Annotated in this window: 105 protein-coding genes (2 of these 105 cut by a window edge); 69 read left to right on the plus strand and 36 right to left on the minus strand. The window is 71.5% G+C overall.

Annotated features, from left to right (window positions below):
- The 7 genes from tig to PT931_RS16595 all read left to right on the plus strand — a co-directional run.
- Positions 1 to 33: the final stretch of a trigger factor gene (gene tig, locus PT931_RS16565; protein WP_456246633.1), read on the plus strand. It extends 1,305 nt beyond the left edge of the window; only the last 33 of its 1,338 coding nucleotides appear in the window; its start codon lies off the left edge, out of view; the stop codon is at positions 31 to 33.
- 187 nt (positions 34 to 220) lie between these two features.
- Positions 221 to 841 carry an ATP-dependent Clp protease proteolytic subunit gene (locus tag PT931_RS16570; protein ID WP_363728129.1) on the plus strand — a complete coding sequence of 207 codons (621 nt, stop codon included), beginning with the start codon at positions 221 to 223 and terminating at the stop codon, positions 839 to 841.
- Between the two features lie 20 nt (positions 842 to 861).
- Complete coding sequence (locus PT931_RS16575) at positions 862 to 1,521, plus strand: ATP-dependent Clp protease proteolytic subunit (RefSeq protein ID WP_363728130.1); 660 nt, start codon at positions 862 to 864, stop codon at positions 1,519 to 1,521.
- A 145-nt stretch (positions 1,522 to 1,666) separates the two neighbouring features.
- Positions 1,667 to 2,977, plus strand: coding sequence for an ATP-dependent Clp protease ATP-binding subunit ClpX (gene clpX / locus PT931_RS16580; RefSeq protein WP_456246857.1), 1,311 nt, complete (start codon positions 1,667 to 1,669; stop codon positions 2,975 to 2,977).
- A gap of 554 nt (positions 2,978 to 3,531) precedes the next feature.
- Positions 3,532 to 4,704 (plus strand): tryptophan synthase subunit beta, encoded by a 1,173-nt coding sequence (gene trpB / locus PT931_RS16585; protein ID WP_456246858.1) that lies wholly within the window; start codon positions 3,532 to 3,534, stop codon positions 4,702 to 4,704.
- Positions 4,701 to 5,492: a tryptophan synthase subunit alpha gene (gene trpA / locus PT931_RS16590; protein ID WP_456246634.1), complete on the plus strand. Its 792-nt coding sequence runs from the start codon at positions 4,701 to 4,703 to the stop codon at positions 5,490 to 5,492. The genes trpB and trpA overlap by 4 nt, the downstream gene beginning before the upstream one ends.
- Before the next feature lie 10 nt (positions 5,493 to 5,502).
- Entirely contained in the window at positions 5,503 to 6,270 is a 768-nt protein-coding gene (locus PT931_RS16595; protein ID WP_456246635.1) for a hypothetical protein, read from the plus strand.
- A gap of 801 nt (positions 6,271 to 7,071) precedes the next feature.
- Here the strand turns inward: PT931_RS16595 and PT931_RS16600 are convergent.
- The 4 genes from PT931_RS16600 to PT931_RS16615 form a co-directional block, all read right to left on the minus strand.
- Positions 7,072 to 7,827, minus strand: a complete 756-nt coding sequence (locus tag PT931_RS16600) for a GntR family transcriptional regulator (RefSeq protein ID WP_456246636.1) — start codon at positions 7,825 to 7,827, stop codon at positions 7,072 to 7,074.
- Positions 7,824 to 8,612, minus strand: a complete 789-nt coding sequence (locus PT931_RS16605; RefSeq protein ID WP_456246637.1) for a carbon-nitrogen hydrolase family protein — start codon at positions 8,610 to 8,612, stop codon at positions 7,824 to 7,826. Before PT931_RS16605 ends, PT931_RS16600 begins: the two co-directional genes overlap by 4 nt.
- A gap of 111 nt (positions 8,613 to 8,723) precedes the next feature.
- Positions 8,724 to 9,338 (minus strand): hypothetical protein, encoded by a 615-nt coding sequence (locus PT931_RS16610; RefSeq protein ID WP_456246638.1) that lies wholly within the window; start codon positions 9,336 to 9,338, stop codon positions 8,724 to 8,726.
- A 555-nt stretch (positions 9,339 to 9,893) separates the two neighbouring features.
- A complete protein-coding gene (locus tag PT931_RS16615; RefSeq protein WP_456246639.1) occupies positions 9,894 to 10,556 on the minus strand; it encodes a hypothetical protein in 663 nt (220 codons plus the stop codon).
- Between the two features lie 65 nt (positions 10,557 to 10,621).
- On the opposite strand from PT931_RS16615, the gene PT931_RS16620 reads away from it, so the two are divergent.
- From PT931_RS16620 to PT931_RS16630, 3 genes are all read left to right on the plus strand, one after another.
- A complete protein-coding gene (locus tag PT931_RS16620) occupies positions 10,622 to 13,216 on the plus strand; it encodes a valine--tRNA ligase (RefSeq protein WP_456246640.1) in 2,595 nt (864 codons plus the stop codon).
- Between the two features lie 140 nt (positions 13,217 to 13,356).
- Positions 13,357 to 14,637, plus strand: coding sequence for a bifunctional folylpolyglutamate synthase/dihydrofolate synthase (locus PT931_RS16625; protein WP_456246859.1), 1,281 nt, complete (start codon positions 13,357 to 13,359; stop codon positions 14,635 to 14,637).
- A 77-nt stretch (positions 14,638 to 14,714) separates the two neighbouring features.
- The gene (locus tag PT931_RS16630) at positions 14,715 to 15,128 is read left to right on the plus strand and encodes a DUF4233 domain-containing protein (RefSeq protein WP_456246641.1); all 414 of its coding nucleotides are present in this window, start codon (positions 14,715 to 14,717) and stop codon (positions 15,126 to 15,128) included.
- Between the two features lie 130 nt (positions 15,129 to 15,258).
- On the opposite strand, the gene ndk is transcribed toward PT931_RS16630, so the two are convergent.
- On the minus strand, positions 15,259 to 15,666 hold the full coding sequence (gene ndk, locus PT931_RS16635; RefSeq protein ID WP_456246642.1) for a nucleoside-diphosphate kinase: 408 nt from the start codon (positions 15,664 to 15,666) through the stop codon (positions 15,259 to 15,261).
- A 315-nt stretch (positions 15,667 to 15,981) separates the two neighbouring features.
- Here ndk and PT931_RS16640 point away from each other — a divergent pair, with 315 nt between their 5' ends.
- The 3 genes from PT931_RS16640 to PT931_RS16650 all read left to right on the plus strand — a co-directional run bounded on the left by PT931_RS16640 (position 15,982) and on the right by PT931_RS16650 (position 21,462).
- Entirely contained in the window at positions 15,982 to 17,337 is a 1,356-nt protein-coding gene (locus PT931_RS16640) for a VOC family protein (RefSeq protein ID WP_456246643.1), read from the plus strand.
- 230 nt (positions 17,338 to 17,567) lie between these two features.
- Complete coding sequence (gene ileS, locus PT931_RS16645; protein ID WP_456246644.1) at positions 17,568 to 20,672, plus strand: isoleucine--tRNA ligase; 3,105 nt, start codon at positions 17,568 to 17,570, stop codon at positions 20,670 to 20,672.
- Positions 20,673 to 20,766: 94 nt separating this feature from the next.
- Positions 20,767 to 21,462: a lysophospholipid acyltransferase family protein gene (locus PT931_RS16650; RefSeq protein WP_456246645.1), complete on the plus strand. Its 696-nt coding sequence runs from the start codon at positions 20,767 to 20,769 to the stop codon at positions 21,460 to 21,462.
- A 171-nt stretch (positions 21,463 to 21,633) separates the two neighbouring features.
- On the opposite strand, the gene PT931_RS16655 is transcribed toward PT931_RS16650, so the two are convergent.
- Complete coding sequence (locus PT931_RS16655; RefSeq protein ID WP_456246646.1) at positions 21,634 to 22,611, minus strand: hypothetical protein; 978 nt, start codon at positions 22,609 to 22,611, stop codon at positions 21,634 to 21,636.
- Between the two features lie 209 nt (positions 22,612 to 22,820).
- On the opposite strand from PT931_RS16655, the gene PT931_RS16660 reads away from it, so the two are divergent.
- The 7 genes from PT931_RS16660 (at position 22,821) to obgE (ending at position 32,196) form a co-directional block, all read left to right on the plus strand.
- Positions 22,821 to 24,755 carry a TIGR03960 family B12-binding radical SAM protein gene (locus tag PT931_RS16660; RefSeq protein ID WP_456246647.1) on the plus strand — a complete coding sequence of 645 codons (1,935 nt, stop codon included), beginning with the start codon at positions 22,821 to 22,823 and terminating at the stop codon, positions 24,753 to 24,755.
- A 49-nt stretch (positions 24,756 to 24,804) separates the two neighbouring features.
- A complete protein-coding gene (locus PT931_RS16665) occupies positions 24,805 to 25,551 on the plus strand; it encodes a TIGR03936 family radical SAM-associated protein (RefSeq protein WP_456246860.1) in 747 nt (248 codons plus the stop codon).
- 147 nt (positions 25,552 to 25,698) lie between these two features.
- Complete coding sequence (locus tag PT931_RS16670; RefSeq protein ID WP_456246648.1) at positions 25,699 to 28,995, plus strand: Rne/Rng family ribonuclease; 3,297 nt, start codon at positions 25,699 to 25,701, stop codon at positions 28,993 to 28,995.
- 286 nt (positions 28,996 to 29,281) lie between these two features.
- Positions 29,282 to 29,812, plus strand: a complete 531-nt coding sequence (locus PT931_RS16675) for a hypothetical protein (protein ID WP_456246649.1) — start codon at positions 29,282 to 29,284, stop codon at positions 29,810 to 29,812.
- 253 nt (positions 29,813 to 30,065) lie between these two features.
- The gene (gene rplU / locus PT931_RS16680; protein WP_456246861.1) at positions 30,066 to 30,380 is read left to right on the plus strand and encodes a 50S ribosomal protein L21; all 315 of its coding nucleotides are present in this window, start codon (positions 30,066 to 30,068) and stop codon (positions 30,378 to 30,380) included.
- An 8-nt stretch (positions 30,381 to 30,388) separates the two neighbouring features.
- The gene (rpmA, locus tag PT931_RS16685) at positions 30,389 to 30,658 is read left to right on the plus strand and encodes a 50S ribosomal protein L27 (protein WP_197007296.1); all 270 of its coding nucleotides are present in this window, start codon (positions 30,389 to 30,391) and stop codon (positions 30,656 to 30,658) included.
- A gap of 86 nt (positions 30,659 to 30,744) precedes the next feature.
- A complete protein-coding gene (gene obgE / locus PT931_RS16690) occupies positions 30,745 to 32,196 on the plus strand; it encodes a GTPase ObgE (RefSeq protein ID WP_456246650.1) in 1,452 nt (483 codons plus the stop codon).
- Positions 32,197 to 32,309: 113 nt separating this feature from the next.
- On the opposite strand, the gene trpS is transcribed toward obgE, so the two are convergent.
- A complete protein-coding gene (gene trpS, locus PT931_RS16695) occupies positions 32,310 to 33,269 on the minus strand; it encodes a tryptophan--tRNA ligase (RefSeq protein WP_456246651.1) in 960 nt (319 codons plus the stop codon).
- Positions 33,270 to 33,528: 259 nt separating this feature from the next.
- Between trpS and pepN the strand changes: the two genes are divergently transcribed.
- Complete coding sequence (gene pepN / locus PT931_RS16700; protein ID WP_456246652.1) at positions 33,529 to 35,997, plus strand: aminopeptidase N; 2,469 nt, start codon at positions 33,529 to 33,531, stop codon at positions 35,995 to 35,997.
- Positions 35,998 to 36,025: 28 nt separating this feature from the next.
- Here pepN and PT931_RS16705 read toward each other — a convergent pair whose 3' ends face one another.
- Positions 36,026 to 37,780, minus strand: coding sequence for a DUF5107 domain-containing protein (locus PT931_RS16705; RefSeq protein WP_456246653.1), 1,755 nt, complete (start codon positions 37,778 to 37,780; stop codon positions 36,026 to 36,028).
- A gap of 24 nt (positions 37,781 to 37,804) precedes the next feature.
- Between PT931_RS16705 and nadD the strand changes: the two genes are divergently transcribed.
- From nadD to PT931_RS16750, 9 genes are all read left to right on the plus strand, one after another.
- On the plus strand, positions 37,805 to 38,404 hold the full coding sequence (gene nadD / locus PT931_RS16710) for a nicotinate-nucleotide adenylyltransferase (RefSeq protein ID WP_363728152.1): 600 nt from the start codon (positions 37,805 to 37,807) through the stop codon (positions 38,402 to 38,404).
- Positions 38,405 to 38,477: 73 nt separating this feature from the next.
- Complete coding sequence (rsfS, locus tag PT931_RS16715) at positions 38,478 to 38,921, plus strand: ribosome silencing factor (RefSeq protein ID WP_456246654.1); 444 nt, start codon at positions 38,478 to 38,480, stop codon at positions 38,919 to 38,921.
- Positions 38,921 to 39,580: a histidine phosphatase family protein gene (locus tag PT931_RS16720; RefSeq protein ID WP_456246655.1), complete on the plus strand. Its 660-nt coding sequence runs from the start codon at positions 38,921 to 38,923 to the stop codon at positions 39,578 to 39,580. Before rsfS ends, PT931_RS16720 begins: the two co-directional genes overlap by 1 nt.
- Before the next feature lie 150 nt (positions 39,581 to 39,730).
- Positions 39,731 to 39,973, plus strand: a complete 243-nt coding sequence (locus PT931_RS16725) for a hypothetical protein (protein ID WP_456246656.1) — start codon at positions 39,731 to 39,733, stop codon at positions 39,971 to 39,973.
- A 179-nt stretch (positions 39,974 to 40,152) separates the two neighbouring features.
- Entirely contained in the window at positions 40,153 to 41,010 is an 858-nt protein-coding gene (locus PT931_RS16730) for a DegV family protein (RefSeq protein WP_456246657.1), read from the plus strand.
- 640 nt (positions 41,011 to 41,650) lie between these two features.
- Positions 41,651 to 42,346: a helix-hairpin-helix domain-containing protein gene (locus PT931_RS16735; RefSeq protein WP_456246862.1), complete on the plus strand. Its 696-nt coding sequence runs from the start codon at positions 41,651 to 41,653 to the stop codon at positions 42,344 to 42,346.
- Positions 42,343 to 44,952 (plus strand): ComEC/Rec2 family competence protein, encoded by a 2,610-nt coding sequence (locus PT931_RS16740; protein WP_456246658.1) that lies wholly within the window; start codon positions 42,343 to 42,345, stop codon positions 44,950 to 44,952. Before PT931_RS16735 ends, PT931_RS16740 begins: the two co-directional genes overlap by 4 nt.
- Positions 44,953 to 45,072: 120 nt before the next feature.
- A complete protein-coding gene (gene holA, locus PT931_RS16745; RefSeq protein WP_456246659.1) occupies positions 45,073 to 46,041 on the plus strand; it encodes a DNA polymerase III subunit delta in 969 nt (322 codons plus the stop codon).
- Positions 46,038 to 46,508 carry a hypothetical protein gene (locus PT931_RS16750; protein WP_456246660.1) on the plus strand — a complete coding sequence of 157 codons (471 nt, stop codon included), beginning with the start codon at positions 46,038 to 46,040 and terminating at the stop codon, positions 46,506 to 46,508. The genes holA and PT931_RS16750 overlap by 4 nt, the downstream gene beginning before the upstream one ends.
- Before the next feature lie 180 nt (positions 46,509 to 46,688).
- On the opposite strand, the gene PT931_RS16755 is transcribed toward PT931_RS16750, so the two are convergent.
- Together PT931_RS16755 and PT931_RS16760 are read right to left on the minus strand one after the other, a co-directional pair.
- Positions 46,689 to 47,312 carry a DUF305 domain-containing protein gene (locus PT931_RS16755; RefSeq protein WP_456246661.1) on the minus strand — a complete coding sequence of 208 codons (624 nt, stop codon included), beginning with the start codon at positions 47,310 to 47,312 and terminating at the stop codon, positions 46,689 to 46,691.
- 334 nt (positions 47,313 to 47,646) lie between these two features.
- Positions 47,647 to 48,549: a DUF3105 domain-containing protein gene (locus PT931_RS16760; RefSeq protein WP_456246662.1), complete on the minus strand. Its 903-nt coding sequence runs from the start codon at positions 48,547 to 48,549 to the stop codon at positions 47,647 to 47,649.
- 110 nt (positions 48,550 to 48,659) lie between these two features.
- Between PT931_RS16760 and argS the strand changes: the two genes are divergently transcribed.
- The 5 genes from argS (at position 48,660) to PT931_RS16785 (ending at position 55,739) form a co-directional block, all read left to right on the plus strand.
- The gene (gene argS / locus PT931_RS16765; RefSeq protein WP_456246663.1) at positions 48,660 to 50,297 is read left to right on the plus strand and encodes an arginine--tRNA ligase; all 1,638 of its coding nucleotides are present in this window, start codon (positions 48,660 to 48,662) and stop codon (positions 50,295 to 50,297) included.
- 79 nt (positions 50,298 to 50,376) lie between these two features.
- Positions 50,377 to 51,762, plus strand: coding sequence for a diaminopimelate decarboxylase (gene lysA, locus PT931_RS16770; RefSeq protein WP_456246664.1), 1,386 nt, complete (start codon positions 50,377 to 50,379; stop codon positions 51,760 to 51,762).
- Positions 51,759 to 53,078, plus strand: coding sequence for a homoserine dehydrogenase (locus PT931_RS16775; RefSeq protein ID WP_456246665.1), 1,320 nt, complete (start codon positions 51,759 to 51,761; stop codon positions 53,076 to 53,078). Before lysA ends, PT931_RS16775 begins: the two co-directional genes overlap by 4 nt.
- A 98-nt stretch (positions 53,079 to 53,176) precedes the next feature.
- Complete coding sequence (thrC, locus tag PT931_RS16780) at positions 53,177 to 54,232, plus strand: threonine synthase (RefSeq protein WP_456246666.1); 1,056 nt, start codon at positions 53,177 to 53,179, stop codon at positions 54,230 to 54,232.
- A 283-nt stretch (positions 54,233 to 54,515) separates the two neighbouring features.
- Positions 54,516 to 55,739 carry an MFS transporter gene (locus PT931_RS16785; protein WP_456246667.1) on the plus strand — a complete coding sequence of 408 codons (1,224 nt, stop codon included), beginning with the start codon at positions 54,516 to 54,518 and terminating at the stop codon, positions 55,737 to 55,739.
- A 200-nt stretch (positions 55,740 to 55,939) separates the two neighbouring features.
- Here the strand turns inward: PT931_RS16785 and PT931_RS16790 are convergent, their stop codons facing one another.
- Complete coding sequence (locus PT931_RS16790; protein ID WP_456246668.1) at positions 55,940 to 56,596, minus strand: hypothetical protein; 657 nt, start codon at positions 56,594 to 56,596, stop codon at positions 55,940 to 55,942.
- A 49-nt stretch (positions 56,597 to 56,645) separates the two neighbouring features.
- On the opposite strand from PT931_RS16790, the gene thrB reads away from it, so the two are divergent.
- Positions 56,646 to 57,518, plus strand: a complete 873-nt coding sequence (gene thrB, locus PT931_RS16795; RefSeq protein ID WP_456246669.1) for a homoserine kinase — start codon at positions 56,646 to 56,648, stop codon at positions 57,516 to 57,518.
- Between the two features lie 324 nt (positions 57,519 to 57,842).
- On the plus strand, positions 57,843 to 59,963 hold the full coding sequence (gene rho / locus PT931_RS16800; RefSeq protein WP_456246670.1) for a transcription termination factor Rho: 2,121 nt from the start codon (positions 57,843 to 57,845) through the stop codon (positions 59,961 to 59,963).
- A 97-nt stretch (positions 59,964 to 60,060) separates the two neighbouring features.
- On the opposite strand, the gene PT931_RS16805 is transcribed toward rho, so the two are convergent.
- Positions 60,061 to 60,978, minus strand: coding sequence for a phosphatase domain-containing protein (locus PT931_RS16805; RefSeq protein ID WP_456246671.1), 918 nt, complete (start codon positions 60,976 to 60,978; stop codon positions 60,061 to 60,063).
- Positions 60,975 to 62,054, minus strand: a complete 1,080-nt coding sequence (locus tag PT931_RS16810; RefSeq protein ID WP_456246672.1) for an RNA ligase — start codon at positions 62,052 to 62,054, stop codon at positions 60,975 to 60,977. Before PT931_RS16810 ends, PT931_RS16805 begins: the two co-directional genes overlap by 4 nt.
- 305 nt (positions 62,055 to 62,359) lie before the next feature.
- Between PT931_RS16810 and rpmE the strand changes: the two genes are divergently transcribed.
- Positions 62,360 to 62,575: a 50S ribosomal protein L31 gene (gene rpmE, locus PT931_RS16815; RefSeq protein WP_197007320.1), complete on the plus strand. Its 216-nt coding sequence runs from the start codon at positions 62,360 to 62,362 to the stop codon at positions 62,573 to 62,575.
- A 146-nt stretch (positions 62,576 to 62,721) separates the two neighbouring features.
- Complete coding sequence (prfA, locus tag PT931_RS16820) at positions 62,722 to 63,807, plus strand: peptide chain release factor 1 (protein ID WP_456246673.1); 1,086 nt, start codon at positions 62,722 to 62,724, stop codon at positions 63,805 to 63,807.
- Positions 63,808 to 63,810: 3 nt separating this feature from the next.
- Here prfA and PT931_RS16825 read toward each other — a convergent pair whose 3' ends face one another.
- Positions 63,811 to 65,340 (minus strand): GGDEF domain-containing protein, encoded by a 1,530-nt coding sequence (locus tag PT931_RS16825; protein ID WP_363728173.1) that lies wholly within the window; start codon positions 65,338 to 65,340, stop codon positions 63,811 to 63,813.
- Positions 65,341 to 65,412: 72 nt separating this feature from the next.
- Between PT931_RS16825 and prmC the strand changes: the two genes are divergently transcribed.
- The 16 genes from prmC to PT931_RS16905 all read left to right on the plus strand — a co-directional run bounded on the left by prmC (position 65,413) and on the right by PT931_RS16905 (position 77,145).
- Entirely contained in the window at positions 65,413 to 66,231 is an 819-nt protein-coding gene (gene prmC / locus PT931_RS16830; protein WP_456246674.1) for a peptide chain release factor N(5)-glutamine methyltransferase, read from the plus strand.
- Positions 66,228 to 66,926, plus strand: coding sequence for an L-threonylcarbamoyladenylate synthase (locus PT931_RS16835; RefSeq protein WP_456246675.1), 699 nt, complete (start codon positions 66,228 to 66,230; stop codon positions 66,924 to 66,926). Before prmC ends, PT931_RS16835 begins: the two co-directional genes overlap by 4 nt.
- Positions 66,926 to 67,573 carry an L-threonylcarbamoyladenylate synthase gene (locus PT931_RS16840; protein WP_456246863.1) on the plus strand — a complete coding sequence of 216 codons (648 nt, stop codon included), beginning with the start codon at positions 66,926 to 66,928 and terminating at the stop codon, positions 67,571 to 67,573. The genes PT931_RS16835 and PT931_RS16840 overlap by 1 nt, the downstream gene beginning before the upstream one ends.
- A gap of 70 nt (positions 67,574 to 67,643) precedes the next feature.
- On the plus strand, positions 67,644 to 68,228 hold the full coding sequence (locus tag PT931_RS16845) for an arsenate reductase/protein-tyrosine-phosphatase family protein (RefSeq protein ID WP_456246676.1): 585 nt from the start codon (positions 67,644 to 67,646) through the stop codon (positions 68,226 to 68,228).
- Positions 68,229 to 68,238: 10 nt separating this feature from the next.
- On the plus strand, positions 68,239 to 68,655 hold the full coding sequence (locus tag PT931_RS16850; RefSeq protein WP_456246677.1) for a hypothetical protein: 417 nt from the start codon (positions 68,239 to 68,241) through the stop codon (positions 68,653 to 68,655).
- 132 nt (positions 68,656 to 68,787) lie between these two features.
- A complete protein-coding gene (locus tag PT931_RS16855; RefSeq protein ID WP_363728178.1) occupies positions 68,788 to 69,012 on the plus strand; it encodes an AtpZ/AtpI family protein in 225 nt (74 codons plus the stop codon).
- Between the two features lie 32 nt (positions 69,013 to 69,044).
- Entirely contained in the window at positions 69,045 to 69,827 is a 783-nt protein-coding gene (gene atpB / locus PT931_RS16860; protein WP_456246678.1) for a F0F1 ATP synthase subunit A, read from the plus strand.
- Positions 69,828 to 69,896: 69 nt separating this feature from the next.
- Positions 69,897 to 70,127 (plus strand): ATP synthase F0 subunit C, encoded by a 231-nt coding sequence (gene atpE / locus PT931_RS16865; protein WP_456246679.1) that lies wholly within the window; start codon positions 69,897 to 69,899, stop codon positions 70,125 to 70,127.
- A gap of 30 nt (positions 70,128 to 70,157) precedes the next feature.
- A complete protein-coding gene (locus PT931_RS16870; RefSeq protein WP_456246680.1) occupies positions 70,158 to 70,697 on the plus strand; it encodes a F0F1 ATP synthase subunit B in 540 nt (179 codons plus the stop codon).
- On the plus strand, positions 70,697 to 71,521 hold the full coding sequence (locus PT931_RS16875; protein ID WP_456246681.1) for a F0F1 ATP synthase subunit delta: 825 nt from the start codon (positions 70,697 to 70,699) through the stop codon (positions 71,519 to 71,521). Before PT931_RS16870 ends, PT931_RS16875 begins: the two co-directional genes overlap by 1 nt.
- Before the next feature lie 74 nt (positions 71,522 to 71,595).
- On the plus strand, positions 71,596 to 73,245 hold the full coding sequence (atpA, locus tag PT931_RS16880; protein WP_456246682.1) for a F0F1 ATP synthase subunit alpha: 1,650 nt from the start codon (positions 71,596 to 71,598) through the stop codon (positions 73,243 to 73,245).
- Positions 73,246 to 73,254: 9 nt separating this feature from the next.
- A complete protein-coding gene (locus tag PT931_RS16885; protein WP_456246683.1) occupies positions 73,255 to 74,193 on the plus strand; it encodes a F0F1 ATP synthase subunit gamma in 939 nt (312 codons plus the stop codon).
- Positions 74,193 to 75,617, plus strand: a complete 1,425-nt coding sequence (gene atpD, locus PT931_RS16890) for a F0F1 ATP synthase subunit beta (protein WP_456246684.1) — start codon at positions 74,193 to 74,195, stop codon at positions 75,615 to 75,617. The genes PT931_RS16885 and atpD overlap by 1 nt, the downstream gene beginning before the upstream one ends.
- Before the next feature lie 105 nt (positions 75,618 to 75,722).
- Entirely contained in the window at positions 75,723 to 76,328 is a 606-nt protein-coding gene (locus PT931_RS16895; RefSeq protein WP_456246685.1) for an HIT family protein, read from the plus strand.
- A gap of 92 nt (positions 76,329 to 76,420) precedes the next feature.
- Positions 76,421 to 76,708, plus strand: coding sequence for a F0F1 ATP synthase subunit epsilon (locus PT931_RS16900; RefSeq protein ID WP_363728187.1), 288 nt, complete (start codon positions 76,421 to 76,423; stop codon positions 76,706 to 76,708).
- A 17-nt stretch (positions 76,709 to 76,725) separates the two neighbouring features.
- Entirely contained in the window at positions 76,726 to 77,145 is a 420-nt protein-coding gene (locus PT931_RS16905; protein WP_456246686.1) for a DUF2550 domain-containing protein, read from the plus strand.
- Between the two features lie 65 nt (positions 77,146 to 77,210).
- Here the strand turns inward: PT931_RS16905 and PT931_RS16910 are convergent, their stop codons facing one another.
- Together PT931_RS16910 and PT931_RS16915 are read right to left on the minus strand one after the other, a co-directional pair.
- Entirely contained in the window at positions 77,211 to 78,008 is a 798-nt protein-coding gene (locus tag PT931_RS16910) for an ABC transporter permease (RefSeq protein WP_456246687.1), read from the minus strand.
- A complete protein-coding gene (locus tag PT931_RS16915) occupies positions 78,005 to 78,967 on the minus strand; it encodes an ATP-binding cassette domain-containing protein (protein ID WP_456246688.1) in 963 nt (320 codons plus the stop codon). The genes PT931_RS16910 and PT931_RS16915 overlap by 4 nt, the downstream gene beginning before the upstream one ends.
- Positions 78,968 to 78,999: 32 nt before the next feature.
- Here PT931_RS16915 and PT931_RS16920 point away from each other — a divergent pair, with 32 nt between their 5' ends.
- Positions 79,000 to 79,908, plus strand: a complete 909-nt coding sequence (locus PT931_RS16920) for a GNAT family N-acetyltransferase (protein ID WP_456246689.1) — start codon at positions 79,000 to 79,002, stop codon at positions 79,906 to 79,908.
- 21 nt (positions 79,909 to 79,929) lie between these two features.
- Here PT931_RS16920 and PT931_RS16925 read toward each other — a convergent pair whose 3' ends face one another.
- Positions 79,930 to 80,505 (minus strand): cob(I)yrinic acid a,c-diamide adenosyltransferase, encoded by a 576-nt coding sequence (locus PT931_RS16925; protein ID WP_456246690.1) that lies wholly within the window; start codon positions 80,503 to 80,505, stop codon positions 79,930 to 79,932.
- A 26-nt stretch (positions 80,506 to 80,531) separates the two neighbouring features.
- Here PT931_RS16925 and murA point away from each other — a divergent pair, with 26 nt between their 5' ends.
- Positions 80,532 to 81,824 carry a UDP-N-acetylglucosamine 1-carboxyvinyltransferase gene (murA, locus tag PT931_RS16930; protein WP_456246691.1) on the plus strand — a complete coding sequence of 431 codons (1,293 nt, stop codon included), beginning with the start codon at positions 80,532 to 80,534 and terminating at the stop codon, positions 81,822 to 81,824.
- A gap of 82 nt (positions 81,825 to 81,906) precedes the next feature.
- On the opposite strand, the gene PT931_RS16935 is transcribed toward murA, so the two are convergent.
- Positions 81,907 to 82,254, minus strand: coding sequence for a hypothetical protein (locus tag PT931_RS16935; RefSeq protein ID WP_456246692.1), 348 nt, complete (start codon positions 82,252 to 82,254; stop codon positions 81,907 to 81,909).
- A 147-nt stretch (positions 82,255 to 82,401) separates the two neighbouring features.
- Between PT931_RS16935 and PT931_RS16940 the strand changes: the two genes are divergently transcribed.
- Complete coding sequence (locus tag PT931_RS16940) at positions 82,402 to 83,253, plus strand: 3-hydroxyacyl-CoA dehydrogenase family protein (RefSeq protein ID WP_456246693.1); 852 nt, start codon at positions 82,402 to 82,404, stop codon at positions 83,251 to 83,253.
- 157 nt (positions 83,254 to 83,410) lie between these two features.
- Here PT931_RS16940 and PT931_RS16945 read toward each other — a convergent pair whose 3' ends face one another.
- The 3 genes from PT931_RS16945 to PT931_RS16955 all read right to left on the minus strand — a co-directional run bounded on the left by PT931_RS16945 (position 83,411) and on the right by PT931_RS16955 (position 86,530).
- A complete protein-coding gene (locus PT931_RS16945) occupies positions 83,411 to 84,796 on the minus strand; it encodes an MFS transporter (RefSeq protein WP_456246694.1) in 1,386 nt (461 codons plus the stop codon).
- Positions 84,797 to 84,887: 91 nt separating this feature from the next.
- Positions 84,888 to 85,679: an ABC transporter permease gene (locus tag PT931_RS16950; RefSeq protein ID WP_456246695.1), complete on the minus strand. Its 792-nt coding sequence runs from the start codon at positions 85,677 to 85,679 to the stop codon at positions 84,888 to 84,890.
- Positions 85,676 to 86,530 (minus strand): ABC transporter ATP-binding protein, encoded by an 855-nt coding sequence (locus PT931_RS16955; protein WP_456246696.1) that lies wholly within the window; start codon positions 86,528 to 86,530, stop codon positions 85,676 to 85,678. Before PT931_RS16955 ends, PT931_RS16950 begins: the two co-directional genes overlap by 4 nt.
- Before the next feature lie 195 nt (positions 86,531 to 86,725).
- Between PT931_RS16955 and PT931_RS16960 the strand changes: the two genes are divergently transcribed.
- The 4 genes from PT931_RS16960 to PT931_RS16975 all read left to right on the plus strand — a co-directional run bounded on the left by PT931_RS16960 (position 86,726) and on the right by PT931_RS16975 (position 90,397).
- On the plus strand, positions 86,726 to 87,037 hold the full coding sequence (locus PT931_RS16960; protein ID WP_363728198.1) for an STAS domain-containing protein: 312 nt from the start codon (positions 86,726 to 86,728) through the stop codon (positions 87,035 to 87,037).
- Positions 87,038 to 87,084: 47 nt separating this feature from the next.
- Positions 87,085 to 89,031, plus strand: a complete 1,947-nt coding sequence (locus PT931_RS16965) for a methylmalonyl-CoA mutase family protein (RefSeq protein WP_456246697.1) — start codon at positions 87,085 to 87,087, stop codon at positions 89,029 to 89,031.
- Between the two features lie 81 nt (positions 89,032 to 89,112).
- Positions 89,113 to 89,724 carry an HAD family hydrolase gene (locus PT931_RS16970; RefSeq protein WP_456246864.1) on the plus strand — a complete coding sequence of 204 codons (612 nt, stop codon included), beginning with the start codon at positions 89,113 to 89,115 and terminating at the stop codon, positions 89,722 to 89,724.
- A 109-nt stretch (positions 89,725 to 89,833) separates the two neighbouring features.
- The gene (locus tag PT931_RS16975) at positions 89,834 to 90,397 is read left to right on the plus strand and encodes a peptide deformylase (RefSeq protein WP_456246698.1); all 564 of its coding nucleotides are present in this window, start codon (positions 89,834 to 89,836) and stop codon (positions 90,395 to 90,397) included.
- Positions 90,398 to 90,487: 90 nt separating this feature from the next.
- Here the strand turns inward: PT931_RS16975 and PT931_RS16980 are convergent, their stop codons facing one another.
- The 9 genes from PT931_RS16980 to nucS all read right to left on the minus strand — a co-directional run bounded on the left by PT931_RS16980 (position 90,488) and on the right by nucS (position 100,818).
- A complete protein-coding gene (locus PT931_RS16980) occupies positions 90,488 to 93,109 on the minus strand; it encodes a hypothetical protein (protein WP_456246699.1) in 2,622 nt (873 codons plus the stop codon).
- Positions 93,110 to 93,215: 106 nt separating this feature from the next.
- Positions 93,216 to 94,100, minus strand: coding sequence for a helix-turn-helix domain-containing protein (locus tag PT931_RS16985; protein ID WP_456246700.1), 885 nt, complete (start codon positions 94,098 to 94,100; stop codon positions 93,216 to 93,218).
- 67 nt (positions 94,101 to 94,167) lie between these two features.
- On the minus strand, positions 94,168 to 94,830 hold the full coding sequence (locus PT931_RS16990) for a hypothetical protein (RefSeq protein ID WP_456246701.1): 663 nt from the start codon (positions 94,828 to 94,830) through the stop codon (positions 94,168 to 94,170).
- A gap of 1 nt (position 94,831) precedes the next feature.
- Entirely contained in the window at positions 94,832 to 97,444 is a 2,613-nt protein-coding gene (locus tag PT931_RS16995) for an FtsK/SpoIIIE domain-containing protein (RefSeq protein WP_456246702.1), read from the minus strand.
- A 3-nt stretch (positions 97,445 to 97,447) separates the two neighbouring features.
- Entirely contained in the window at positions 97,448 to 98,296 is an 849-nt protein-coding gene (locus tag PT931_RS17000; protein WP_456246703.1) for a hypothetical protein, read from the minus strand.
- Between the two features lie 6 nt (positions 98,297 to 98,302).
- Complete coding sequence (locus tag PT931_RS17005) at positions 98,303 to 98,563, minus strand: hypothetical protein (RefSeq protein WP_363728206.1); 261 nt, start codon at positions 98,561 to 98,563, stop codon at positions 98,303 to 98,305.
- An 89-nt stretch (positions 98,564 to 98,652) separates the two neighbouring features.
- Positions 98,653 to 99,501, minus strand: coding sequence for a polysaccharide deacetylase family protein (locus PT931_RS17010; protein WP_456246704.1), 849 nt, complete (start codon positions 99,499 to 99,501; stop codon positions 98,653 to 98,655).
- 9 nt (positions 99,502 to 99,510) lie between these two features.
- Entirely contained in the window at positions 99,511 to 100,098 is a 588-nt protein-coding gene (locus PT931_RS17015; RefSeq protein WP_456246705.1) for a DUF4126 domain-containing protein, read from the minus strand.
- Between the two features lie 60 nt (positions 100,099 to 100,158).
- On the minus strand, positions 100,159 to 100,818 hold the full coding sequence (nucS, locus tag PT931_RS17020; protein WP_363728209.1) for an endonuclease NucS: 660 nt from the start codon (positions 100,816 to 100,818) through the stop codon (positions 100,159 to 100,161).
- 123 nt (positions 100,819 to 100,941) lie between these two features.
- Here nucS and PT931_RS17025 point away from each other — a divergent pair, with 123 nt between their 5' ends.
- The 3 genes from PT931_RS17025 (at position 100,942) to PT931_RS17035 (ending at position 104,933) form a co-directional block, all read left to right on the plus strand.
- The gene (locus PT931_RS17025) at positions 100,942 to 103,074 is read left to right on the plus strand and encodes an NPCBM/NEW2 domain-containing protein (RefSeq protein WP_456246706.1); all 2,133 of its coding nucleotides are present in this window, start codon (positions 100,942 to 100,944) and stop codon (positions 103,072 to 103,074) included.
- 59 nt (positions 103,075 to 103,133) lie between these two features.
- On the plus strand, positions 103,134 to 104,021 hold the full coding sequence (locus PT931_RS17030; protein ID WP_456246707.1) for a methyltransferase domain-containing protein: 888 nt from the start codon (positions 103,134 to 103,136) through the stop codon (positions 104,019 to 104,021).
- Between the two features lie 90 nt (positions 104,022 to 104,111).
- Positions 104,112 to 104,933 carry an oxygenase MpaB family protein gene (locus PT931_RS17035; RefSeq protein ID WP_456246708.1) on the plus strand — a complete coding sequence of 274 codons (822 nt, stop codon included), beginning with the start codon at positions 104,112 to 104,114 and terminating at the stop codon, positions 104,931 to 104,933.
- A gap of 305 nt (positions 104,934 to 105,238) precedes the next feature.
- Here PT931_RS17035 and PT931_RS17040 read toward each other — a convergent pair whose 3' ends face one another.
- A complete protein-coding gene (locus PT931_RS17040; protein ID WP_456246709.1) occupies positions 105,239 to 106,744 on the minus strand; it encodes an aldehyde dehydrogenase family protein in 1,506 nt (501 codons plus the stop codon).
- A gap of 183 nt (positions 106,745 to 106,927) precedes the next feature.
- On the opposite strand from PT931_RS17040, the gene PT931_RS17045 reads away from it, so the two are divergent.
- The 4 genes from PT931_RS17045 to PT931_RS17060 are packed head-to-tail and all read left to right on the plus strand — an operon-like array spanning position 106,928 to position 110,352.
- The gene (locus PT931_RS17045; protein ID WP_456246710.1) at positions 106,928 to 108,703 is read left to right on the plus strand and encodes a 3-hydroxyacyl-CoA dehydrogenase family protein; all 1,776 of its coding nucleotides are present in this window, start codon (positions 106,928 to 106,930) and stop codon (positions 108,701 to 108,703) included.
- A 26-nt stretch (positions 108,704 to 108,729) separates the two neighbouring features.
- Positions 108,730 to 109,185 carry a hypothetical protein gene (locus PT931_RS17050; RefSeq protein WP_456246711.1) on the plus strand — a complete coding sequence of 152 codons (456 nt, stop codon included), beginning with the start codon at positions 108,730 to 108,732 and terminating at the stop codon, positions 109,183 to 109,185.
- Positions 109,186 to 109,237: 52 nt separating this feature from the next.
- The gene (locus tag PT931_RS17055) at positions 109,238 to 109,558 is read left to right on the plus strand and encodes an ATP/GTP-binding protein (protein ID WP_456246712.1); all 321 of its coding nucleotides are present in this window, start codon (positions 109,238 to 109,240) and stop codon (positions 109,556 to 109,558) included.
- Positions 109,559 to 109,572: 14 nt separating this feature from the next.
- On the plus strand, positions 109,573 to 110,352 hold the full coding sequence (locus PT931_RS17060; RefSeq protein WP_456246713.1) for an alpha/beta hydrolase: 780 nt from the start codon (positions 109,573 to 109,575) through the stop codon (positions 110,350 to 110,352).
- Here PT931_RS17060 and PT931_RS17065 read toward each other — a convergent pair.
- The 5 genes in view from PT931_RS17065 to PT931_RS17085 are tightly spaced (at most 47 nt apart) and all read right to left on the minus strand, a layout consistent with a single transcriptional unit that may run on beyond the window.
- Positions 110,304 to 111,509, minus strand: coding sequence for a hypothetical protein (locus PT931_RS17065; RefSeq protein ID WP_456246714.1), 1,206 nt, complete (start codon positions 111,507 to 111,509; stop codon positions 110,304 to 110,306). The two genes, PT931_RS17060 and PT931_RS17065, sit on opposite strands and share 49 nt — an antisense overlap.
- Positions 111,510 to 111,519: 10 nt before the next feature.
- Positions 111,520 to 112,635: a glycosyltransferase family 2 protein gene (locus PT931_RS17070; protein ID WP_456246715.1), complete on the minus strand. Its 1,116-nt coding sequence runs from the start codon at positions 112,633 to 112,635 to the stop codon at positions 111,520 to 111,522.
- Positions 112,632 to 113,489, minus strand: coding sequence for a glycosyltransferase (locus tag PT931_RS17075; protein ID WP_456246716.1), 858 nt, complete (start codon positions 113,487 to 113,489; stop codon positions 112,632 to 112,634). The genes PT931_RS17070 and PT931_RS17075 overlap by 4 nt, the downstream gene beginning before the upstream one ends.
- A 47-nt stretch (positions 113,490 to 113,536) precedes the next feature.
- Positions 113,537 to 114,379, minus strand: a complete 843-nt coding sequence (locus PT931_RS17080) for a glycosyltransferase family 2 protein (RefSeq protein WP_456246717.1) — start codon at positions 114,377 to 114,379, stop codon at positions 113,537 to 113,539.
- Positions 114,366 to 115,343: the 3' portion of an O-antigen ligase family protein gene (locus PT931_RS17085; RefSeq protein WP_456246718.1), read on the minus strand. 387 nt of this gene lie beyond the right edge of the window; only the last 978 of its 1,365 coding nucleotides appear in the window; its start codon lies off the right edge, out of view — the gene reads right to left on this strand; it ends in the stop codon at positions 114,366 to 114,368. Before PT931_RS17085 ends, PT931_RS17080 begins: the two co-directional genes overlap by 14 nt.

Genomic DNA, 115,343 nt, shown 5'->3' on the forward strand with positions numbered 1-115,343 from the left:
CTGCGCGGCACCCCGGCCGTCGAGGCCGAATAGTTCGTCCGCGGACGGCGCGTGGCCCAGGCGAGGGTCGCGCGCCGTCCGCGTCTTCTGGCCGTTTTCAGCGCGGAGCGAAACGGGCCCTTCATGGGGCCGGTTTGTCGGCGGCACCGGCTAGGGTCGCAGATAAGAAAACCCCCGACCGGCGTGATCAGCGCGCCGGGTGGTACGGCGAAGGGCTGCCATGACCGACCTGCATTCCCCGGTCGCACGCGGGGCCGAAAGTCTCGGCAACCTCGACGACTCGGTCTACAACCGGTTGCTCAAGGAGCGGATCATCTTCCTGGGCAGTGAGGTGACCGACCAGTCGGCCAACCGGATCTGCGCCCAGCTGCTGCTGCTCGCCGCCGAAGACGCCGAGCGCGACATCTGGCTCTACATCAACTCGCCGGGCGGCTCCGTCTACTCGGGCATGGCCATCTACGACACCATGCAGTTCATCAAGAACGACGTGGCCACCGTCGCGATGGGCATGGCCGCCTCGATGGGCCAGATGCTGCTCTGCGCCGGCACCAAGGGCAAGCGTTACGCCCTGCCGCACGCGCGGATCATGATGCACCAGGCCTCCGGCGGCATCGGCGGCACCGCAGCGGACATCGCGATCCAGGCCGAGCAGATGGTGTTCACCAAGCACCTGATGCACGAGCGGATCGCGTACCACACCGGCCAGACCATCGAGCAGATCGCGACCGACTCCGACCGTGACCGCTGGTTCACGGCCGAGGCCGCGCTGGAGTATGGCTTCATCGACAAGGTGATCACCGGGGCCGCGCAGGTTCCCGCTGGTGCCGGCACCGATAACTGACGGCTGACGGAGAAGAGACCATGAACCTGAACACGCCTTCTTCGCAGTTCGCGCCGGTCACCAACCGGTACATCCTGCCGTCGTTCGTCGAGCGCACGTCGTACGGGATCAAGGAGTCCAACCCGTACAACAAGATGTTCGAGGAGCGCATCATCTTCCTCGGCGTCCAGATCGACGACACCTCGGCGAACGACATCATGGCCCAGCTCCTGGTCCTGGAGTCCACGGACCCGGACCGCGACATCGTCATGTACATCAACTCGCCGGGTGGCTCGTTCACCGCGATGACGGCCATCTACGACACGATGCAGTTCATCCGGCCGGACATCCAGACCGTGTGCCTCGGTCAGGCCGCCTCGGCCGCCGCCGTGCTCCTCGCGGCCGGCACCCCGGGCAAGCGGGTCGCCCTGCAGAACTCCCGGGTGCTCATCCACCAGCCGGCCACCGAGGGCGGCTACGGTCAGGGGTCGGACATCGAGATCCAGGCGCGGGAGATCCTGCGTATGCGTACGATGCTCGAGGACCTCATCGCGCACCACTCGGGCCAGCCCATCGAGCAGGTCCGCAAGGACATCGACCGCGACAAGATCCTCACGGCCGAGGACGCGCTCGCGTACGGCCTGATCGACACCGTCCAGGCGCCGCGGAAGAAGAACGCCGTGGTCCGGGCCGTCAGCTAGTAGCCAACCGTCGGCCCCCGTGGCCGTCGAGTGGTGGAGGTTATGCGGGTTTGGGGGCCTCGATGGGGCCCCCAACCAGGTAACGTCAAAGCAGCGGGTCTCGGACGTCCGGGGCGCGAGCCCTCAGACCGTGAGCACAGGGAGTGTGACGCAGGTGGCACCTCGAATCGGTGATGGCGGTGACCTCCTCAAGTGCTCCTTCTGCGGCAAGTCGCAGAAGCAGGTAAAGAAGCTCATCGCTGGCCCAGGCGTCTACATCTGTGACGAGTGCATCGATCTCTGCAACGAGATCATCGAAGAGGAGCTCTCGGAGGCCGGCGACGTCAAGTTCGACGAGCTGCCCAAGCCCAAGGAGATCTCCGAGTTCCTCGACGCCTACGTCGTCGGCCAGGAACAGGCGAAACGCGCACTCGCGGTCGCGGTGTACAACCACTACAAGCGCATCCAGGCCGAGTCGGTCAGCAACCGCCCCGGCGGCGGTGAGGTCGTCGAGCTCGCCAAGTCGAACATCCTGATGATCGGCCCCACGGGCTGCGGAAAGACCCATCTGGCGCAGACCCTCGCGCGGATGCTGAATGTGCCCTTCGCGATCGCCGACGCCACCGCGCTCACCGAGGCGGGCTACGTCGGCGAGGACGTCGAGAACATCCTCCTCAAGCTCATCCAGGCCGCCGACTACGACGTCAAGCGGGCCGAGACCGGCATCGTCTACATAGATGAGATCGACAAGGTCGCCCGCAAGAGCGAGAACCCGTCGATCACCCGGGACGTGTCCGGCGAGGGCGTCCAGCAGGCGCTGCTGAAGATGCTCGAGGGCACCAGCGCGAACGTGCCGCCCCAGGGCGGTCGCAAGCACCCGCACCAGGAGTTCATCCAGATCGACACCACCAACGTGCTGTTCATCTGCGGTGGCGCGTTCGCGGGGCTCGACCAGATCATCGAGTCGCGGATCGGCAAGAAGGGCCTCGGCTTCGGCGCCCAGATCCGGTCGAAGGAAGAGGTCAGCACCGACGACATCTTCAACCAGGTCATGCCCGACGACCTGTTGAAGTTCGGCCTGATCCCCGAGTTCATCGGCAGACTGCCCGTCATCACCAACGTGCGCAACCTCGACCGCACCGCGCTGATCAAGATCCTGAGCGAGCCGAAGAACGCCTTCGTCAAGCAGTACCAGAAGCTGTTCGAGCTCGACGGCGTCGAACTGGTCTTCGACGAGGAGGCCCTCGAGGCCATCGCCGACCAGGCGCTCCTCCGGGGCACCGGCGCCCGTGGCCTGCGCGCGATCATGGAGGAGGTGCTCCTCCCCGTGATGTACGAGGTGCCAAGCCGCTCCGACGTCGCCCGCGTCGAGATCACCCGAGCGGTGGTCCGGGAGAACGTGAATCCGACGATCATCCCTCGGGATATTCCGCGGAGCGCTCCTCGGGATCGGGAGCGGCGCGACAAGTCGGCTTGATCGGGTTGGTTGGGTTTTCGGTGGCGGCTCCGGGTGGTTGGGGGCCGCCATTGTTGTTGGTGGGTGGGGCGGGCTCGGGCTGTGTTTGCCTGGGGCGGTTCAGTCGGGCCAGCTCAGTCGGGCCGGTTCAGTCGGCCGGTTCAGTGGGGCGGGGCGGTGGGCAGGGCTTCGCCTTGGGCTGGGCTTCGCCGTGGGCTGGTTCGCGCGCGGGCTCGTGTCTGCGGGCGTGCGCTGGCGTCGTGCCGGGCTGGTCGTCCGAAGCGCGCGTCTGCCATCCGAAGAGCCCGCCTGTCGTCCGCAGCCGTGCGTGCCTGCCAGATTCTTGTGGCTGGCGGACCTGGCGGACCTGGCGGACCTGGTGAGCCAGGCGTCACCGGGCGCTACCCTCGCCTCACCCAATCAGTTCTAGAACAGTTATAGCAGATTGAAAAGCACAGTTCTAGAACTCTCATTATTGACTTTCGGGGTGCGGGTGAGGCATTCTTGGTGCGGGGCCGGCGTGACCAGCCCCCGTGACCTCCAGGTGGATCGAGGAAACTGTGAGTGCGGAGTTGATGGGACTGCCCACGGCTGACGGGCGCTTCGGGGATTTCGGCGGGCGGTTCGTCCCCGAGCCGATCGTGCCGGCCTGTCTCGAGTTGGAGGAGGCGTTCACGGCCGCCTGGGCGGATCCGGCGTTCCACGCGGAGCTGCGGGGGCTGCTGAAGCAGTACAGCGGGCGGCCCACGCCGGTCACCGAGTGCCACCGGCTGTCCGAGAAGTTGGGCGTCCGGGTGCTCGTGAAGCGGGAGGACCTCAACCACACCGGCAGCCACAAGATCAATAATGTGCTCGGTCAGGCGCTGCTCGCCCGCCGGATGGGCAAGACCAGGGTCGTCGCCGAGACGGGCGCCGGCCAGCACGGGGTGGCCACGGCGACCGCCTGTGCGCTCCTCGGCCTCGACTGCGTGGTCTACATGGGCGAGGTCGACATGGCCCGCCAGGAGCTGAACGTGTTCCGGATGCGCCTGCTGGGCGCCGAGGTCGTGCCCGTGGCTTCCGGCAGCCGCACACTCAAGGACGCGGTCAACGAGGCGATGCGCGACTGGGTGGCCAACACCCACGACACCCACTACTGCCTCGGTTCCGTCATGGGCCCGCACCCGTATCCGTGGCTGGTCCGGGAGCTCCAGCGGATCATCGGCGAGGAGGCCCGCGAGCAGTGCCTCGAGATCCTCGGCGGCGCCCACCCGGACCAGGTCGTCGCGTGCGTCGGCGGCGGGTCGAACGCGGCCGGCATCTTCGCCGGTTACGTCGACACGAACGCCCGGCTCGTCGGTGTGCAGGCGGCCGGCGGGGCGGCGATCGGGGGCGGCAGGGTCGGGGTCGTGCACGGTTCGCGGAGCCAGCTGTTGCAGGACCGCGAGGGCCAGGTGCTGGAGGCGCACTCCATCTCGGCGGGCCTCGACTACCCGGGCGTCGGACCCGAGCACGCGTATCTGGACTCGATCCACCGCGCCGACTACCCGACGGTGGACGACGAGGAGGTGCTCGAGGCGGTGCAGGTGCTCAGCCGGCTGGAGGGCCTGATCCCGGCGCTGGAGTCGGCCCACGCCATCGCGTACGTGATCCGTGAGGCCGGCCGCGAGATCCCGCTCGGCTCGACCGTGCTGGTCAACCTGTCCGGGCGCGGCGACAAGGACATGCACACTGTGATCGGGCTGCTCGGAGAGGCGACGACGGCATGACTGGACGGTTGGAGAACACGCTGCGGGCGGCGCGGGACGGCGGGCGCAAGCTGCTGATTCCGTACGTGACGGGCGGCGTCACCGAGAACTGGACCGAGTACGTGGACGCGGCCCTCGACGCCGGGGCCGACGCGGTCGAGATCGGGGTGCCGTTCAGCGACCCGGCGATCGACGGGCCGGTGATCCAGCGGGCCTCGGTGCTGGCGCTCGCACGGGGTACCACTGTGGACACCATCGTCGACGACCTAGTGCGCGGCGGAAGCGGCGGCGGGCGCGACCGGGCGCCGCTGATCGCCATGACCTACTACAACCTGGTGCTCCAGCCGGGGCACAAGCGGTTCGCCGAGCGGATCGGCGAGGCCGGGATCTGCGCGACGATCCTGCCGGACCTGCCGCACGAGGAGTCAGGCGAGTGGGAGGCCGACGCGTCGGCGGTCGGGATCGAGCACGTGCTGCTCGCGTCCCCGGTCAGCTCCGACGAGCGGCTGGCCGTGATCTGCGAGCGCACCCGCGGCTTCGTGTACGGGCTGGGCCTGATGGGCGTCACCGGCGAGCGGTCCTCGCTGGCGGAGTCCTCCCTGACCCTGGCCCGGAGGCTCAAGGCGATCACGGACAAGCCGGTGCTGATCGGCGTCGGGGTCTCCACGCCGGCGAACGCGACCCAGATCTGTCAGGAAGCCGATGGCGTGATCATCGGGGCACCGGTGATGCGGAGAATCGTCGAGGGTGAATCCCCGGCGGCGATCGGCACCCTGGTGGCTGATTTCCGCAAGGCGATCGGCGGGTAGCCTACAACAGGTGGAAGCCTTCCTCCTGCTCAAACCTGACTGTCTGCGAGCCGGGCTGTCGGCCCATGTGGAGCGTGAGATCGAGGCGGAGGGCCTGGAGATCCGCTGCCGTCATCGGATCGCCCTGACCCCCGCCGACATCCGCTACCTGTGGAACGAATACTCGGACGAGGGCCACAGCCTCATGCTCGGCCTGCTCGACCGGTACCTGGGCGGGGGCCCGTCGCAGGTGGTCACGCTGGCCGGCGCGGACGCGTACGAGGCGGCCAGGCGGGTGAAGCGCGCCATCCGGTGGCGGTTCGCGGACGGCCCGTTCGCGAACGTGGTGCACGCCGCCGAGTCCCCGGGTGAGCTGCTCCGGCAGGGCAAGCTGCTGCTCGGCTGGTGCGAACGGTGCTCCGGGACCCGGCCGGCGGCGACGTTCCCGGACAAGGAACTCCGCCCGACCGGGATGCTCTTCGGGAACGCCGACCCGGTGCTCGACGCGCTGTGGACCCGGCTGCGGGCCGGCCTGCCGCGACCGGAGCCGGTGCAGCTCGGCGGGGCGGGTTCGGTCGTGGTCCTCGGCGTGGACACAGCCCACTCCCTGGACTCCACGGTCACCGCGGTGTACCGGGCGCTGCCCGGTGTCGCCCTGGGTGCCGCGATCGAGTTGGCGCTGCACGCGAACCGGGTCGGGCGCTATCCGATCGGGATCGGCACGCCGGAGGAGACGGTGCGGAGCCTGGAGCTGCTCCGGGCGAACGGCATCGCGAACTGCTGGACGGAGAACTGCTGAGCCCGGGCGGCTGATGGGCGCCGCCTCCATTGCTCACGCGGATGGTGGGCGCCGCCTGGGTGCGCCGTCTCCATTGTTCACGCGGACGGTGGGCACAGCGGCTGCGCCGCCTCCATCGCTCATGCGGCTGGTGGGCGCCGCGTGTGCACGTCGCCCGCACGGCCCATGCAGACGGTGGGCGCCGCTTGGTTGCGCCGGCTCCACCTGCCCCAGCCCGAGGTCGAGCATCCCGAGCGCCCACTTTCGCGGACAGCAGGACTGAGAGCTGCGGCCGGGGAACGGTGACGTAGCCGTCCTGCGCGGGTTCGCGGCGGGGCGTGCGTCCGCTGGCGGCAGGGCGGACTCGGTGAACGCGTTGGGGAGGTGGTCGCGGGCGCCCTGGGCAAGACGGCTTGTCGAGGATCGCTGGACGGGGAAGGTGTCCTCGGCGTGATCTGTCGGCTGGAGCCACTTGCGGGCGGTGGCCGCTTCCCGATCAGTTGTCAGCACGGTTGACCTGCAGGCGGCGGACGCCGCTCCGAGACTCGCGCGGGTAGGAGGCGTGCCTCCTTCGCCTGATTCGAAGCTCGTCGGACTCGGGCAATCGTGCCCGCCACGCAGGGCACGATGCCAACTGGGCGCGGGACGCTGCTCACCCGCACTGGGAAGCGGTAGGCCGCTCACCCGCACCGAGGCGCGGCGCGGCATTCACCCACACTGGGGCGCGACACGCTGCTCACCCGCACCGGGACGAGGGACGCCGCCCACCTCCATCGAGGCGCCGCCCACCCTCACCAAAGGCGGTACAAGCCACCCACCCCATCACGTCATAGCGGCCGTAACCACCACATCCGGCGCACTCCCCACACTCGCCCGATCCACCGTCACCATCACCCGATCCCCGGCGAGCACGGCCCGATCGTCCACAATCACCCGCCCGGCCTGGTCGTAGGTCAACCGGTCGCTCCGCAGCGCCAGGTCCCCGGGCGCCAGTTCCAGCAGCTCGGCCACCCGGCCGCTCACCGCCACGGGCGTGATCACCTCCGTGGCCCGGGCCGCGACGGCGTGGCACCACAGTTCGAGGAGTTCGTAGAGGGAGCGGACGGCCAGGTCGGCGTCGGCGAGGGGGGTGGCGAAGGGTTCGGGGACGTAGGAGTACTGGTGGACGGCGGGGTGGCCGTTGATGACCCGGACGCGTTCGATGACGAGGACCGGCGCGTCGACGGCGACCCGGAGCCGGGTGGCCACGTCCGCGGGGGCCGGGGTGAAGTAGACGCCGTGTACCCGGGTGTCGACGGTGATGCCCTGGGCGCGCAGGTCGTCGCCGAGGCTGCGGAGGCCGGCGGCGGCGTACGGGGTGCGGTGGCTGCGGACGAACGTGCCCTTGCCGGCGACCTGTTCGATGACGTCCTGGGCGGCCAGTTCGCCGAAGGCCTGGCGCAGGGTCATGAGGCTGACGTCGTACTGGACGCTGAGGTCGCGTTGGGAGGGCAGCGGTTCGCCGACCCGGAACTCGCCCGTGGCGATCCGCCGGATCAGGTCCTCCTTGATCGACAGGTACTTCGGAACGCGGGTCATAGCCGCCGGTTGGCGAGGCTGGGCAGCTCGGCGCGGATCTGCTCCAGGCTCTGCCGGTCGATGTCGGCGACGGCCACGGTGACGGTGTCGGGGGCCTGGGCGAGGACCGTACCCCACGGATTAATGATCATGGATCTTCCGAAGCAGGTCCGGTTGGGTTCGTGGTTGCCGACCTGGCCGGCGGCGAGCACGTACGACTGGCCCTCGATCGCCCGGGCCCGCAGCAGGACCTCCCAGTGGTCGCGGCCGGTGTGCAGCATGAACGCGGCGGGGACGACCAGGATGTCGGCCCCGGCGTCGGTCAGTTTGCGGTACAGCTCGGGGAAGCGCAGGTCGTAGCAGATCGACAGGCCGATGGTCGCGCCCTCGACCTTGACGGTGACGATGTCGGAGCCGGGCGCGACGGTGGCCGACTCGTGGTAGGACACCTTGCCGGGGATCTCGACGTCGTACAGGTGGATCTTGCGGTACGTCGCCGCGATGTTGCCGGAGCGGTCGAACACCAGCGACGTGTTGTAGCTGTGCTGGTCGTCGGGGCCCTGCTCGTGGAAGCTCCCGGCGTGCACCCACATGCCGAGCTCGCGGGCGGCCTCGGCGAAGAACGTGCCGAACTCGCCGTCGACCGGCTCGGGGCGGTGCGCGCTGGGGCCCAGGTAGTCGGTGTACTCGGGCAGTACCGCGAAATCGGCGCCCTGATCGGCGGCCCGGACCAGCAACTGGCGGGCCTGGGCGAGGTTGGCGGCCCGGTCTTCGCGGGCGTTGAGTTGGCAGACGGCGACCCTCATGCCCACACCCTAATGCGCTCCGGACCCGTGCGTCCCATGGTCAACGGCCGCCCGTCCGCACCGGGAGGACACATTCCGGGACCTTGCCGTCATTCCCGCGAGCCGACGGGCTCAACGTTTCTGCACGGCCCCGCGCAACGTCACGAACAACCCCGCCGCGGCTTCCGGCGTGTGCCCCGGGAACAGCATCAACCCGGCGCTGCCGTGGTCGGCCCACCCGCACACCGGCACCTTGTCCGCGTCGATCGCGGTCTCGCCGCACCGGGCCTCGCCCCCGAGCGGCCCGGCCGGCACGGCGCGCGTCGCGTTCACCCCGCCGGCCTTGTCCGTGATGACCGCGAACAGGTCGTCGAGGGTCTCCTCGGGGTCGAACAGGGTCGCGCTGCCGGCGACGACGATGACGGACCGGGTCGGCGCCGCAGGGTCCTGGTACACCCCGCCGACGGTCTTGTCGAAGCCGACCGGGACGGACAGCGCCTCCCGCATGCCCTCGGCGGTGCGCTGACCGCGTTCGGAGGTGTCGAGGGTGAGGCCCGCGGCCTTGTCCGGGATCGTCAGCTCGGGGTCGCCCTGGCGGACCACCTGCCAGATCGTCGGACCCCAGATCACAGCACTGATCAGGACGATGACTCCGAACACTCCGCCGGCGATGAGCAGGATCCTGCGCAGGGGGAGCGGCTTGCGCTCCTCCTCGGGCTGCTCGTCGTAGGCCTCCAGGAACGCCATCGCGGCAGCCTAGCAACTCCCGGCGTTCCCCACGGGTGCCGCGCCGGCCCCCAGAACCAAGATCAATTTCACCAGGGGATTACGGAGGTCACCGGCCCGGCGCGCGGCGGCCCGACCCGGGGCGAGGTGCCCTGCCCCCGAATCCGGCGGCGCCACCAGCCCCGTCCAGCTCCGGCCCGTCCGGCGCCCCCTGCCCCTGCCCGGAACCGCCCGGCGGGGCGGTCCGGGGCGGGCCACCTGAGCGCGGAGCCGAGCCCGGCGGGGTGGTCCGGGGCGGGCCATCCGAGCGCGGAGCCGTGCCGGGCGGGCAGGGGCGGGCCATCCGAGCGTCGGGCCGAGCCTGGCGGGGTGGTCCGGGGCAGGCCATCCGAGCGTCGGGTCGAGCCTGGCGGGGTGGTCCGGGGCGGACCACCCGAACGCGGAGCCGTGCCGAGCGGGGCGGGGGCGAGCCACCCGAGCGCTGAGCCGAGCCCAGCGGGGCGGTCCGGGGCGGGCCAGCCGGCCCGATACCCGAGGTCCGGGCCCAGAGGTAGCCCCGCTCCGCCCCAGGGAGCCTCAGCGGCTCAGCATCGCCTCGTGCATCTCCCGGAACAACGTCCCGGACGAACTCAACTCCCCACCCGCGAACATCGCCATCCCGATGCTGCCATGGTCGATCCACAGGCAGACCGGCATGGTGAGGCCGGCCGTCGACATGGAGGCGCACCGGACGTACCCGCCCAGCTTGCCCGGGTCCAGGTCGACCTGGCCGGTGGCGTTCATGGTGCGGAACGCGTCGTCGAGCTGGCTCTTGAGGTTGATGTTCAGGCCGGTCGCGCCGAAGAAGATCACCGGCTTGTCGCCGTCCTTGTACAGCGCGCCCTTGGTCCGGTGTCCGGCGAGCTGGCCCCCGGCGGCGCCCATGGAGTCGACGACCTTCTTGCCGTCCGGGCCCTCGTCCAGGGTCAGTTTGCCGATGGTGGTGGGCAGCGCGATGGTCGCGCCCTGCTGCTGGGCGATCGGGAACGCGAACAGGGCCGCGCCGCCGAGGCAGAGGAGGAGCACCAGGGCGAGTACCCCCAGAACGATCTTCGCGGTCGGGCTCTTCTTCGGCGCCTGCGGCGGGGTGAACCCGAGCGGCTGGTGCTGGGGGGCCGCGAACACCGGCTGGGCGTACTGCGGCGCGCCCGGCGGCGGCACGTCGGACGGCGGCGGGTAGCTCTGCGGCGGGTAGCTCATGGTGTCTTCTCCCGTGGGGTGGTGTCAGAAACGCGGGACTCTAGCACTTCCGTAGACTCCCTGGGGTGACTACGAATGCCCAGGAACTGCCTGCTCAGTACCCGCCCGCCGAAGTCGAGTCCCGACGCTATGAGCAGTGGGTACAAAACAGCTACTTCCAGGCGGACGCGGACAGCGACAAGCCCGCGTACACCATTGTCATCCCGCCGCCGAACGTGACGGGCGTCCTGCACGTCGGCCATGCGCTGGATCACACCATCCAGGATGCGCTGATCCGCCGCCGCCGGATGCAGGGCTACGAGGCCCTCTGGCTGCCCGGCATGGACCACGCGGGCATCGCCACCCAGAACGTGGTCGAGCGCCGCCTCGCCGCCGACGGCGTGAGCAGGCACGACCTGGGCCGGGAGGCGTTCCTGGAGAAGGTCTGGGCGTGGAAGAACGAGTCCGGCGGTTCGATCCTGGGCCAGATGCGCCGGCTCGGTGACTCCGTGGACTGGTCCCGTGAGCGTTTCACGATGGACGCCGGGCTGTCCCGCGCCGTCCAGACGATCTTCAAGCGGCTGTTCGACGACGGCCTGATCTACCGGGCGAACCGGATCATCAACTGGTGTCCGCGCTGCCTGACTGCCCTCTCGGACATCGAGGTCGAGCACCAGGACGCCGACGGCGAGCTGGTCTACATCCGGTACAGCGACGAGATCGTGGTCGCCACCACCCGGGCGGAGACGATGCTCGGCGACACGGCCGTGGCGGTCAACCCGAACGACGAGCGGTACGCGCACCTGGTCGGCACCGAGGTCGAGCTGCCCCTGACCGGCCGGCGGATCCCGATCGTGGCCGACGAGCACGTGGACCCGGAGTTCGGTACCGGCTGCGTGAAGGTCACCCCGGCGCACGACCCGAACGACTTCGAGATCGGCCAGCGGCACAACCTGCCCTCGATCACGGTGATGGACGAGCGTGCCGTGATCACGACGCACGGCCCGTTCGAGGGCCTCGACCGGTACGAGGCCCGGCCCGCCGTGGTCGCCGCCCTGCGGGCCGAGGGCCGGATCGTGCGCGAGATCCGGCCGTACAACCACTCGGTGGGGCACTGTTCGCGGTGCAAGACGACCGTGGAGCCGCGGCTGTCGTTGCAGTGGTTCGTGAACACGACCCCGCTGGCGAAGGCCGCCGGGGACGCGGTGCGCGACGGCCGGGTGAAGGTCGAGCCGGTGGAGCTGGAGAAGCGCTACTTCGCCTGGGTCGACAACATGCACGACTGGTGCATCTCCCGCCAGCTGTGGTGGGGCCACCGGATCCCGGTGTTCTACGGCCCCGACGGCGAGGTGGTGTGCGTCGGCCCCGACGAGACGGCGCCCGAGGGCTACACCCAGGACTCCGACGTGCTGGACACCTGGTTCTCCAGCGCGCTGTGGCCGTTCTCGACGCTGGGCTGGCCGGAGAAGACCCCGGACCTGGCGAAGTTCTATCCGACGAGCGTGCTGGTCACCGGGTACGACATCCTGTTCTTCTGGGTCGCCCGCATGATGATGTTCGGCCTGTACGCGATGGACGGCGTCGCTCCCTTCAAGACTGTCGTGCTGCACGGCATGGTCCGCGACCAGTTCGGCAAGAAGATGTCCAAGTCGTTCGGCAACGTGGTCGACCCGCTGGACTGGATCGACCGGTACGGCACCGACGCCACCCGCTTCACCCTGGCTCGGGGTGCGAACCCGGGCGCGGACGTCGCGGTCAGCGACGAGTGGGCCGCCGGTTCGCGGAACTTCTGCAACAAGCTGTGGAACGCGACCCGGTTCGCTCTGGCCAACGGGGCCACCGTCACCGGCCCGCTGCCGCGGGAGCGCTCGGCCGTGGACTCGTGGATCCTGTCCCGGCTGGCGGAGGTGACCGCCGAGGTCGACCGCTACTTCGAGGCGTACGAGTTCGCGAAGGTCTGCGACGCCCTCTTCCACTTCGCGTGGGACGACGTCTGCGACTGGTACCTGGAGCTGGCCAAGCCCGTGCTGTTCGCGGGCGGACCGGAGGCCGAGAAGACCCAGCGGGTCCTCGGGGAGGTGCTCGACACCCTGCACCGCCTGCTGCACCCGGTCGTGCCGTTCGTGACCGAGGAGCTGTGGACGACCCTGACCGGGGCCGAGACGATCGTGACCGCGCCGTGGCCCACCGCCCGGCCGGAGCTGATCAACCCGACCGCCGAGGCGAGCGTCGCCACGTTGCAGGAGGTCGTGACGGAGATCCGCCGGTTCCGCGCGGACCAGGGGCTCAAGCCCAGCCAGAAGGTCGGCGGGCGCCTGGTCGCGTCCGAGGAGACGGCCCGGTCGGCGGCGTTCCTGTCCCACGAGCCGCTGATCCGCAACCTGGCCCGGCTGGACGAGGCGGCCGGGGACTTCGAGGCCACCGCCACGCTGAGCCTGGCCGGCGGGATCACGGTCGAGATCGACACCCGGGGCACGATCGACGTGGCCGCCGAGCGGGCCCGGCTGGCCAAGGACCAGGCGGTCGCCGAGAAGGAGGTCGCGCAGTGCCGGGGCAAGCTGGGCAACGCCGAGTTCCTGGGTAAGGCGCCCGACCAGGTCGTGGACAAGATCAAGGCACGGCTGGCCGCGGCTGAGGCCGAGCTGGTCCGGATCGCCGCGGCACTGGGGAAGCTGGCATGACAGAGTCCGACGACCAGGCCCGCCGGGACATTCTCAAGGCGGGAATGGCGCTCAACGACATCAACGCGCTGGGCGGCCGGGCCCGGCACGAGCGGTTCGTCGACGTCGACAACGAGCTGCTGGCCCGGGGCTTCACCCGGATGGTCTTCGACCGGATGAAGCTGCGCGAACTGCTGGACACGCTGGGCAACCCGGAGAAGGCGTACCGGGCGGTGCACCTCACCGGCACGAACGGCAAGACGTCCACGGCGCGGATGGTGGAGTCGCTGCTCCGGGCGCACGGGCTGCGCACCGGTCGGTACACGAGTCCGCACCTGGAGAGCGTGACCGAGCGGATCAGCATCGACGGCGAGCCGGTGACGGAAGAACAGTTCGTCGAGGTGTACGACCAGGTCGCGCCCGTCGCCAAGCTCATCGACTCCCGGCACGACGAGTCGATGACGTACTTCGACATGACCACGGCCCTGGCGCTGGCGGCGTTCGCGGACGCGCCGGTGGACGTGGCGGTCGTCGAGGTCGGGTTGGGCGGTGCTTCGGACTCCACGAACGTGCTCGACGCCGGGGTCTGCGTGATCACCCCGATCAGCCTCGACCACACCGAGTGGCTGGGCGACACGGTGGCCGACATCGCGTACGAGAAGGTCGCCATCGTCCAGGACGGCGCGACCCTGATCTGCGCGGAGCAGCCCGAGGAGGCCATGGAGGCCATCCTGGAGCACTGCGCGGAGGTCGGCGCGACCGTGGCCCGGGAGGGCGTCGAGTTCGGCGTGCTCCAGCGCGGCCTCGCGGTCGGCGGCCAGCTCCTCCAGCTCCAGGGCCTCGGCGGCGTGTACGACGAGGTCTACCTGCCCCTGCACGGCGCGCACCAGGCCCAGAACGCGGCCGTCGCGCTCGCCACCGTCGAGGCGTTCCTCGGCGCCGGCCGGGACAAGGGCGCGCTCGACCCGGAGGTGGTCCGCGAGGGGTTCGCCCAGGCCACGTCGCCGGGGCGGCTGGAGAAGGTCCGGACCGCGCCGACGATCCTGCTGGACGCCGCGCACAACCCGGCCGGCATGGCGGCGACCACCCGGGCGATCCGCGAGGAGTTCGACTTCGGCCGGCTCGTGGCGGTGTTCGCGGTGCTGGCCGACAAGGACGTCGGGGGGATGCTGGAGCACCTCGAACCGGTGTGTGACGCGATCGTGGTCACGGTGAACAGTTCGGAGCGGGCGATGCCGGCCGAGCGGCTGGCGACCCTGGCGGAGGAGTACTTCGGGGATCAGCGGGTCAGTGTCGCGCCCAACCTGGCCGACGCCATCGAGGTGGCGATCGCCGAGGCCGAGTCCGACGAGGGCGTGTCGCTGGGGGCGATCGGGTTGCTGGTCACCGGGTCGGTGATGACGATCGCGGACGCGCGCAAGCTGTTGGTGAGGAAGAAGTGACCGCGCCTGAGGGTGCGGGGTCGTCGGGGTCCGAGGTTGGTCGGCCGGTGGGGTCGGGTTCCGAGGGAGAAGAGCCTGTGACTCCCGCAGAACCCGACCCCACCGGCCAGGCTGGTATGGCGGGCGACGGCGGGTCGTTGGGTGAGGAGGGGAAGCCCTCCGGATTGCGGAATCCCGGTGCCGCCGTGCGCGGGGTCGGAGCCGGCACCCTGGTGATCGAGGGCATCGTCTTGCTGCTCGCGATCCAGCCGATCCGGATCATGGGTGGCGCGCTGCCCGGCCTGGGGATCTGGGCGATGGTCGGGCTGTCCGTGGCCTGCTTCCTCCTGTGTGGACTGCTGAAGCACAGGTGGGCGTGGCACGTCGGCACCGCCTTGCAGATACTCGTGATCGGCTGCGGCGTGTTCCAGTGGGGGATCGCCGCGATCGGCGTCATCTTCCTGGGCCTCTGGCTCTACGTCCTCAACGTCCGCAAGAGCGTCCTCGGCTAGCCCTGATCTGCTCTTGATCTGACGCCGGTGGCCCGCTGAGGGCGGGGCTGGCAAGCGAATGGCCCGACCGCTAGGGCAGCGCCCTGCGGTCGGGCCATTCGCGCAGTCCAGCGTCGTCCTCAGCGGGTCTCTACAACCCAGGGAACCAGAGGGCTATTTCTCGTTTGGCACTGTCTTCCGAGTCCGAGGCGTGCACCAGGTTCTCGCGGTTGGACAGTGACAGGTCACCGCGGATCGTGCCGGGCGCGGCCACCCGGCCGTCGGTGGCGCCGGTCAGGGCGCGGACCACGCTGATCGCCTGGTCGCCGGAGAGGATGAGGGCCACGAGCGGGCCGCTGGTCATGAAGTTCTTCAGCGGCGGGTAGAAGTCGCGGGTCACGTGTTCGGCGTAGTGCGCGTCGGCCAGGGCGGCGTCCATGGTGCGCAGGACCATGGCCTCGACGGCGAGCCCCTTGCGCTCGAAGCGGCCCAGGACCTCGCCGACGAGGCCACGCTGGACGGCGTCGGGCTTGATGAGTACGAGCGTGCGCTCGGACACGAGCTCCTCCTTGAGTGGTTCGACGTCGAGTGCAGGGTAACCGTCTGTGATCGCAGGGTGGACAGCGGCCCCGATCGATCAGCTATCCGACCTTCGTACGTTCATCACCTTCCGAAAACGTGCCATCACCCCTAGCCTGGCAAGAAGGGCCAGCCTGTCGCCCAAACCCCCCTGGAGGCCCCAGTGTCGGATGGTTCCTCGCACTCCTCCCATGCGCGGAGTCTGTTCGGATTGGTTCTGCCCCTGGCTGCCCTTTTCATTATCATTTTCAGCATTGGTACCGGTAGCGTCCTGGTCTTCTGGATCGGTACGGCCGTGGCGGTCGGCGCGGTGGCGTTCCACCTGGTCAACTTCGTCGCGCCGAACCGCAAGGGCCGGGTCGTCGAGGGCACCGCCCGGGTCATCGCGGCCAGCCCCGCGCCGCCCGGGGTGTCGAGCGCCCGGTGCGAGCTCCAGCTGGTCGTGGAGGCCCCGGGGCTGCCCGCGACGGCGCAGACCATTCGCGACCCCGGGGTGCCGGTCGCCAAGTGGCCGGTCGTCGGGCAGAAGCTCCCGGTGTCGGTGCTGCGGGCCGATCCCCGCCACGTGACGATCCGGTGGGACCGGGTCCGCAGTTCCGGCGCGAACGGGGACGCCGAGTTCGCGACCCTGCTGACCACCCGGGCCGAGACCACGCGCAACGGCACGACCCGGCAGGCGGACGACGAGCTGGGCTCGTACCTGGATGAGCTGTTCAGCCCGGTCGATGCCGCACCGGCCCCCGAGACCGTGCCCTCGACGCCGCAGGCGCAGGGGGTGTCCGGCCCGACGTCGGCGTGGAAGCCGGAACTCGCGCCGGCGAAGGAGCCGCAGCCCGAGCCGGTGAAGGAGCCCGAGCGGCCCGCGTCGTCCTTGCCGCCGTTCGTGCTGCCCGAGTTCACCCCGCTGGATCTGCCCGAGTTCGAACTGGCCGACTTCGTCACCCCGCCGCCGACCCTGCCCGTCCCGCCGCCCGGCCCCGCCGAGTCCATGCCCGAACTGGGCGACGTGCCGCTGCCGGGCCCCGACGACGTGTCGCTGCCGGAGACGGACGACGACGCGAAGGACATGTTCACGCTGCCGGAGTTCCGCAAGGTCCCGCTGCCGCGCCGCCAGCCGAAGCCGCTCGACCACGCGCGGTGGGGCGCGGCCCTGGAGGAGGAGGCCGAGCCGGGCCGGGCCAGCCGCCTGATCGACCCGGCGCTGCTCACGGGCGGCCGGGCCAGCTACGAGGCGGAGGCCGAGGAGGAGCCGGAGGACGAGTACCCGGACGATGTGGTCCCGGCCTCGATCCAGGGCGTGGGTGTCAGCCTGATGGTGTCCGACCTGCCCCGTTCCCTGGAGTTCTACCGGGACACCCTGGGCTTCACGGAGCTGGACTCGGGCGGCGGCGCGGCGATCCTGGCGGCAGGGGACGCGAAACTGCTGCTCCGCCAGCTCGACGACGCCCGGCCGGAGGGCCCGCGCCTCGCGCACGTGAACCTGGAGGTGGACGACGTCGACGTCGTGTACCAGGAGCTGCGTGCCAAGGGGGTCCGGTTCCTGCAACGGCCGCGCGCGGTGGCCTCGACGGCGCTGCTGGAGCTGTGGTCGGTGTCGTTCAAGGACCCCGACGGCCACGGGCTGGCCCTGACGAGCTGGCGGTACCGGTAACGAATTTGGCGGTACCGGTACCATGGGGCTACAGGCTTCGACCCGGCCATCACCGGCGAGCCTCCGGAAGAACAGGCCCCCGGGCCCCAGTAGAACCGGACGGGTCCGGCCCGTCACAGCCGAAGAACGAGCGGGCGACCCTCCGGGGCCGCCAAGCGGGGTGGTACCGCGCGGGTGACCGCGTCCTCGCATCGGAGCTATTGAGGCCCATGCGAGAGGTTTGAACCGAGATGTCGTATCCGAAAGACGGATCGTCAGTCCCCGCCAGCCCTGCCCTGCCGCAGGTCGAGGAGCGCGTCCTCGACTTCTGGGGGGCCGACAAGACCTTCCAGGCGAGCATCGACGCCCGGCCGGCGAACGACGAGTTCGTCTTCTACGACGGCCCGCCCTTCGCCAACGGCCTGCCGCACTACGGCCACCTGCTGACCGGCTACGTCAAGGACATCGTCCCGCGCTACCACACGATGAAGGGCAAGCGGGTCGAGCGCCGGTTCGGCTGGGACTGCCACGGCCTGCCCGCCGAGGTGGAGGCCGAGAAGCAGCTCGGGATCACCACCAAGGCCGAGATCCTCGCGCTCGGCATCGACAAGTTCAACGAGGCCACCAAGGCGTCGGTGCTCAAGTACACCGGCGAGTGGGAGCGCTACGTCAACCGGCAGGCCCGCTGGGTGGACTTCGCCAACGACTACAAGACGCTCGACCTGAACTACATGGAAAGCGTCATGTGGGCGTTCAAGACGCTGCACGACAAGGGCCTGGTCTACGAGGGCTACCGGGTGCTGGCGTACTGCTGGCGGTGCGAGACCCCGCTGTCGAACACCGAGACGAAGATGGACGACACCTACCGGGACCGGACCGACCCGGCCCTGACCGTGGCGTTCACGCTGACCGCCCCGGGGCACAGCCTCGACGGCGCGAAGATGCTGGTGTGGACGACCACCCCGTGGACCCTGCCGTCGAACCTGGCGCTGGCCGTCGGCCCGGAGCTGGACTACGTGGTCGTGGCCCACGAGGGCGAGCGTTATGTCCTCGGCAAGGACCGGCTCGGCGCGTACGCGAAGGAGCTGGCCGAGGCCGAGCCGGTCGCCGTGGTCAAGGGCCGCGACCTGGCCGGGCTGCGCTACGAGCCCATGTTCCCCTACCTGGTCGAGCAGGGCGGGCGCAACGCGTTCCAGGTGCTTGCGGCCGACTACGTGTCCGCCGAGGACGGCACGGGCGTCGTGCACCAGGCCCCGGCGTTCGGCGAGGACGACCAGGCGGTCTGTACGGCCGCCGGCATCCCCACCGTCATGACCGTCGACGACCACGCGAAGTTCACGGCGCTCGTACCCGACTATCAGGGTCTGCAGGTCTTCGAGGCCAACAAGCCGATCATCGCCGAACTCAAGGCGCGGGGCGTGGTGCTGCGGCACGAGGGCTACGTGCACTCCTACCCGCACTGCTGGCGGTGCGACTCCCCGCTGGTCTACAAGGGCGTGGCCAGCTGGTTCGTCGCGGTCACCAAGGTCAAGGAGCGGATGCTCGCCCTGAACCAGGAGATCGAGTGGGTGCCCGCGTACATCAAGGACGGCCAGTTCGGCAAGTGGCTGGAGGGCGCGCGGGACTGGAACATCAACCGCACCCGGTTCTGGGGCTCGCCGATCCCGGTGTGGAAGTCCGACGACCCTGAGTACCCGCGGATCGACGTCTACGGGTCGCTCGCGGACCTGAACCGGGACTTCGGCACGACGGTGACCGACCTGCACCGGCCGTTCGTCGACGAGCTGACCAGGCCCAACCCGGACGACCCGACCGGGCGTTCCACCATGCGCCGGGTGCCGGACGTGCTGGACTGCTGGTTCGAGTCGGGCTCGATGCCGTTCGCCCAGGTGCACTACCCGTTCGAGAACCGGGACTGGTTCGAGTCGCACTACCCGGGCGACTTCATCGTGGAGTACACGCCGCAGACCCGCGGCTGGTTCTACACGATGCACGTGCTGGGCACGGCGCTGTTCGACAAGCACGCGTTCAACACGGCCGTCGTGCACGGCACGTTGCTGGGCGAGGACGGCCGCAAGATGTCCAAGAGCCTGCGGAACTACCCGGACGTCTACCAGATGTTCGACCTGTACGGCTCCGACGCCATGCGCTGGTTCCTGATGGCGTCCCCGGTGCTGCGCGGCGGCGACATGTCCGTCACCGAGTCGGGGATCCGGGACGCGGTGCGCCACGTGCTGCTTCCCCTGTGGAGCGTCTGGTACTTCTTCTCGCTCTACGCCAACGCGTCGGATGTGGAGGCGGTGCCGAGGACGGACTCCGACAACCTCCTCGACCGGTACGTGCTGGCCAAGACCCGCGAGCTCGTGGCCGACGCGCGCGCGCAGCTCGACGTCAACGACATCTCCGGGGCGTGCGGCTCGGTGCGCACGTTCCTCGACGCGCTGACCAACTGGTACGTGCGCCGGTCCCGCAGCCGGTTCTGGGCGGGGGAGCAGGCGGCGTTCGACACGCTGTACACGGTGCTGGAGACCCTGACCCGGTTGATGGCCCCGCTCGCCCCGTACGTCGCCGAGGAGGTCTGGAAGGGCCTCACCGGCGGCCGGTCGGTGCACCTGGCCGACTACCCGGTGGCCGACGACTACCCGGCCGACCATGAGCTGGTCGCGGCGATGGACGCGGTCCGGGACGTGTGCTCGGCGGCGCTGTCGGTCCGCAAGTCCACCGGCCTGCGGGTCCGGCTGCCCCTGTCCCGGCTCACCGTCGCCACCCCGGGCGCGGAGGCGCTGCGGCCGTTCGCGGACCTGATCGCCGACGAGGTCAACGTCAAGGAGGTCGTTTTCACCACCGACCTCGGCGGGCACTGCGAGCAGGTGCTCAACGTGGTCCCCAAGGCGCTCGGCCCGCGGCTCGGCAAGGACGTCCAGCGGGTGATCAAGGCCGTCAAGGCGGGGGACTGGTCGGTGGCCGGCGACACGGTCACGGCCGGCGGGGTCGACCTCCTCCCCGGCGAGTACGAGCTCAAGCTGGTCGCCGCCGACGCCGAGCACTCGGCACCGGTGGGCGGCGGCGTGGCCCTGCTCGACGTGGCGGTGACCCCGGAGCTGGCCGCCGAGGGCGTCGCCCGCGACGTGATCCGCGCCGTGCAGCAGGCCCGCCGAGAGGCCGACCTGGAGGTGTCCGACCGGATCACCGTCGTCCTGGACGGCTCCCCGACGGTGCAGGCCGCCGTGTCCACCCACCGGGACTTCGTCGCCTCGGAGACCCTGGCCCTGGGCGTGTCCTTCGGGCCGGCCCCGGACGGCTTCCTCGGCGAGGTCGGCGACGAGCAGGTCCGGGTGGCGGTCACCCGCGCGTGACAGGGTCGCGTCGGGGGCGCAACGCCCCCGACGCAGCCCGGAAACACCCGCTCCCTAAAGTGGTGCGGGCACGTGGGTGACCTGGGAGGTTTGTGTGACGGCGCTGTACAGGGTTGCCAAGTGGGTCGTCGGGGCACCGCTGCGGGGGGTGCTGCGCCCGCAGGCCGAGGGGCTGGAGAACATCCCGCGCTCCGGGCCGGCGATCCTCGCCTGTAACCACCTTTCGGTGTCCGATCACCTCTATCTGCCGCTCGTGGTGAACCGGCCGATCGCGTTCATGGCGAAGGCCGAGTACTTCCTCCAGCCCGGCCTCAAGGGCTGGGCGCGCGGGGCGATGGTCCGGGGCCTGGGCCAGATCGCGGTGGACCGCTCCGGCGGGCGCGCCGGGGTCGACGCGCTCAAGCGCACCCTGCCGATCCTGCAGAACGGCGGGCTGCACGGCATCTTCCCGGAGGGCACCCGCTCGCCCGACGGCCGGCTGTACAAGGGCCGCACGGGCGTCGCCCGGCTCGCGCTGGAGGCCAAGGTGCCGGTGATCCCGATCGGGCTGATCGGCACCGACCTGGCCCAGCCGATCGGGCGGGCCATGCCGGACCCGCGCGCCGAGGTGATCATCAAGATCGGCAAACCCCTCTATTTCGGCCGGTACGAGGGCATGGAGCGCGACAAGCACGTGGTCCGCGCCGTCACGGACGAGGTGATGGACGAGATCCGCCGCCTGACCGGCCAGGAGTACGTGGACCGGTACGCGCCCCGGGCCTCGGCCGTGCAGCCGCCGACGGCCGCCTGAGCCTGGTACCGGGCCTGCTCGGGGCCCGCCCGGGCCACTCCCCGGACCCGCTCGGCCGGACCCTCGGGTCCGGCCCGACCCGGGCCTGGGCTCGCCCGGCCCGGCTCCGGGCACACGACGCGAGAGGGCCCACCCCGCACGGGGTGGGCCCTCTTCGACTGTCGCGGTTCGCTAGGCCTTCAGCGAGGCCATGGTGGCCTTGACCAGGTCCTTCAGCTTCGAGGTGAGCAGCGGCTCGTCCAGGGAGTTGAAGGTGCCGTGCATCCGCATCTCGATCACGAGGTTGCTGTCCTGCACGTTCACCTCGTAGGTGACGCTCTTGAAGGACGAGTAGTCCTTCTTCGTGACGACCTGGTAGCCCTGCTCGCCGAGGTCGGTGAGGGCGCTCTGCACCCGGCCGCTCTCGGTCTGCCCGTCGTCGTACTTCTTCGACGTCTCGTAGCTGCTCTTCGCCTTGGCGGTCTCCTTGGTGACCTTGACGTCGACGCTGAGACTGGAGCTGTTCGTGCCGCTCTTGAACATCAACGAGCACGACAGTGACGTGTACCCGATCGACTGGTAGTCGTTCGTGCGGAACGTCGGCGAGCCGTCCGGGGTGCCGAGCACGCCCTGGGCGTCCGTGGTCGAGATCTTGTCGCACAGGTTCGCCACGGCCTTGTACTTGCCGCTGCTGCCCGAGCCCGTGAGCCCGCCCTTGCCGTCCGAGTCGGTCTTGCTGCCGATCACGTACAGCCCGATGCCGCACATCATCAGCACCACGATGCCGATCACGACGCCGCCGATGATCCAGCCGGTCTTGCTGCTCGACTTCTTCGCCGGCGGCGGGATGGGCGCGCCGTACGCCGAGTAGGCGGGGCCGCCGGTCACCGGGGGGCCGGACATCGGCGGGCCGGACATCTGCGGGGCGTACCCGTAGTTCGGGTCGTAGCCCTGCTGCTGCTCGTACCCGCCGGTCTGCGGCTGGTCGTAGCCCGGCTGCGCGTACTGGTCGTAACCGGGCTGCTGGGCATAGTTGGGGTCATATCCCGGCGCGGAGTATGGCTGCTCGTACTGCACAGGTGGCTGACCGTAGTTGGGGTCGTAGCCCGGCTGGGGCGCGCCATCCTGTGGCGGCTGCCACCCGCCAGGGCCGTACTGGGGTGTGGTCACGCTGGGTCCTTCCGGGTCCGATCGTGCCGTGCGGGGCCGATTGTGCCGGATGGTCTGTGACCCCGCATCGACCCGTCGGCCTATTCTGCCGAACCGCCGCAAGTCACGTCCGGCGGTGCCCCATACACTGGATCGTTATGAGCACGATCGGGCACGGCCAGCGAGTAGAGGGTGCGATGAATGAGCGAGGCATCACGGAGCGTGACGGCGTGAGCGTCGAGTCCGTCTTCCCCCGGCTCGAGGCCCTGTTGCCGAAGGTCCAGAAGCCGATCCAGTACGTGGGCGGCGAGCTGAACGCGGTCGTGAAGAACTGGGAGGACACCGTCGTCCGGTGGGCGCTGATGTACCCGGACGCGTACGAGGTCGGCCAGCCCAACCAGGGCGTCCAGATCCTCTACGAGGTGCTCAACGAGCTCCCCGACGTGCTCGCCGAGCGCACGTACTCGGTCTGGCCGGACCTCGAGAAGCTGATGCGCGAGCACAAGGTGCCGCAGTTCACCGTCGACGCGCACCGTCCGCTCGGCGCGTTCGACCTGTTCGGGGTGTCCTTCTCCACCGAGCTGGGCTACACGAACCTGCTGACGGCGCTCGACCTGGCCGGTATCCCGCTCGAGGCCCGCGACCGTGACGAGTCCCACCCGGTGCTGGTCGCCGGCGGGCACGCCGCGTTCAACCCGGAGCCGATCGCCGACTTCATCGACGCCGCCGTGCTCGGCGACGGCGAGGAGGCGGTGCTGGAGATCACCGAGATCGTCCGGGCCTGGAAGCTGGAGGGCTGCCCCGGGGGCCGCGACGAGCTGCTGCTGCGCCTCGCGCGCACCGAGAGCGTCTACGTGCCCAAGTTCTACGACGTCGACTACCTGCCCGACGGCCGGATCCAGCGGGTCGTGCCGAACCGCGCGGACGTCCCGTTCCGGGTGCACAAGCGCACGACGATGGACCTCGACGCCTGGCCGTACCCGAAGAAGCCGCTCGTGCCCCTGGCCGAGACGGTCCACGAGCGCTACGCGGTGGAGATCTTCCGGGGCTGCACCCGGGGCTGCCGGTTCTGCCAGGCCGGCATGATCACCCGCCCGGTGCGCGAGCGGAGCATCACCACGATCGGCGAGATGGTCGACAACGGGCTCAAGGAGTCCGGCTTCTCCGAGGTCGGGCTGCTGTCCCTGTCCTCGGCCGACCACTCCGAGATCGCCGAGGTGGCCCGGGGCCTGGCCGACCGGTACGAGGGGCAGAACGTCGGCCTCTCGCTGCCCTCGACCCGGGTGGACGCCTTCAACGTCGAGCTGGCCGACGAGCTGACCCGGGGCGGCAAGCGCTCCGGTCTGACGTTCGCGCCCGAGGGCGGCTCGGAGCGGATCCGGAAACTGATCAACAAGATGGTCACCGAAGAGGACCTGATCCGCACGGTGGTCACCGCGTACAAGGGCGGCTGGCGCAACGTCAAGCTGTACTTCATGTGCGGGCTCCCCACGGAGACCGACGACGACGTCATGCAGATCGCCCGGCTCGCCAAGAACGTGATCCAGGCGGGCCGCGAGGCGACGGGTACCCGGGACCTGAAGTGCACCGTGTCGATCGGCGCGTTCGTCCCGAAGCCGCACACGCCGTTCCAGTGGGCCCCCCAGGCCGACGTCGAGACGGTGAACCGGCGGCTCAAGGCGCTCAAGGCCGCCGTCGTCGCGGACAAGTCCATCGGCCGGGCCGTCGGCGTCCGGTACCACGACGGGGAGCCGTCGATGGTCGAGGGCCTGCTGTCGCGCGGCGACCGCCGGGTCGGGGCCGTGATCCGTAAGGTGTGGGAGCAGGGCGGCCGGTTCGACGGCTGGTCGGAGTACTTCTCCTACCAGCTGTGGATGGACTCGGCGGCCGAGGTGTTGCCGGAGTTCGGGCTGGACGTGGAGTGGTACACGACCCGGGAGCGCGGCGAGGCCGAGGTGCTGCCGTGGGACCACCTGGACTCCGGGCTCGACAAGGAATGGCTCTGGCAGGACTGGCAGGACGCGGTCAACGAGGTCGAGGTCGAGGACTGCCGGTGGACCCCGTGCTTCGACTGCGGCGTCTGCCCGACGATGGACACCCAGATCCAGATCGGCCCGACCGGTAAGAAGATGCTGCCGCTCATCGTCAAGCAAGTTGTTGGATAAGGGGCATACCATTAGCAAGCGTCGTCAACCGGACAACCCGCAGGCCCCCATCGTCCAGCGGGTCCGGCTCCGGTACGCCAAGCGCGGCCCGCTGCGCTTCATCTCGCACCGCGACTTCGCGCGCGCCTTCGAGCGGGCGCTCCGCCGGGCCGAGGTGCCCATGGCGTTCTCCCAGGGCTTCAGCCCGCACCCCAAGATCTCCTACGCGTCCGCCGCCCCGACCGGGGTGGCCAGCGAGGCGGAGTACGTGGAGCTCGGGCTCCAGCGCGAGGTCGACCCGGCCGAACTCGTCCGGGCGCTGGACTCCGTGCTGTCCCCCGGGATCGACGTGCTCGACGGGGTCGTGGCGACCGCCGGTACCACCCTCGCCGACCGGATCGACGCCTCTCTCTGGCGGATCGAACTACCCGGAGTGACCCACGTCGATGCGGAGGCCGCGGTGGCCTCCTTCCTCGCCGCGGAGACCATCGAGGTCGAACGCCTGATGAAGCAGGGGATGCGCAAGCTGGACGCCCGGGAGCCGGTCGTTTCGATGATCATCTCGCAGGTCAGCGAGGTTGATCCGGCACCGTGTGTGATAATCGAACTCGTCGTACGACATGTGACACCGTCCGTACGACCCGACGATGTGTTGAGTGGCCTGCGCGTGCTAGCCGGCCTGGAGCCATCGGAACCGCCACGCGCGTTCCGGTTGGCACAGGGCGCGCTCACCGGGCAGGGCGACATTGTTGATCCGCTAGAGGCGGATCGCACGACCATCGGCGGAGAGCGCGGCGTGGAGACCGTCTCCGCGTAGCGCCGGCCGTCAATCGTGACGGGCCGGGTCAATCGACCCGGTTGGCCAGACTTCGGCGACTCGCCCCTCGAGCCGCCGCGAACAGCGTCCGACCCTGAGTGGCAGCGTTCTCGCGCCCGGGGTACGGCAGAACTGGAGAACACCCGGATGCTCGACAACGAGCCGACGGGCGGTACCGAGGCGGGCGTTCAGCCCACCACCGAGACCGCCGCAGACACAGAGACCAGCACCCGTCGCACCCGTGCGCCGCGCAAGAAGGCGGTGAAGGCCGCCGCTCCCGAGGCGACGGTCGAGGTGGCCGACGACCAACCTGCCGAGGTGGCCAAGCCAGCCCGGCGTACCCGGAAGAAGGCGGTTCCGGCCGCTGCCGCTTCTGTGCCCGACCCGACCGCTCCGGATGCGTCCGTGCAGGTCACGGCCGAGCCCGCCCCGATCGTGCCCGCTCCGGTCGCGGACGCACCGGTGTCCGCTCCGGCCGCCGCGGCGCGCCCGGTGGAGGCCGACGAGCACGTCGAGACCTTCCTGCCCGAGCCCGCCCGGTACGAGTCGACCCAGGTCCGTGAGCGCCGCCGGGCCACCCGTCCGGCCGGCGCGCCCGCACCGGTGTTCCGGGACTCCGAGCCGGCCGCGGCCGCCCCGGTGCCCGTCGCCGTGCCGACCCCGGTCGCCAGCGAGGCCCCGGTCGTGGTCACCGCCGACACGGTCGAGCGTCCGACCCGCCGGGCCACCCGTCCGGCCGGGGCGCCGACCCCGGTGAAGCGGGACACCGTCGCCGAGGTTCCGGCCGAGCCCGTGGCCGCGACGCCGGCCCCGGCCCCGGCCGCCGAGGTGACCGAGCGCCGGACCCGTCGGGCGACCCGCCCGGCAGGCGCGCCGACCCCCGTGACCCGCGAGCCCGCCGCCGAGGTGCGCGAGGAGCCCGTCGCCGACGAGCCCGCCGCGGAGGAGCCCGCCCCCACCCGCCGCACCCGGTCCCGGACCAGCCGCGCCGCCAAGCCCGTCGTCGAGCCGGTGGTCGAGCCCGTCGAGCTGGACCTGGACGACGAGGACGACGAGGTGCTCGAGGACGCCGTCGAGGCGGTCGTCGAGCCCGAGCCGGAGAAGCCGACCGGTCGCCGTCGTCGCGGTGCCGCCGCGGCCGCGACCGTGCTGTTCATGCCGCCGGAGCCCGTCGTCACGCCGGCCCCCGTGGCCGCGCCCGCGTCGTTCTCCCCGTTCGAGGTCCCGGCCGCCGCGCCGTTCGCGGTGCCGGAGCCGGTGACCCGCGACGTGCGGTCCGACGACGAGGACGAGGACGAGGCCCCCGCCGGCCGGCGTCGCCGTACCCGTCGCGGTGCCGCCGCCGTCGAGGACGAGGCGCCCGTCGACGAGGTCACCGAGTCCGCCGAGGCGGAGGAGACCGACGAGGACGACGAGGACCACGACTCGCCCGAGAGCCGGCGCAACCGCCGCCGCCGTGGCCGCCGTGGCCGGGGCCGGGGCAAGGGCGGCGCCGACGACTACGACGACGAGTCCGAGGACGAGCCGACCGCCGAGTCCGAGTCCGAGACGGAGGAGGCCGAGGAGGACGAGGAGTCCGTCGACACCGAGGTCGCCGCCGACGGTTCGCTCCGTCGCCGCCGCCGGTCCCGCCGCCGCCGGGGCTCCGGCGACGCCGAGACCAGCGACGACCCGAACGTCGTCGTCAAGATCCGCGAGCCGCGCAGCGCCGTGGACGAGGTGCAGGGCGTCTCCGGCTCCACCCGCCTGGAGGCCAAGCGCCAGCGCCGCCGGGACGGCCGCGAGCAGCGCCGGACCCGTCCGCCGATCCTCACCGAGGCCGAGTTCCTGGCCCGCCGCGAGGCCGTCGACCGCGTGATGGTCGTCCGCCAGCTCGGCGACCGGACCCAGACCGCGGTGCTGGAGGACGGCATCCTGGTCGAGCACTACGTGGCCCGCGCCTCGCAGTCGACGATGGTCGGCAACGTCTACCTCGGCCGGGTGCAGAACGTGCTGCCCAGCATGGAGGCGGCGTTCGTCGACATCGGCCGGGGCCGCAACGCGGTGCTGTACGCGGGCGAGGTCAACTGGGAGGGCGCCGGCCTGTCGGGCCGCGGCCGTTCCATCGAGCAGGCCCTCAAGCCGGGCGACTCGGTGCTCGTCCAGGTCACCAAGGACCCGGTCGGGCACAAGGGCGCGCGGCTGACCAGCCACATCGCGCTCTCGGGCCGCCACCTGGTGTACGTGCCGCACGGCAACGCCAGTGGCATCAGCCGCAAGCTCTCCGACATCGAGCGCAAGCGGCTCCGCGACATCCTCAAGCACCTGGTGCCCGAGGAGGCCGGCGTCATCGTGCGCACGGCCGCCGAGGGCGCGAGCTCCGAGGAGCTGGAGCGCGACGTGACCCGGCTGCAGGCGCAGTGGGAGACGATCGAGAAGAAGGCGAAGTCGGGCAGCGCCCCCGTGGCCCTGTACGAGGAGCCGGACCTGGTGATCCGGGTCGTCCGGGACCTGTTCAACGAGGACTTCCGCGAGCTCGTCATCGAGGGCGAGGACGCCTGGGAGCAGGTGGAGCCGTACCTGGCCCACGTGTCCCCGGACCTGGTCGACCGGCTCCGCCGGCACACCGGGACCGTGGACGTCTTCCAGGCGCTGCGGATCGACGAGCAGATCATGAAGGCGCTGGACCGCAAGGTCTTCCTGCCGTCGGGTGGCTCGCTGGTCATCGACCGCACCGAGGCGATGACGGTCGTGGACGTCAACACCGGGAAGTTCATCGGGCACGGCGGGAACCTCGAGGAGACCGTCACCAAGAACAACCTGGAGGCGGCGGAGGAGATCGTCCGCCAGCTGCGGCTGCGCGACATCGGCGGCATCATCGTGATCGACTTCATCGACATGGTGCTGGAGTCGAACCGCGAGCTCGTGCTGCGCCGCCTGACCGAGTGCCTGGGCCGGGACCGGACCAAGCACCAGGTCACGGAGATCACCTCGCTGGGCCTGGTCCAGATGACCCGCAAGCGCATGGGTCAGGGCCTGCTCGAGGCGTTCAGCGAGCAGTGTGACTGCTGCAAGGGCCGGGGCCTGATCATCCACACCGAGCCGATCATGGACGGCGCCCAGGGCGGCGGCGGCCACGCGGGCCGGGGCGGCAACAACGCCCCCGCGGCGGCCGCTCCCGCCTCCGGTGGCGACGAGCCGCGCGAGGGCAAGAAGAGCCGGCGCCGGCGGGGCAAGGGCGAGTCGTCCGAGGCCGAGCCGGCCGCCGACGACACCGCCGAGGCCGCCGACGCCCCCGAGCCGGTGCTGGTCGGTGCGGTCTCGGCCGCCGGGTCCGCCCCGACGATCACGGTGCGGGCCAGCGACGACGACCCGGACGCGGCCGTGGACGCCGACGAGTCCGGCGAGGGCGCCGAGGGCGGTCGCCGCCGCCGGCGCAGCTCCTCCCGGCGGCGCGGGAAGTAAGTAACAGTGCGTGACGGTGGCCCTGGCGGAAACGTCAGGGCCACCCCTTTTTCCGGGTACGGGTGCCATGTCGCCGGAACGGGCGCGCGGCCCGGCCCCGGGCGTCGGCGAGGACGCGCGGCCCGGCCCCCGGGCGTCGGCGAGGGGCGCGCGGCCCGGTACCCGGAAAGGTGCTCTTCGCCCTGAACCGGACTACGGTGCGGTAACGAAGGCTCCCGCTCCGCCGGGTCGACCGGTCCGGGTGGGTATGGTCGGCGTCACACCCCCGAACGATGGAGCACGAATCATGCGTCTCTTCCGTGTCACCGCGGTCCTGGCCGTGGCGGTCGCCCTCAGCGCCGGTTGCGGTTCGGCGAAGAAGCCCGACCAGGTGGCGAGCCCGGGGGCGACGCCCGGCTCCAGCGCGTCCGGGGCGGCCCCGGGCGGCACCGCGAGTCCCGGGAGCACCGGGGGCGGGGCCGAGGGCGCGTCGGACAACACGAAGGCGGCGTGCGCGGCCACCAAGACGGCCGTGCAGGGCGCGATGGCCGACATGAAGACGCCGCTGACCCAGATGATCGAGGCGAGCGTCAAGGACGACCAGGCGGGCAAGAAGGCGGCCGGGGAGAAGCTGAAGAAGCTGTTCCAGGACACCGCCACGAAGGTGGAGGCCCAGGCCAAGGTCGCCACGGACGCCAAACTGAAGAAGGCCCTGACCGATATGGCGGGTTCGTACCGGGCCGCGGGTGAGGCGTTCGCCACCGGCAAGGAGGACGCGCTCTCCGACCCCAAGTTCGACGCGGCGGCCGATGTCTATGTCGAGGTCTGCGGGGCGTAAGCTGGGCCACGGTGCGCGCCGCCCCGCCTGTTGTTCCAGGTGAGGGGGCCCACACGGGGCCGATTTGAGGCCCGGTGCTCCCGTGAAGTACCCTTGCCTACGGCGCATCTAGGTGCGCCACGTTCTCGCGTGTCCCCGGTGCGGTAGGCAGCCATCGCCCGCGAGAAGCCGTGAGACCTAGCAAGAGCGATGTCCGAAACGCCGCAGGCACATGTCAGTAGTCAGCGGCTGCCACAGCGAGGAGACCTGCGTCATGTACGCGATCGTCAAGACCGGCGGCAAGCAGTACAAGGTCGCTGAGGGCGACGTGATCGAGGTTGAGAAGCTCGTGGGCGCGCCCGGCGACACTTTCACTCTGCCTGCGGTCCTTCTGGTCGACGGTGCCGAGGTTATGACCGACGCCGCGAAGCTGTCCGGCGTCGCCGTGACCGCCGAGCTCGTCGCCCACACCAAGGGCCCGAAGATCCGGATCCACAAGTTCAAGAACAAGACCGGCTACCACAAGCGGCAGGGTCACCGTCAGCCGCTGACCCAGGTCAAGGTCACCGGCATCCAGAGCGGGAAGTAGGCGCCGACATGGCACATAAAAAGGGTGCGTCAAGCTCGCGGAACGGGCGTGACTCCAACGCCCAGCGACTCGGCGTCAAGCGTTTCGGTGGCCAGCTGGTCTCCGCCGGCGAGATCCTGATCCGCCAGCGGGGCACCAAGTTCCACCCGGGTGACCTGGTCGGTCGCGGTGGCGACGACACGCTGTTCGCGCTGTCGAGCGGCCACGTGCTGTTCGGCACCAAGCGTGGTCGCAAGACCGTGAACATCGTGCCGCTGGAGACCGCAGCAGCCGCGTAGCTTGTAAGCGTCGAAGGACGGGCCAGAGTTCTTTCTGGCCCGTCCTTTCAGTTTTTTGGGTTATTTTCAAGACATAAGGAGGCGCTGTGGCCACGTTCGTAGACCGGGTGGTGCTGCACGTGCAGGCCGGTAACGGCGGCCATGGCTGCGCGTCCGTCAAGCGTGAGAAGTTCAAGCCGCTCGGCGGCCCCGACGGCGGCAACGGCGGGCACGGCGGCAACGTCATCCTGAAGGTCGATCCGCAGGTGCACACGCTGCTCGACTTCCACTTCAAGCAGCACGCCAGGGGCGGCAACGGGCAGCCGGGCCAGGGCTCGTACAAGGACGGGGCCAACGGTACGGACCTCGTGCTGCTGGTTCCGGACGGCACCGTCGTGCACTCCGCGACCGGTGAGGTCCTGGTCGACCTGGTCGGCAACGGCACCGAGTTCGTGATCGCGGAGGGCGGGCGCGGCGGCCGGGGCAACGAGTCCCTGGCCAACAGCAAGCGCAAGGCCCCCGGCTTCGCGGAGCTGGGCGAGCCGGGCGAGGCGCACGAGGTGGTCCTGGAGCTCAAGAGCGTCGCCGACGTCGGCCTGGTGGGGTACCCGAGCGCGGGCAAGTCCTCGCTGATCGCGGCCCTGTCGGCGGCCCGGCCCAAGATCGCGGACTACCCGTTCACGACCCTGGTGCCGAACCTGGGCGTGATCCGGATCGACGACAAGACGTTCACGATGGCCGACGTGCCGGGGCTGATCCCGGGCGCGGCGCAGGGCAAGGGCCTCGGGCTGGAGTTCCTCCGGCACATCGAGCGCACCGCCGTCCTGGCGCACGTCATCGACTGCGCGACCCTGGAGCCGGACCGCGACCCGCTCTCCGACATCGACGCGCTGGAGCACGAGCTGTCGGAGTACGGCGGCCTGGCCGACAAGCCCCGCCTCGTCGTCCTGAACAAGATCGACGTGCCGGAGGCCCGCGAGCTGGCCGACCTGGTCCGCCCGGAGATCGAGGCCCGCGGCCTGCGCGTCTTCGAGGTCAGCGCGGCGACCCGCGAGGGCACCAAGGAACTGACGTACGCGCTGGGCACCATCGTCGCCGAGCACTGGGCCAGCCAGCCCACCCCGGAGCCGACCCGGATCATCCTGCGCCCGAAGGCCGTCGACGACACCGGCTTCAAGGTCGAGGTCGAGGAGGACGGCACGTTCGTCGTCATCGGCCAGCGGGTCCAGCGCTGGGTGCTGCAGACCAACTTCAACAACGACGAGGCCATCGGCTTCCTCGCGGACCGGCTCGCCCGGATCGGTGTCGAGGACGCGCTGGTCAAGGCCGGGGCCAAGCCGGGCGCCCCGGTGCGGATCGGCACCCGCGAGTTCGACTGGGAGCCCACCGTCTACGCGGGCATGGACGTCTCGCCGATCGGCGGCCGGGGCACCGACGTCCGGATGGAGTCCTCGGACCGCAAGCGGGCCCACGAGCGCAAGGAAGAGCGCAACCTGCGCCGGGTCCGGGTCGAGGGCGACACGGACGGCGACTACGAGGTCCAGGAGTTCGAGGTCTAGAGACCTGGAGGGGTACGACTACCCGCACGCCAACGTCCCGGAGTTGCCGCCCACCGCGGCGGGTTCCGGGACGTTGGCGTGTGCGGAGCCACCGGCGTGGCGCTCCGACCGGTTCAGTCGATGAGGCCGATCGCCGCGCGGGCCCGGGTGACCGTCAGGTAGGCCGTGTCGCGGGCCCGCTTCGCGCCGCCCAGCAGCGCCTGGCGGACGTCCGACGGGTCGAGGGCCGCGTACCGCTCCTGGATCGGGGTCACCGTGGCCACCACCGCGTCGGCCACCGCCGCCTTGAGCTCGCCGTACCCGGTGAAGGTTCCGGCCAGTTCGCGCGGGTCCCCGGCCGTGCACGCCGCGAGGATGGTCAGCAGGTTGGCCACCCCGGGCTGCTCCTCGGGGTCGAACCGCACGACCCCTACCGTGTCGGTCACGGCGCGCATCACCTTGCGGCGGATCACCTCGGGCGGGTCGATCAGCAGGATGCTGCCGTGGTCGGTGGAGTCCGTCTTGCCCATCTTGCGGGTCGGGTCGCCGAGGTCCTTGATCCGCGCTCCGACCAGCGGGGCGACGCCGACCGGCACGGTGAACGTGGTGCCGTACAGGGAGTTGAACCGGTGGGCGACGGTGCGGGTCAGTTCGAGGTGCTGGAGCTGGTCCTCGCCGACGGGTACCTGGTCGGTGTCGTGCAGCAGGATGTCGGCGGCCATCAGTACCGGGTAGGTGAGCAGGGATATCCGGGAACCCGTACCCCCCTTCTCCTTGAACTGGATCATGCGGTGCGCCTCGCCGTAGTGCGTGACGCACTCCAGCAGATAGTGCAGTTCGGCGTGTTCGGGCAGGTGGGACTGGGCGTAGAAGCAGGCCGGGTCGACGCCGCTGGCGAGCAGCAGGCCGGCGCACTCCATGGTCAGCGCGCGCAGCTGGCCCGGATCGTGCTGCACGGTCATGGCGTGCAGGTCCGCGATGATCACGGTCGTGTCGCTGTCGTCGCGGCGGGCGGCGATCGGCCGGACCGCGCCGAGCAGGTTGCCGAGGTGCAGGTGTCCGGTGGGCTTGAAGGCGGTGAGCAGTCGGGGCATGTCAGTCTCCAGGTGAGGAAAGCCCCGAGGGTGCACGACGAAAACGGCCGCCCCGTCGGGGCGGCCGCGTCAGTGTGTGCGCGTAGGTCGAGGACCGCCCGGTTAGGGCAGCCACCAGTTCAGGTTCGACGAACGCATGGGTCGACTGTAGCAGGGCCGGCGGGCCGACCGGAAGGAGAAACCGCCGAACGGCCGCGTCCGGCGGCGGACGCCCAGGTCGTCTCGTCCGGGACCGCACGCGGGGAGATAGGGTCGACCGGTGCCTAGTCTGACGCGTACCGAGGCCGCCGAGCGCGCCGCCCTCCTCACCGTTCGTGCCACCGATGTCGCGCTCGACCTGACGACCGGAGACACGGAGTTCCACTCCACGGCCACGATCCGGTTCTCCGCCGCCCCCGGCGCGAGCACGTTCGTGGACATCAAGCCGGCCACCCTGCGGTCGGCGACCCTCAACGGCCGGGCGCTGGACCTGGCCGCCTTCGTCGACGAGCGGCTGCCGCTGACCGACCTGGCCGCCGAGAACGAGCTGGTCGTCGTCGCGGACATGCTCTACTCGCACGAGGGCGAGGGCCTGCACCGGTTCGTCGACCCGGCGGACGGCCGGGTGTACCTGTACGGGCACAGCTTCATGGACGCCGCGCCGCGCTGGTTCGCGTGCTTCGACCAGCCGGACCTCAAGTCGCCGTACACGTTCACGGTGAAGGCCCCCGACGGCTGGCTGGTGCTGGGCAACCAGGCCGCCACGCTGGACAGCGACGGGCTGTGGCGGCTGGCGGAGACGAAGCCGCTGTCCACGTACTTCGTGACCCTGATCGCCGGGCCGTACCACGCGGTGCGCTCCGAGCACGACGGCATCCCGCTGGGGCTGTACTGCCGCCAGTCCCTCGCGCAGTACCTCGACGCCGACGCCGACGAGCTGTTCACGGTCACCGGCCAGTGCTTCGACGAGTTCCACCGGCTGTTCGACGTGCGGTACCCGTTCGGGAAGTACGACCAGGTGTTCTGCCCCGAGTTCAACGCGGGCGCGATGGAGAACCCGGGCTGCGTGACGTTCCGCGACCCGATGATCTTCCGGGGCGCGGTGACCGACAGCGAGCGCGGCCAGCGGGCCATGGTCGTGGCGCACGAGATGGCGCACATGTGGTTCGGCGACCTGGTCACGATGACCTGGTGGGACGACCTGTGGCTGAACGAGTCGTTCGCCGACTACCTCGGCCACCGGGTCACCGCCGACGCGACCCGGTTCCACGAGTCGTGGACGGCGTTCGCGGTCCGGGACAAGACGTTCGGGTACGCGGCCGACCAGCGCCCCTCCACCCACCCCATCTCGGGCGAGGTGCCCGACGCGGCGGCCGGCCTGCTGAACTTCGACGCGATCTCCTACGCCAAGGGCGCGTCCGTGCTCCGCCAGCTCGTGGCCACCATCGGGGACGAGGCGCTGCTCGCGGGCCTGAAGGAGCACTTCGCCCGGCACGCGTACGGCAACGCGGAGCTCAGGGACTTCCTGGACGCGCTGTCGCAGGCCAGCGGCCGGGACCTGGCCTACTGGGCGAAGGTGTGGCTCACCGAGGCCAACGTGAACACCCTGCACCCGGAGATCGCGGTCGCCGACGGCGTGATCACCGCCGCGGCGATCCGGCAGACGGCCGCCGACACCCACCCGGTGCTGCGCCCGCACACCCTCGACGTCGGCCTGTACGCCGCCGACGCCGAGGTCGTCCGGGTCGAGGTCGACGGGGAGCTGACCGCCCTGCCCCAACTCGTGGGCCGGCCCGCCCCGAAGGTGGTGCTGCTCAACGACGGCGACCTGACCTACGCGAAGATCCGGTTCGACGAGCGGTCGCTGGCGGCGCTGCCCGAGGTGCTGCCGAAGCTGTCCAGCCTGAACCGGGCCATGGTCTGGGGTGCGCTGTTCCAGGCGGTGCGCGACGGCGGGCTGACCGCGGTCGCGTACGCCGACGTGGTCGCCGGGGCCGTGGCCGCCGAGTCCGAGGTCACGACGCTGACCGAGCTGCTCCGGATCGCCCGCTCGCACGTCGTCGACGTGTACTGCACCCCGGCCGAGCGCCCGGCGGTGCTCGCCAAGCTGGCCGCCGCGTACCGTTCGCTGCTCGCCGACGCGGAACCGGCCAGCGGGCGCGCGCTCGCCGCGTTCCGGGGCCTGATCGACGTGACCACCGACGTCCCGCAGCTGCGCGGCTGGCTCGACGGCCAGGGCGTCCCGGCGGGCCTGGTCGTGGACGTGGAACGCGGCTGGCAGATCCGGCTCCGGCTCGCCGTCCTCGGCGCGCTGTCCGGTGCGGAGCTGGACGTGGCCGCCGCCGCCGACCCGAGCGCGCACGGCCAGGCCAGCGCGGACCAGTGCCGGTCGGCCCGGCCCACGCCCGAGGCCAAGCAGGCCGCCTGGGAGGCGCTGATGACCGACGGCGGCCTGTCCAACTACACGGTCTGGTCGTTGGCGGAGGGCTTCTGGCAGCCGGAGCAGCACGAACTGACCGCGCCCTACATCGCGCGGTACTTCGCGGAGCTGCCGGCGGCCGGCAAGCTGCGGTCGTTCCAGGTGCTGGAGAAGCTCGCGAACCTGCTGTACCCGCGCTACGCGGTCGACGCGGAGACGCTGCGGCTGACGACGGACCTGCTCGGCGGGGGCGACCTGGCCCCGCCGGTGCGGCGCGCGGTGGTGGACCGGTCCGACGACCTGCGGCGCGCGTTGGAGGCCCGGGGCTAGACGGCCCCGGGCCTGCCGGAGGCCGGGTCTAGGCCGACATCCGGAAGTCGTACTCCGGCGGGAGCGGCACCTGTGGGTGCGTCTCCCGCCAGAGTTCGTCCAGGGACGTCTCGCCCTCGCGCAGGTTCGGCACCTCCAGCCCCCGGGCGAAGACCCCGGCCGCGCGGGTCCGGTCGCCGAGCGCGAGGGCGGCGCGCAGTTCCAGCAGGTCCAGGCGGCCGTGCGTGCGCGGTTCGACCAGGTCCAGGGCCGCCGCGGGCCGGCCGGCGGCGAGCAGCGCGTCCCCGGCCTCGACCCGCAGCTGCCAGCAGTCCGGGGCGAGGGCGGCGGCCAGCAGGTAGAGGTCCGGGTCGGCGGTGAGGTGGCCGAGCGCGCGGAGCGCCCACGCGGTCGGGGCCGCGGCGACCGACCGCCGCAGGGCCGCCGTCGCGCCCTCCGGGTCGCTCTGGGCGTGGATCAGGCCGATGTGGTACCAGGTGTGCCAGTCCCCGTCCCCGGACCGTTCGAGCAGGTCCAGCCAGTACGGGGTGTGCTGCGGGGCGGCCGGGGGCTCGCTGGGCGGCAGGTGACCGGTGTCGCGCAGGACCTGCCAGGGCGCCTGGTCGGGGCCGAGGGCGCCGGGGAACGCGCCTTCGAGCACGCCCCAGCCGGAGCCCTCGTGCAGCTTCGTGCCGGGGGCGTCCCACCAGCGGGGCCAGTCGGCGAGCCGGGCGTGGAGCACCCCGAAGTCGAGCTGTTCGGAGACGGCGGCGCGGGCGGCGTCCCAGCCGTGGTCCACGTCGGCGGCGACCGGCCCGTAGCTCTCCACCCAGGCGAAGCTCTCCCTGGCGGGCAGCGGCACGTGGTCGAGCTGGGTGCGCGCGAGCCCGGCCTGGATCTCCGCGTACCCGCCGCCGAGCCAGTCCTGCCAGTGCCGGCCGCCGGGGGAGTCGCCCCAGACGAACAGCTTGCGGCCGGTGAGCGGCCGGTACCCGTCGTCGCCGGCCGGCAGGGCCGTGGACTGCTGGACCAGGCCCCGGCCGGTGCCGCGGACCGCCGCGATCCACGGCTCGTCGGTGTCCAGCCGGAAGAAGTAGTCGGCGGCGCGGGTGGCGTCCGCCGGGTAGCTGTAGTCGTGGCCGGCGTGCACGGGCGCGTCGATGAGGGTCAGGTCGCCGGTGTAGTCGTAGCGGTAGCTGTGGTCGGCGGGGGCCAGCACGCGGCCGTCGAGGGGGACGGCGATGTTGGACCACCAGTACACCCCGATGGTCCGGTCTGTGGGGTTGGTGATCCTGACGTGCACGAAGAGCCGGTGCGACCCGGGCGGCAGGCAGAGATCCAGCTGGTACGGCGTGCCGCGCCCCCGCTCGAACTCCCACAGCCGCAGCACCGGCCCGTCGGCGGTGTCCACCCGGGCGGCGTGCATCGGCGCGCAGGTCAGCGGCGTGTGCCCGGTGGTGCCGATGTTCCACTCGACCCCGCCGGCGCACCAGGCGTCCCGGAGCCCCAGGTTGCCGGGCCGCACGACCGGGTTGCGGTGCAGCAGCTCGGTCCACGGCCCGCCCGGCGCCTCCCGGTGCTCCAGCGACCAGAGCCGGCCACCGAGGTCGAGGGCGACCGTGGCCCGGAGGTGCTCGTTCTCCAGCACTGCGACCCGCAGCGCGCCCGGCAGCAGCTCCCGGCCGTACCCGTCCTGGGTCGGGTACGGGTAGTGCCCCGGCAGCCCGGGCAGCGCCGGCAGAGGGGAGTCCGGACCGAGCCCCGCTGTGGGCAGCGTCATGTCGGCGATAGTGAGCTCGGTCATGCTTCCGGACTCTAGGCTCCGGTCATGGAGCCTGTGAAGAGAAGGATCGGGATCATGGGTGGCACGTTCGACCCGATCCACCACGGTCACCTCGTCGCCGCCAGCGAGGTCGCCGACCGGTTCGCCCTGGACGAGGTGATGTTCGTGCCGACCGGGAAACCGTGGCAGAAATCGGGCGCGCCGGTGAGCGCCGCCGAGGACCGGTACCTGATGACGGTCATCGCCACGGCCTCCAATCCGCGGTTCCACGTGAGCCGGGTGGACGTCGACCGGCAGGGTCCCACGTACACCGTTGACACTCTTCGCGACCTTCGTGCGCATTTCGGGGCCGATGTTGATCTATTCTTCATCACCGGGGCCGACGCGCTGGACAAGATCCTGTCGTGGAAGGACACGGCGGAGATGTTCGAACTGGCCCACTTCATCGGTGTCACCCGCCCCGGCTACGAACTCAGCGACGCGCACCTGCCGGACAAGTCCGTGAGCCTCGTGGAGGTGCCCGCGATGGCCATCTCGTCGACGGACTGCCGGGCCCGGGTGGCCGTGGGCAAGCCGGTCTGGTATCTCGTCCCCGACGGTGTGGTGCAGTACATCGCCAAACGCCGCCTTTACGAGTGGGAGTAAGTCGGGGTCGCGTGCGAGACTGGGATGTTGAGTCTGGCGAGCGTGTCGGACAGGTTAGGACAAAAGGAGCATTGTGACTGCATCTGAGCGCGCCGTGGAGATCGCCCTCGCCGGCGCACAGGCCGCAGCGGACAAGAAGGCCGAGAACATCTCGATCATCGACGTCAGCGACCACCTGGTGATCACCGATGCCTTCCTGATCGCGTCCGCCCCCAACGAGCGCCAGGTCCTCTCCATCGTCGACGCGATCGAGGAGGCCCTGCTCAACCTGCCCGAGAAGGCCAAGCCGGTCCGGCGCGAGGGCGGCAACCCGTCCGGCCGCTGGGTGCTGCTCGACTTCATCGACGTCGTCGTGCACGTCCAGCACAACGAGGAGCGCGAGTTCTACGGCCTCGACAAGCTGTGGAAGGACTGCCCCATCATCGAGTTCCAGGACCGTGACCTGGCCGAGGAGGGCGACGGCCGCGAGCCGGCCGCGCAGCGCGACCTGACCGAGCAGCTCGTCGAGTCCGAGTAGTGGCCCGGCTGATCCTCTGGCGGCACGGTCAGACCGAGTGGAACTCGATCGGGCGCGTGCAGGGCCACGCCGACATCGACCTCGACGAGACCGGCCACGCCCAGGCCGCCACCGCCGCCGAGCTCCTCGCCGCCCTGGGGCCAGCCAAGATCGTCTCCAGTGACCTCAGCCGGACCGTCTCCACGGCCCGGCACCTCGCCGACCGCACCGGGCTGCCGATCACCGTCGACCCCCGGCTCCGCGAGCGGTCGTTCGGCGACTGGGAGGGCCTGACCAACGCCGAGATCGCCGAGCGGCACCCCGAGTCCTGGGAACTGTGGACCACCGGCCAGCCCCTGCACGGCCACCGGATCGAGAACTACGACGACGTCGCCGTCCGGATGGGCGCCGCGCTCACCGAGGCCGTCGCCGACTGCGACGGCCTCGTCGTCGCCGTCACCCACGGCGGGTCCGCCCGCCGCGCGCTCGCCGCGCTCATCGGCGTGCCCGGGTTCGCCGAGGCGATCGGTGGGCTGTACAACTGCCGCTGGACGGAACTCCGCCAGCGCGGGGGCACATGGAAACTGCACGCCCACAACGCCGGCGAACCCGTCGGCGCGAACCCGCCCGGCCAGGGCGTCCAGGAAGCCGGGAACCGGACGCGCCCCGCGCACGTCTGAGGCCGTATGAGACGCGTCGGTGTGCTGGTCGGAGCCCTGCTGGTCGTGGCGGGGTGCGCTTCGCCGTCCTCCCCTGGGGACTCGCCGTCACCGTCTCCCTCACTGTCACCGTCGCCCCGCGTGTCCGCCTCTCCTTCAGGGGGTCCCACAGTGAAGCCTTCCGGCGCGCCCACCAAGGGCGAGATGACCCTCACCGGGACCGTCACGGACGGCGCCGAACAGGGCTGCATCCTGCTGCGGACCTCCGCCGGGGTGTACCTGCTGCTGGGCGGCGACCGGACCCTGATCCGGGAGGGGAACACGGTCACCGTGCGGGGGCGGGCCGATCCGGACCTGCTCACGACGTGCCAGCAGGGGATTCCGTTGCATGTGCTCGAGGTGCGCGCGGGCTGAGGCCTGCGGCGTGGAAGGGGCCGGGGCGAGGTGACCCTTGTGGTGCCGGCCGGGACCGCGGGTGCGTGGCGCCGGGGACCCGTACCCGATGACTGGGTTTGTTCTCAGAGGTGGGTGACGGTGGCCTCGCTCCCGCTCCACCGCGCCTCGCGGGGCGCCCGGGGGGCTAGCCTGAGGTGATGTCCCGTCGACGCGTCGCGGTGGTCACCGACTCCACCGGCTGTTTGCCCCCGGCCCTGGTCACCCGGCACAAGATCACCGTGGTCCCGCTCTACGTGCTGCTGTCCGGCACCGAGGGTCGCGAGGGCATCGACGTGACCTCGGCGGACGTGGCGGCGGCGCTCGGCGCGCGACGCTACACGGCCAGCACCTCGCGGCCGAACCCGGAGGAGTTCGCGGTCGAGTACCGCCGACTGCTCGACGCGGGCGCCCCCGGCGTGGTGTCCGTGCACCTGTCCGCCAAACTCTCCGGCACCTACGAGTCCGCGCTGCTCGCCGCCCGCGAGTTCGGCGACCGGGTCCAGGTCGTCGACGCCGGCAGCACCGGCATGGGCCTCGGCTTCGCGACCCTGTCCGCCGCCCGGTCCGCCGCGACCGGCGCGACCCTCGCCGACGTCGTCGCGGCCACCACGGACACCGCCGCCGAGACCAGCACCTTCTTCTACGTCGACACCCTCGAGTTCCTCCGCCGGGGCGGCCGGATCGGGGCGGCGTCCGCGCTGCTCGGCACCGCGCTGGCCGTCAAGCCCATCCTGCACGTCGAGGGCGGCGAGGTCGTGGTCCAGGAACGGGTCCGCACCGCCTCGCGGGCCCTCGCCCGGCTGATCGACCTCGCCGTGTCCGTCACCGACGGGGCGGTGGACGTCGCCGTGCACCATCTGGCGGCTCCCGACCGGGCGGCGGGGATCGCCGATCAGATGCGGGAGCGGTTGGGGGAACGGTTGGGGGAGTTGTACACGACCGAGGTGGGGGCGGTGGTCGCGGCGCATGTGGGGCCGGGCCTGATCGGAGTGGTCGTCAGCCCCCGAAACCCCTGACCCCGTTTTCCGGGTACGGGTCGGCGGGGCGCTCTCATCGGGCCAGGGCTCGGGGCCAGCCTGTCGCGTCGAGCTCGGGTGACCCTGAGCTGGGTGGGGTTTTCCACAGGGTGGGTGGTTATCCACAGGGGAGCCGTCGGGGCGGTCGGCGGAACCTAGCTTTTCGTGCGTGCCTACCGAACCTCCCGTCTGGGCCGACACGGTCCGCGCCCGCCTGAACCGCCTCGCCACCGCGGCGACCCCCACGTCCGGATCGGACGGTGGGGAACCACCGGGCCTCCAGCCGACTCTCAGCGGCATGGCCAGGGCCTCGCCCGGAGCAAGCGGGGCCCGAGCCGCGCCCCCCGACGTCGGGCGGGTGCCCCCGGACGTCGAACGACCGTCACCCGTCGCGCGCACGTCCCAGGACCTGGAGCGCGGACACCCCGGGCGGTATCCGGCGGAGCCGTTGCTGACGGTCAGCGCGCGCCGGTCGCCCGGGGAGCCGGGTGGGCCGGTGGTGACCGTGCACGCGCCGGCACTCGCCCGGTGGGCGCCGATGGATCCCGTGGCGGAGCAGGGCGGGTGGGGCGCGGCCGGTTCCGGTGACGGTTGGTCCCGCGCGGAGGGTTCGCGCGGCGCGGACCCTCGGCGGGACCGGATGGACGGCACCGTGGTTCCCGACCGTGCCGAGTCCGGGCGCCCTCGTGGTTCCCGCGAGGCCGAACGTCCGGCCGACTCGCCGGACGACGGGTTCGACCCGCTGGCGGGTACCCCTCTGCTGGAGCGGTTGAGGATCGATCCTGGGCGGCGGGGCGTGCGCGCGCTCGCCGCCGTGGTGCTCCTCGTCGCGGTCGGGGCCGCCGCCGTCGCGTACTGGAACCGGCCCGAACCCACCCACGTCGCCCCGGTCCGCGCGGCGGGCAGTCCGTCGCCGACGACCGGTGGCACCCTCGTCGTCGCCGTGACCGGGAAGGTGCGCCGGCCCGGCCTGGTCCGGGTGGCGGCGGGTTCCCGGGTCGCCGACGTCGTGGACGCGGCCGGCGGCGCGCTGCCCGACGTGGATCTCGGCGCGCTGAACCTGGCCCGCAAGGTCACCGACGGCGAACTGGTCGTGGTCGGCGGCCCGGCCCCGGTGGCGGCGGGCGTGCCGGGCGCACCGGCCGGCAAGGTCAACCTCAACACCGCCACGACCGCCGAGCTGGACGTACTGCCCGGGGTGGGCCCGGTGACCGCCCAACGCATCATCGAGTACCGGACCGCGCACGGCCCCTTCACCGACGTCTCCGGGCTCCGGCACGTGGACGGCATCGGCGACGCCCGGTTCGAACAGCTCAAGGACCTGGTGACGGTGTGACCGCCCCGGTGGACGGCTTCCCGGTCGGATCGGTCGGATCGGTCGGATCGGGTGGATCGGTCGGATCGGGTGGGCGGCACGATCTGCGGCTGGGCGGCGCGGCGCTCGGTACCTGGCTGATGTCCTGGGCGGCACTGAGCCTGTCCTGGTGGGTCAGCGCGCTCGCCGCGGTCGGGGCGCTGGTGGCCTGCGCGGGGCTGTGCCGGAGCCGTACGCGGGCCGCGACCGTTCTGATCGCCGTCCTGCTCGGCGTGGCCTGTGGCGGCCTGGCCACCGCCGGGCGCACGGTCACCCGGGACAGCCCGGCCGTCGAGAAGGTGATCCGGGGCCGGGTGCCCGTACCGGTGGAACTCGTCGTGTCCGACGACCCCCGGCTGATGCGGAGCGGCCGGGGCTATGTGCTCGCCGCTGACCTGGTCCACGTCGCGGGCTCCGGCGGCAGCCGCGCGTCGGCCTCGGGCGGGCCCGGCGACGACGGTCCTCCGGTACCCGTCGCAGTCGGTCTCCGGGAGGTGTCCGGCTCCGGAGTGGACGGTACCGGGCTCGTCCTGGACCCCACCGGTTCGGACGGACGGTCCCCTGCGTCGGGGTGGGACCGCGCCGGACCGGCGACCGTCGACGGCTCCGCGGATTCCGGTGCGGGCGACAGTGCCGGGGGCGCCGGTGTGCGCGACCGTGCCGGGGGCGCCGGGCTGTCCCTCGACGTGCGGGTCACGGTGCTCGCGAACGGCGACGGCTGGGCCGGGTTGCTGCCGGGCCAGCGGGTGCGGGCCGTGGCCAGGTTCGCGCAGCCCAGGGGCGGTGACCTGCGCGCGGCGACCCTCTCGGTGTCCGGGACGCCGGAGCTGGTCGGCACACCCCCGTGGTACCAGCGGGGCGCCGGCAGCCTGCGCGCCGGCCTGCAACGGGCCAGCCGGTCCGTCTCCGGGCCCGCCGGCGGCCTGCTCCCCGGCCTGGTCATCGGCGACACCAGCCGGCTCGATCCGGGGCTCGCCGAGGACTTCAGGACCACCGGGATGACGCACCTGGTTGCCGTGTCGGGGGCGAACTGCGCGATCGTGATCGGCTGCGTACTGTTCGTGGCCGCATGGTGCCGGGCCGGTCCGAGGACGACCGCGGTGCTCGGCGCGCTGGCCCTGATCGGCTTCGTCCTGCTCGCCCGGCCCTCGCCCAGCGTGCTGCGCGCCGCCGCGATGGGTACCGTCGGCCTGGTCGGGCTGGCCTCCGGGCGGCCCCGGGCGGCGGTGCCGGCGCTCGCCGCCGGCGTACTGGCCCTGGTCGTCCTCGACCCCGAGCTCGCCGGGGACATGGGCTTCGCCCTGTCGGTCACCGCCACCGCCGGGCTGCTGCTCCTCGCCCCCGTCTGGCGGGACGCGCTCCGGCGGCGCGGCGTCCCCAGAGGACTCGCCGAGGCGCTCGCGGTGCCCGCCGCCGCCCAGGTCGCCTGCGGGCCGCTGATCGCCGTGCTGTCCTCGTCGGTCAGCCTGGTCGCGGTCCCGGCGAACCTGTTCGCGGAACCCGCCGTCGCACCGGCCACCCTCCTGGGCGTCGCCGCCGCCCTGCTGTCCCCGGTCTGGGCGGACGGGGCCGCGTTCCTGGCCTGGCTCGCAGGCTGGGCCGCCCGGTGGCTGGTGCTCGTCGCCCGGACCGGCGCGGACGTGCCGGCGGGCGCGCTGCCGTGGCCGGGCGGCGCCACCGGAGGCCTGCTGCTCGGCGGGCTGACGCTGGCACTGCTGTGCGCCGGCCGGTACCGCCCGGTCCGCCGCGTCGTCGCCGTCGCCGTGCTCGGTATCGCGCTGGGGGCCGTACCCGTCCGGCTGCTCGCCCCCGGCTGGCCGCCGCCCGGATGGGTGTTCGTCGCGTGCGACGTCGGGCAGGGCGACGCGCTCGTCCTGCGGGCCGGGGACGGCGAGGCGGTCCTCGTCGACGCCGGACCCGACCCGAACCGGGTGGACGCGTGCCTGCGCCGGCTCGGGGTGCACACCGTGTCCCTGCTGGTCGTCAGCCACTTCCACGCGGACCACGTCGACGGCCTCCCCGGCGCCCTCTCCGGACGGCGGCTCCGCGCGGTCCTGGCACCCGAGTTCGCCGAGCCCGGTGCCGGGGCGCGGGTGGTGCACGACGCGGCAGGGCGCGCCGGGGCGGAGGTGAGCAGCCCGGCGGCAGGTGCGGAGTACCAGGTGGGGGACGTGCGCCTGCGGGTACTCGGCCCCACCCGCCGGCTGGTCGGCACCCGCAGCGACCCGAACGAGAACTCCCTCGTCGTCCTCGCGACCGTCGGCGGGGTCCGGATCCTGCTCGCCGGGGACGCCGAGACGGAGGAACAGCACGCGCTGGCCGGGCTGGACGTGCGCGCGGACGTGCTCAAGGTGGCGCACCACGGCAGCGCGTACCAGGACGGGGCCTTCCTGGCGGCTGTCGGGCCCGCCGTGGCGGTGGTGTCCGTGGGGGCCGGCAACGGGTACGGGCATCCGCATCAGGGGCTGCTCGACCGGCTGGGTGGCGGCGGGGCGCAGGTGTCGCGGACCGACCGGGACGGGGATGTGGCGGTGTCCACCGGGCGGGCGGGGCTGGCGGTGACCAGGCGCACGGGAGAGCCGCCGTGACGGGGCGGGGCCAGCGCGGGAGCCGAAGGGGGAGGGGGGAGGGGGGCGGGGGCGGGGGAGTCGGCTATCGGCACGCCCCGGTACTCGGCGGACCCGAGCCGTCCATGGGACGATGGCCGGGTGAGCACTGCGGCTAGCGGCACCCTCAGGCTGATCCTCGGCGATGAAGAGTTCCTGGCGTCCCGGGCGGTCTCCGCCACCGTGCGCGCCGCCCGGGAGGGCGAGCCGGACGCGGACATCCGGGAGTACGACGCCGGTGACCTCGCGCCGGGCGCGCTCGCCGAGGCGGTCAGCCCGTCCCTGTTCGGTGGCCGGCGGGTGCTGGTGCTCCGCAACGGCCAGGATGCCAAGAAGGACCTGATCGCGACCCTGCTCGCGTACGCGAAGAACCCCGATCCCGACGTGTGTCTGGTGGTTACCCACCTGGGCGGGGCCAAGGGCAAGGCGCTCGCGGACGGACTGAAGGCGGCCGGGGCGGAGATCGTGCCCGCCGCGAAGGTGACGAAGCCCCGGGAGCGGCTGGCGTTCGTGCGGGACGAGATCCGGCGGGCCGGCGGTTCGTGCCCGGAGGACGCGGCCGACGCGTTGCTGTCCGCCGTCGGCAACGACCTGCGGGAACTCGCCTCCGCGTGCTCGCAGCTCGTCGCGGACACCGGCGGCAAGATCACACTCGATGTCGTGCACCGCTACTACCGGGGCCGGGCGGAGGTCAGCGGCTTCACGGTCGCCGACGCCGCCGTGGTCGGGGACGCGCCCGGCGCCCTGGAGGCGCTGCGTTGGGCGCTCGCCGTCGGCGTCGACCCGGTGCCGATCGCGGACGCGCTCGCCGACGGGGTGCGGTCCGTGGCCCGGGTCGCGGGTGCCACCGGCAGCGGTTTCCAGCTGGCCAGTTCGCTGGGGATGCCGCCGTGGAAGGTCGAGCGCGCCCAGCGCCAGGCCCGGGGCTGGACCCCGGAGGGCCTGGTCGTGGCGATGCGCGCCGCCGCCCGGGTCAACTCGGACGTGAAGGGCGGGGCCGACGACCGGGTGTACGCGCTGGAGAGAGCCGTCCTCGCCGTCGCGCAGGCCCGCCGGGGCGGTGGCCGGTGACCCCACAGCCCCACCGTCCGCTGTACGCGCGGGTCCTCCGGCTCCGGCACGTCCACCCGGGCGGACTGATGTGCTTCCTGCTCCTGGAGGGCTCGGTCCTGCTGGCCGTCCTGTTGTCCATGGCCGAGCTGGTCAGCTGGTGGTCCGTCCTGGTCCTGCCGCTCGTCGTCGCGGTCATGGTCAAGGTCAACGACGTGGTGGCCGGCGCGAACCGGGGCCCGCAGCCCCCCGCCGCGGTCGGACTCGCCCGGGTCGACGGCGACCCGCAGCTCCAGGAGGCGCAGACCGTCCCGGGGTTGTCCGGTTCGGGGGAGGTGCCCGCCCAGTGGCGCGGCGACCGTTCGGCTCCCCGCCGGGGCGGCCCGACGGAACGGCCCCACGAGCCGGACAGCGCGCGCCCGGAACGGTCCCGCGAGCCGGAGAACGTCCGCGCGGCCCGTCGCTCCGACGCCCGCCGCTTCGACTGACCACACGTCACAGATCCGGTCAGCCCGCGCCGAGTCTGTCAGGCAGCCCCGACCGGTGAGCCGGTTGGCCGACCCCGACCGTCCGCCGCACGAGGACCCGGGCCACGCGCGGTACCCCGGGCGGGCCACCCCGGGCCCCGGCCTTCACAACCCGGCCCAGAAATCTCCGTAACCCTCGAATTACAAGGGTTTCGCACCCAGGGTCGTGAGGATGTCGCGCAGCGTCACGATCTCCTTCTGCTGCCCGGCCTTCATCGCGGTGGCCAGCCGGGTGACCTCCGGATTGTCGGTGGCCTTCAGGACCCCGTCGACCATGTGGATGCCGCCGAGGTGGTGCCGCAGCATCAGCTGGCACGCCAGGATGTCGAACGCGGTCCCGGTGGCCGCGCGGAGTTCGGCGAGCTCGGCGGGGGTGGCCATCCCGGGCATCAGGCCGTTGACGAGCAGGCCGGAGCCGTCGGGCATCCAGGCCATCCGGCGCTGGTCCCCGGTGGGCAGCAGGTCCCACTCGACGAGCCAGGCGTTCATGGTGCCGATCTGGGCTTCCTGGGTGAGCGCCACGTCGTAGCCGAGGTTCTTCAGGTCGGGGGACTGCGCGCGGTCGTAGGCGAGCATCGCGATCTCGACGGCCTGGGCGTGGTGGCTGGACATGTCGCGGGCGAAGCCGGCCTCGGCAGAGTTCTCGCCGGGTTTGCCGGGCCAGAACTGGGCGAGCGCGAAGCCGGTGGCCAGCGCGAGGACGGCCGCCAGGACGACCAGGGGCCAGCGGCGGGCCTGCGGGGGCGGCGCGGTCACGTCACTCATGTCTCCACCTTAGGTTCCTGTTCGACGGCCACCGCGCCCGAGTCGGGCGGCGGGGACGACGAGTGACATTCCGGGGTACGGCCGATGTCCGGACCCGAACCCGCGCGCCGCCGGAGCGGCAAAGACGCGCCGCCGGAGCGGCACAGAGCCGCCGAAGCGGCAACCGAGCCACCGAAGCGGCACAACAGCTGCCTGAGCGGCACAGAGCCGCCGAAGCGGCAACCGAGCCACCGAAGCGGCACAACAGCTGCCTGAGCGGCACAGGACCACACCTGCCCGACACAAGGTCCGGCCGCCGCCCCTGATTCCAGGAACGGCGGCCGGCAGGAACTACCTACGGAGTGGTGGAAGCCGGCGGCGTGGCCGACGGAGCCGCGCTCGGCACCGGCTCCGGAGCCTGCCCGCCCTGCGGCGTGGTCCCGGTCGCCGTGACCCCACCGGAGCACACGGCCCCGGGCTCGACGGTGGCGTTCTTCCGCAGCGCCTTGATGAACTCGTCCACCCGCTCGTCGGAGGCGGAGTTCACCTTGAGCTGCCAGCCCCAGGCCTGCAACGAGATGGGGCTGCCCTGGTTCGGGAAGGGGCTGAGCATCATGTACTCGTTCCCCTCGACCTTCGACTCGAGCTTCTTGACGTCATCCTTCGACAGGACGGCCGGGTCGTAGGTGACCCAGACGGCGCCGTGCTCGAGGCTGTGGGTGGCGTGCTCGCTGGCGATCTGCTGGGGGTAGATGTCGCCCATGCAGTTCTGCCACGCGCCGTTGTGGTTGCCGCCGACGGACGGGGTGGCGAAGTACTTCACGGTGCCCTGGACGTGGTTGCCGTTGCCGGCCTCCAGCTCCTTGCCGTTGGTCTTCTTCCAGTCGACGATCCCGGAGATGGCCTCGGCCTTCTCCTCCCAGGTCTTGGAGCCCTGGATGGCCTGCACGGTGCCGTACCCGATGATGCCGACGACGATGAGGCCCACGATGGTGAACATCGCGATGCTGCCCCAGTTCTTCTGCTGGTTGACCTTCACCGGGGCGAACGACTTGCCCTTCGCGCCCTTCGTCCCCTTGCCGGCGGCTTTGGCCGGTGGGCGCTGGGCGCCCTTCTTGGGAGCTCCGGCCGACCGCTTGGGCGCCGCCGCGGCCTTCGGGGCGTCGCCAGCGGGCTTCTTGCCCGGCTCGCCCGTGCTCTTGGCGGGTAACTTGTCGCCGGGCTTGCGCGGCTCGCCGGACGGGGTGGTGATGCTCATCGAGTTCCTCGTCAGGGTGTCGAAGGGGTGGTCGTCGGCTTTCCCAGCAGGTGGTACCGCCGGACAGGTCGCCGTCGAAGGTCGAAGCTTACCCCCCGTATCATGTTCGGGTGACTCCCGCAAAGCTAGCCGAAGCTGTCCTGACCGCCGCCCACGCCGTTTTCGCCGCCCGTGGGCTCGACGCGTCGTTGCTGCCGACGACGGCCACGGTGGAGCGACCGAGGAGTCCTGAGCACGGGGATTACGCCTCGAATCTGGCGATGCAGGTGGCGAAGAAGGCCGGGGTGAACCCGCGCGACCTGGCGGCCGACCTTGTTAACGAATTGGTAAAGGTCGACGGCGTCGCGGGTGCGGAGATCGCCGGCCCGGGGTTCATCAACATCCGGGTGGACGCGGCGGCGGTGGGCGAGCTGGCCCGGACGATCGTGACGGCCGGCGCGGAGTACGGCACCAGTTCGACGCTGAAGGGCCAGAACATCAACCTGGAGTTCGTCTCGGCGAACCCGACGGGCCCGGTGCACATCGGCGCGGTCCGGTGGGCGGCCGTGGGCGACGCGCTGTCGAGGCTGCTGCGGGCCGCCGGCGCGGGCGTGACGAACGAGTACTACTTCAACGACGCCGGTTCCCAGATCGACCGGTTCGCCCGGTCCCTGCTGGCCGCCGCGAACGGCGAGGCCGCCCCGGAGGACGGGTACGTCGGGGAGTACATCACCGACATCGCTACCACGATCCGGGCGCAGCACCCCGACGCGAACGACGTGGAGACGTTCCGCACCCACGGCGTCGAGTTGATGTTCACCGAGATCAAGCAGTCCCTGGCGGACTTCGGAGTGCACTTCGACGTGTACTTCAACGAGAAGGACCTCCACAACAAGGGCGAACTGGACGCGGCCCTCAAGCGGCTCTCCGACCAGGGCAACACGTTCGAACGGGACGGCGCGGTCTGGGTCCGCACGAGCGACTACGGCGACGACAAGGACCGGGTGATCCGCAAGTCCGACGGCGACTGGACGTACTTCGCCGCCGACTGCGCCTACTACCTCGACAAGCGCGAGCGGGGCTTCTCCAAGGTCGTGATCATGCTCGGCGCCGACCACCACGGGTACGTGGGCCGGCTCCGCGCCATGGTGTCCTGCTTCGGCGACAACCCGGACGAGACCCTCGAGGTCATGATCGGCCAGATGGTGAACCTGGTCCGGGACGGCCAGCCGGTCCGGATGTCCAAGCGGGCGGGCACGATCGTGCTGCTGGCGGACCTGGTGGAGGCGCTGGGCGTGGACGCGTCGCGCTACGCCCTGGCCCGCTACTCCAGCGACTCGAACATCGACCTGGACATCGACCTGTGGACGAGCGCGAGCCGGGAGAACCCGGTGTACCGGGTGCAGTACGTCGCGGCCCGGACCGCCAGCGTGGCCCGCAACGCCGCCGACCTGGGCCTGGACCGGGGCGAGCTGGACCCGGGGCTGCTGAGCCACGAGAAGGAGCACGAGCTGCTCAAGGCGCTGGGCGACTACCCGGAGACGGTCGCCCGGGCCGCCGCGCACCGTTCCCCGCACCTGCTCTCGCACTACCTGGAGGAGCTGGCCGGCACGTACCACCGGTTCTACGACCTGTGCCGGGTGCTGCCCATGGGCGACGAGCCGGCCACGGACACGAACCGGGCCAGGCTCTGGCTGAACGACGCCACCCGTACCGTCATCGCCAACGGCCTCGGCCTGCTGGGCGTGACCGCACCCGAGCGGATGTAGGCATGAGCGAGCGACAGCGAGCGCGGAGACTCAGCTTCCAGGGAATTCGTGCGGCCGGCGAGCGCAGCGAGGTGGCCGCATGAGTTCCCACGAGGCCGGCGCCCTGCACGCCGAGGCGGGCCACCACGGCCCCGAGTGGCTGCGCCCCCCATCGGACGTCAACGCCCTGATGCCCAAGCTGTGGTCGTCCACGGTGTTCCGCACCGACGAGGGCTCCCTGAGCTTCGGCGGCGTGGACGTCCGCAAGCTGGCGGCCGAGCACGGCACCCCGGCGTACCTGTTCGACGAGGACGACTTCCGGGCCCGCTGCCGGGCGTTCAGGGACGCGTTCGCCGGCGCGGAGGTCTACTACGCCGGCAAGGCCTTCTGCTCCAAGGCCGTGATCCGGATCGTCGCCGAGGAGGGTCTGTCCCTGGACACCTGCTCGGGCGGCGAGCTGGCCGTGGCCCTGGCCGCAGGCATGCCCCCGGAGCGGATCGCGCTGCACGGCAACAACAAGTCGGTCGCCGAGCTGACCCGGGCCGTCGAGGCGGGGGTGGGCCGGATCGTGGTCGACTCGTTCGCCGAGATCGACCGGCTCAAGGCCATCGCGCGCAGCCACGGGGTCCGGCCCCGGGTCATGGTGCGCGTGACTGTGGGTGTCGAGGCGCACACGCACGAGTACATCTCGACGGCGCACGAGGACCAGAAGTTCGGCTTCTCGCTGTCCGGCGGTGCCGCCCGGCAGGCCGTCGACCAGATCCTCGCCGACGACGTGCTGGAGCTGCGCGGGCTGCACTCGCACATCGGCTCGCAGATCTTCGACACGTCCGGCTTCGAGGTCTCCGCGCGCCGGCTGCTGGGCTTCCAGAGCGAGATCTTCGAGGGGTACGGGCGGGAGCTGCCCGAACTCGACCTCGGCGGCGGCTACGGCATCGCGTACACCTCCCAGGACGACCCGCTGGCCCCGGCCGACCTGGCCCGCAACCTCCGCAAGATCGTGGACCACGAGTGCGCCGGGTACGGCCTGACGGTCCCGCACCTGTCCGTCGAGCCGGGCCGCGCCCTGATCGGCTCCTCGATGTGCACCCTCTACGAGGTCGGCACGACGAAGGACGTGGACGGCATCCGCACGTACGTGTCGGTCGACGGCGGGATGAGCGACAACATCCGCCCGGCCCTGTACGACGCCGCCTACAGCGCCACCCTGGCGTCGCGTGCGTCACAGTCCCCGCCGATGCTCGCCCGAGTGGTGGGAAAGCACTGCGAGTCGGGGGACATCGTGGTGAAGGATGAATTCCTGCCCGGTGACATCGGTCCCGGAGATCTTCTCGCCGTACCCGGCACCGGGGCATACTGCCGGAGCATGGCGAGTAACTACAACCACGCGGTCCGCCCGCCCGTGGTCGCCGTACGTGACGGGGCCTCCCGCGTGATCGTGCGCCGGGAGACCGAGGATGACCTACTGCGGTTGGACGTGGGATGAGCGAGCGTACCGAGATCAACAGTGTCCGGGCGGGCAAACCGCTGCGGATCGCCCTGCTGGGCTGCGGCGTCGTGGGCGCCGAGGTCGTCCGGCTGCTGCACGAGCAGGCTGACGACCTGACGGCCCGGATCGGCGCGCCCCTGGAGATCGTCGGCATCGCCGTGCGCCGTCCCTCGCGGGACCGGGGCGGCCTGCCGGTCCCGGACCACATCTACACCACGGACCCGCTGGGCCTGGTCAAGCGCGACGACGTGGACATCGTCATCGAGGTCGTCGGCGGCATCGAGCCGGCCCGGACCTGGCTGGTCGAGGCGCTGCGCTCCGGCAAGAGCGTCGTGACCGCCAACAAGGCGCTGCTGGCCGAGGACGGCGCGACCCTGCACGCCGCGGCGGCCGACGGCGGCGCGGACCTCTACTACGAGGCGGCCGTCGCCGGGGCCATCCCGCTGCTCCGCCCGCTCCGCGAGTCCCTGCACGGGGACCGGATCACCCGGGTCACCGGCATCGTGAACGGCACGACCAACTTCATCCTGTCCAAGATGTGTACCACCGGCGCCGGCTTCGGCGAGGCGCTGGACGAGGCGACCGCGCTCGGCTACGCGGAGGCCGACCCGACCGCCGACGTGGAGGGCTTCGACGCCGCCGCGAAGGCCGCGATCCTGGCCAGCCTCGCGTTCCACACCCGGGTGACCGCCGCCGACGTGTACCGCGAGGGCATCACCGAGGTCACCGCCGCCGACGTGGCCAGCGCGGCCGCGATGGGCTGCGTCGTGAAGCTGCTGTGCATCGCCGACCGGACCGCCGACGGCGGCGTGACCGCCCGCGTGCACCCCGCGATGATCCCGACCAGCCACCCGCTCGCGAGCGTCGGCGACGCGTTCAACGCCGTGTTCGTCGAGGCGGAGGCCGCCGGACAGCTCATGTTCTACGGCCGGGGAGCCGGTGGCGCGCCCACGGCGTCCGCGGTGCTCGGCGACGTGGTGGCCGTCGCGCGCAACCGGATCTCAGGCACTGTGGCACGCGGCGAATCCAGCTACGCTGACCTGCGGGTACAGCCGATGGGGGAGGTCGTCACCCGGTACCACATCAGTCTCGACGTGGCCGACAAGGCCGGCGTCCTGGCGGCCGTCGCGGGGGTGTTCGCCCAGCACTCGGTGAGCATCTCGACGGTCAAGCAGTCCGGACGCGGCAACGACGCCGTGCTCGTGGTCGTGACGCACGCGGCGACCGACGCGGCCCTGGCCGCGACCGTCGCGGAGCTGCGGAGCATGGACATGGTCCGCGAGGTCGCCAGCGTGATGCGGGTCGAGAGCTAGACGGAAACACGGCCAGGACCGGCACCTCCGCCGGAGACCGACGACGAAGGGGTCGCTCGACGGCCTGGCCGAGAACTGAAGAACAGAAGGAGCACAGCATGGCTGCGTGGCGTGGACTGATCGAAGAGTTCCGGGACCGGCTGCCGGTCACGGCCGCCACGCCCGTGATCACGCTGCACGAGGGCGGCACGCCGCTGGTGGCCGCCCCGGGCCTGTCCGAGCGCACGGGCTGCGAGGTGTTCCTCAAGGTCGAGGGGGCCAACCCGACCGGTTCCTTCAAGGACCGGGGCATGACGATGGCCGTGTCCAAGGCCGTCGAGTCCGGCGCGAAGGCGATCATCTGCGCCTCGACGGGCAACACGTCGGCGTCCGCTGCCGCCTATGCCGCCCGGGCCGGCATCACCTGCGCCGTTCTCGTCCCCCAGGGCAAGATCGCGCTCGGCAAGCTGGCCCAGGCATTGGTGCACGGCGCGCGCCTGCTCCAGGTGGACGGCAACTTCGACGACTGCCTCGCGCTGGCGTCGAAGCTGTCCCTGGACTACCCGGTCGCCCTGGTCAACTCGGTGAACCCGGACCGCCTCCAGGGCCAGAAGACGGCCGCGTTCGAGATCGTCGACGCGCTCGGCGACGCCCCCGACTACCACTGCCTGCCGGTCGGCAACGCGGGCAACATCAGCGCGTACTGGATGGGCTACTGCGAGGACTTCGAGGCCGGCAACAGCACCCGCCGGCCGAAGATGATCGGGATCCAGGCGGCCGGCGCGGACCCGATCGTGCGCGGCGAGGTCGTGGCGCACCCGTCGACCATCGCGACCGCGATCCGGATCGGCAACCCGGCCTCGTGGACGAAGGCGCTCGACGCCCGGGACGCCTCCGGTGGCCTGATCCGTTCGGTGACGGACCGCGACATCCTGGCGGCGTACAAGCTGCTGGCCCGCACCGAGGGCGTGTTCGTGGAGCTGGGCAGCGCGGCGAGCGTCGCGGGCCTCCTGGCCAGCGCGGCCGAGGGCCTGTTCCCGCGCGGCTCGCGGATCGTCTGCACGGTGACCGGCCACGGCCTGAAGGACCCCGACTGGGCGGTCGCCTCGGCCCCGGCCCCGATCACCATCCCGGTCGACGCACCGCGCGCGGCCCACGAGCTCGGCCTGGCGTAGCCCCTTTCCGGGAGGTCCCCACGGACCTCCCGGAAACCCTTCATCTGGTTACGAGCCCCCGCGCCCCATCCGCGCTCCCCGCGTTGCCCCCCGGCCCCGTGTCCCGTCCGCGCTCCGCGCGTTGCCCCCCGACTGCGTGTCCCGTCCGCGCTCCCCGCGTCGCCCACCAGCCCACGACTCCACACCACCGCGCCCCCACGCCTCCCGCGCCCCGGAGTACCACCCGTCACGCCCCGGGATCCACCACATCCGCACACGTACCCCCATGCGCTAGGGTCGTAACGTGTCCGCCCCCCTCAAGCTCCTTACCCGCAACGCCGACTTCCGGAGAATGCTCGGCGCCGAACTCATCATGTTCGGCGGCGACTGGTTCGTGATGGTCCCGCTGCTGGTCCTGTTGCAGCAGCTCACGGGCTCGGGGGTCTGGGGCGGCCTGATGCTCGCCGTGGACACGGGCTGCATGGCGCTGCTGCTGCCGTACACGGGCACGCTCGCCGACCGGCTCGACCGCAAGAAGATCGTGCTGTGGGCCAACGCGGTCAGCATCCTGGCGGTGCTCCTCCTGCTCCTGGTGCGCAGCCCGGGCATGGCCTGGCTGGCGCTGGTCGCGATGGGCTCGATGGCCGTGGCGAAGGCGTTCTACTCCCCGGCCGCCCAGGCCGCGCTGCCGAATCTGCTCGACGAGAAGGACCTGCCGGCCGCGAGCGTGCTCACCGGCAGCGCCTGGGGCACGATGGCCGTGCTCGGCGCGTCCCTGGGCGGGATGTCCAGCGCCGCCTTCGGCCCGTACTGGTCCTTCGTCGGCGGCGCGCTCTGCCTGGTGGTCGCGATCGTCCTGCAACTGCGGGTGCGCCGCCCGTTCCAGGCGGTCCGGACGACCGTCGCGGTCTCGGCGTGGGCGGCGCTGCGCGAGTCCATGGGGTACCTGCGGGTCAGGCCCCGGGTCCGCGCCCTGATCACCGTCAAGTGCGCCGTGGGCGTGGGCAACGGCGTGCTCGCCGTGTTCCCGATCCTCGCGGCCACCGTGTTCCACGTCGGACCGCTCGGGCTGGGCGCGCTGTTCGCCGCGCGGGGCCTGGGCGCCCTGTTCGGGCCGGTGCTGCTGCGGGGCGTCGTACTGCGCCGGCAGAACTGGCTGCTGCCCGGCCTGGCGGTGTCGATGGCGACGTACGGCGTCGCGTACCTGATGGTGGGTCTGACGCCCTGGTTCTGGCTGGCCCTGATCCTGGTGGCCGTCGCGCACATGGCCGGCGGCGGGAACTGGGCGATGTCCAGCCTGGCCCTGCAACGCGAGGTGCCCGACGGGCTGCGCGGCCGGGTGTTCAGCGCCGACGTCATGATCGCGTTCCTGGCGGTGTCGCTGAGCCAGGGCACGGCGGGCGTACTGTCCGACCACGTGCCCGCGCGGGTGATCGTGGCCGTCGGCGGCGCCCTGACACTGACCTACGCGATCTGCTGGTACGTCGCGACTGCGAAACTCCGTCGCGCCCAACCCGTCCCGGCCTGACCGCCCCGAGGCCGCCCACCGGTCACGGCCGCTCCGACCGGTCGCCGATCTCCGGTGCTGACCGGTCACCGCCTGCGGACTCCGACCGGTCACCGCCCCCGTCCGCTGCCGGACCGCGCCTCCCCGCCGGTCCGGCGGATGCCCGTCGATCCGGAACGCTCCGACCGGCCCGCCAGGCTCACCGGCCCGCCAACCGCCCCCTACTGCGGCGGATGCGGCTGCTGGTAGGGCGGCCCGGACTGCGGCTGCTGCGGGTACGGCGGACCCGACTGCGGGGCCACGCCGGGCTGGTAACCCGGCCCGCCCTGCTGCGGCGCCCCGGGGTCGTAGCCACCGGGGGCGGCGGGACCCCAGCCACCCTGCGGGCTCCACCCCTGCTCCTGCTGCGGCGCCCAGCCACCCGGGGAAGTCTGGCCGGGAACCTGCTGGGCCGGCGGGTTCCAGCCGCCGCCGTGGTCCGGCGGCTGCGGGCTCCACCCGCCGGGACCCTGCTGCGAGGGCCCCCATTCGGTCGGCCGCGGCGTGCCCGGCGTGCGGGGGAGCAGCGCCGCGGCCAGCAGCAGCGCGATTCCCAGCATGTGCAGCAGGCCGCCGATCGCGGTGACCGCGATGAAGCCTTCGCCCGAGTAGGAAATGGCCTGGTAGCCGAACGTGTAGACCAGTTGACCGATGAGCAGCGCCGCGCACGCGGCGAGGGCCAGCACCGAGGCCCGGCCGTTGCGCCTGAGGGTGACGCCCGCGAAGATGAGCCCGCCGATCAGCATCAACGCGGTCAGCGCGGCGAAGGCGTAACTCACGAGCTGGTAGTTGTGCACGTCCACGTAGCCCCTTATGCCGGTGGTCCGGATGGCGGACATACTGCCACACCCGTGCGACATTCCCGGGTGCCCTTTGTAGGCTGCCGGGATGGTCACCATCCACGCGCCCGCCACCAGCGCGAACCTCGGTCCGGGCTTCGACGCGCTGGGCCTCGCGCTCGACCTGTACGACGACGTGACCGCGACCGTCACGTCCGCGCCCGGCGTCACGGTCGAGGTCACCGGCGAGGGCGCGGACCAGGTGCCCACCGACGAGTCGCACCTGATCATCCGGTCCATGTACGCCACGTTCGACGACCTCGGCCACCCCCGCCCCGCCGGCCTGGCCCTGACCTGCGTGAACCGGATCCCGCACGCCCGCGGCCTGGGGTCCAGTTCGGCCGCGATCGTCGCCGGGGTGCTCGCGGCCCGGGCCCTGGCGGGCGCGCCGGACGACCGGGCGGAGGCGTTGCGGCTCGCCGACCAGCTGGAGGGGCACCCCGACAACGTCGCGCCGTGCCTGCTGGGCGGGTTCACGATCGCCTGGACGGGGGCCGAGGGGGCCCGGGCGGTGTCCGTGGCACCGCATCCGGCGGTACATCCGGTGATCTTCGTTCCGCAGGACCGCGGGCTGACGAAGGAGGCGCGCGCGGCGTTGCCGGCGACCGTGCCGCACGTCGACGCGTCGTTCAACGCGGGCCGCTCGGCGCTCCTCGTGCACGCGCTCACCCACGCGCCGGAACTGCTGTTCGCGGCGACCGAGGACCGCCTGCACCAGGGCTACCGGGCGGCCGGCGCGCCGGCCACGGCCGAACTGGTGGCTGACCTGCGGTCGAGGGGAGTGCCGGCGGTGGTGAGCGGGGCCGGACCGAGCGTGCTAGCGTTTGTCCCCGACAACAGTGTTATACCGGATATAACCGGTCATAACTTCGCTTCCTGGCCCCTTCGAGTTGACACGACCGGGGCTCGGATATCTCATTAGCGACACGCGGGGGGTGACCCTGTTGCCGCAGCTAGGCAACGTTGACTACGCTTAAGCGAGAACAGTCGCCCGAAGCGCGCGATCAGGCGGGGCTTGTGCCCCGTTCTTCCGTGGATAAAGTCATCTCGATGCACATCGCTATGACACCCCCACACACCCCGAACGGATCGCGGGTCCGACGGCAAGCGCCGCCAGTCACCATTCGGCCGCGTCTTCTGGCTGTTCTAGACCCGCGAGCATCTTGACGCGGGGTTTCACGGGCCGTTCGGTGTCACCGTCAGATCTTCGTGGCGAACACCCGGGCCAATCGATGGAAGGAAACCATTGAGCGACATCACCGACCAGAAGTCGGATGTCACCGACACCGCAGCGCCGGCCGACAAGCCGGAGACCGCTGGCACCTCTCGGCGTCGGCGTACGGGCACCGGCCTGCAGGCCATGCTCCTGCCGGAGCTGCAGACCATGGCCTCGTCGCTCGGCATTTCGGGGACGGCGCGCATGCGTAAGGGCGAGTTGATCGCAGCCATTCAGACCAACCAGGGTGTGCCGGTCACGGGCACCGCTGGAACGACCAGCGAGGCGCCCGCGACGACGCGGCGCAGCGCCCCGGAGAAGCCGGCCGCTGCCGCTGCGGAGCAGCCCAGCCTGCCCGGCACCGAACAGGGGGACGACTCCCGCTCCGAGCCGCGCGCCCGCCGGGCCACCCGCCCGGCCGGCCCGCCGCAGCCCCGTGGCGGCCGTGCCGCCGCCGAGGCCCCCGCGGACGAGCCCGCCGGCCGGACCGAGACGCCCGCGCGCACCGAGCGCGCCGACGCCGAGCGGCCCGCCACCGAGCGCGCCAGCGCGGAGCGGACCAACGCCGAGCCCGCCACCCGGAGCACCCGCACCGACGAGGCCCGCAACGAGCGCCGTCCGGCGCGCGGAGAGCGTGCCCAGGACTCGCAGGGTCGCAACGAGCGGACCACGGAGCGCGGCGAGCGCACGGAGCGCGGCGAGCGGACCGAGCGGACCGAGGAGCAGGGCAACCGCGAGCGCGGCGAGCGCCGCGAGCGTGGCGCCGGCCGGGCCGACGAGGCCGACCGTGGCCAGCGGAACAACCAGCGCTCCGAGCGTCCGGCCCGCGACGCGGACCAGGCCAACAACCGTGGCCAGGCCCGCAACGAGGACCGGGGTCCGGACCGGGACGACGACGGGGACGACGACGGCGACCGTCGGGGTCGGCGCAGCCGGTTCCGCGACCGTCGGGGCCGTCGCAACGACCGTGGCGAGGGCGGCGGCAACGAGCGCGAGCCGCAGCAGCAGTTCAACGAGGACGACGTGCTCGTCCCGGTGGCCGGCATCGTCGACGTGCTCGACAGCTACGCGTTCATCCGCACGACCGGCTACCTGTCCGGCCCGAACGACGTCTACGTCTCGATGTCGCAGGTCCGCAAGTACGGGCTGCGGCGCGGCGACGCGGTCACCGGTGCCGTCCGGCAGGCGAAGGACGGCGAGCAGCGGCGGGACAAGTACAACCCGCTGGCCCGGCTCGACACGGTCAACGGCATGGAGCCGGACGCGGCGCGCAACCGCCCCGAGTTCTACAAGCTGACCCCGCTGTACCCGCAGGAGCGTCTGCGGCTCGAGACCGACCAGAACGTGCTCACCACCCGGGTCATCGACCTGGTGATGCCGATCGGCAAGGGCCAGCGTGCCCTGATCGTGTCGCCGCCGAAGGCCGGTAAGACGCTGGTGATGCAGGCCGTGGCCAACGCGATCACCACGAACAACCCGGAATGCCACCTCATGGTCGTCCTCGTGGACGAGCGGCCCGAAGAGGTCACCGACATGCAGCGTTCGGTGAAGGGTGAGGTCATCGCCTCCACCTTCGACCGGCCGCCGTCGGACCACACCACGGTCGCCGAGCTCGCGATCGAGCGGGCCAAGCGGCTCGTGGAGCTCGGGCACGACGTCGTCGTCCTGCTGGACTCGATCACCCGCCTCGGCCGCGCGTACAACAACGCGTCGCCGGCCAGCGGTCGGATCCTGTCCGGTGGTATCGACTCGACCGCGCTGTACCCGCCGAAGCGGTTCCTCGGCGCGGCCCGCAACGTCGAGAACGGCGGCTCGCTGACCATCCTCGCCACGGCGCTCGTGGAGACTGGCTCGACCGGTGACACGGTCATCTTCGAGGAGTTCAAGGGCACCGGCAACGCCGAGCTCAAGCTCGACCGCAAGCTCGCCGACAAGCGGGTCTTCCCGGCCGTCGACGTGATCGCGTCGAGCACCCGGCGCGAGGAGATCCTCATGTCGGGCGAGGAGATGGCGATCGTCCACAAGCTCCGCAAGGTGCTGCACGGGCTCGACCAGCAGCAGGCTCTGGAGCTGCTGCTGGACCGGCTCAAGAAGACGAGCACGAACGTCGAGTTCCTGATGCAGATCGCGAAGTCGACGCCCGGGGAGTAGTCCCCGACCTGACTGTGGCCCGCCGGTTCTCCGGCGGGCCACAGTCGTTCCCAGATCAAACCCCTCAGCGGGGTACGCGGGGGCGCGCGGACCGGGCCTAGAAGTTGCCGTCGGCCACCTGCATCACGGTGAGCCCGAGCGACCTCCACATCCGGACGACCTGCATTCGATCGTCGAACACGCAGGCCACCTGGTACTTCTCCCGGATCTCGCGGTTGAAGATCTCCTTCTTCACGATGGAGTCCTTCCGCTGGTCCCCGGCCGGCCGCATGAACAGCCCCACGTACGGCAGCCCGACATACTTGTCCAGCCACGCCTCCGTCTCCGCCCGGCACGCCTCGTCGCGCCCGGAGCAGTAGACGACCTGGTGGCCGGCGGCGTACATGGCCCGCACGGCGCTGATCACGGGCCCGTTGGGCTGGTCGATGCCGACCCGGGCCCAGTCGTACGGGCTGCGGTCGCCCATCAGCGCCACCGTCCCGTCGATGTCGACGAGGATGACGTCGGCCCCGCCGACCGGCGCGGTGTAGGGCCGCTCCGGGTCCGTCGGGGCGGTGGCCAGCTCCGGCAGGGGCAGCGGCAGCTTCTTGCCGGCGAGGTAGCGCTCGTACATGCTCCGGATCACGTACTCGCCGACCTGCTCGGCCTTGTCCCGCCCGGCGTCGCGCCGCACGCACTCGGCGACGTCCACGTCGGTGAAGTCGCGGACCACGAACCCGGCCCCGCACGAGGCGGCCAGCTCGGCGAACTCGCGCACCACCCGGGCCCGCAGGTTCGTGTCGTCGCAGATCACGCTGGTACCGGCGCGCAGCAGCCCCTCGACGGCGGCCTTCTGCGCGACGGTGACCTGCTTCTCCGCCCACCCGGTACCGAGGTGCGAGCCGTGCAGCATCCGCCGCAGGTCGTCCCGGTTGACCCGGACCCCGGCCCGGACCCCCTCCTCGGACCGGGCCCAGGTGGACTTCCCGGAGGCTGGAAGCCCGCGCGTCACAGTGAGCGTCACCCGCTCGGTCATGCGTTCTCCTCATCGAATACTCGACCCGTGGGGGTCCAGTCTGCCGCCGGCTTGGCCGTCTGCCACAGGAATGGTCGGTAGTCGCGCCCGTCGAGCCGGCTGAACAGGCAGCCCCGGTCGGGGTGCGTGCCCGCGACCAGCGCGAAGTCCTTCCGGGTCCAGCCGTCGGGCAGCCCCGCGACGATCCCGTCGTAGACCTCCTCGACCCGGGCGACCTCCGCCTCGACCTGCGCGGTCAGCTCCGCCGACACGGCCCGCGCCCAGTCGTGGAACTCGTCGGGCAGCCGCTCGACCAGTTCGGCGAACGCGTCGGCCACCAGCGCCTCCCACACCACCCGGGCGTTGAGGCCGGTGACGACGCGGTGCAGGGCCACGTACTCCTCATATTTGATCTTGATTCGGCGCTCCGAGCCCGTGAACCGCACGACCAGCCCCTCGCGGCCCGCCCGGGGCTCGGCGGCCAGCGCCGCGCCCAGCGTCGGGTAGCCGAACGACTCGACCCGGGGGCCCGGCCACGCCAGGTCGTCGGGGGACAGCGACAGGCCGGTCGCGGTGGAGACCGCGCCGAGCAGGATCAGGTCGTCGAGGCCGGCGTAGTCCACCACGATCCGGTTCGCCGGGTACACGATCTCGAACAGCAGCGTCAGCCCCGCCGGCGGCGTGTAGTCCGCGTAGCGCTCCCGCCACAGCGCGGTGGCGTGCAGGGCCTGGTCGCTGGCGAACGAGCCCCGGGTGGCGATCTGGTGGCCGTCCCCGGCCGGGTACAGCACGCCGAGGGACCCGTCGGCCTTGTCGGTGACGGACACCGGCGCGGACAGGTCGAGCGGCCCCACCTGGGCCTGGCCGTAGGTGAAGAACTTCGGGAACGGCCGGGCCAGCACCTCGCCGGTGCCGGTGTGGCTGATCAGGCCCCGGCAGGCGAGGGTCGCGGCGTTCCACGCGCTCTCGTACTGGGCCTTCTCGCTGTAGTTGTGGATGGTCAGCGGCAGGGTCGGGTGCGGGCGGACCCGGATGTACCCCTCGGCGACCATGGTCGCGAGCAGCACCGGGTCCACCACCTCGTCGAGGTGGATCATGGGAAGTCCTTAGGGAGGGGTGATTCCGGTCACCGGAGTGCGGTGCCGAGGAGAGAGCCAGAAAGGGGCGAAACGCCTAGAAGCGTTTCGAACACTGCCTTCTTTGTCGCGGGAACGCCCCGCACCGCCGGCTACTCATGGTCGCCGAGTCTGCCCGATCACAGCTTCCGGGGCCAGTGCATTAGGCCACCCCTCACGGCCTGGAATAGCCACCCCATGGCAGACTGTTACATCGGCCAGGTACCGGTTCCCGCCCCGCGAACCCGCGAAGGCGACCCGGCGACCACATCGAGAGGACCCGCGCTATGCGTAAGGACATTCACCCGGAGTACGTCGCGACCGAGGTCGTGTGCTCCTGTGGCAGCACCTTCTCCACCCGCAGCACCGTCAAGGGCGGCTCGCTGCACGTTGAGACGTGCTCGGCCTGCCACCCGTTCTACACCGGCAAGCAGCGGATCCTCGACACCGGTGGTCGGATCGCGAAGTTCCAGAAGAAGTACGCGAAGACCGCCGCCAAGTAGCTTCACCGACGCCGCCCACCCCGTACTTTCGGGGTGGGCGGCGTTCTCGTATCCCTGATGCCCGAAAAGTCCCGCCCGAGCCCCGGCCCGGAGTCCCGCCCCACATTCCGCCCCGAGCCCCGCCCCAGCCGTCACAGGAGTCACGCATGAGCACGGACAGGCTTTCCTCGCTGCTCGCCGAGCACGCCGACCTGGAAAAGCAGCTCTCCGACCCGGCGATCCACGCCGACCAGGCCCTCGCGCGCCGCGTCGGCCGCCGGTACGCGGAGCTCAACGGCATCGCCGCCGCCGCCAAGGAGCTGGAGCAGGTCCGCGAGGACCTCGCCGCCGCGCAGGAGATGGCCGGCGAGGACGAGGGGTTCGCGGCCGAGGCCGTCGAGCTGGCAGAGCGGATCCCGGGGATCGAGGAGAAGCTGTCCGAGCTGCTCCTGCCGCGCGACCCGAACGACGCCAAGGACGTGATCATCGAGATCAAGGGCGGCGAGGGCGGCGAGGAGGCGGCCCTGTTCGCCGGGGACCTGCTGCGGATGTACCTGAGGTACGCGGAGAAGCACGGCTGGGTCGCGGAGGTCATCGACGCCGAGAACACCGACCTGGGCGGCTTCAAGGACGTCTCCGTGGCGGTGAAGACCAAGGGCGTGCCCGAGGACGGCCGCGGCGTGTGGTCCCGGCTGAAGTACGAGGGCGGCGTGCACCGGGTGCAGCGGGTGCCGGCGACCGAGTCGCAGGGCCGGATCCACACCAGCGCGGCCGGCGTCCTGGTGCTCCCGGAGGCCGAGGAGGTGGACATCGAGATCAACCAGGGCGACCTGCGGATCGACGTGTACCGGTCCGGCGGCCCCGGCGGCCAGTCCGTCAACACCACCGACTCGGCGGTGCGGATCACGCACATCCCGACCGGGGTGGTCGTGAGCTGCCAGAACGAGAAGTCCCAGCTCCAGAACAAGGAGTCGGCGATGCGGGTGCTGCGCGCCCGGCTGCTGCTGCACGCCCAGGAGCAGGCCAACGCCGAGGCGTCCGACGTGCGCAAGTCGCAGGTCCGCACGATGGACCGCTCCGAGCGGATCCGGACCTACAACTACCCGCAGAACCGGATCTCCGACCACCGGATCGGCTTCACGGCGTACAACCTGGACCTGGTCCTCAACGGGGAGCTCGACGGGGTGCTGGACGCGCTGTCGACGGCCGACCGGGAGGCGCGGATCGCGGGCGAGGAGTTCGGCCGCAAGTAGCGGCTACGCCGAGTGTCGCAGCCACTCCCTGGCTGCGACGCCCTCGGCGGGCTTCTCCTTGGCGCGCAGCATCGCCACGTCCGCGCTGGTGAACGCCGAGGCGACGGTGTCCACCCCGTTCGTCTCCGACCACCCGATGGTCACCCCGACCGGCGTCCCGGGCACCAGCGCGTCCCAGTCCTCGGCGGTGATCGCGGCGGCCACCCGGGCGGCGATCTCGTGCGCCTCGGCGATCTGGGTCTCGGGCAGCACCAGCACGAACTCGTCGCCGCCGTACCGGGCCACGAAGTCCCCGCGCCGGATCACCTTGTGCAGGATCCCGGCGATCCGCTGGAGCACCGCGTCGCCCGCGAGGTGCCCGTGGTTGGTGTTGATGGCCTTGAACTTGTCGAGATCCACGACGCCGAGGATGGCCGGCTGGCCGCGCTGGGCCATGGTCGTGACGTAGTGCTCGAGGTGCCGGCGGTTCGGCAGGCCGGTGAGCGGGTCGGTGAGCGCCTGCCCGTGGTACTGCGCGACGGTGCGGCGCAGGTCCGCGTGGTCCAGCCAGGCGGCGACCCCGTCGACGAACAGGTCGCGGATCTTGTCGTGGTGCGAGGAGGCGAGCCGGAAGGCGTGCCGGTCCTCCCGATACGCGGCGGCCGGGTCGTTGGCCCGCAGGTGGGCCAGGGCGCGCAGCCGGCGGGGCTCGGCGGGGCCGAGGGTGTCGGGGGAGACCTCGAGGGTGCCGAGCCGGACGAGGGCCTCGATGGGCCGGCCGTCGGCGATGGTCAGGCACACGTCGCCGAGGTGACGCAGCTCACGTGAACGGACGCTGTCGCCGACGTGCCGCAGCAGCCGGGCGGCGTCCACCTCGATGGGTTCGCCGAGGGCGGCGAGCCGGGCCGCCGCGTACCCGAAGTTGCCCTGGATCGTGGGGCGCAGCCGGGGGACGGCGCCGGACTCCACGTACCGCCACAGCTCCGCGTACACGTCGCGCAGGACGCGCAGGCAGCCGTCGGTGTCCCCGGTGTGGTCGAGCGCCACGGCGAGCCGCAGCCGCACCCTGGGCGTGGCCAGCTCCTCCTCGGGCACGCCGACCTCGGCGCCGACCTCGCGGGAGCGTTCGATGGCGCCGAGGGCGTGGCCGTGGAAGCCGATGTACGAGTACGCCATGGCGAGGTTGTGCCAGCCCAGGGCGGTGTCGACGTTGGCGGGCGCGACCGAGGACAGGGCGCGGGCGCTGCGCACGAGGTGCGTGACGCAGTTGTCGAGGGAGCCCTGCACGTGGGCGACTATCGCGGCGATGGCGTGGGCGCGGCCGTACAGCGTGGGGTCGTACCAGTCCTTGAGGGCCGCGAACACCGCGTCGACCGCCTGGGCGCACTCGACGGTGCGGCCGAGATTCACCAGAGCTGACAGGCGGAGCACCAGGGCGCTGGCCCGCTCCTCGGGATCGAGGGTGCTGTTGGCGAGGCGTTCCGCGAGGGTCGAGGCCTCGGCGGACCGGTTCGCGCGCAGCAGTCTGCGGATGCGCTCGATGGTGGAGGCCACGCTATACCCCCCTTCCGGTCCGGCTCTTGGGGCTGCAGTGATGATTATGGGGTGTACGGAGCGGGTAAGGACATGCCCAGACGGCTGATCGCGGAGGCGACTTCACGTCTGAGGGCTGCCGGGGTGCCGTCAGCCAGGGTGGATGCGGAGCTACTTGCGGCTTATGTACTGGATGTCCCACGGGGCAGACTGGTACTCGTCGACGAGTTCCCTCCCTCGTTGGTCGCGCGTTTCGAGGAACTGGTCGCCCGGCGGGCCGAGCGGATACCGCTCCAGCATCTCACCGGCCGGGCGGACTTCGCCGGGCTGGAGCTCGCGGTCGGGCCCGGCGTCTTCGTGCCGCGCCCCGAGACCGAGCTGCTGGTCGAGTGGGGACTGTCCAAGGTCCGGACGGGGATCGCCGTGGACCTGTGTTCGGGGTCCGGGGCCATCGCGTGCGCCGTTGCACGGACGGTCCCTGTCGTCTTCGCCGTGGAGCGCGACCCCGACGCGTTGCCGTGGCTCCACCGCAACACCCAAAATACATCGGTCACGGTGGTACCGGGTGACGCGACCGATCCGTCCACCCTGGCCGAACTCGACGGCACAGTGGACCTTCTGCTGACGAATCCGCCGTATGTGCCCACCACAGAGGCCTTGCCGCCCGAGGTGATCGACCACGATCCGGCCGTCGCGCTGTTCGGCGGAGCGGACGGACTGTCGGTCATCCGTCCGCTCTTGGTGCGCGCGGCGCGCCTGATGCGTCCCGGGGGATGGTTTGGTATGGAACACGACGACCAGCACGGCGAGTCGGTACCGGAGCTGATGCGGGCCTCGGGCGACTGGGAAGAGATCACCGCGCACCGGGACCTCGCCGGCCGGCCGCGCTTCGCGACGGGGAGGCGGGCATGACCGGAACAGGACCGGACGACGGCACGGCGCAGGACCCCGGCACGGGGCAGGACACCGGCCACCCGCGGGACGACGCGCCCGCACGGGACGAGGGCACCGACCACGAGGGGGCGGTCGCGGCCCTGCTGCGCGGCGAACTGGTGGTCATGCCGACGGACACCGTCTACGGCCTCGCCGCCGACCCCTTCGACAAGGCCGCCGTCGACCGGCTGCTGACGGCGAAGGGCCGGGGCCGGGAGAAGCCCTCCGGGGTGCTGATCGGCACCTGGGACCAGCTCGACCTGGTCGCCGCCCCGCTCGCCCCGGTCGCGCGGGCGCTGGCGGAACGGTTCTGGCCGGGCGCGCTGTCCCTGGTCGTCCCGCAGGCCGATGACCTCGGCTGGGACCTCGGCGAGACCGGCGGCACGGTCATGGTCCGGATGCCCGCCGACCCCGTGGCCCGCGAGCTGCTGACCCTGGCCGGCCCCCTGGCCGTGTCCAGCGCCAACCTGCACGGCGAGCCCGCCGCGACCACGGCGGAGGAGGCCCGGCGCCAGCTCGGGACCAGGGCGGCGGTCTACGTCGACAGCGGCCCGGCGGCCATCGGTACGCCCTCGACGATCGTCCGGTGCGTCGGCGACTCCTACGAGGTGCTGAGACTCGGGGCCGTGACCGTGGAGGAGATCGCGGCGGTCGTGCGAGACTTGCGCACGTGATGCTCTACGACTGCGCCAAGCTGGCCGAGCGGGACCGTGGACTGACGGCGGCCGTCGAGGCGGTGAAGCGCGGCGACCTGGTCGTCTTCCCCACCGACACGGTGTACGGGCTGGGCTGCGACGCCTTCAAGTCCTGGTCCGTCGGCACCCTGCTGCGCGCCAAGGGCCGGGGCCGCGACGTGCCGCCCCCGGTGATGGTCGGTTCCCGGCAGATGCTCGACGGCCTGGTCTACGGGCTGCCGTCCGCCGCCCGGGACCTGGTCGAGGCGTTCTGGCCCGGCCCGCTGACGATCCTCGTCGAGCACGCGCCCAGCCTGGACTGGGACCTCGGCGACACCGACGGCGTGATCCAGGTCCGGATGCCGCTGCACCCGGTGGCCCTGGAACTGCTCCGCGAGACCGGCCCGATGGCCGTGTCCAGCGCGAACAAGCCGTCCGACCCGGCCGCGGTGACCGCCGACGAGGCGCGGACCCAGTTCGGCTACGAGGTCAGCGTGTACCTGGAGGCCGGCGCCGCCCCCGAGCAGCTCACCTCCACGATCGTGGACTGCACCCACACGACGCCGCGGATCCTGCGGGTGGGCGCGCTGTCGCTGGACCAGCTCCGCGAGGTGGCCCCCGACCTGGCGGACGAAGACCAGGAATGAGCGAGCTTGTCGGGCTCATCGGTGACTCAGGGCCGGGGTCGCCGGTAGTCGAGCGAAGCGAGGCGGCCGCGTGACCCCTTTCTCGGTACTCCACGTGTGCGTCGGCAACATCTGCCGCTCCCCGATGGCCGAACGGCTGCTCCTCACGGCCCTCGGCCCGCACGCCGGCCTGGTCTACAGCCACAGCGCCGGCACGGGCGGCTGGCACCGGGGCGAGCCGATGAACCCGCCCGCCGCCCGCCAGGTGCTGGCCCGGGGCGGGGACACCGACGGCTTCGGGGCCCGGCAGCTCACCGTCGGGCACATCGAGGGCTCCGACCTGGTGCTGACCGCGACGGTGGAGCAGTACGACCACGTGCTGAACCTCAGCCCGACCGCCGCGAACCGGACATTCGTGCTCGGACAGTTCGGCCGGCTGCTCGCCGGGCGCGCGGGGGAGCTGCCGGACTTCACCGGGGACGCGGAGTCGCTGTACGCCCGGGGAGTGGCGCTCGTCACCGCCGTGGACGCGCTGCGCGGGGCCTCCCGACCGGTACCCGCCGACGATCTCGCCGACCCCTACGGCCTGGACGACCGCACCTACGCCCGCACCGCCGATGAGATCGAGTCCACGCTGCGGCCGCTGGCCGGGGCCCTCCTCGGAGGCTCCGCGTAGAATCGCCGGCATGATTACCCGTGCCGCGCTGTCCCGGCGCCTCCGGCATCTGCCGACCGCCCTCGCAGCCAGCGGCGCGGCCCTCGCCGTCGCCTCCCTCGCCGGCCTGATCTTCCAGGGTCCCGTCGGCGCGGCCGGCGCGGCGGCCGGCGTCGGTCTGGTCAGCGTCGGCTACGTGCTGTCGCACCTGATCATCGCCTGGACGGACGCGGTGAACCGCAAGATGCTGCTGCCCGTCGGGCTCACGGTCTACTCGGTGAAGTTCATCCTGCTGGGCATCTGGCTGGCGGCGCTGAAGGACACACATTGGGCGGGGCTCAACGCGATGGCGTTCAGCATGGTCGGCGCGGTCATCGTGTGGACCACCGCACAGGCGGTGTGGACGTGGAAGGCCCGCATCCCGTACGTCGAAATCGAACCGAGTTAGTAGACTGTTCGTGTTTACGCAACCCGCATGAGCCCGCGATGTGAGCGGGGTTACGGTGGGATTCTGCGTACCGGCAGTTCGCCGGGGGTCGATGTCACTCATCCGACCCTCGGCTGATATCGTCTGCGCGTCATGACCGACAACCCAGAGCCGCCGAAGCGCCCCAGCTCAGCTGATGGCGCGAACGTCGGCTGGGCCGCCGTCGGGTACCTGATCTCCGGAATCGGGATCTGGGGCTTCCTCGGCTGGATCGTCGATCGCTGGCTGGATGTGCCCAAGCACTTCGGCATGATGATCGGCATGTTGATCGGTATGGCCGGGGCGATCTACCTGGTCGTCAAGAAGCTTGGCGCGTAAGCGCTTCTGTCCCGACAACGAAGGATGGTGCGGTGAGCGTCTCGATCCTCGCCAAGGAAGATCTTCCGTGGCCGCCGAAGGTCGAAGACTTCTACCTCGACCCGCTCGTGGGCACCGACCCGTGGGTCACGAAGTTCACGATCATGATGTGGATCGCGGTCGCGGGCCTGATCGTGCTGTTCGCTGTCGCGCTGCGTAAGCCGAAGGTCGTCCCCACCAAGGGCCAGTGGATCGCCGAGTCCGTGATGGAGTTCGTGCGCGGTGGCATCGGCCGGGAGATCATCGGCCCGAAGGGCGACCGGTTCGTGCCGTACCTGACGGTGCTGTTCTGCTTCATCGTCTTCATGAACCTGTTCGGCATCATCCCGCTGGCGCAGATCTCGCCGATGACCCACATCGCGTTCCCGGTGGTCCTCGCGATCATCTCCTACGTGATGTACATCTTCGTCGGCATCCAGGCGCAGGGCCCGGGCAAGTTCTTCAAGAACCACCTGGTCCTGCCGGCGCCGTGGTACCTGCAGCCGCTGCTGCTCCCGATCGAGTTCTTCCAGAACTTCATCGTCCGGCCGGTCACGCTCTCGGTGCGTCTGTTCGCGAACATGTTCGCCGGCCACCTGATCCTGCTGGTGTTCACGCTCGGCGGATTCATGCTGATCAACGCCGGCACCGCTTTCACGTACGGCGTGTCCGTGGTCTCCTTCGCGATGGCCATCGCGATGACGCTGTTCGAGTTCTTCGTCGCGCTGCTGCAGGCGTACGTGTTCGTCCTGCTGACCGGCACCTGGCTCCAGGGCGCCCTCGCCGACGAGCACTAGGACTCAGCTAGACCCCCGTTAGCTGTTTCGCGTGAGAGTCACGCGAGATACTCCAGGAGGAATACCGAAATGACGCTTGCCGAACTCACCGGTGACATCAGCTCGATCGGCTACGGCCTCGCTGCCATCGGCCCCGGTATCGGTGTAGGCATCGTGTTCGCCGCCTACATCCAGGCGACGGCCCGTCAGCCCGAGTCCGCTGGCCTGACCCGCGCCTACCTGTTCATGGGCTTCGCGCTCTCCGAGGCGCTGGCGCTGTTCGGCCTCGCGCTCGCCTTCGTGTTCTCGAACCCGGCCTAACAACCGCTCCGCAAGGGAACGGGAGTTTCCATGATTATCGCTGCGAGTGAGCACAACCCGCTCATCCCGATCTGGCAGGAAATTGTCGTCGGGTCGATCGGCTTCGCCCTGCTGTGCTTCGTGCTGATGAAGTTCGTCTTCCCCAAGATGAACCAGGCGTACGAGGCACGGGTCGAGGCGATCGAGGGCGGCATCAAGCGCGCCGAGGTCGCCCAGGCGGAGGCCAACGGTCTGCTCGAGCAGTACCGTCAGCAGCTCGCCGAGGCCCGGACCGAGGCCGCGAGCATTCGCGACGAGGCCCGCGCCGACGCCGGTTCGATCAAGGACGACATCCTCGCCGCGGCGCAGGAGGAGCGCGACCGGATCATCTCGGTCGGGCGCGAGCAGCTCGCCGCGGACCGTCAGTCGCTCCTGCACGAGCTGCGGGGCGAGCTGGGCACGCTGTCCGTCGAGCTGGCCAGCCGCATCGTCGGTGAGTCCCTCGCGGACGAGGCTCGCAAGAAGGGCACCGTCGACCGGTTCCTGACCGAGCTGGAGAACAGCGACGCGTCTCCGGCCGGGCGGCGCTGATGCAGGCCGCCAGCCGGGAGTCGTACGCGACCGCCCGCGCCCAGCTCGACAGCTACGTCGCCTCCGCCTCGGCGGAGGACGTGGCCGCGAACGCTGGTGACGTGCTCGGGGTCGCCGCGCTGCTCGGCCGTGAGCCGGGCCTGCGTCGGGCCCTGTCCGACGCCAACCGGACCGGCACGGAGCGTTCGGCGCTGCTGAACCAGATCCTCGCCGGCAAGGTCGGCGCGGGTGCGGCGACGCTGCTCGGTGCTCTGGCCTCCGGCCTCTGGTCGCGGCCGACCGACCTGGTCAACGCGGCGGAGCGCCTCGGCGCCGAGTCGCTGCTGGCCAGCGCGGAGAAGTCCGGGCAGCTGGCCGACGTCGAGGACGAGCTGTTCCGGCTCGGCCAGGTCGTCGCCGGGGACTCGCGGCTCGCCGCGGCGGTCGCCGACACCACCGCCGAGCGGTCCCGCCGGGTCCAGCTCGTCAGCGACCTGCTGGCGGGCAAGGCCACGACGGTGACCGGCCGCCTCGCGGAGCTGGCCGTGGCCGGGTTCGAGGGTCGGAACTTCGACGGTTCGGTGACCAGGCTCGTCGAGCTGGCCGCCGAGCGGCGGAACCGGTCCGTGGCGTACGTCACGGTCGCCATCCCGCTGACCGACGAGCAGGAACGGCGCCTCGTCGCCGAGCTGGCCCGCCGGTACGGTCGGGAGATCACCGCCAAGGTGACCGTCGATCCGGAGATCCTGGGTGGCATCAGCGTCCGGGTCGGTCACGACCTGTACGACGGCACCATCCTCCGGCGGCTCGCCGAGACCCGCAACGCCCTCGCCGGGCGCAACTAAGCGACCTTCACGCCTAGCGTCTGGGCCGTTGAACGCCGAGTCGCTAACGACCCGATGAATAGAGGAACCTGAAGATGGCCGAGCTGACCATCTCGTCGGAGGAGATCCGGGGCGCTCTGGAGCGCTACGTCTCCTCCTACAAGCCGGAGATCTCCCGCGAGGAGGTCGGCACCGTCGCCGAGGCTGGCGACGGCATCGCCCGCGTCGCCGGTCTCCCGTCGACCATGGCCAACGAGCTCCTCGAGTTCGCGAACGGCTCCCTGGGCCTGGCGCTGAACCTCGACGTGCGCGAGATCGGCACCGTTATCCTCGGTAACGCCGAGGGCATCGAGGAGGGGCAGCCGGTCAAGCGCACCGGCCGAGTCCTCTCCGTCCCCGTCGGTGACGCGTTCCTCGGCCGGGTCGTCGACCCGCTGGGCAACCCGATCGACGGCCTGGGCGACATCGAGGCCGAGGGCTACCGCGAGCTGGAGCTGCAGGCTCCGACCGTCATGCAGCGGCAGTCCGTCAAGGAGCCGATGCAGACCGGTATCAAGGCGATCGACGCCATGATCCCGATCGGCCGTGGCCAGCGCCAGCTCATCATCGGCGACCGCAAGACCGGTAAGACCACGGTCGCGCTCGACACGATCATGAACCAGCGCGCCAACTGGCTGACCGGGGACCCGAAGCAGCAGGTCCGCTGCGTCTATGTCGCCACCGGCCAGAAGGCCTCCACGATCGCCTCCATCAAGGGCGCGCTCGAGGCGGCCGGGGCCATGGAGTACACGACGATCGTCGCCTCCCCGGCGTCGGACTCGGCGGGCTTCAAGTACCTGTCGCCGTACACCGGCTCGGCCATCGGCCAGCACTGGATGTACGCCGGCAAGCACGTCCTCATCGTGTTCGACGACCTGTCGAAGCAGGCTGAGGCGTACCGCTCGGTGTCCCTGCTCCTCCGCCGCCCGCCGGGCCGTGAGGCGTACCCGGGTGACGTCTTCTACTTGCACTCGCGTCTGCTCGAGCGGTGCGCGAAGCTGTCCGACGAGCTCGGTGGCGGTTCGATGACCGGTCTGCCGATCATCGAGACCAAGGGCAACGACATCTCGGCGTACATCCCGACCAACGTGATCTCGATCACCGACGGTCAGATCTTCCTCGAGCAGGACCTGTTCAACCAGGGTGTCCGCCCCGCGATCAACGTCGGTACCTCGGTGTCCCGCGTCGGTGGTTCGGCCCAGGTCAAGGCCATCCGCGGCGTCTCCGGCCGACTGCGCGTCGACCTCGCCCAGTTCCGTGAGCTGGAGGCCTTCTCGGCCTTCGCCTCCGACCTGGACCGGGCGTCCCGCGCGCTGCTGGACAAGGGCGTGCGCCTGGTCGAGCTGCTCAAGCAGGGCGTCGGCCAGCCGGTCGCCGTCGAGGAGCAGGTCGTCTCGATCTGGTCGGGTACGACGAACAAGCTCGACGACATCTCGGTCTCCGAGGTCCGTCGCTTCGAGTCCGAGTTCATCCAGTACCTGCGGCACTCGCACAAGGACCTCCTGAGCGGCATCGCCACCACGAAGCTGCTGTCCGACGACGCCGTCGCGGAGCTGGAGAAGGCCATCGAGCGCTTCAAGCAGATGTTCCTCGCCGCCGACGACGCGATCGTGCCGAACGCGGCCGCCGAGGCGCAGGCCGCTCTTGAGGCCGAGGGCCGCGAGTCCGTCACGCGCTACACGGCCGCCCCGGTCGAGAAGAAGTAGGGCTGCGCGATGGCTGCCAATGTCGGTGCTCTGAATCGCCGGATCCGTTCGGTCAAGGCGACGAAGAAGATCACCAAGGCGCAGGAGCTCGTCGCCACCAGCCGGATCGCCAAGGCGCAGGCCCGGGTGGCGGCTTCGCTGCCGTACGCCCGGTCCATCACCGGGGTGCTCACCGCGCTGGCCACCAACACCAGCAACATCGACAACCCCCTGCTGACCCCGCGCGAGCGGGTTCGGCGGGCGGGGGTGCTCGTCGTCACGAGTGACCGTGGTCTGTGCGGTGGCTACAACGCCAACGCGATCCGGACCGCGGAGCAGCTGATGACGAAGCTCCGGTCGGAGGGCAAGGAGCCGGTGCTGTACGTGACGGGCCGCAAGGGCCTCGCGTACTACAAGTTCCGCAACCGCGCGGTGGCCGCGAGCTGGTCCGGTTTCTCCGAGCAGCCCACGTTCGCCGACGCCCGCGAGATCGGGGTGACGCTGATCCAGGCGTTCACCCACGGCGCGGACGACGGCGACGACCACGCGGGCAGCGACGGCGTGCTGGGTGTCGACGAGTTGCACATCGTCTACACGCAGTTCAAGTCGCTGATGACCCAGATCCCGGAGGCCAAGATCATTGGCCCGATGGAGGTCCAGGAGAAGCCGCGCGACGCGGACGCGGAGCTGCTGCCGGCGTACGAGTTCGAGCCGGAGGCTGAGGTGCTTCTGGACGCTTTGCTGCCGAAGTACATCAACACCCGAATCTACGCGGCGCTGCTCGACGCGGCGGCGAGTGAGTCGGCCGCTCGGCGGAAGGCCTGCAAGGCCGCGACAGACAACGCCGATGACATGGTCCAGAACCTGACGCGGATCCGTAACTCCGCGCGACAGGCTGCGATCACCCAGGAGATCAGTGAGATCGTCGGCGGCGCCAACGCGCTAGCGGCGGCAGGGAGTGAAGTGTGATGACCACTGCTGTAGAGAGCAAGACCGGCGTGGGCCGCGTTGTCCGGGTCATCGGCCCGGTCGTCGACGCTGAGTTCCCGCGCACCGAGATGCCGGAGATCTTCAACGCTCTGCACATCGACGTGGAGCTGGCCGGCGGTAAGAAGACCCTGACCCTCGAGGTCGCCCTGCACCTGGGTGACGGCATGGTCCGGGCCATCTCGATGCAGCCGACCGATGGTCTGGTCCGGGGCGCCGAGGTGCGCGACACGGGCTCGATGATCTCGGTGCCCGTCGGCGACGTCACCAAGGGCAAGGTCTTCAACGCCATCGGCGAGTGCATGAACCAGCCCGAGGCCGAGTTCGGCGAGCGTTGGGGCATCCACCGGAAGGCCCCGGCCTTCAAGGACCTCGAGCCGAAGACCGAGATGCTGGAGACCGGCATCAAGGTGCTCGACCTGCTCGCCCCGTACGTCAAGGGCGGCAAGATCGGCCTGTTCGGTGGTGCCGGTGTCGGCAAGACCGTTCTGATCCAGGAGATGATCGTCCGGGTCGCCAACAACTTCGGTGGCACCTCGGTGTTCGCCGGTGTCGGTGAGCGCACCCGTGAGGGTAACGACCTGATCGCCGAGATGACCGAGTCCGAGGTCATCGACAAGACCGCCCTGGTCTTCGGCCAGATGGACGAGCCGCCGGGTACCCGTCTGCGGGTCGCCCTGTCGGCGCTGACGATGGCCGAGTACTTCCGGGACGTCGCGAACCAGGAGGTGCTGCTCTTCATCGACAACATCTTCCGGTTCACCCAGGCGGGTTCCGAGGTCTCGACCCTGCTGGGCCGGATGCCGTCGGCCGTGGGTTACCAGCCCACCCTGGCGGACGAGATGGGCGAGCTCCAGGAGCGGATCACCTCCGTCCGGGGCAAGGCCATCACGTCGATGCAGGCGATCTACGTGCCCGCTGACGACTACACCGACCCCGCTCCGGCGACCGCGTTCACGCACCTGGACGCGACCACCAACCTCGAGCGGTCGATCTCCGACAAGGGCATCTACCCGGCCGTGGACCCGCTGGCGTCCTCGTCCCGGATCCTCGCCCCGGAGATCGTCGGCGCCGAGCACTACGCGGTGGCGGCCGAGGTCAAGCAGATCCTCCAGCGGTACAAGGACCTGCAGGACATCATCGCCATCCTCGGTATGGACGAGCTGTCCGAAGAGGACAAGATCGTGGTCGGTCGCGCCCGTCGGATCGAGCGCTTCCTGTCGCAGAACACCTTCGTCGCCAAGCAGTTCACCGGCGTCGACGGGTCCTACGTCCCGATCAAGGAGACGGTCGACGCGTTCAAGCGGATCGCCGCTGGCGAGTTCGACCACTTCCCGGAGCAGGCGTTCTTCATGTGCGGTGGCCTCGAGGACCTCGAGCGCAACGCCGCGGAGCTGATGAAGTAACTGTTTCACCCGAGAAGGGCCCGGCCGCCGTTGGTGGTCGGGCCCTTTTCCGACGGGTACGCAACGGGGCGGCCCCGCCCGGCACCGGCCGCTATTCTGCTGATCATGACTGAGACGCCCACCCCCAGCGCCTATGTCCAGCGGCTCCCGATCGGCGAGCCCATCCCGTTCCCGGCCGAGGGCATCCCGAACTGGGACATCTTCCCGTTCGAGGGGGAGATTCGGGTCAAGTCGCTGGAGCCGCCGGTGCTGCCGGAACCGCCCCGGCACGGTGAGGTCCCGGCCGACTGCCGGTGCGTCGCCGGCCTGCCGGAGAACACGATCTGGTCGGACGACAACTGGGTCGTGCTCCGGATGTGGGAGGCCCCGTCGCTGCCGGCGATCGTGATGCTCAAGCCCCGGGCCCACCACGACCTCGACGACCTGCCGGCGCACCTGTCCGCCGAGCTGGGCCCGGTCATGCAGCGGGTGGAGAAGGCGGTCATGGGGCTGGGCGGCATCGCCCGGGTGCACGTCAACAAGTGGGGCGACGGCGGGGCGCACCTGCACTGGTGGTTCTTCGGCCGGCCCGAGGGCATGATCCAGCTGCGGGGTACGTGCCTGCCGCTCTGGGACGACGTGCTCCCGGTGGTACCCGTCGAGGAATGGCACGAGACGAACCGGAAGATAGCGGCGGCGCTGGCCGTGGGTGGTGGCAGCGCTCACATCTAGCCTTTCCGCAGGCCGACCCGATTCTGCGAAAGCGCCCGCCGCCCAGTAGGATCGACCTCGTTCCCCGTCTTCGCGCGTAGGAGTGTCGTCAAGTGGCGAAGAAGCTGCACGTAGAGCTTGTGGCCGTTGAAGAGAAGGTCTGGACCGGCGAGGCCGAGATGGTCAGCGCCCGGACGACCGAGGGTGAACTCGGCGTTCTCCCGGGGCACGCCCCCCTCCTCGGCCAGCTGGCCGAGCCGGGCGAGGTAGTGATCAAGGGCACGGAGACCGGTGACCTGGTGTTCACGGTCAACGGCGGCTTCCTCTCGGTCACGTCCGAGGGGGTCACGGTCCTCGCGGAGTCGTGTGCCCCCGCCGCTGCCAAGTCGGCCGCGCACTAACCCCGGGCCGGACGCCGATGCGAGTGGTCATAGCGATCGGGATCGGCGTCCTGGCCCTGCTGTGTCTGCTCGCCCTGCTCTTCCTCCGCCGCCTCGTGATCTCCCGGGGCGGCGGAACTGTCGACATGTCCATCCGGCTCACCTCCAGCGTGGCGGGCCGGGGCTGGGCGGTCGGGATGGGCCAGTTCGCGGGCAAGGAACTCCGGTGGTACCGGCTGTTCAGCCTCGCCCCCAACCCGCGCCGGATCCTGCTCCGCCCCGAGCTGACCGTGGTGTCCAAGCGGTCGCCGGACGAGTCCGAGCAGCTCGCGATGCCGGCCGGCAGCGTCATCCTCCAGCTGAACAGCGGCCGGGGCCCGGTGGAGATCGCCATCGCGGACGCGGCGCTCACGGGCTTCCTGAGCTGGTTGGAAGCGGCGGGTCCGGGCCGGGGCTGAGCCCCGGGCGACAGCGAGAGGCCCCGCACCACCGCCCCGGGGCGGCCGCGCGGGGCCCGGTACCCCTAACGCGACGCCGACTGCCGGTACTTGCGGATCGACAGCGGCACGAAGACGACGAGGATCAGCAGGATCCAGCCCACGGCCAGGAGTACGGGGTGCTCCCCGGTGAACCCCGGCGGCCGTTGCAGCCCCGCGTTGCCCCACAGGTCCCGCAGCGCCAGCACGATGGAGCTGATCGGGTTCCAGTCCGCCACGTACTGCAGCACCTTCGGCAACGTCGCCGTCGGGATGAACGCGTTGGACAGGAACGTCAGCGGGAACATCCAGATGAACCCGGCGCTCTGGGCCACCTCGACGGTCTTCACCGACAGGCCGATCAGCGCGGACACCCAGCTCATGGCGTAGCCGAAGCCGAACAGGATCGCGAAGCCGGCGAGGCCGCGCAGGATGCCGTCGTGGATCCGCCAGCCGACGAGCAGGCCGCAGGCGGACATGACCAGTACCACGAAGACGTTGTTGAGCAGGTCGGACGTCGTCCGGCCGATGAGCACGGCGGCCCGGGACATGGGCAGGGACCGGAACCGGTCGATGGTGCCCTTCTGCAGGTCCTCGGCGAGCCCGATGGCGGTGATGGCGGCCCCGAAGGCCACGGTCTGGGTGAAGATGCCGGCCATCAGGTATTCCTTGTAGTTCACCCCCTCGACCTTGATCGCCCCGCCGAACACGTAGGCGAACAGCAGCACGAACATGATCGGCTGGATGGTGGAGAAGATCACCAGGTCCGGGATCCGCCGGAACTTGATCAGGTTGCGTTTCGCGACGACCCAGCCGTCGGTGAGCGCCATGACCACCGGGTTCACGCGGTCACCTCCTCGTCGGTCGTGGCCCGTTCGCCGGTGAGCTGCATGAACACGTCGTCCAGGGTGGGTCGGTGCACGGCCAGGTCCACGGGTTCGACCCCGGTGGCGTCGAGTTCGCGGACGGCGGCGACCAGGGCCGGCGCGCCCCGGGTGACGGAGACGGAGACCTGGTGCGTCTCCGCGTCGACCCGCGGTTCGCCGTTGCCCACCCCGCGCATGATCGGCACGGCCAGGTTGAGGTCGGCCGCGTTGCGCAGCGTGAGCGCCAAGCGTTCGCCGCCGACCGCGCGCTTCAGTTCGTCCGGGGTGCCGTGCGCGATGGAGCGGCCGTGGTCGATCACCACGATGTCGTCGCAGAGCTGGTCGGCCTCCTCCAGGTACTGCGTCGTCAGCAGCACCGTCGCACCCTGTTTCACCCGCTCACCGATGACGTCCCACATGCCCAGCCGGCTGCGCGGGTCGAGCCCGGTGGTGGGCTCGTCCATGAAGATGACCGGGGGCCGGGCGACCAGCGCGCCGGCCAGGTCGAGCCGGCGGCGCATGCCCCCGGAGTACGTCTTCACGGGACGGTTGGCGGCGTCGGTGAGGTCGAACCGTTCGAGCAGCTCCAGGGCGCGGGCCTTGGCGGTCTTCTTGCCCAGGTGGTAGAGGCGGCCGATCATCTCCAGGTTCTCGTACCCGGTCAGGTACTCGTCCACGGCCGCGTACTGTCCGGACAGTCCCATGATGCGCCGCACCTGTTGCGGGTGCGCGAGTACGTCGATGCCCGCGACGGAGACGGTTCCCGCGTCGGGGCGTAGCAGGGTGGTCAGAATGCGGACGGCCGTCGTCTTTCCGGCGCCGTTCGGGCCGAGCAGCCCGAACACGGTGCCCTCCGGGACGGCCAGGTCCAGGCCATCGAGTGCCGTGAGCTGCCCATAGGTCTTGACCAGCCCCTCAGCCATGATCGTCGGGGTCATGCGGGTAAGCGTATGCCGGCTAAGGTGACCCGATGACCGAATTTCATATTCTCGCCGACGACTCCGTCTGGCGTGCGCATTGGGAGCAGCGGGTCGCGGCACGGCACGCTGAGGCGGGCCTGCCGGCGGGCTCGCGGGAACAGCGGGTCACCTGGGCGCGGGCGCACCGGGACCGCGCGCTGCGGCCGGTCGTCGCGGCGGTGCACGATGGTCAGACGCCCGTCGGGTACGTGGCCGTCGGGCTGAACGGCGACAACGCCCGGATCGACGACATCTGGATCGACCCCGGCCACCGGGGCAGGGGCCACGGCCGGGCGGCTCGGGCGTGGGCGGAGAACTGGGCCCGCGAACAGGGCGCCGACCGGGTCTTCGTGCAGGCGTTGCAGCCCACCCGGCTGTTCGACGACATTCCGCTGCGCGCGCAGACGATGGCGAAGGCGCTGGGCGCGGCGCCGGAGCTGCCGGCCGGGGTGCTGGGGCGGCCGATGACGGCGGAGGAGTACCCGGCGTGGCTGGAGGTCGACATCCTCGGCTACCTGGCCGACATCGTGAACTCCGGCAGCATGGAGCCCGAGGCGGCCCGGCGCAAGGCCGACGAGGACTTCGCGGCGCTGCTCCCGCAGGGTCTGGACACTCCGGACAACACCCTGTGGACGATCGAGGCGGGCGGCGAGGGGGTGGCCTTCATCTGGCTGAAGCACCACAGCTCCGCCGGCCAGAGCTTCGTGTACTCGGTGTCGGCGTCCCCCGCCCACCGCGGCAAGGGCTACGGCCGGGCGGCGATGCTGCTCGGCGAGCGGGCGACCCTGGAGGCGGGCGACGAGGCGCTGCTGCTCAACGTGTTCGGCCACAACCGGGTCGCCATCAACCTGTACGACAGCCTCGGCTACGTGGTGCTCGACCAGTCCCGCTCGACGGACCCGACCACCGGGACCTCCTAGGGCGGTGCGGTGCCGGGCGGCCTAGAGTCCGCCGCCCGGCACCCACTTCACGTCCCCGTCGGGGTTGGCCACCCGGCCGAGGATGAAGAGCAGATCCGACAGCCTGTTCAGGTACTTCGCGGCCAGCACGTTCGTCCGCTCCGGGTCGACCTCGATCAGCGCCCACACCCGGCGCTCGGCCCGGCGGGACACGGTGCGCGCCTGGTGCAGCAGCGCGGCGGCCGGGGTGCCGCCGGGCAGGATGAAGGAGTCGAGCTTCGCCAGCCGCCCGTTGAACTCGTCGCACCAGCCCTCGAGCCGGGTGACGTAGGCCTCGGTGACGCGCAGCGGCGGGTACGCCGGGTTCTCGGTGATCGGGTTGCACAGGTCGGCGCCCACGTCGAACAGGTCGTTGTTGACCTGGGTCAGGACGGCGCGCACGTCGTCGGCCGGGTTGCCGAGGGTGAGCACCAGGCCGATGACGGCGTTGGTCTCGTCCGTGTCGGCGTACGCCTCGATCCGGGGGTCGGTCTTGGGCACCCGGGAGAAGTCACCGAGGCCGGTGCTCCCCGCGTCGCCGGTCTTCGTGTAGATGCGGGTGAGGTGGACTCCAGACATGCGGCCAGCATACGTAGTCTGGGCGGGTGGATCTGATCAGAGTGCACGGCGGGGTCCGGCTGTCCGGCGACGTGTCCGTGGTCGGCGCGAAGAACTCCGCGCTGAAACTGATGGCCGCCGCCCTGCTCGCCGAGGGCCGCACCGTCCTGCACAACGTCCCCCGGATCACCGATGTCGCGATCATGGCCGAGGTGCTCCGCCGGCTCGGCTGCGCCGTGGAGCTGGTGACCGTCGACGACCGGTGTTGCGCCGTCACGATCGACTCTCCGGCCGAACTGGGCGTCGAGGCCGACTACGACCTGGTCCGCCGCCTGCGGGCCTCCATCTGCGTCCTGGGGCCGCTGCTGGCCCGCCGGGGGCATGTCCGGGTGGCGCACCCGGGCGGTGACGAGATCGGTTCGCGCGGGCTCGACATGCACGTGTCCGGGCTGGCCCGGATGGGCGCGACGATCACCAACGAGCACGGCTACGTGATCGCGAAGGCCACCCGGCTGCGCGGCGCGATGATCTGGCTGGACTTCCCGAGCGTCGGCGCGACGGAGAACCTGCTGACGGCGGCCGTGCTGGCCCAGGGCTCCACCCAGATCGACAACGCCGCCCGCGAGCCGGAGATCGTCGACCTGTGCGCGATGCTCACCGCGATGGGCGCGAAGATCGACGGCGCGGGTACGGCGACCCTGGTCATCGAGGGCGTCGACGCGCTGTCCCCGGTCGTCCACCACACGATCGGCGACCGGATCGTGGCCGGCACCTGGGCGTTCGGGGCCGCGATGACCCGGGGCGACGTGACGGTGCACGGCATCGACCCGACGTTCCTGGAGCTGGCCCTGGACAAGCTCGGTCAGGCCGGCGCGGAGGTCACCGGGGTCGCCGACGGTTTCCGGGTCCGGATGTCGGGCCGGCCGCGCGCCGTGGACGTGCGGACCCTGCCGTTCCCGGGTTTCGCCACGGACCTGCTGCCGATGGCGATGGGGCTCGCGGCGGTCAGCGACGGGGCGTCCCTGATCACGGAGAACATCTTCGACGGCCGGTTCATGTTCGTGAACGAGATGTCCCGGCTCGGCGCGGACATCCGGACGGACGGCCACCACGCGGTGGTCCGGGGCCGGGAGCGGCTGTCGGGGGCCCCGGTGCGGGCCACGGACATCCGGGCCGGCGCGGGGCTGGTGCTGGCCGGGCTGTGCGCCGACGGCGTCACCGAGGTGGGTCAGAGCCACCACATCGACCGGGGGTACCCGGGGTTCCTCACCGACCTGCGCGGCCTGGGCGTGACCGTGGAGCGCGGGGTGGCCCCGGCCGACGCCGAGTTCGACATCTGACGGGTACGGCGGGCCGGGCGCTCCGGCGGGGCGCGCGGCGGCCGCACGGTCTGCCGGCGCGGGTCGGCACCCCCGGGGCGGTCTAGCCCAGTACCCGCCTGGCCTGGTCCAGTTCGTCGTCGAAGACGAGGACCCGTACCCGGCCGTCCGGTTCGATCACCACCGTCGTGCGGATGTTGACCAGCGCCAGGGCATCACGCAGGGTGTCCGCCGCGGCCGGTCCGTTCACGATCGCCACGTCGCGCAGCAGCCCGTAGTCCCGGGTTCCGGGGGGCCACGGCGCGTCGTCCCAGGCGATCCAGTCGACGTCCTGCGGGGCGATCCGCTGCTCCGCCCGGAACGCCCAGCGCAGTATCAGCGCGAGGCCGCCGAGTACCGAGAAGGCGATCAGCGGGCCCGCGACCAGGGATAGACTCTCCGACCCAGGCACACACTCAGTGTGACATTTCGCGTACTCACCGCGCAGCTACTCGGCCCACCTGAGTGACCGTTCAGTAGGTGGGCACAATAGGGTCAGGGGGCACCCGGGCACTGGCTCACGGCTACCCCGGGACACGCTGACGAGAGGGGTACGGACATGGCGGGGCGACTCGCGGTGATCGGTGCGGGCCTGATGGGTTCCGGCATCGCGCAGGTGGCGGCTCAGGCCGGCTGGCAGGTGACGCTCCGCGACCTCACCGACCAGGCGACGGCGCGCGGACTGGCCGGGATCGAGGCCTCGCTGACCAAGTTCGCGGCGAAGGGCAAGATCTCCGAGAACGACGCGCACGCCGCGCTCGGCCGGATCTCCACGACGACGGACCTCGGCGACGCCGCCGACGCCGACATCGTGGTGGAGGCCGTCTTCGAGCAGCTCGAGGTCAAGCAGGAGATCTTCCGGGCCCTCGACAAGATCTGCAAGCCGGGCGCGGTGCTGGCCACCAACACCTCGGCCATCCCGATCACCCAGATCGCGGCGGTCACCGAGCGGCCCGAGTGGGTGGTGGGGACGCACTTCTTCTCGCCGGTACCCATGATGAAGCTCTGCGAACTCGTCCGGGGTTTCAAGACCTCCGACGAGGCGCTGGCGACCGCGCGGGCCTTCGCCGAGGAGATCGGCAAGACCTGCATCGTGGTGAACCGCGACATCGCCGGCTTCGTCACCACCCGCCTGATCACCGCCCTGGTGATGGAGGCCGTGAAGCTGGTCGAGACCGGGGTCGTGTCCGCCGAGGACCTCGACGTCGCCTGCAAGCTGGGCTTCGGGCACGCGATGGGCCCGCTGGCGACCACGGACCTGACCGGGGTGGACATCCTCACCAACGCGACGCGGAACATCTTCGCGGAGACCAACGACCCGAAGTTCTTCCCGCCGGAGCTGCTCCTGCGCATGATCGCGGCCGGTGACCTGGGCCGCAAGACCGGCAAGGGCTTCTACGAGTACGAGTAGCGCGGCGCCGCGGGCCGCACCTCCTCCGACGGGGTGCGGCCCGCGGCGTGTCTTCCGGACCCGGCGGCGGGCCCGCGCCGGGCCGTCGCTGTGGGGCGGCGGGTGCGGCCGCGTCGCCGGGCCGTGTCCGGTGACCCGGCGGCACCCGCCGCGCGGGTCAGACCGGGCTGGCGGTCCGCTCGGCGGGTAGGGCGGCGGGCAGGTCCCCGGCGGTGACCGGCGCGGCGGCCTCGTTCCCGGCAGCCTCGGTCCCGACGGTCTCGTCCCGGGCCGTTTCGTCCCCGCCGGCCGCGTCCCCGGTGGCGGCGGGCTCCGGCAGTCCCCGGAGGAACACCGCGACGAGTACGCCCGCCAGGGTCCAGGCGAACGCCTGCACCGTGAGGATGTTGATCACGCCGATCCGTTCGGTGAACGCCGCGGACAGCCCGGCCCCGACCAGCGACCCGGCGGACATCAGCACCCCGATGACGGCGAACACCCGCCCCATGAAGGCGTCGGGCGTCTCCCGCTGGATGATCGTCATGAGAGCGGCCATGGCCACGGCGGCCGGTACGCCGACGAGCACCCACAGGCCGAGCTGGGGGACGATCGCCGGGGTGAACCGGGGCAGGGTGAAGATCGCCAGGTCGACCAGCCCGAAGACGATCAGGCCGGAGACCAGCAGCCGGAGCGTCGAGAAGCGGGCGGCGAACCAGCCGCCGGTCAGCCCGCCCAGGATGCCCCCGACGGCCTGTGCGGACATCAGCAGGCCGAACTCCTGTGCCCCGCCGTGCAGGCCCCGGTCGACGAAGATGGCGAACGTCGCCATGATGATGCCCTCGCCGATCGCGCCCACCGTGAGCACGAGGAGCAGGACGCTGAGTACCCGGCTGTGGCGGATCAGGCTGAGTCCGCCGACGAACTCCCGGCCGAAGTGCCGCTCCGGTGCCGCGCCCGTCTCGCTGTCGAGGACCACCTCCGCGCGGTGCCGGCCGGGGATCGCGGCGACGAGGCCGGCGGCGACCAGGAACGTGGCCCCGTTGATCAGCGCCGAGCCGGCCAGGCCCAGGTAGACCGACGACAGGCCGCCGAGCGCCGGGCCGACGAGCCGGGCGAGGTTGTTGTTGAGCTGGTTGAGCGAGTTCGCCGCGGTCAGGTCGGTCGCGTCCACCAGCCGGGGCAGCATCGCGCCCTCGGCCGGCTGGGTGAACTGGCTGATCGCGCCCTGGAGGAAGATCACGCAGTACACGACGGGGACGGCGTTGCCGCTGTGCACCAGGGCCAGCGGGACCATCACCGCCGCCTGGAGCAGGTTGCCGACGATCATGACCGTCTTGCGGTCCCACCGGTCCACGTACACGCCGGCGAAGGTGCCGAACAGCAGCCGGGCCGACACGCTCGCGACCACGGAACCGGCCATCGCGGCCGCGGAGCCGGTCAGCTGGAACACGTAGATCGGCAGGGCGATCATGAGCAGCCAGGTGCCGGTGAAGGAGATCAGCCCGGAGGTCCAGAGCAGGGCGAAGCCGCGCTGGCGGAACAGGGAGAGGGAGCCCGTTTGCATGGCGTCATCGTGACACCATCATGTGATGTCACGCAAGACCCTCTTTGGCGTCAGTACCCGTCGACTTGACGTCAGAGTGCCGCCCGGCCCGCTAGCCGTCCCGCCGGCTCGTCCACCGGAACGTCAGCATGCACAGCACGAGGCCGATCACCACCCACGCCGCCAGGACCAGCGCCACCCGGCCCAGCTCCCAGCTGCCGGCCGGTTCGAACGCGGCCTGGGACTCCGGCAGGAACACCGACCGCATGCCCTGGCACATCCACTTCAGCGGGAACAGCGCCGCGACCTGCTGCATCCAGGTCGGCAGGGAGGTGAAGACGAAGTACACCCCGGAGATGAACTGGAACACCAGCGCGATCGGGGTGACCACGGCCGACGCCCCGCGCCCCGTGCTGACCAGGGACGACGCCGCGATGCCGAGCAGCGTGCACCCCGTGATGCCCAGCACGAACACCCACGCGAACGTCAGCCACCTCGCCGGGTCGGTGGGCAGCGTGACCCCGACGAACAGCACGGCGTAGACGAGCAGGAGGGCGGTGCAGATCGCGCCGATGGCGAGCACCATGAGGATCTTGCCCAGGAAGTACGACGCCTTGGGCATCGGCGTGCCGGCGAGGCGCTTCAGTACCCCCTTGTCGCGTTCCATCGGGATCTGCATGCCGAGCCCCTGGAACCCGGTCGCCAGCAGCCCCGCGGCGATCATGCCAGTCACGATGTACTGGCTGTAGCGCACGCCCGAGTCCAGCGTCCCCGGGTAGATCAGGCTGAAGATCGTCACCATGATGATCGGGAACGCGAGGGTGAACACCACGGACTCGCGGCTGCGGAGGAACTGCTTGATCTCCAGTCGGCCGCGGCGCACCCCGAGGGTGAGGACGTTCATGACCGGGCTCCCGTCGAGATCATTTCCAGGTACACGTCCTCCAGCGTCGGGCGGGTCACCCGCAACTGCGGGATCTCCCCGCCCAGCTCGGCGGCCAGCGCCGTGACGTAGGCGGTGGGCTCGGCGGTCTCCGCGCTGCGCGGGCCGTCCGGGGTGCCCCAGTGCACCGTGGCCGGCCGGTCGGCGCGCCTGCCCAGGGCCGCCGGGGTGTCCACGGCCACGAGCCGGCCGGCGCTGATCACGCCCACCCGGTCGGCGAGGGCCTCGGCCTCCTCCAGGTAGTGCGTGGTGAGCACGATCGTCGTACCGGCCTGTGAGAGGCCCTTGATCAGCCCCCAGAACTCCTGCCGGGCCTGCGGGTCGAAGCCGGTGGTCGGCTCGTCGAGGAAGAGCAGCTCGGGGCGGCCGATCACGCCGAGCGCCACGTCGAGCCGGCGGCGCTGGCCGCCCGAGAGGGTGCGGGCCCGGGCCTTCCGCTTGTCGGAGAGTCCCACCAGTTCGATGAGCTTGTCCGGGTCGTCCGGGTTCGGGTAGTAACCGGAGAAGTGCCGGAGCACCTCCTCGACGGTCAGCTCCTCGAACTCCCCGGTGCTCTGCAGCACGACCCCGATCCGGGCGCGCCACGCGGCGGTCGGTTTCGCCGGGTCGGTGCCGAGCACGCTGACCTGGCCGGCGTCCCGCTGGCGGAAGCCCTCGAGGATTTCGACCGTTGTGGTCTTCCCCGCGCCGTTCGGCCCGAGAAGGGCGAAGATCTCGCCGGTGTGGACCGTCAGGTCGAGCCCCTGGACCGCCACCGTCGATTTATATGTTTTTCGCAGATCTTGCACATGTATTGCGGCATCAACGAGCACGTCAGACACTATGCCTGAACGTCTTCCTGCTACTTCGGGTGGAGGCGTGAATCGGTTCCGGGGATGACGTACCCAGGGGAATGCCCTGAGAGAGTTCAGGGGCGAGACCGGAGGCGCAACCTTCGGCGGGCGGTTAGCGTCACCTAGAGGAGCAGCGGAAAGCGCGGAGCACGCGATGAGGATCGGGGGGCGATCATGCTGAGACTGGTAGACGGGGGCGAGCGGGTCACGCTCGTCGGGCGGTTGGACGGACAGACGGTCGCGGGCATCCGCGAGCAGCTGCACGCCGCGCTCGCCGAGGGACATGGTCCGCTCGTCGTGGAACTCTCGGCGGTGGACATCATCGACGCGGCGGGGCTGGGAATGCTGGTCGCCGCTCAGCAGAAGGCTGTCCGGGCCGGGCGTCGGATCGTGTTGCGGGGCACCCCGGCCCGGTTCGCCCGGCTGTTGCGGGCGACCCGGCTCGACCGCGTGCTGCCCGACGAGGGTGCACTATTGGCTGCGTGACCAGCATCACGGCACCATACTTAGTTACCGTTTAGTAGGGTCAGCCCATGGCAGACCGTCCCTGGCTGATGCGGACCTACGCGGGGCATTCCTCGCCGGCCCGGAGTAACGAGCTGTTCCGGCGCAACCTGTCGAAGGGGCAGACCGGTCTCTCGGTCGCCTTCGACCTGCCGACCCAGACCGGATACGACCCGGACCACGAGCTCGCCCGGGGCGAGGTCGGCCGGGTGGGGGTGCCCGTCGCGCACCTCGGCGACATGCGGACCCTGTTCGACGGGATCGACCTGGCCGCCGCCAACACCTCGATGACGATCAACGCGCCGGCCATGTGGCTGTTCGCGCTCTACGTGTCGGCCGCCGGCGGTGACGCCACCCGCCTCCAGGGCACGACCCAGAACGACATCATCAAGGAGTACCTGTCCCGGGGCACCCACATCTTCCCGCCCGGCCCGTCGCTGCGCCTGACCGCCGACCTGGTCGCGTGGTCGGTGCGGCACGCGCCCAGGTGGAACCCGATGAACGTCTGCTCGTACCACCTCCAGGAGGCCGGGGCGACCCCGGTGCAGGAGGTCGCGTTCGCGCTGGCCACCGCGATCGCCATCCTGGACGAGGTGCGGGCCCGCGCCGAGGTCACCGACTTCGCGGCCGTCGTGCAGCGGATCTCCTTCTTCGTCAACGCCGGGGTGCGGTTCGTCGAGGAGATGTGCAAGATGCGGGCGTTCACCCAGCTCTGGGATGAGATCACCCGGGACCGGTACGGCATCGAGGACCCGAAGGCCCGCCGCCTGCGGTACGGGGTGCAGGTCAACTCGCTCGGCCTGACCGAGGCCCAGCCGGAGAACAACGTCGCCCGGATCGTCCTCGAACTGCTCGGCGTGACCCTGTCCAAGGACGCCCGGGCCCGCGCCGTGCAGCTGCCCGCGTGGAACGAGGCGCTCGGCCTGCCCCGGCCGTGGGACCAGCAGTGGAGCCTGCGGATCCAGCAGATCCTGGCCTTCGAGTCGGACCTGCTGCACTACGAGGACCTGTTCGCCGGTTCGCACGTCGTCGAGGCGAAGACCGCCGAGATCGCCGACGGGGCGCGCGCCGAACTGGACCGGGTGCTGGAGATGGGCGGCGTGGTGGCGGCCGTCGAGTCCGGGTACCTGAAGAGCGCCCTGGTCTCCTCGCACGCCGAGCGCCGCCGCCGGGTCGAGTCCGGCGAGGAGGTCGTCGTCGGCGTGAACAAGTACGCGGAGACGGAGCCCAGCCCGCTGACCGCCGCCGGTGCCGCCCCGATCGAGCAGGTCGACCCGGCGGTGGAGGCCGCGGCCATCGCCTCGCTGAAGGAGTGGCGCCAGGACCGCTCGCAGCCGGCCGTGGACGCCGCGCTGGCCGAGCTGCGCCGCGCCTGCCGCACCGACGAGAACCTGGTCGACGTGAGCATCGCGTGCGCGCTGGCCGGGGTGACCACGGGCGAGTGGGCCCAGGCGCTGCGCGAGGAGTTCGGCGAGTACCGGGCGCCGACCGGGATCGCCGGGGTCTCCGCCGACGGCGGCGGGCTCGCGGACGTGCGGGCCCGGGTGCAGGCCACCTCCGCCGAACTGGGCGGGCGCAAGCTGCGGCTGCTGCTCGGCAAGCCGGGGCTCGACGGGCACTCCAACGGCGTCGAGCAGATCGCCGTCCGGGCCCGCGACTGCGGGTTCGAGGTCATCTACCAGGGCATCCGGCTCACGCCCGGCCAGGTGGCCGCCGCCGCGATCGAGGAGGACGTCGACCTCGTCGGACTGTCCATCCTGTCCGGAGCGCACCTGCAGGCCGTCGCCGACGTGCTCGCTGGGCTCGGCGACGCGGACATCCCGGTGATCGTCGGCGGCATCATCCCGCCCGAGGACGAGGCCACCCTGCTCGCCAACGGCGTCTCGCGGGTGTTCACCCCCAAGGACTACGCGCTGACGGACATCATCAACGAGCTGGTCACCGTGATTCGACAGGCGAACAATTTACGGGATTAATTCACTCATGCCTATGGATGGAGACAAGGGCGGGGTGGATGCCGGACACTGCGGAAGTATGGTCCTGCGCTAGCTGCCGTCCTGTTCGACCTCGACGGAACCCTCGTCGACAGTGAGTCGGTCTGGGACGAGGTCTTCTGTGAACTCGCCGGTCGGGCCCTGCCCGCCGAGCTGCTGGCCCGTACCGACGGGCTCGGCGTCACCGCCGCGATGCGGCTCCTGCACGCGGATCTCGGCTGGCCACTGCGTACCGCGCCCGCCAGCGCGGTGTGGGTGGAGCACCGGGTAGCCGAGCTGTTGTCCACCGGCACCCGGTGGCGGCCCGGGGCCGTCGAGCTGCTGGCCGAACTGCGCGCCGCCGGGGTGCCGACCGCGCTGGTCACGGCCACCCGCCGCTGCGTGGTCTCCCGGATCCCCGGTCTGGTCGGCTTCACCGTCGTGGTGTGCGGCGACGACGTCACCCGGTCCAAGCCGCACCCGGAGCCGTACCGGGCGGCGATCCGTTCGTTGGGGGTACCGGCCGGCGCGTGTGTCGCCGTGGAGGACACCGTGATCGGGGCGACGAGCGCCGCCGGGGCCGGGTGCGCGGTGCTGTTGGCGGCCGAGGAACCGGTTCCCGGGTACACGTGGACAGAGAGTCTACACGGTGTGGACGCTGAGTACCTGCGGAAACTCCTCCCGTGTCCCGCCTGATGGGATGCCCGTGAGTCCGACATGACCGAAGGGCGGGCAGCATAGGATCATCTCGCCCGGCCGGGTACGGCCGGGCGTTCCATGCTCGAAGCAGAATGGACCCTGCCCGGTGACGATCGTCCAGGACCCGTGCTCCACGATGGCCTCGTTGGGGATCGCCCAGATGGGAGACCCGCAACTGACCAGGGTCGCCCGGCGCCTCACGCTACCAACGGATCGGGCCCGCGCGGAACAGGTCGAGGAGGCACTCCTCCTCGCCGCGGAACGCGTCCAGCTGCACCACCCGTTCGCCAACGGACTCGGGGTCGCGGCCAACCAGCTCGGGTACGCCGAGGCCGTCGCCGTCGTCCGACCCCGCGAGGGCGGCTACCTCACCTTCTTCAACCCCCGGATCATCGAGCGCTCGGTGGAGCACGACGAGCAGTACGAGGGGTGCCTGAGCTTCTTCGACGTCCGGGGCCTCGTGCCGCGCCCGCTGCGGATCGTCGTCGCGCACACCGCGATCGACGGGGTGGCGCTCAAGTCGGAGTTCACGGCCGGCCTGGCCCGCCTCGTCGGCCACGAGCTCGACCACCTGGAGGGCCGGCTGTACACGGCCCACCTGCGCACGCCCGTGATGCCCGTGGAGGAGTACCGCCAGATCCGCCGCGACTGGGAGTACGGGGAGAACTAGCGGTGCCGGGGGCGGCCCGGCCCCCGGCGCCGCGCCCCCGCCCGCGACAGCGGCCCGCGGTCGACCGGTGTCGACCACGGGCCGCCGTGGCTAGAGCTGCAACTCCAGGTGGTAGCAGCTGTTCGTCGCCCGCTCGTCGAGCACCCGGGTCACCTGGCCGGTGACCGAGGCCACGAACAGCGGACCGTTGGTGGCGTTGAACACGCCCGCCCCGACGTCCACGACGTTGAGGACGGCCGGATCGGCGCAGTGCCGGGACACATTGGACGGACCCTGCGCGACGATCTCCGCCTCCATCGCCGCCCGCACGGTGGCCGCGTTGGCGTTGATCTGCGCGAGGGTCATGCCCGCCGTGGCGGCCGTGAACCGGTTGACGACCGCCCGACCCGGCGCCTGGTACAGCGCCAGCTGGTTGGCCGTGTTCTGCGCGACCGTGCGCGCCGGGTTCACCAGGTTGTTGAACATCGCCCGCGCCTGGTCGGCCGGGGTCCGCGCCGTGCTGGTGATCGTGGCCGTCGGCTGCCCGGCCGCGCGGAGCCCGTTCTTGATCGCGGTGATCATCCGGCCGTCGACCGACGCCTGGTTGGCCTGCGCGCCGAAGCCCACGGTCACGTCGGCGATCGCGCCGACCTGGTTCTTGCTGCTCGCCGCGATCAGGTGCGTCGTGCCCGCCGGCGGGTTCTGCAACAGGTTGCCGGCGACCCGGACCGGACCGTGTTGGCCGACGGTGGTGCCCGCCGGTACCGGGTGGCTGAGCAGGGCCGCGCCGATGCGGTTGTCGTAGCCGGCGCCGCTGGCCCAGTACACGTCGATGGTGCCGGCCTGCTCCAGGTCGTGGTCCTTGACCTCGAAGCGCAGGTCCAGCCCGCCCTGGGTGTTGTTCCACGCCAGGCGCGGCTCGACCTGGTCCTTGATCTCCTCGACGAAGTCGACGACGACCTGGGAGTCCAGGAAACCGTCGGCGACGTTGGCCACCCCGAGGTCGACCTGGATGGTGTCGCCCTTCTTGTCGACCTTCAGCTTCAGCTCGCGCCACTGGGTCGCGCCGCTGCCGTAGTCGAACGCGCCGAGGCCGAGGCCGTTCATGCTGTTGGTCTCCACCGTGGAGTCGCCGCCCTGCTGGCTGCGGATCGACACCCGGTAGTAGTCGTTGTACTGGCTGCCGAAGTACCCGCCGGGCACCTCGCTCGTGACGAACCGGAACCGGATCTTCACGGCCACCACGTCCGGGTCGGTGGTGAACGCCCGGGACACGGACTGCTCACCCTGGCCGGACGTGCCCAGCGTCAGGTCCTTGTCCACGACCGGGTCCATCAGGCCGGCGGGCGGCTGGCCCGTGCCGCCCTGGCTGGCCGGGGTCATCAGCGGCGGCTCCGCGTGCTGGCCGGTGGCCGGCGGCGCGCCCAGTCCGGCGAGATGCGGGACGCCCTCCACGTGGTCCTTGACCTGGACCGGCGCGCCACCGGTGTTCCAGCCGGCGGTGCCCTGGCTGAAGTCGTTGTTCTTCACCGGGCTCGGGGCCTTGAACCCGTGCAGCTCGACCACGAACTGCGGCCGGGACGAGAAGTCGCCCAGCACGCCGAGCCGGTTGCCGCTGGCGGTGGCCTTCACGAGGATCGTGCGGGCCGACACGTTCGGGATGGCCAGGACGCCGGTGGTGGTGGTCGCCTCGGCGTACACCGACTGGTTGTCGGAGAGGCTGACCCGCACGGTCACCGGGTCGGTCACCGGCTGCTTGGTGACGTCGTCGACCACCCGGACGTTGACCGTGGTGCTGCCGGCCCAGATGGTGTCGGTGCGGTAGAGGGGGCGGCCGACCGTGTCGTACCCCTTGAAGGAGATGACGTTCTTGCCGGACACCAGCCGGTTGGTACCCGCCGAGATCTTCCCCGCCGTCACCGTGGTCGGCACCGCGGCCCCGTTGACGGTGAAGGAACCGCCGGACTGGTCGGCGTCGAAGGCCGCCCCGGTCAGCGTGTACGCCACCTCGGCCGACGTCGGGTTGAACGCGGACGCGGACAGCCCCGCCAGGGCCAGCGCGCCGTCGGGCAGCACCTGGTCGAGCGGGTTCTCGCTCGCGAGCCGCAGGCTGGTCGCCGCGCCCAGGTTGCGGTTCGCGCGGGTCGAGTCGGCGCTGTCGATGACGCCGTCGCGGTCGGTGTCCGCCCAGGGGGAGTAGCCCGGGTCGCCGGTGTGCTTCCCGTGCAGGCCCGCGATGGCGGCCAGGTCGGCCGCGTCGACCACGAAGTCGCCGTTCGCGTCGCCGACGAGGGTCTTCACCAGCTCGTACCCGCCGGTGGTGCCGAAGTTGCCCTTGATCTGGATCTCGTAGTTGATGCCCGTGCACAGCGTGGCCAGCCCGTAGTCGGACGCCTCGCCGGGGGAGTTGATGGTGTGCGCGCCGAGGATGTCGGCGGTCTCGGTGGTCTTGCGGACCCGGATGATGCCCGGGTTGAGCCCGCTGCCGGTCGGGGCCTCGACGGAGAAGCCGACGAGCACGTCGCCGTGCGCGTTGGGCGTGTAGTCGGTGCCGGGCAGGCTGAAGACCAGCCGGTCCTGGGCCTCGGCGGTGCGCAGTTCGCCCGGGTTCACGGCGAACGCGGGCGTGCCGGTGCGGTCGACGGTGACCACGGGGGCGGCCGAGGCCGCCGTCGGACCGACCGGCAGGGCGAGAGCTAGGGGGACGAGAACGGCCAGATAACGCTTCTTCACGAATCCTCCTGACACATCGGGAAGGGTGTGTCAGAGCGGAGCTTATCTATGCCTTAACAGACGGAGACTGTCAGATATTCATCTGAGCTAATGCCTTGACGTCTGTCTACTCTCGACTGTCGACCTGCCGTGAGGCGTGCCCCGGCTCGGCGAAGGACCACTCCAGCCGGTACCTCGCGTGCAGCGGCGGCGCGTCGGTCTCCCAGCAGTACTCCACCACGCCGTCCTCCGTCGCCTGGAGGATCGGACTCAACTCACCCCGGTCCGAACTGGTCATCAGGATCTCCACGCCCCACACCTCGGGCAGCAGCTCCTCCGGAAACCGCATCCGCACCGACAACCGGTCCGTCGGGTGCCGGATCGCGCGCTGGAACCAGGAACCCCACTTCTCCCGCTCGACGCTGTACGAGTACTCGATCCAGGTCCGCTCGCCCGGATACAGCGGGAACCGGCCGAGCGCGTTCTCGAACAGCAGCCACACCTCCTTCAGCGTCGGGAGGTCCAGGTTCGGCACGCACTCCATCGTCAGGCCGCGACACGTCGCCCGCAGGTCCAGCTCCGGCCACGTCAGGGGGGCCGTCGCCTCCTGGTCCGCCGCGATCTTGATGAAGTACCGGGCGACCGGGTCGGACTGGCCGTTGAAGAGCTGGCGGCGGATGGTCACCCAGTACCGCTCGCCGTCGTAGCGCATCAGCGCCTCCTCGTGCTCCACCGTGAGGTCGGTGGCGGTACCCCGCTCGACGGGCGGCGGGGCCGGGGTGGCGGAGCGGCGCGGGCGGGAGCCGTCGTACAGCCGCCAGAGGCCGAGGAGTTCCCCCTCGGCGCGTAACACGTCGTCGGCGCGGCGGGCGAAGTCCTCCGTGGGTCGGTGCCGGCCGCTCTCGATATGGCTCACATAGGACGGGTCGAACAACATCAGGGCGCCGAGCTGCTTTTTGGACAGACCTCTGCGCTCCCGCCAGGCTGTTAACTCCCGACGGAAGGTACCCATAGCCTCCTGGGCCGACAACTCCACATACTCCAGCTTGTCTGGCGGGCCGAGATCGCGCTACCCCGCTTCAGCGGATGAGAAAAGTCAACGAACAACTCACCACCAGACCACCGAGAACCGTGAGGGCCACGGTGCCGACCCCGGTGCGCTGCCCCCGGAACCGTGCCATTCCCCAGACCACCAGCGGAATCCCCGCGAACGGCGACAGGAACACCGCCAGCTGGGCGAGCAGGTTCGACAGCAGCGTCTCCTCGTCCCCGAACCCCAGCACGAGCCGGGCGAGTCCGAAAATTGACGCAGCAACAATTGCTCCAATAAGGACCGCTACAATCCCGCTGTACTTCATGGGATCCGGCGACCACTCACCCCGCCGGGCGCGGGCCATCAGATCCTTCGCCGAGGACAGCCGTTCCTCCATGTCCGTCCCCGCCGGCGGCACCAGCACCTCGGGCATGTCGCCCATCCGCTTGGCCATCCGCCGGCCCACGTACGACCGGACATCGCGCCACACCCGCTCCGCCGTACTGTCCGCCCGCTCGACGTCCTCCTGCGCGCGGGCCAGCTCCTCCTGCCGGCTGACCAGCGCCGCCCGGGCGGCCTCCAACCGGTCCTCGACCCGCCGGGCCGCCGCGTCGTGCTCCTGACCCGCCCGGCGGGCCTCGGCGTTCGCGCGCTCCAGGGCGCCGGCGACATGACCGACCAGCGCCCGGTACTCCGCCACGGCTGACATATCAGTGCACCTCGTACGGGATCATGATCTCGGGCACCCGGTGGTGCGCCCGGTCGAAGAACAGGGCCCGGTTCTCGCGCGGATACCAGGCGGGGCCGCCCTGGCCCGGGTACAGCGAGGCCAGCTCGTTGCCGTGCACGTCCAGGGCCACCCAGGCGCCCACCACGTCCAGCCGGGCCGCCGTACCCCCCAGGTCGTCCTTCAGCCGGGACACCGAACGCCACCAGCCCAGCACGTGCGTGCGCCGCTCCGGGCCGGACTGCATCACCCGGCGCAGGTTGACGTGCCCCGGGCCGGCGAGCTGGGAGGCGGCGGCGTCCACCGCGTACACGATGAGGTAGTGCGGGGTGCCCGAGTCGTCGGCCGCCAGCTCCCGCAGCACCTCGGCCAGGTCGTCGCGCAGCGCCGCGTCGGCGTGCCCGGCGCCCCACAGGTGCCCGATCACCGTGGAAGCGGCGTCCACTGCGTCGGGCTCCAGGCAGACCACGGTGAACCGCGCCGTGCCCGGGGTGTGCTGGCGGGCCAGGGACAGCACCGCCGCGCCCAGCACCGAACACGCCTGACCCACCGTGGTGCCGAGCACCGCCAGGTTGCGGCCGGGGGACCGGCCCAGCCGCACGTGCGCGGGCTTCGCGGCCACGTCGATGGTCTGACCCACCCACGCGATCGGGTCCCGGCCGCCGTCCGGCGTGTGCCGGGGCAGCGGCGGCACGTGGCTGCCGTCGAACAGGATCGGCTCCGGCGCTTCGGGATCCCGCCGGGACCACAGCCGCTTCTGGAGGTCCTCCCAGACCGCCCGGCTGCCCGCGTCCGGCACCCGGACCACCCGGTTGGCCGGCAGCACGCCCGAGTCGGAGTTCACCACCGCGTGGTAGCGCGGGATCACGTCGGAGACCAGGTTGTTGTCGGCCATCATCCGCCGGGCCTTCGGCAACGCGATCCGCAGCGTGAACTGCGAGACCAGCGCCGAACGCCCCCACAGCGCCTCGATGCCGCCGATGTCCTGGCTGGCCAGCACCAGGTGGATGCCCTGCGACCGGCCGCGCCGGGCCAGGTCCTCCATCAGGTCCGTGGCCTCCGCCGACACCGGGTCGCGCATCGTGGTCAGCAGCACCTGGAACTCGTCGATCACGGCCACGATCCGGGGCCACCGGCCGCCCGGGTCCTCCGTGCGCAGCTCCTCCAGCTTCGTCGCCTCGTGCTGCTTGGCCGCCTCGGCCCGCCGGCGCAGCTCCTCGGCGAGGAAGCGCAGCAGGGCCAGCCCGAACTCCCGGTCCGAGTTGACGTTCACCCCGACCAGGCGCACGTGCGGCAGCCAGCTCGGGTCCCGTCGGCCCCGGGCGAACCGGGCGAACGACACGCCCTCCTTGAAGTCGAGGAGATACAACTCCAGTTCACTCGGGGAGTACCGGCTGCACAGGGCGCCCAGCCACGCGTACAGCAGGTTCGTCTTGCCCGAGCCCGACGGGCCGCCGATCAGCGCGTGCGGCGGCGCGTCGCCCAGCGCGAGGTCCACCAGCCGCCCGTCGGCCGCCTCCCCGATCGGGGCGACCAGGCCCGCCGCCGAGGACTCCGTCCACAGCTTCTCCGGCAACAGGTCCGCGAACAGGCCCGGCGCCGGACCGGCCGCCACGACCTCCGCGATCCCCCGGCACGTCCGCGTGATCAGCTCGGCCGGCGGCGCGGGATCCAACGAGATCCGCATCTTGCCGGTGACACTCGTCGTCAGGGTGTCCAGATCGACCGTCTCGGCCGGCGACGTGGGCACCCCCACCGTGATCAGGTGCACGCCGCACGCCGCGCCCGTCCGCGCGATCCGGTCCAGCTGCGCGCGCTGCCGGTCCGACAGGTCGTCGACCGCGTCCCCGATGCTCCCGTCGCCCAGCAGCACCGCCACCCGCCACGGCTCGGGCCGCCGGCCGGTGGTCGCCGCCAGCTCCCGCAGCGACGTGAACTCGCCCGCCAGCACCGTCTCGTGGATCCGGCGGATCTCCTCCACCAGCTCGTCCAGCAGGCCGGTCAGCGCGCCCGGGCCGTAGAAGTTGGCCAGCCCGGCGGGGCTGAGCGCCGCGAACCCGGCCAGGGAACCGCCGAGCTGCTCCGGGTCGTACACGCTCAGCCGCAGGCCGCCCGGGGCCGTCGCGCCCAGCGCGCGCAGCAGCAGGGTCGCCACCACGCCCACGGCGCGCGACGGGTCGCCCTCGACCGCCAGGTGCGCGTGGTCGAGCAGGGGCAGCAGGGCGGGGATGTCGGGGGAGACCGCGCCGATCCGGTACAGCGCCGGGGCCGTACCCCGCTCCGGTTGGGTGGGGGTCCAGCCCTCCCACGGCGCGCTCGCCGCACCCGGGGCGGCCGTGACGACCAGCTCGCGGATCGCGTTCGTCCGGGCGGCGAGCTCGGTGCCCGCCATGTCCGTACTCGCCGCGCGGGCCGCGCTCAGCCCCACGGCCAGCTCGTCGCGCAGCCGCAGCACGTCGTCCTCCGTGCCGCGCAGCCGCAGTTCGCTGTCCGCCAGCGCGTCGGCGGCGGCCGCCGCGGCGGCGCGCGCCGCGCCCCTGGCCTGACCGAGCGCCCGACCGACCTCGGCGGCCACCGCCGTCCGTGGACTGCGCATGTTCTACTTTTCCTCGGTCTCGGGCAGGGACAACGACTCCGGCGGCCGGCGCAGCGTGGCCAGCAGGGCACCCACGAGCACGGCACTGCCGGTCGCGGAGTCCACCGGGTGCTCGGGCACCCCGTGGTTGCCGTGCGTCGGCTCGGCGTGGCAGGCGCGGCCCAGCAGGATGTCGGGCAGCTGCGGCGGCAGGCCGGGCAGCGCCTTCAGGGTCAGTTTGTCGAGCCGTTTGCGTAGCTCCGGCACGTCCGCCGGGCCGGGTTTGCGGCCCAGCAGCTCGCCGGACAGCTCCTGGATCAGCGGGGCGCACAGCGCGGTCAGCCGCAGCCCGATCGCCGGACCGGCCTTCCACAGCTGGACCCGGAGCGGCTTCGGCTCCTCCTTGCGGACCAGGGCGGCGACCCGGCGGAGCAGCTCGGCGGCCGGCGGCGGCTTCTCGTCCTCTTTCTTGTCCACCGGATCGTCGAGCCCGGTCACCACGTCGACCCGGGTCTCCCACCAGTCGTCGAGGGCCGGGGCCTGCTTGGGCTCCACCTTCGGCTTCGGGCGCTCCTGCTCCTCCTGGCGGGCGGGCAGCACCGCCGGGGCGGGGCCGGCGACCCCCAGACCGATCGCTCGCTGGTACTCCGCGAGCGTCTCCTGGGCCCGGGCCAGCGTCGCGAACGCCTGCTCCAGGTTGGTCGTGGCGGCGGCGAGCTGGCTCAGGCCGATGGAGCGCCCCGAGGTGTGCAGGACGTAGCCGAGCAGCCCCGTGGCGGCCTGCACCCGGTCGGCGGCCTGGCGCAGTTCGTTGAGGGGGAGCCCGGCGGACACGCCGTTGAGGGTCGCGCCGAGTTCCTGGATGACGGACATGGCCGGCTACAACGTCGCGACGTACTGCTCGGCCTGCTCGACCGCCGCCGCCGTCGCGGCGAGGCACTCGTCGAGCTCCAGCGCGGCCTGGGCGAGCGCGGCGTGGCAGGCCAGCACCGCGTCGTGGCCGCTGCCGTCGAGGGCCACGGCCAGGGCGCCCTGCGCCTCGGAGAGTTTCTCCCCGGCGGCGGCCACGACCTCCTGACCTTCGAGGACATGCTCCATCGCGGTGTTGATCGCGGCCTTGACCTCGGCAACGCTTGCCAAGCGGCACCTCCTGAGGTGTGAGAGTCAACTGTCCCAAAATGAACGGACCACCGCTAGTAACCGCGCCGGTCCACGGCCTGAATGAAGAGCTAGAACAGGTCGGACAGCACCACGGGCTCCAGCCCCTTCGCGCGCAGGCCCGCGATGATGGCCGGCAGGGCCTGGTCCGTGACCGGCGCGTTCACGTCCGTGCAGTGCATGATCACGATAGAGCCGGCCCGTACGGTGCTCAGCACCGCAGTGGACACCGCCTGCGGGTTGGTGGCGAACGGGTCCCCGCTCACCACGTCACCGTCCACGACGGTCACCCCGAGCTGGCCGACGGCGGCGAGCGCGGCCGGGTCGTGGCACAGGCCGGGGAAGCGGAAGAACCGGGTCTGGCGGCCGCCGTACGCCTCCAGGGCCGTGAACGTCCTCGCCACGTCGGCGGTCATCTCCGGGGGCGGCACCTGGCCCAGGGTGTAGCAGTGCGCCGTGAAGCCCCGGTGGCTGTAGGAGTGGTTGGCCAGCTCGAAGGTCGGGTTCGCGGCCAGCCGGCGGGTGAACGCCGGGTACTCCTCCACGAACATGCCCGACATGAAGAACGTGCCGGGCACCTTCTCCCGCTCGAGCACGTCGAGGACGCGGGTGTTCGCGTACGACTTCACGGAGCCGGCCCGGAGCTTGGCCCGCATGTCGGCGGTCAGGTCGGCGTCGAAGGTGAGCGCGACCCGGTTGCCGGTCCGCTTGCCGAAGTTGACGACCGGCGCGGGCCGACCGGACGGCGCGGCCCCGGGCGTCGGCCGGGCACTCGGCGACGGCGAGGGGGAGAGGGAGGGGCTGGCCGGCGCGGAACTGGCGGGCACCCGGCTCGACTCGGCGGCCGGGGTGGCGGCGGCACCGCACCCGGTCAGGAGAGCACAGGACAGCAGGGCCACGACGGTGAGGGGTGCTCGCACCCGTTTACTCTAACCAGACATTCGGCGGCGCCGGCGGCGGTTCAGCAGCCACCACGCCGCGACGAACAACCCGGCCAGGCAGAGCAGCACCAGGATCGGCACGATGATCGCCACGAGCGACATCACCACGCTGGTGAAGTCCTCCGCCGTGGACACCACGGGCGCGGCGATGCCGACCGACATCGTGTTCAGGATGGGCCGGGCCAGCGCCTTCACGCCGTGCACCACGAGGGCGACCACGACGCCCAGCACGATGGACACCCACTGGTGCCCGCTGAAGAACGAGCCGGGGTCCTGCACGCTCACGGTCTCCGACGTGGACGCGGCCCCGAAGGCCAGCCCGCCCGCCGTGGGCCGGACCACGGTCTGCACCACGTCGTTGACGCTGTCGACCACCGGCACCTTGTCGGCGACGACCTCGATCAGCAGCAGGACGCCGAGAATGACCAGGACCCAGCCGTTGGACAGCCAGCTCCAGCCCTGCGGCAGGTTGATCAGGTCGGTGTAGCGCCCGAGCAACCCCATCAGCAGCAGGGGGATGTACGCGTTCAGCCCGGCCGAAGCCGCGAGCCCCGTACCGGTGAGCGCTTCGAGCATGGGTCGACGGTACCCCCTGCCCCCGGTCCCCGGCGCGGAATCGGCGCCGGAGCCCGTCGGCTAGAAAAGGGTCAGCTCGTCCTTTTCGATGCCGCGGAGCCGGTCGTAGTCGACGGTCACGCACCGGATGCCCCGGTCGTTGGCCAGCACCCGGGCCTGCGGCTTGATCTCCTGTGCCACGAACAGGCCGGACACGGGGGCCAGCAGCGGGTCGCGGTTGAGGAGTTCGAGGTACCTCGTCAGCTGCTCGACGCCGTCGATCTCGCCGCGCCGCTTGACCTCGACGGCCACGTGCGCGCCGTTGGCGTCCCGGCACATCAGGTCGACGGGGCCGATCGCGGTCGGGTACTCCCGCCGGACCAGCGTGAAGTCCCTGCCCATCGCGGTCGGGTTCTCGGCGAGCAGCACCTGGAGGTGCGCCTCGACGCCGTCCTTGCGCAGCCCGGGGTCGACGCCCAGCTCGTGCGAGGTGTCGTGCAGGACCTCCTCGATGGTGATCCGCAGCTCCTCGCCGGCCTTGTTGATCACCTTCCACGCGCCGGGGGCCTCCTCGACCCTGCACGGCGGGGACATCCAGTTGAGTGGCTTGTAGGCCCGGTCGTCGGCGTGAATGGACACGGAACCGTCCGCCTTGATCAGCAGCAGTCGCGTGGCCATCGGGAGATGTGCGGTGAGGCGGCCGACGTAGTCGACCGAGCACCGAGCGATGACAAGACGCACCCGCTGAGGGTAACGGAGACCGGCGAAACAGGCACTTCACGTCCTTGACATCGATAGCCGTCGAGGTGTCTGCTATGGGGAATGCTGTTTGATCCTGGGGATTCATGTTCAACCATGATGGGAATGATTGCCATGCACCTCCGGAAACTGGCCGTGCTGGGGCTCCTCGCGGGGCTGGTCGCGGTGCCGGCCGCGCCGCTCGGCGCCGCCGCCGCCCCGGCCGCCGCCTCCGTCCCGCCGGCCGCCGCCCCGGGTGGCCCGGCCCTCGACAACGGCCTCGCCCTCACCCCTCAGATGGGCTTCAACAACTGGAACTCGACCCACTGTCGCGCCGAGTTCAACGAGGCCATGATCAAGGGGATCGCGGACCTGTTCGTGACGTCGGGGCTCCAGGCCGCCGGGTACCAGTACGTGAACCTGGACGACTGCTGGGCGCTCCCCAACCGCAACGCCGCCGGAAACCTGGTGCCCGACCCGGTGCGCTTCCCCAACGGCATCAAGGCCCTCGCCGACTACGTGCACGCCAAGGGCCTCAAGTTCGGCATCTACTCCAGCGCCGGCACGAAGACGTGCGACTCGCTGGGCTTCCCCGGTGGGCTCGACCACGAGCAGGCCGACGCGAACCTGTGGGCGTCGTGGGGCGTGGACTACCTCAAGTACGACAACTGCAACAACGCCGGGGTGGACGCGCAGCTCCGGTACCGGAAGATGCGGGACGCGCTCAAGGCCACCGGCCGGCCCATCCTCTACAGCATCTGCGAGTGGGGCGCCAACCAGCCGTGGAACTGGGCCCAGGACGTCGGCAACTCCTGGCGCACCACCGGTGACATCTCCGACAACTGGTCGAGCATGGTGTCGATCCTGCACCAGAACGAGTCGCTGGCCCCGTACGCGCGGATCGGCGCCTGGAACGACCCCGACATGCTGGAGGTGGGCAACGGCGGGATGACGGACACCGAATACCGGTCGCACTTCAGCCTCTGGGCCATGATGGCCGCGCCGCTGCTCATCGGCTCGGACCTGCGGACCGCGAGTCCCGGGACGATGACCATCCTGAAGAACACCGACATCATCGCCCTCGACCAGGACCCGCTCGGCCGGCAGGCGACCGTCGTGGCCCCCGGGGTCTACGCCAAACCGCTCGCCAACGGGGACCGGGGCGTCGCCCTGTTCAACGAGAGCAACACCGCGAAGACGATGAGTACGACGGCCGCGGCGGTCGGGATCGGCGGCGCGACCTCGTACGAGGTGAAGGACCTGTGGTCGAAGGCGACCAGCACGAGTACCGGCACGTTCAGCGCCACGGTCCCCGCGCACGGCACGGTCGTCTACCGGGTGACCCCCGGCAGCCCCGTACCGCCGCCCACCGGGATCTCCCAGCTCAGTGACCTGTCCTGGCGCAGCGCCGTCAACGGCTGGGGCCCGGTCGAGCGGGACCGCAGCAACGGCGAGCAGGCGGCGGGCGACGGCCGGACCCTGACCGTCGGCGGCGTCACCCACGCCCGGGGCCTGGGCACCCACGCGGCCAGCGAGCTCGTCTACCACCTCGGCGGCACGTGCACGACGTTCACCGCGGACGTCGGGGTCGACGACGAGGTCACGGCCGCCGGCTCGGTGGTCTTCCAGGTGTACCGGGACGCGGTGAAGGTCGCCGACAGCGGCCCGGTCACCACCGCCGACGGCCCGAAACGCCTGACCGCGAGCCTCGCGGGCGGCCAGCAGCTCCGGCTCGTCGTCACCGACGGCGGCAACGGCGTCAACTACGACCACGCCGACTGGCTCTCCCCGAGGATCGGCTGCGGCTCCGGCCCCGCCGCGGGCAGCCACCAGCTCTCCGACCTCGCCTGGAGCAGCGCCGGCAACGGCTGGGGCCCGGTGGAGAAGGACCGCAGCAACGGCGAGCAGGCGGCGGGCGACGGCCGGACCCTGACGATCCAGGGGACCACCTACGCGAAGGGCCTGGGGGTGCACGCGACCAGCGACATCGGGTACTACCTGGCCGGCCGCTGCTCCACCCTCGTCGTGGACGTCGGCGTCGACGACGAGTCCGGCTCCAACGGTTCGGTGGCGTTCCAGGTGTACCGGGACGCGGTGAAGGTCGCCGACAGCGGGGTGGTCCGGGGCACCGGGGGCGCGGTCCGGCTCACGGCCGACCTGACCGGGGGCCAGGAACTGCGGCTCGTCGTCACCGGCGGCGGGGACAGCGTGGACTACGACCACGCGGACTGGGGCGGGCCGGTGCTGACCTGCTCCTGAATGTCCATACAGTGAGAAATCCTTCCCGCTGATTGGGAACGGTGGTTAGCGTGGTGCCCATGTACACGCATGGGCACCACGACTCCGTCCTCCGGTCGCACCGGTGGCGCACGGCGGAGAACTCCGCCGGGTACCTGTTGCCGCACCTCACTCCCGGACAGTCTCTTCTGGACGTCGGCTGCGGCCCGGGCACCATCACGGTCGACCTGGCGGGCCGGGTCGCACCCGGGGCGGTGGTCGGCGTGGACGCGTCCGCGGACGTTCTCGTCGAGGCCCGGGCGCTCGCGGAGACGCGGCCCAGCGCTGGGATCGGAGGCGGGGGTCCGGCCGGAGCCAGCACCGGAACCGAGGCCCGGGTCGGAGCCGGAGTTGTCGACCGGGCCGGACTTCCCGGTCCCGGGGACCCGAAGGTCTCCTTCGCCGTCGGCGACGTGATGGCACTGGACTTCGACGACGCGTCCTTCGACGTCGTGCACGCCCACCAGGTGCTCCAGCACGTCGCCGACCCGGTCGGGGCGCTCCGCGAGCTGCGCCGGGTCAGCCGGGGCCTGGTCGCGGTCCGGGACGCCGACTACGCGGCCATGACGTGGTACCCGGCGATCCCCGCCCTCGACGACTGGCTGGCCCTCTACCAGCGGGTCGCCCGGAGCAACGGCGGCGAGCCCGACGCCGGCCGCCGGCTGCTGTCCTGGGCGCGCGCGGCCGGTTTCGCCCAGGTCACGCCCGGCGCGTCGGTCTGGTGCTACGCGACCCCCGAGGACCGGGCCTGGTGGGGCGGCATGTGGGCCGACCGGATCCGCGACTCGGCCATGGCCCGCCAGGCCGTGGACCGGGGCTTCGCGACCGCCGGGGACCTGGCGTCGATCGCGGACGGCTGGCGGGAGTGGGCGGCCTCCCCGGACGGCTGGTTCCTGGTCCCGCACGGCGAGATCCTCGCCTCGAACTGACCGGCGGGCTGCCGCGCGCGCGGGCCCGCGCCCCGGGGCCGCCGGGCCGCCCGCCCAGCGCCGGCGGTCCGGTCGTGGCACCCTCGAAGGGTGACCTCCGAACTGTTCGGCCCCCGCAGCGTCACCTGGCAGGTGCACGCCGACCCCGCGATGTGGGTCGCCGGCGTGAGCGCCCTGTTCCTCCAGGCCCTGCACCCCCTGGCGGTCCGGGGCGTCGTGCAGCTCTCCGACTTCCGGCACGACCCGCTCGGCCGGCTCCGGCGGACCGCGGGCTTCGTCAGCATCTCCACCTACGGCACGGCCGCCGAGGCGGAGGAGGCCGGGGCCCGGGTCCGCCGGATCCACGCGGCCCTGAAGCTCCGGCTGCCGGACGGCACGCAACACCCGGTCGACGATCCAGAGCTCCTGCGCTGGGTACACTGCGCGGAGGTCGCGTCCTATGTGGATGTCGTGCGCCGGGCCGGCTTCCCGCTGAGTCCCGCGCACGTGGACCTCTACCTGACCGAGCAGCGCCGGTCCGCCGCCCTGATCGGGCTCGACCCCGACTCGGTGCCCGGCACCTGGGCCGACATCACGGCCTACCTCGACGGGATGCGCCCCCAACTGGCCCGCACGAAGGAGTCCGACGAGATCTACGACTTCCTCACCACCCCGCCGGTCAACCCGCCGATGCGGGCGGGCTGGTGGCCGGTGGCCCGGGTGGCGTACGGGCTGCTGCCGCCGTGGGCCGTCGCGATGTACGGCCGACCCGCGTGGAGCCCCGCCCAGGCGGAGCGCCGGCTGCGCGCCCTGCGCCGGACCGCGAAGCTGATCCCGGACCGGCTCCGCTGGCGGATCCCGACCGGCAACGTCCTCCGCGCGATCGACCGCCTGGGCCCGGCCGCGACCCCGTCCCCGAAGAACCTGCCCTGATCAGGTGCTCCGACCGCGCGACCCCGTCTCCGAGGGCCCGCCTCGCCGGAGTGCTCCGGCGCGAGCGCCGGCACTCGGGCCGCGGGACCCGGGTGGTCGGCAGGCAGGGCTCTGGTCCGCAGGTGCCGGTCTCGTCCGAGGGCGCCGACGCCGCCTCGGCACCCGGGTTCCCGACCCGGACGGTCGGCCCGGCCAGCCCCGGCGCCGGGGCGCTCAACGAGCCGGTACGCCCGGCCGGCGCGGTGGGCAGTGCCTCCGTCGCCGGCCACGTCCCTCCGTAATCAGATGATGCGGTTGATCCGGGGTCAGCGGCGGCCGTGCAGGATCCGCAGCGCGAGCCGGGTGAGCTTCGTGTCGCGGGCGCCCTTCTCGAAGGTCAGCACCTTCACCAGCGAGGGCATCCACCGCTTCGCGATCGCCTTCGGCCGGGCGAACTCCCGCAGCCCGTCGGCCCCGTGGATCCGGCCGAACCCGGAGTCCCCGACCCCGCCGAACGGCAGCGAGGGGATGCCCGCGAACGACAGGGTCGAGTTGATCGAGGTCATCCCGGACCGCAGCCGCCGGGCGGTGGCCATCGCCCGCGCCCTGCCGAACACGGCGCCCGCGAGACCGTAGGGAAGGGCGTTGGCCCGGGCGACCGCCTCGTCCACGTCCCGGACCCGGGCGATCGTCAGGGTCGGCCCGAAGGTCTCCTCGCGCACCGCCTCGGACGTCTCCGGGACGTCGACCAGGATCGTCGGGTGCACGAACGGCGGCCGGACCGCCTCGGGGCCGCCCAGCACGGCCCGACCGCCGTCGGCGAGGGCGGCGGCGATGTGCCGGCGGACCACGTCGATCTGGCTGGGCATGGTCATCGGGCCGATGTCGGCGCCCGGTTCGGCCCCGACGGAGAGCGCTGCGGCCTTGGCGACGACCTTGGCGAGGAAGGCGTCGTAGACGGAGTCGACGGCGTACACCCGCTCGATGCCGATGCAGGTCTGGCCGGCGTTGAACATGCTGCCCCACACCGTGGCCTCGGCGGCGGCGTCGAGGTCGGCGTCGGAGTCCACGATCAGGGCGTCCTTGCCGCCGCACTCCAGCAGCACGGGGGTCAGGGTCTCCGCCGCCGCGGCCATGACCTTCTTCCCGGTCCGGGTGGACCCGGTGAACGCGATCTTGTCCACGCCGGCGGTGACCAGGGCGGCCCCGGTGTCCCCGAGCCCGTGCACGACCTGGAGCACCGGGTGCTCGGGCACCACCTCGGCGAACGTGTCGACCAGGAACTGCCCGACCGCCGGGGTGTACTCGCTCGGCTTGAACACGACGGTGTTGCCGGCCGCCAGGGCGTAGGCGATCGACCCGACGGGGGTGAAGATGGGGTAGTTCCACGGGCCGATGACGCCGATCACCCCGTAGGGCTGGTACTCGACGTGCGCCGTGTACTCCGACTGCATCAGCGTGCCGCCCACCCGGCGCAGCTTCAGCACCCGCTTGGCGTGCCGGGCGGCCCAGTGAATGTGGTCGATGGCCCCGGCGGCCTCGGCGGTGGCGTCCACGATCGGCTTGCCGCCCTCGCGGTGCATGATCCCGGTCAGCTCGTCGAGCCGGGCGGTGATCAGGGCCCGCCACGCGTACAGCCGGCGGCGGCGGCCGTCGAAGCCCAGCTCGCGCCACCAGTCGGCGGCGGCCCGGGCCCGGGACACGGCGGCGCCGACCGCGGCGGGGCCGGCGACGGGGAACCGGCCGACCTCCTCGCCGGTCGCGGGGCTGGTGGAGACGAGTCGGCCGCCGTCCACGACGGGGCTGCCGGAAACGCTGACGCCAGGGGTCATGATCTATCTCCTCGCCGGTGGTGTCCCCGAGTCTAGACCTCTTACTACTCGCAAGTAACCCTGTGACGGACTGCATTACTCACGCGTGTTGCGCACTGCTAAGTTGGCCTGAACGATGGGTCAGCACGAGGGTGCGCGGCGGTCTGCCGGGCGACCCCGGGTCGGCAGCACAGGAGGCACGGCGTGACGGGCATCAACAAGGTCGGCGTGGTCGGGCTCGGCACCATGGGGGCCGGCATCGTCGAGGTCTTCGCCCGCAACGGCGTCGAGGTCCTCGGCGTGGAGATCACCGAGGCGGCGCTGGAGCGCGGCCGGGTGACCCTGAAGGCGTCCACCGACCGGGCCGTGGCCAAGGGCAAGCTGTCCGAGGCCGACCGCGACGCCCTGCACGACCGGGTCACGTTCGCCGTGGGCCTGCCCTCGCTGTCGGACGTCGACCTGGTGATCGAGGCCGTGCCGGAGCGCCTGGAGCTCAAGCGGGCGATCTTCGCCGAGCTGGACCAGGTCTGCAAGCCGACCGCGATCCTGGCCACCAACACCTCCTCCCTGTCGGTCACCGAGATCTCCGTGGCGACCCACCGCCCCAACCGGGTGATCGGGATGCACTTCTTCAACCCGGCCCCGATCATGAAGCTGGTCGAGATCGTCCGGACCGTCGTGACCGAGCAGTCCGTGGTCGACGACATCGAGGCGCTGTGCACCCGGCTCGGCAAGGTCGACGTCACGATCAACGACCGGGCCGGCTTCATCGCCAACGCCCTGCTGTTCGGCTACCTGAACCACGCCGTGTCGCTGTACGAGTCGAAGTACGCGAGCCGGGAGGACATCGACGCCGCGATGCGCCAGGGCTGCGGCCTGCCGATGGGCCCCCTCGCGCTGATGGACCTGATCGGCATCGACACCGCGTACGAGATCCTGGACACCATGTACAAGCGGGGTGGCCGCGACCGCCGGCACGCCCCCGTCCCGCTGATCAAGCAGATGGTCACGGCCGGCCTGCTGGGCCGCAAGTCGGGCCGCGGCTTCTACACGTACGAGAAGCCGAGCTCCCCGGTCGTCGTGAGCGACCCGGAACCGGCCCCGGTCCCGGAGGAGGGCGCCCGCCCGGTGTCCCGGATCGGCGTGGTCGGCTCGGGCACGATGGCCACCGGCATCGTCGAGGTGCTGGCCAAGGCGGGCTACGAGACGGTGTTCGTGGCCCGGGGCGCCGAGCAGGCCGCCCGCGCGCTGGACCGGATCGAGCAGTCCCTGAACAAGGCCGTGGTGCGCGGCAAGCTGACCGAGGAGGACCGCGACGCGGCCCGGGCCCGGATCACCGGCGCGCACAAGCTGGACGATCTGGCCGATGTGGACCTGGTGGTCGAGGCCGTGGTCGAGGAGGTCAGCGTCAAGAAGGCCCTCTTCGAGGCCGTGGCCGAGATCTGCAAGCCGGGCACGGTGCTGGCCACCACGACGTCGAGCCTCCCGGTGATCGAGTGCGCGATGGCCTCCGGTCGGCCCGAAGACGTTGTGGGACTGCACTTCTTCAACCCCGCCCCGGTCATGAAGCTGGTCGAGGTGGTCCGGACGATCAGGACCTCACCTGCGGCGCTGGCGACTGCGGTCGCGGTGTGCGAGGCTGTTGGGAAGCGTCCGGTGGTGTGCGCCGACCGGGCCGGTTTCGTGGTGAACGCGCTCCTGTTCCCGTACCTGAACGACGCGGTCAAGATGCTCGAAGCCAGCTACGCGACGGCGGACGACATCGACTACGCGATGAAGCTCGGCTGCGGTTACCCGATGGGGCCGTTCGAGCTTCTGGACGTGGTCGGGCTGGACGTGTCGCTGGCCATCCAGCGGCAGCTGTACCTGGAGTTCCGTGAGCCGGGCTTCGCACCAGCGCCCCTGCTGGAGCACCTGGTGACCGCTGGTTACCTGGGCCGCAAGGCTGGCCGGGGCTTCCGGGACTACAGCACCCCCTAGCAGCCTCCACCCCCTCGGAGCGCGTTGTGGTCAAGCGGGTCGCCATCATCGCCGCCGCCGCCCTCGGCGTCGTGCTGGTCGCCGTGCTGCTGTTCGGTAACAGCGGCAAGAGCGAGCCGGTCACGTTCACCGAGGGCGGGGTGGATGTCCGGGTCGAGTTCCTGGACACCGGCCTGGTCGGCGACCGGGTCAAGGTGACCCTGAAACCCGAGGCCCTCGACGGGTACGTGGCCGCGGCGGTCACCGTGGAGGTCTCCGGCGACCTGACGCCCACCGCGCCCGCGCGGCTGCCCCGGGCGCTCACCAAGGCGGACGTGCCGGTGCCCGTGTTCGCGGCGGGGGCGGCCCGGGTCGAGGTCAAGGTGCAACGCGCCTCGGACAAACCCGGCAAAGCCACTGTCAAGGTTGGATACCAGACGTGTGACAAGTCGGGCTGCAAACCCGCTGTGGTCGGCAAAACCGTCACTCTCACCCTGAAGTGATCCCCACCGCAAGGGATATGGCGGACAGTGATCGGCCCGTATTCTGGGAGCCGTGAGCCCACGCCATAACCGTCGCCAGCACTCCGGGCCGGTTGCGCGCGGAGACGAGGACGACGACGGCGCGATGCGGCGGGCCTCCCAGGCCGTCGAGGGCGACTGGATGGTCCGTACCCTCCCCGCGAACCCCACCACGGGGAAGACGTACCGGTGTCCGGGCTGCGACCAGGAGGTCCCGGCCAGCCAGGGCCACATCGTGGCGTGGCGGCTCGACAGCGACGGCGAGGACCGGCGGCACTGGCACACGTCGTGCTGGCGGACCCGGGGCCACCGACTCCCGAACATCCAGCGTGGCCGTTCGGCACCGAAGTACTAGCAAGGAGATCCGCCATGCCCCCGATCCGGGCGAACTCGATCCTGCCGGCCCGCCGGGAGGACATCGAGCTGCACACCGCCGACGGGCATGTCCTGGTGGGCGAGTTGGCGCTCCCCGCCGACCGGCCGCCGGTCGCGACCCTGGTCTGCCTGCACCCGCTGCCCACCCACGGCGGCATGATGGACAGCCACGTGTACCGCAAGGCGGCCTGGCGGCTGCCCGCGCTCGCCGACCTGGCGGTGCTGCGGTTCAACTCCCGGGGCACGTCCAGCGTGCGGGGCACCAGCGGGGGCGAGTTCGACGGGGGCGACGCGGAGCGGTACGACGTGGCCGCCGCGCTGGAGTACGCGGAGTTCGCCGAGCTGCCGGACATCTGGCTGGTCGGCTGGTCGTTCGGCACGGACCTGGTGCTCAGGTACGGCCTGGACCCGGGCGTGCGGGGCGCGATCCTGCTGTCCCCGCCGCTGCGGTTCTCCGAGCCCGCCGACCTGGCCGCCTGGGCCGCCGACGGCAAGCCGCTGACCGCGCTGGTGCCCGAGTTCGACGACTACCTGCGCCCGGCCGAGGCCGGCGAGCGGTTCGCCGTGATCCCGCAGGCCGAGGTCGTCGGGATGCCCGGGGCCAAGCACCTGTGGGTCGGGGACGCGGAGACCGTCCTGGACGAGATCGTCCGCCGGGTCGCGCCGGCCAGTTTCCCGCTGCCCCGGGAGTGGGACGGCGAGATGGGCGTGGGCGACGCGAGCGCCTACGCGGACCGGACCGTGGCGGCGTTCAACGACGTGCCGCGCCCGTAGCGCACGGTCCGGGACGTGGTCCCCGGGGCGGCCACCGCCAGCGCCCTCGGGCGTTTGCGGGCCGCCCGCTGTTCGGCCTCCGTCACCGGGTCGACCACCTCCGGCCGGCCCGGCTCGTTCCAGTAGTTCCCGCGCCACTCGTTGGACTCCCGGGTCCACGAGGTGGCCGGCCCGTAGTGCCCGCACTTCGCGTACGGGGTGCGGGCGAAGGCGTTGCCGAGGATCCGGACGTTCGTGGCCACCGGGAACGGCTTCGTGGGCAGGCTGCCCGCGTACAGGCAGTAGCTGCCGCCCGAGAACAGGTTGCCCTCGACGAGGACGTCGTGGATGGGCCCGAAGTTGCCGTACAGCGCCAGGGCCGCCGAGCAGTTCCCCGTGGTCCCGCAGTCGAGCGTGTTGCCCCGGATCACGTTGTTGCCGCCGCCGTGGCTGGCCATCGCGCTGTTGTGGCTGCTCCCGGCCTCGTACGGGTCGTGCAGCCAGGACTCGGTCACCGTCACGTTGTCGGTGAAGTGCAGCTGCGAGCCGCCGCCGTGCAGGTCGCACCGGTGGCAGGTGTAGTTGGAGCCGACGATCAGCGGCCAGGTCGGGGCGCGGCGCTGCCCGTCGACCTCCACGTACTCCAGGACGGTGTTGCGGGTCCGCCCGTCGATGTCGGTGCGCACCGTGCCCACGGAGCACGCGCCCCGGATCCGGCTGTTGCGGATCGTCACGTCGTCGGCCTTCACCATGACGCAGCCGGAGATGTCCACGCCCTCGAGCACGGTGCCCGGGACCGTGATCGTGGTACCCGCCATCGGCCGCAGCACCGTGCCCGGCCGTACCCCCGTGGTGTCCGGGCCCGGCCAGCCGGTGATGTCGGTCCGCGGCCCGGTGGTCTGCCGCGAGTTGTCGGGGGCCACCCGGCCGGACCGGGTCGGCACGGGCCCGGTCGGGTCGCCCGGGTCGTCGTCGGGCTCGACCACGGCGGGTGCGGGGCGGTCGGCGGCGGGATGGTCGCGCGGGGCGAGGGCGAGGGTCCCGATCGCGGCCAGGAACACCACGCACAGCCCCACGACGAACAGGACGAGGCCGAGCGGCTGGCGTTCGCGCCGCCGGGGCGGGTGGGCCGGGGAGTTGAGCAGATCCGGCGGGTGCCCGTCGATCGGCGCGGCCATCCCCGTGGTCCTAGACCGATTCCGGGGCGGGGACCTGCGGCTCGGCCGCCTGCTGAGCGGGGACCGGGGCAGCCTGGACCGGGGTCGCGGCCGGAGCCGTGGCCGCAGTCGGGACCGGGGCCGTCGGGGACGCGGGTGCCGCCCAGCCCGACTTCCACTCGGCCCGCCGCCCCCACACCTCGGCCCAGCCCTTGCCGACCCGCGACCGCAGCCACACGCCGAGCCCGATCAGCCCGAGCCCGACCCGGGCCCGCACCGGCGACCAGCGCAGCCGCACGAAGGTGACCTTGCCGCGCAGCACCATGACCCGCTTCTGGGTGGCGCTCGACGAGGCGCCGTTCTCGTGCACGACCGTCGCGCCCGCGACCAGTACCGGGTGCCGGCCGAGCCGGGCGGCGCGCCAGCTGAGGTCGACGTCCTCGGAGTACATGAAGTAGCGCGGGTCGAAGCCGCCCAGCTCCTCGAACAGGGCCCGCTCGAACAGCACGACGCAGCCGGACACCGCCGGGGCCGGCCCGCCGACCACGCGGTCCAGCCCGTTGTGCTCCTCGGGGTTGAACAGCCGCGAGCGCCGGAACACCGAGGACAGCCCGGTGGCGAAGCACAGGTAGCCCCACAGCGAGGGCAGGCCGAAGACGGACCGGCCGTCGTCGGTACCGTCCCGGCGCAGGGTCCGGCCGGCGTAGATCCCGGGGGCGGGGTGCGCGAGGGCGTGGTCGAGCAGCGCGCCCACAGGGTCGCCGACCGGCTCGGCGTCGGGGTTGAGCAGCATCAGATAGGGGGTGCGGACCCGCGCGGCGGCCAGGTTCACCGCCCGGGCGAAGCCCAGGTTCTCGGGGGACCGAACAAGATCGATCTTCGGGTACGCCGCCGCGATGGCCTCCGCCGTGCCGTCCCCGGACGCGTTGTCGACCACGATGACGGGGCACCCGGCGGGCAGCCCGGCCAGACACTTCAGAATCAGCTCGGGCGTCCTGTATGCCACCAGAACCACGGTGACCTGCCCGTGCCTCGTCGCACCGGTCCCGGCCGGCTCCGAGGCCCGCCCGGCGGGGCGGGTGTGGTCCGGAGCCGCGCCGGTCGCCGGGGTGCCGGGCCGGGTCGCGCCCGTGGGGCCGGTGCTCACCGGGCCACCTCCCACGTCGTCGGGGTCGTGCGGCGCCGGCGCTCGGCCGCCAGGGTGATCCCGACGTAGCACAGGGCCGCCGGCCACAGCCACGGTCGCGGGGCCGCCAGCTTCAGCCAGGCCGTCCGGCTGCCCGTCGCACCCTGCTGGGCGGTGCCGGCCCGGACCCGGGACAACCGGGCCACCAGCTCGGCGGTACTGCGCGCGGTGTCCACCACGCTGTCGGCGGGCGCGACGGCCTTCTCGGCGTCGGTGAACAACCGGTCCAGGAACAGGTCGTCGGCGATGATCCCCTGCGCGCTCGCATCCTCGGCAGGACCGGCCTGTGGTCCTCGCGCGGCAAACCCACCGAAGGTGTCGAACCGGGCCCGGCCCGCCTCGCTCACCGCAACCACGCCCCGGCCGAACAACGCCCGCCGGTAGAGGGGGAGCCGGGACTGGATCGCGAAGTACCCGCGCAGGGCTGCCGGGCGGCCGTCGACCGCGAGTTTCCGGCGCAGGGTGGCGGCGTACACCCCCGGGTCCTCGAAGGTCTTGATCAGGGCTCTGACGCCCTCGGCCGTGACCTGGACGTCGGCGTCGAGGTAGATCCGGGGGAAGCCGGTCGCGGCGGCGTCGCCGGCGTCGAGCGCGGCGGCCTTGGACGCCTCGGCCAGTTCGAGCACCCGGACCCCGGCGGCGCGGGCCACCGCGGCCGTGTCGTCGGTGCACCCGTTGGCGATCACGGTGACGTCCAGGCCCGCGAGCTGCGGCAACAGCCGGGCGAGGCCGGCGGCGTCGTTGTGCGCGGGGATCAGCACCGAGCAGGTCGCGGCGTCCGGCCGCGCGGTGGAGGAGCGGTCCGGGCCCGACACCGGGTCAGCGGCCGACGTCCGTCCCGAGGGTCGGCCGTCCCGGGCGGCTACCACGGCGCCTTCCCGGTCAGGGTCCGCCGGATCCGCCGGATCACCGACTTGCGGGTCTTCCGCCAGCCGAAGTAGTCCCGCAGGTCCAGCGAGGCGGTCTGGGCGACCACGGCGGACCGCTTCATCTGCGCGGTCCAGTCGGCCAGGGTGTTCACGCCGGTCGTCTTCGCGGACAGCGGGAGCCGGGCCCGCAGTTCCTCGTCGTTGGTGTACACGGTGTGCGGGCTGCGCGGGTCGTCCATGTGGTCCTCGGGGATGAACGGGAAGTACCACCCGTTGACCCAGCCGGCCCGCGCGGCCTCCAGACACCAGCTGGTGAACGAGTGCCCGTCCGTCAGCGGCCCGACGCCCTCCAGCACGGCCCGCTTGGCCAGGTAGCCGGAGCCCTGCACCCAGTGGTTGCGCAGCAGCAGGTGCCCGCCGTTGTACTCGACGGTCTTCTTCGAGGCCAGCTCGGGACGGTAGTCCTCGTCCAGGAACCGCCAGCTGCAGATGACGCCGAACTCGGGTACGTCCTCGTGCGCCTTGCGGAGCTTCTCGATCCATCCGGGCGATACGAGGCAATCGTCATCCACTTTGGACAGATAAGATCCGTCGGACTCGGCCCACAACCAGTTCGTGGGGATCCGCAGGCCGACGTTGTCCGGGCTGTGGTGGAAGCGGGCCACCTTGGGGTGCTCCGCGTACTCCCGGGTCACCGCCAGGGTCTCCTCATGACCACCGTTGTGCCAGAGCCACACGCGGTCGTCCGGCCCGCACGTCTCGAGCAGCCTCGGCAGCGACAGGCGCACGTACTCCGGCCGCTCGTAGGTGATCATCAGGATGTCAGTACCGGTCATGAGCTCTCCCCGACCCGCTGATCCGCCAGAGCGCCCCGACGGCGCCCAGCAGCAGCCCGAGCGTCACCACGAACGTGGTGAAGAACAGGGCATCGAACGTGAACGCCGAAAACATGAAGGCCGCCAGGCCGCCGACCAGGCAGGCGGCCAGGTGCCGGTCGGACTCCCGGGCCGCGCGCCGCCACACCGCGATCCCCTGGCCGATCCCCGTGCAGAACAGCACCGTCAGGCCGGCGACGCCGATGATGCCCGAGCTGACCAGGGTCAGCAGCCACTGGTTGTCCAGCAGGAAGTACTGCTCCGGGATGAACGTGCCCGTGCCCCGGCCGAGCCAGATCCGCTCGTAGATCAGTGGGAACACCCGGGCGTAGTCGTCGGTGCGGCCCGACAGGCTCGGGTCGTTCTCGGAGTTGAAGAACAGCGCGCGCAGGGTCCCGAGCAGCCCGGGTCTGATCACGCTGAACGCCGCCGTCGTGGCCAGCGTCGCCAGCCCGATGGTGATCCGGCGCTTCCACGGCCACGCGATCCCGACCACGATCATGGAGATGAACAGGGCGAGGATGCCCGTCCGGGACAGGGCCAGCGGGATGGCGCAGGCGCTGATCACCGTGGCGACGGCGATGAGCTGGCGTTCGAGGGACCGGACCGCGTACCGGCTGAAGTGCAGGCCCAGCGGCACCACCACGGCCGCGACGAGCGTACTGAACTCGATGTAGTGCCCCACGGTGCCGGCCACCCGGACCAGCCCGCCCGCGCCCCGGTTGGAGAAGCCGACCGGCGGGGCCTGGAACACCAGGCCGGGCGGCTGGATGTAGATCGTGATGTCCTTGCGCAGCGCGAACTGGAGGATCCCGACGATCGACATGAACGCGCCCGACCAGAACAGCACCCGCAGCATCAGCCCGAGCTGCCGCCGGCTGCGCAGCCCGTCGGCGGCCATCAGGGCCACGCCGATCATCGCTCC

The sequence above is a fragment of the Longispora urticae genome (genome assembly GCF_053902585.1).

Bases quoted from the DNA above. Each gene is read 5' to 3' on its own strand.
- PT931_RS16805 (WP_456246671.1), bottom strand. From the start codon at position 60,978: ATGACCGAGCGGGTGACGCTCACTGTGACGCGCGGGCTTCCAGCCTCC.
- trpS (WP_456246651.1), bottom strand. From the start codon at position 33,269: ATGCCCCGACTGCTCACCGCCTTCAAGCCCACCGGACACCTGCACCTC.
- atpE (WP_456246679.1), top strand. From the start codon at position 69,897: ATGACGCTTGCCGAACTCACCGGTGACATCAGCTCGATCGGCTACGGC.
- PT931_RS16840 (WP_456246863.1), top strand. From the start codon at position 66,926: ATGCTCTACGACTGCGCCAAGCTGGCCGAGCGGGACCGTGGACTGACG.
- PT931_RS17030 (WP_456246707.1), top strand. From the start codon at position 103,134: ATGTACACGCATGGGCACCACGACTCCGTCCTCCGGTCGCACCGGTGG.
- PT931_RS16870 (WP_456246680.1), top strand. From the start codon at position 70,158: ATGATTATCGCTGCGAGTGAGCACAACCCGCTCATCCCGATCTGGCAG.
- PT931_RS17025 (WP_456246706.1), top strand. From the start codon at position 100,942: ATGATTGCCATGCACCTCCGGAAACTGGCCGTGCTGGGGCTCCTCGCG.
- PT931_RS16790 (WP_456246668.1), bottom strand. From the start codon at position 56,596: ATGTCCGCCATCCGGACCACCGGCATAAGGGGCTACGTGGACGTGCAC.
- PT931_RS16625 (WP_456246859.1), top strand. From the start codon at position 13,357: ATGGTCTTCGACCGGATGAAGCTGCGCGAACTGCTGGACACGCTGGGC.
- PT931_RS16600 (WP_456246636.1), bottom strand. From the start codon at position 7,827: ATGACCCGCGTTCCGAAGTACCTGTCGATCAAGGAGGACCTGATCCGG.
- PT931_RS16810 (WP_456246672.1), bottom strand. From the start codon at position 62,054: ATGATCCACCTCGACGAGGTGGTGGACCCGGTGCTGCTCGCGACCATG.
- trpA (WP_456246634.1), top strand. From the start codon at position 4,701: ATGACTGGACGGTTGGAGAACACGCTGCGGGCGGCGCGGGACGGCGGG.
- PT931_RS16925 (WP_456246690.1), bottom strand. From the start codon at position 80,505: ATGTCTGGAGTCCACCTCACCCGCATCTACACGAAGACCGGCGACGCG.
- rpmE (WP_197007320.1), top strand. From the start codon at position 62,360: ATGCGTAAGGACATTCACCCGGAGTACGTCGCGACCGAGGTCGTGTGC.
- prfA (WP_456246673.1), top strand. From the start codon at position 62,722: ATGAGCACGGACAGGCTTTCCTCGCTGCTCGCCGAGCACGCCGACCTG.
- trpB (WP_456246858.1), top strand. From the start codon at position 3,532: ATGGGACTGCCCACGGCTGACGGGCGCTTCGGGGATTTCGGCGGGCGG.
- PT931_RS16995 (WP_456246702.1), bottom strand. From the start codon at position 97,444: ATGCGCAGTCCACGGACGGCGGTGGCCGCCGAGGTCGGTCGGGCGCTC.
- PT931_RS16760 (WP_456246662.1), bottom strand. From the start codon at position 48,549: ATGAGCATCACCACCCCGTCCGGCGAGCCGCGCAAGCCCGGCGACAAG.
- PT931_RS17060 (WP_456246713.1), top strand. From the start codon at position 109,573: ATGCCCCCGATCCGGGCGAACTCGATCCTGCCGGCCCGCCGGGAGGAC.
- rplU (WP_456246861.1), top strand. From the start codon at position 30,066: ATGTACGCGATCGTCAAGACCGGCGGCAAGCAGTACAAGGTCGCTGAG.
- PT931_RS16960 (WP_363728198.1), top strand. From the start codon at position 86,726: ATGCTGAGACTGGTAGACGGGGGCGAGCGGGTCACGCTCGTCGGGCGG.
- PT931_RS17080 (WP_456246717.1), bottom strand. From the start codon at position 114,379: ATGACCGGTACTGACATCCTGATGATCACCTACGAGCGGCCGGAGTAC.
- lysA (WP_456246664.1), top strand. From the start codon at position 50,377: ATGAGTTCCCACGAGGCCGGCGCCCTGCACGCCGAGGCGGGCCACCAC.
- PT931_RS16905 (WP_456246686.1), top strand. From the start codon at position 76,726: ATGCGAGTGGTCATAGCGATCGGGATCGGCGTCCTGGCCCTGCTGTGT.
- ileS (WP_456246644.1), top strand. From the start codon at position 17,568: ATGTCGTATCCGAAAGACGGATCGTCAGTCCCCGCCAGCCCTGCCCTG.
- PT931_RS16850 (WP_456246677.1), top strand. From the start codon at position 68,239: ATGATTACCCGTGCCGCGCTGTCCCGGCGCCTCCGGCATCTGCCGACC.
- PT931_RS16610 (WP_456246638.1), bottom strand. From the start codon at position 9,338: ATGGCGTTCCTGGAGGCCTACGACGAGCAGCCCGAGGAGGAGCGCAAG.
- PT931_RS16990 (WP_456246701.1), bottom strand. From the start codon at position 94,830: ATGTCAGCCGTGGCGGAGTACCGGGCGCTGGTCGGTCATGTCGCCGGC.
- PT931_RS16985 (WP_456246700.1), bottom strand. From the start codon at position 94,100: ATGGGTACCTTCCGTCGGGAGTTAACAGCCTGGCGGGAGCGCAGAGGT.
- PT931_RS16575 (WP_363728130.1), top strand. From the start codon at position 862: ATGAACCTGAACACGCCTTCTTCGCAGTTCGCGCCGGTCACCAACCGG.
- PT931_RS16835 (WP_456246675.1), top strand. From the start codon at position 66,228: ATGACCGGAACAGGACCGGACGACGGCACGGCGCAGGACCCCGGCACG.
- PT931_RS17015 (WP_456246705.1), bottom strand. From the start codon at position 100,098: ATGCTCGAAGCGCTCACCGGTACGGGGCTCGCGGCTTCGGCCGGGCTG.
- PT931_RS16705 (WP_456246653.1), bottom strand. From the start codon at position 37,780: ATGACCGAGCTCACTATCGCCGACATGACGCTGCCCACAGCGGGGCTC.
- PT931_RS16670 (WP_456246648.1), top strand. From the start codon at position 25,699: ATGCTCGACAACGAGCCGACGGGCGGTACCGAGGCGGGCGTTCAGCCC.
- PT931_RS16945 (WP_456246694.1), bottom strand. From the start codon at position 84,796: ATGCAAACGGGCTCCCTCTCCCTGTTCCGCCAGCGCGGCTTCGCCCTG.
- PT931_RS17000 (WP_456246703.1), bottom strand. From the start codon at position 98,296: ATGTCCGTCATCCAGGAACTCGGCGCGACCCTCAACGGCGTGTCCGCC.
- PT931_RS16885 (WP_456246683.1), top strand. From the start codon at position 73,255: ATGGCTGCCAATGTCGGTGCTCTGAATCGCCGGATCCGTTCGGTCAAG.
- PT931_RS16675 (WP_456246649.1), top strand. From the start codon at position 29,282: ATGCGTCTCTTCCGTGTCACCGCGGTCCTGGCCGTGGCGGTCGCCCTC.
- PT931_RS16570 (WP_363728129.1), top strand. From the start codon at position 221: ATGACCGACCTGCATTCCCCGGTCGCACGCGGGGCCGAAAGTCTCGGC.
- prmC (WP_456246674.1), top strand. From the start codon at position 65,413: ATGCCCAGACGGCTGATCGCGGAGGCGACTTCACGTCTGAGGGCTGCC.
- atpD (WP_456246684.1), top strand. From the start codon at position 74,193: ATGACCACTGCTGTAGAGAGCAAGACCGGCGTGGGCCGCGTTGTCCGG.
- PT931_RS17065 (WP_456246714.1), bottom strand. From the start codon at position 111,509: ATGGCCGCGCCGATCGACGGGCACCCGCCGGATCTGCTCAACTCCCCG.
- PT931_RS16735 (WP_456246862.1), top strand. From the start codon at position 41,651: ATGGACGGCACCGTGGTTCCCGACCGTGCCGAGTCCGGGCGCCCTCGT.
- PT931_RS16615 (WP_456246639.1), bottom strand. From the start codon at position 10,556: ATGAGCTACCCGCCGCAGAGCTACCCGCCGCCGTCCGACGTGCCGCCG.
- thrB (WP_456246669.1), top strand. From the start codon at position 56,646: ATGGTCACCATCCACGCGCCCGCCACCAGCGCGAACCTCGGTCCGGGC.
- PT931_RS16920 (WP_456246689.1), top strand. From the start codon at position 79,000: ATGACCGAATTTCATATTCTCGCCGACGACTCCGTCTGGCGTGCGCAT.
- PT931_RS16895 (WP_456246685.1), top strand. From the start codon at position 75,723: ATGACTGAGACGCCCACCCCCAGCGCCTATGTCCAGCGGCTCCCGATC.
- PT931_RS16730 (WP_456246657.1), top strand. From the start codon at position 40,153: ATGTCCCGTCGACGCGTCGCGGTGGTCACCGACTCCACCGGCTGTTTG.
- rpmA (WP_197007296.1), top strand. From the start codon at position 30,389: ATGGCACATAAAAAGGGTGCGTCAAGCTCGCGGAACGGGCGTGACTCC.
- PT931_RS16915 (WP_456246688.1), bottom strand. From the start codon at position 78,967: ATGACCCCGACGATCATGGCTGAGGGGCTGGTCAAGACCTATGGGCAG.
- thrC (WP_456246666.1), top strand. From the start codon at position 53,177: ATGGCTGCGTGGCGTGGACTGATCGAAGAGTTCCGGGACCGGCTGCCG.
- PT931_RS17040 (WP_456246709.1), bottom strand. From the start codon at position 106,744: ATGACCCCTGGCGTCAGCGTTTCCGGCAGCCCCGTCGTGGACGGCGGC.
- PT931_RS16875 (WP_456246681.1), top strand. From the start codon at position 70,697: ATGCAGGCCGCCAGCCGGGAGTCGTACGCGACCGCCCGCGCCCAGCTC.
- atpA (WP_456246682.1), top strand. From the start codon at position 71,596: ATGGCCGAGCTGACCATCTCGTCGGAGGAGATCCGGGGCGCTCTGGAG.
- PT931_RS16755 (WP_456246661.1), bottom strand. From the start codon at position 47,312: ATGAGTGACGTGACCGCGCCGCCCCCGCAGGCCCGCCGCTGGCCCCTG.
- PT931_RS16605 (WP_456246637.1), bottom strand. From the start codon at position 8,612: ATGAGGGTCGCCGTCTGCCAACTCAACGCCCGCGAAGACCGGGCCGCC.
- PT931_RS16950 (WP_456246695.1), bottom strand. From the start codon at position 85,679: ATGAACGTCCTCACCCTCGGGGTGCGCCGCGGCCGACTGGAGATCAAG.
- PT931_RS16965 (WP_456246697.1), top strand. From the start codon at position 87,085: ATGGCAGACCGTCCCTGGCTGATGCGGACCTACGCGGGGCATTCCTCG.
- PT931_RS16940 (WP_456246693.1), top strand. From the start codon at position 82,402: ATGGCGGGGCGACTCGCGGTGATCGGTGCGGGCCTGATGGGTTCCGGC.
- PT931_RS16775 (WP_456246665.1), top strand. From the start codon at position 51,759: ATGAGCGAGCGTACCGAGATCAACAGTGTCCGGGCGGGCAAACCGCTG.
- nadD (WP_363728152.1), top strand. From the start codon at position 37,805: ATGGAGCCTGTGAAGAGAAGGATCGGGATCATGGGTGGCACGTTCGAC.
- PT931_RS16855 (WP_363728178.1), top strand. From the start codon at position 68,788: ATGACCGACAACCCAGAGCCGCCGAAGCGCCCCAGCTCAGCTGATGGC.